Here is a 108,986-nt window from a genome sequence, read left to right on the forward strand (position 1 = left end):
GGGCCTGCACCACCCAGCGCCGCACCGATTCCTTACCCACCCCAAGCTGACGGGCCACCGCTTCCGAAGCGGCGGTCAACGACGAGTACTCCTGCTGATGCTCGGTCACCAGCCGCACCGCCCGCTCACGCAAGGCAGGATCGATTTTCTTCGGCATGCTGCTCATCCTTCCGGACTCAAACAGCAGCGGCATCAAACCTGGGGCGGTTCAGCGGACCCGGCGCGGTGCATCTGCTCAACGGGCTCTATGACGCCAAGCTCGACCATGTGCCGGTGGTTGCCATCGTCGGTCAGACCGAGCGATCAGCGATGGGCGGCTCCTACCAGCAGGAGGTTGACCTAATCAGCCTGTTCAAGGACGTGTGCAGCGATTACGTGCAAATGTGCACCGTGCCCCAACAGTTGCCCAACCTGATCGATAGGGCAATCCGCACCGCGCTCAGCCAGAGCGCCCCAACCTGTCTGATCTTTCCGTCCGACGTGCTCGAACTCGACTACGAGCCGCCCGGACATGCCTTCAAGCAGGTGCCGTCCAGTCTTGGGCTGAGCCCCGCTCGGGTGGCCGCCGACGATGAGGCGGTACTTCAGGCTGCGGCGATCCTCAACGCCGGGCAGAGAGTCGCGATGCTGGTCGGCCAAGGTGCGCGCGGCTGCGCCGACGAGCTGACCGAAGTCGCCGACCTGCTCGGGGCCGGGGTAGCCAAAGCGCTGCTCGGTAAGGACGTACTGCCTGATGACTTACCGTGGGTGACCGGTTCGATCGGCCTGTTGGGTACCACGGCAAGTTGGCACCTGATGATGGACTGCGACACGTTGCTCACCGTCGGATCCAATTTCCCCTATACGCAATTCCTGCCCAAGCTCGACCAGGCGCGCGGTGTGCAGATCGACCGTTCGGGGCAGTGGATCGGCATGCGCTATCCGTACGAATTGAACATCGTCGGCGACGCCAAGGCGACACTGCAGGCGCTGATTCCGTTGTTACAACGCAAGACTGACCGCTCCTGGCGCGAGAAAGTCGAACACCACGTAGAGAAGTGGTGGAACACCGTCGAACGCCGGGCGATGACCACGGCCGACCCGATCAACCCGATGCGGATCTTCTACGAGCTGTCCCAGCGGCTGCCGTCCAACGCGATCGTCGCCGCGGACTCGGGTTCGTCGGCCAATTGGTATGCCCGCCAACTCAAGTTCACCTCGGGTGTGCGGGGATCGTTGTCGGGCACGTTAGCGACGATGGGTCCGGGGGTTCCGTACGTGATCGGCGCCAAATGGGCTCATCCCGACCGGCCGGGCATCGCCTTCGTCGGTGACGGTGCAATGCAGATGAACGGGCTCGCCGAACTGATCACCATCACCAGATACTGGCGGCAGTGGGCCGACCCCCGGTTGATCGTCGCGGTGCTGCACAACAACGATCTCAATCAGGTCACCTGGGAGATGCGCGCGATGGAGAACTCTCCGAAGTTCGCCGCCTCACAGTCGCTACCTGACGTCGACTACGCCGGGTTCGCGCGCAGCCTAGGTTTGCGCGGCGAAAACATCGACGACGCTCTCGAACTGGGGGCCGCGTGGGAGCGCGCATTGGCGGCCGACCGGCCAACCGTGCTTGATGTGGTGTGCGATCCGGATGTTCCGCCGATCCCCCCACATGCGACATTCGAACAGGCGAAGTCCTTGGTCATGGCAGTGCTCGGCGGCGATGACGACGCGGGCGGGTTCATCAAACAGGGACTCAAACAGAAAGTGCAGCAGTACCTTCCGGGCGAGAAGGACGCGTGATGCACCTCCTCGGGGAAGCGCTGTATGACATCAGGACCGGCCGTTTCGAGCGTACGCTGGCGGCGCTGACCGCTGTCGGCGCCGGCATCACTGCCGGTGAAATCTATTTCTCGCACGATGGCGCCAGCTTCGGCAACAAGATGATGTATTGGCCGATCGTCGTGCTGCCCACCGCGATCCCCGCGGGCGTGGCCGGGTTCTTCTCCCAGCGCGCGGCGCGCACGGTGCTGCCACTGACCAGCGCAGCGATCGTGATCAACGGACTGCAGGGCACCTACTTACATTGGCGTGGTATTCGGCAGCGGCCCGGCGGACTGACGAAATACAACATGGAGTCAGGTCCGCCAGCATTCGCGCCACTGTTGGCATCGTTGGTCGGCGGTATGGGCTTGCTCGCAGCAGTGCTGCGCCGAGAGAGCTTGTCGCTGCATCGAGACGGGGCTGACCACTGATGCCGTTTCGCCCACCGCCAGAGCACGCGGTAACTCCGCAGAGGCAAGGCCGGTTCCCGGGGTTTGATGTCCTGGATCAAGCCCACGTGTGGGATGCCGCGACTTCCGGAGTGGTGCTGGCACGGCTGACATTGCCAAATGCTCTGTCATTCTTCACCACTGACGAAGCGGGCATCGCTCAACCGATGCTTGACCTGCTACTGGGCCAAGACGGCGAACCGAGGGTGCCGGTACTTGCATTGATCGACCAACGACTCTCAGTGGGCGAAACCGACGGCTGGCACTATGACGATCTACCCGAGGACGGCCAGGCCTGGCGCGTCACCCTCGCACACCTCAACGAGGACGCGCAGGCCCACAGCGGCACCAGTTACACCGAATTGTCGCGCCGCAGCCAGGGTCTTCTGCTGCAAGACGTGCAGGACCTCGCTGCCGCCGGCGATCCATGGCACCGGTTGCCCGCCAAGCACGTCTGGAGCCTGTGGATGCGCTACGCCACCACCGCGTTCTACTCACATCCGTGGGCATGGAACGAGATCGGCTTCGGCGGCCCCGCCTATCCGCGCGGCTACCTCAATCCAGGCGTGAACGCGCGTGAAACGTGGGAAGTGGCAGACCATCTCAATAACGACCCGATCCCGTTCGCCGCGCGCATCGAACAAGCCCGCAGGGCGCACGACGACATCGCAGGAAGGTCGGCGAGTGGCTGACGGCCATGGGGTACGCGCGCGTAACGAATCCGCCTGGCTCATTCCCAACGATGGGTCACGGGTGAATCATCGGTTGCGCCACGACATGCGTCGCTATGACGACAGCGACGAGGTCGACGTGGTCATCGTCGGCGCCGGTGCCGGCGGTGCGACCCTGGCTCAGCGGCTGGCGCGGGCGGGCTGGCACGCCGTCGTGCTCGACGCCGGCCCGTTCTGGGATCCCGATACAGACTGGGTCAGCGACGAGCGTGCCTCGCATGTGCTGTATTGGACCGATCCCAGACAGATTGGCGGCGCCGACCCGGTTCCTTTGGGGTCCAACAACTCCGGGCGGGGCGTCGGTGGATCGATGGTGCATTACGCAGGGTACGTGCCGCGTTTTCACCCCTCGGACTTCCACACGCTCAGCGCCGAGGGCGTAGGCGCGGACTGGCCTATCAGCTATGAGCAGCTGCGGCCCTACTACGAGCAGATCGAGGCCGAGCTGCCCGTGGCCGGACAGCACTGGCCATGGGGCGACCCCCACGATTACCCGCACAGCCCTCACCCCGTCGGCGGCAACGGCATGGTCGCTCTGCGGGGCGCGGAGCGGCTCGGCATCCAGATGCGAGTCGGCCCGGTGGCAATTCCGAACGGCCGGTTCGGTAACCGGCCGCATTGCATCTATCGTGGGTTCTGTATCCAAGGCTGCAAAGTCAACGCCAAGGCCAGTCCGTTGATCACCCACATTCCCGACGCGCTGGCCCACGGCGCCGAAATCCGGCCCGACTGCCATGTCGCGCGCGTGCTCGTCGACGATCGCACCGGGCGCGCGACCGGCGTGGAGTACCTGCACGCCGGTGTCCTTCGGCGGCAACGCGCCGCCGCCGTCGTCGTCGCCGGCTACTCGATCGAGACACCGCGGCTCCTGCTGCTGTCCGCCACCCCCCGGTATCCCCAGGGGTTGGGCAACGACCACGATCACCTGGGTCGCCATCTCATGGTTCAGGGCGCTCCTCAAGTGGCGGGCCGGTTCAGCGACGAGATCCGCATGTACAAAGCGCCACCACCCGAGGTTTGCTCCGAGCAGTTCTACGAGACGGACCCGACCAAGACCTACCAACGTGGCTGGTCCATCCAGACCGTCAGTCCGATGCCGATCACCTGGGCCGAACATGTTGGAGCGCAAGGCCATTGGGGATGCACGCTGCGTGAGTACATGCGCGACTACGTGCATTGGGCGACCTTGGGTGCATTGTGCGAATTACTGCCGCAGCCTGACAATCGTGTGACGCTGGCCGACGAGAAAGATCGCCACGGGCTTGCCGTCGCGCATTTCGCCTACTCTCAATGCGACAACGACAAGAAGCTGATCAGGGCTGCCGGCGCAGTCATGGGCGACATTTTGCGCGCGGCCGGCGCCGAGGAAGTCATCACGATCGAGCGTTACGCCCATCTTGTCGGCGGGGCACGGATGGCGGCACGCGCAGAAGAAGGCGTCATCGACGCTGAGCACCGAGTGTATGGCGTCGACCGGCTCTATGTCGTCGACGGCAGCACGATGCCGACACAGGGCGCGGCCAACCCGGCGTTGACCATCATGGCGCTGGCCGCGCGCGCTGCTGATCTGATGGCCGACCACGCTGCATGCCGTGCGTCGAGTGAGAAGCGCTGTGCACGTGAATAACTCAACGATCGAGCATGTCGACGTCGAGGTCTACCGCGTCGGCACGCCGCAGGCCGAGGCCGACGGCACTTTGTGTTGGGATGCGACCACTGCAGTCGTGGTGCGGGTGCACGCGGGCGACACCACCGGTCTGGGGTGGACGTATAGCTCGTCCTCGGCCGCCGCAGTCATCCGCGAGGAGCTGGCCGCCGTGATCTGCGGCCGCGATCCGTTCGATATCCGAGGGGCGTGGCAGGTGATGCACCGCCACTGCCGCAACTTCGGCACGCGGGGCCTGGTCATGCAAGCGCTCAGCGCGGTCGACATCGCGCTATGGGATCTCAAGGCGCGGCTCTGTGACCTGCCGCTCACCGTGATGTTGGGCCAGGCGCGGTCGGCGGTGCCGATCTACGGTTCCGGCGGCTTCACGACCCTCGATGAGATCGGGCTCGGCGAACAGATATCGGAGTGGCGCGCCGCCGGATGCCGGTCGATGAAAATCAAGATCGGTCAAGATTGGGGAACCGCCGTTGCCCGCGACCTGTCTCGGGTCGAGCAGGTGCGGGAGCTTGCTGGTGCAGAGGTGGACCTGATGGTCGACGCGAACGGCGGCTACACGCTCGGCCAGGCCCGCCGTGTCGGCGCCGCTCTTGACGATCTGGGGGTGGTGTGGTTCGAGGAACCGGTCAGTAGCGACGACATTGCGGGTCTGGGCGTCCTGCGTAACGCGCTGCGCTGCGATGTCGCGGCCGGCGAATACGTCAGCGACCTCTACGGTGCGCGGCAACTGGCCCCCGCACTGGACTGCCTGCAACTCGACGCGACCCGCTGTGGTGGCTACACCGGCTGGCTGGGCTGCGCCGCCGTCGCAGCGTCCCGCAATCTGCAGGTTTCGGCGCATTGCGCGCCGGCATTGCACGCCCCTGTAGCCGCCTGCGTTACCAATCTGCGCCACGTTGAGTACTTCATCGACCACACCCGACTGGAACCAGTGCTCTTCAACGGCGTGCCCGCGGCAACTGGCGGCACACTCACCCCCTGCACCACCGAGCCCGGCCATGGCATGTCGCTGGCGCCCACCGCCAAGCGATACCGCCGATCACTGCAGGAGTTCACTCCGTCCATCGACCAAAAGAAACGTCATGAACAGCAACGCAATTGACCACGCGGTTTGCGGCAGCTCCACGTTTGGTTCTCGCAACCCATCGAAGAGCCCTCCGCCGGCTCGGCCACGAATACGCAGAATCGAACTGGCGCGCGCCGGTTGGGCGGCGGCGCTGCTGTTCGCGCCGCGACAGGTCATCGGGAACATCCATGACGCCAAGGTCGATGCGAAGAGTGTGCTGATCGCCCGGGCGCTCGGCGCCCGTCATCTCGCTCAGGCCGTGTCGTCTGGACTGCGGCCGAGCCCTGAGGTGCTCGCGTTGGGGGTGTGGGTTGACGCCGTCCATGCGCTGACTGCGATTGCGCTGGCGGGCGGCGATCACTCCCGCGTCCGTACGGGGTTAGCTGATGCGGCGGTCGCAACCACCTGGGCGGGCACCGGATATCGCGACCTTGTCGCCGCTACGGCAACCCCTCCTACGCAACGGCGTCGGCGAGATCACCTGGCGCGCATCATGCTCAGCATGATCCCAGGTGGAGACCCGCTGATGCGGCGGGCCAGCGCCGCCCGACCAGGTTCAGTTGGCGAAGGTCGACGCCATGGCCGCTCTGCGCTCGCGCGGCTCAGGCGCCGTCTTCGGTAAGCGCAAATGCGGCTTCGAAGCACAGCGCATGCACGAAGGCCTGCGGGAGATTGCCCCGCAGCTGTCGTTGCTTGACGTCGTATTCCTCGGTGAACAGTCCTGGCGGGCCGCACGAGGCGCGGCTGCGTTCAAACCATCGCACCGCGGCGCGGCGGTGTCCGTGCTGCTGCTCGGCGAGCGCCATCGCAAATCCGCACAGCAGGAAGGCGCCTTCGGTGTCACCGAGCCGAATTCCGTTGTGGCGGAATCGATATAGGTAGCCCTGTGAACTGAGTTGCTTGCGCACTGCGGCCAGTGTGGCCTGGCTGCGCGGGTCATCGGCCGGGACAGCGCCGCGAAGCGCGGGCAACAATAGCGCCGCGTCCACCCGTGGGTCACCCGGGGCACGTTGCCATCGGCCACTCGGGTGCAGGCAGTCGGTGTCGGCATCTGCGACGATCGCATCGGCGAATGCTGACCACTCGCCCGCCTGCTTGCGCGGGGCGATCTTGGCTATCGCGCGTAGCCCGGCGGCACAGCTCAACCGCGAATGCGCCCAGCGCGCGTTGTCGAGTTCCCAGATCCCTGCATCAGGTTGCCGCCACCGGTGCCTGATCGCGCTCACCGCAGCTTCGACTGCCGACCACAGTGTGCGGTCGAGGCGGTCGAGGCGGCCCGCTGTCGCCAACAATGACAAAGCTTCGCCGAACGCGTCGAGCTGGAACTGACGGTTGACCCAGTTACCGGTCTTGACCACGCCGCCACCCGGATATCCGGGCAAGGACAGTCGGTGTTCGTCGGGCACCAGGCCGCCGACCACCGTGTAGGCCGGTTTGAGCTCAGGGCCATCGGCAATGAGCCGTTCAGCGACAAAGCGCACTGAGCCGTCGAGCAGCTCGCCGGGCCCGGCAGCGGCAACGCCCAGACCGGCGTAGCACTGGTCGCGGACCCAGGCGTAGCGGTAGTCGTAATTACGCCCATGTTCGGCGCGTTCGGGAAGCGACATCGTCGCCGCTGCCACCATTCCGCCGCGCGCGCTGGTCAATCCCCGCAGCACCGCGTAGGCGTGGCACGTATCCCGGTCGGCCAGTGAGCCGGTGAAGACGGGCACCGCGGCGTGCCAGGCATCTTCGGTGGTGCGCCAGTATCGCTGGGGCTCAACAGGAGCTGCCTGAATCGGGCAGTCGGCGATCTCGAGCACGAGATCATGAGTACGGCCGGCGGGCACGATGATCTGCGCTTCAGCCGAACCATCAGGGAGAATCACGATGTCGGCGCCGGCATTCCAGCGGATCCGGAACCGTCCCGACGATGCGGCCAGCCCGCCCGCGAAGCGCTCATCAACGGTCATGGGCAGGGAGCCGAAATCCGCACGAACGTCGAGCCGAGCGCGGACGACGGCGTCGCCGTCAACGGCAATGATGCGGCGCAACACGACCGCGTTGTGCGGGTCGCCGGGAAACGCCAACGCTTCCCTGCATTCAATGATGCCGACGGTGCTGACCCAGCGCGACCGCCAGATCAGTGACCGCGGCTCGTAGTACCCGCCCCACACAAAACGGTTTCCGGCGGGCGTCACCGAATACCCTCCGGCGCCGCCGATGAGCGAGGAGAAGACGGCCTCCGAATCCCAGCGGGGAACACATAACCAGGCGTAATCGCCGCGAGGACCCACTACGACGCCTCGTTCACCGTCGGCCAATAATGCATAGTCGCGCAACACCTCTGGCGAACACAGGGCGGATGTTGCGTCGTCGCCGCGCCCCTGCGCGCCGGCACCCGATGGATCGCGACCGGGTCCGTCATCACTCACCGGCGTCAGATCATTCATGAGAACCTCCCCAACCGCTGCCCCCGGTTCCCGGTACCGGCACGCGCTCTAGCAGCGCGACGCTGCGATCGTCGACTTGATCTGGATCGTTCAATCAGCCTTGCCATATGCGGTACACGGCGGCGCTCAGCGCTGCGACACCAGCTGCGGCTACCGCAGCAGCGGTCATACCAGCGTGTTGCGACACCCACAGCTGTGGCGACACATCATGTGAGCGCGGGTCGAATATCCCGTGCGCTCCGTGGTCGGCGCCCGCCGCGTCATCGCGAGGTTCCCACAAGTTGTTCGGCCTGTCGGGCTCGACCGGTTCATCGGTCTGCTGGGATGCATAGCCGTTCCTCGCCAGGTAGCGATCCAAGAGTGCGGGAACACACCGTTGGCCCAATATTGTTGCGGCAGTGCTCATCCCGACCCAATATTGTTTGCGGCGAGGATGCTGTGCAGCGTAAAGAACCGCCCGGGCCGCTACCTCGGGTTGATAGATCGGCGGTACCGGCTGTGGGTGACGTGGCAGCCGCGACAGCACCCAGCTGAACTGGGGAGTGTTGACCGCAGGCATCTGCACAACGGTGATGTGGATGTTGCTCTGATCATGCATCAGTTCCGTGCGTATCGATTGTGGTTCCCCCGAGATCGTGGAGGGTTCCTTATGCCGCTTCCGGCGTGATGTTGGATTCCCTGATCTCGTAGTTGACCGGCGATAACCCATCGGCGGCGCTGTGCCGACGCTGGTGATTGTAGAAGGTGTAACACCAATCGATCACCACAGCCTGCGCATGAACGGTATCACGGAACATATTGCGGGACAACACTTCCCATTCCAATGAAGAGAAGAACGCTTCCGCGGCGGCGTTATCGAAACACGACCCCACACGGCCCATCGACTGCCGAATACCCAAGGTCCGGCACAACGTGGTGAACACCTTCGCGGTATAAGTGCTGCCGCGATCGGTGTGAAATATGACCCGTTCGGACTCCTCATCGCGCCAGATCGCTTGGCGGCCACCGCGGGCAGCTACGGCCATGTTGATTGCCGCGCACGCCAACTCGGCATCCGGGTGCAGTCCCATCGCCGCCCCCAACAACCGCCGACTGTAGAGGTCGATCACCGTCGCCAGATACAGCTTCTGCCCGCACTCGGTGGGAATCTCGGTCATATCGCCCACCCATTTACAGTTCGGCGCGGCCGCAGTGAAGTCCCGTTTGACCAGGTCAGGGAACTTCGGTGCCGTCTGGTCCTGGCGGGTCAGGCCACCCCGGCGACGGATCTTGCGGGCCACCAACCCCTGACGGCGCATCGAATCGGCCACCGTGTTCTCCGACACCTGCCAGCCCAGATCCCGCAGGTCAGCGACCAGCCGCGGCGACCCATGCAACCCCTTTGCTCTGACAAATGCGGTGCTGACTGCCTCATCGAGTGCCACGCGGCGCCGGTCGGTGTCGGTGTGCACCCCATCATGGTTGCCGGCCCGGCCAAGCCACTTATAGAACCACGACACACCAACACCCAACAGCGCGCACGTGATCGTATGGGGCACAAGGTATTTGGTCCTCTGGTCGGCGATGAAGCGTGCCACGCTCACTTCGTCGCCTCCTTCACCCACAGGACCACTGATCGCTTGAGGACATCACGCTCCATCCGCAACTCAGCCACCTCGGCACGCAGGCGCTTGAGCTCGGCAACATCGTCCTTGGACAGCTCACCGCGACCTTCCCGCGCTTCCCGCGCCCGGGTCACCCAGTTGCCCAGGGTGCCCTCGTTCACCCCCAGATCCCGAGCCACCGCCGCGATCGACTTACCCGTCTCCTCGACGATCCGAACAGCCCCCTCACGGAACTCCCGGTCGTACTTCTTCCGCTTCTCTGACATCGCTACTCCTTATAGCTGATGCCTCCACGGTCTCGGGGGAAGGTCAGATTCGGTGAAACCGTTGATGGCGTGCTTGGCGCCGCAGTACGCCGACTGTAGTGGGATGGCGCGCGCGCCCAGCGCCGAACCGACCTGCACGATTGTGCCCGCATCGTGTTGCCGCATCCGAGAGAGCGCGGCCATGGTGCCGTGCACATACCCGAGATAACTCACTTCGGTGACCCGACGGTATTCGTCTGACTTGATCTCGTGAAACGGAGCAAACACCGAGGTGAACGCGACGTTGATCCACACGTCAATAGGGCCGAAGGTCTGTTCGACCAGGGCTGCCGCGGCATCGACCTCGGCGTATTGCGCGACGTCGGTAGGAATGGCCAGCGCCTGTCCGCCGCGTTCCACCACGTCCTTCACTGCGCCTTCGAGCCCGGCCTGGCCTCGCGCGAGCAGCGCGACCTTGTCGCCGCGAGCCCCGAACAGTCGCGCTGCGCAACGCCCGATTCCGGCGCTGGCTCCGGTGATGACGACGGTCCGCGATGTTGTCATAAGCGGTCTCCTTCAAACTGGCTTCGGTGGTGCGGGGCTTTCTCGGCCGGCGATTGTTCTGGGGGACCTTGTGATGACGGGTTTAACCTTTGGGGTGTCGTTGTCGTCGGCATTTGCCGGCTGACAATCCGAGCCCGCCGATATTGCGGAAGATTGCGTGGCGTCCGGCACACTGAGGTCTGGTGTCTGCGTGCGCGGCCGTTTGATCCAGTCCGGCCCCTCGAGCGCGTCAGGAACAAGCCAGTACAAAATCGCGACATTTGCGGCGGCCACCAACCCGTGCACAATAATTTCTGGGGTGTGCAATCCCAACGGTCCCGGCTCGTGATGGGCGGCGGCGACGGCCCCCGCCACCATCAGCGCCACAAACATCACAGCGCCCAGGGAAGTGACCGCGACCGCGAGGCGACGGTAAGCCGCGCTTAACACTGCCAGGACCCCGAATCCGGCGAAAACGGCGCTGTGCCAAGGGGTCAACGCCAGCACCCATACTGGCGCGCCCGCCGCCCCCTCCTTGGGATGGGTTGCCAAGGAAACGAATCCAGCGGATCCGAGAAGGATCAGCGCCATGCCTTCGCCGACGAGGAACCACCGTCCTGTGCGGAAATGCCGCGGATTGCGGCTGACCTGTCGCATCCCTGCGGTGAGACGCCCGAACGGTCCTCTGGTGCGTGGCGACACAAGACTCAACCCTCGCTCGGTCGATCGCGGGCGTAATCTTCTAATGGATTGATCACCTCTCGCCAATACCCCGTCCTCGCTCTTATACGCATCAATCTCCAAACTCTCAGCGAGCGGACAAACCTGGGAACCTCGATGGCCACGCGCCGACTCTGGCCCTTTGCAATGTTCGTTCGGCTCATGACGCCGAATCCGTTGCGTGCGAGTGAGCGCAAGAACCCGCCATCAGCAAGACGCTGCTGCCCTCCGATTCGTGACAACGCCACGGAAGCAACATGTTTCGGTCCGTGACCTCGTATTGCCCTCGATCGGTGAGTCCATCTCGCTACAGGGAGCGCGGGATGAACCGGACGAATGGCATATGTCGCCCTGCTTCCCGGAAATCGGCCTCCGAACCATCGACCTCGAACCCCATGACCCGCGGTAGAAGGAACCTGGCCACCAGGCGGTGACGCGTCGCGTAGCGGGCAAAGATCTCCGCACCCTCATCTGTGTCCAGCGCTACCGCGGTTGCGGGCAGGGTGCGCCACCCCACGTCAATGACGACATCCGGACTGTGCATGACGTTCTGGTACCAGTCCGCAGTTGGCCCCCACCCCGAGGCGACGACAAAACTATCGTCAGCCGGATCGTGCTCGACGACCTCCAGCACCGCCTGACGTGGCTCACCAGACACTCGACCTAGGTGATGAAGCCGCATGATGCGCTCTGCGCACACCCAGCCAAGGTGGGCTCGGAACATATAGAGGGGCAGCCGATACAGCAGCCGGCTCAATCCGTCTGGAGGTCTTACGTGTTTGACGATCTTCACAACTGTCATCCTTTCCGCACCCGTGGATGCGCGTCATGGACAAGTGTCACGGCGTGCCGAATACCAGCCGACCGACGGACTCGTCACACACAATGCTACTGCAACTATTGCCTAGAGCAATTGATTGCGTCGCGACTCCCGCTGGTATCCGCCCATGTCGACACAAAGCCATCAAAGCAATTGCGCTGTAACGAAATAAGCTCCACTGGTCGAGATCGTCGCGCAGAAGGTAGTTGAGGTTCTTGGTCGTTGCAGAGTGAGGGCCCGGTCCGATGCGTTGGGGCCGGGCAAGGTGGCCATGGCGGCGGTCGTTCCACGCAACCCGGAATGCGCACTGCGGCTCGCCGCAATCGCGGAACGCCGAACTACAACCAGTGACGACGACTCGGCCCGACCAGTGGGGGAGTCCGTGTGAGAATCGGGGCATGGGGCGTGCAGGGGGAAAGGGCCCGATCGGCAGAGTGATCGGGACGCTGTTCGGGTTCGGGATGTTGGCGCTGGCGGTGGGGATCTTCCTCGGGGCCAAGGACGACCCGGCCGAGTTGATCAGATCGGGCGACGTGGTGACGCCCACCGAACGTGTGCACGTCGTGTATCTCGACCGATCGCAATCGAACATTCGTTGCACGGCAACGACATCTGGCGGTCAGGCCGAGCCCTTGGAGCCGTTCACCGGGGCTCACGACGAGAAGCGTTTCGGTGGCAAGCGGCTCTTCCTGATCCCCCGGGGCAAGTACCACCGCGCGGTCGGCGAGTTGCCGCTCGACCGGGGGCCGGTGACCGTGCGGTGTCCCGGAGCGAGCCGGATCTGGGTGAGTGCGCCGCCGAACGGCTGGTCGTGGCCGATTGTCGTCTTCGTCGTGATCGGGGTGGCGTGCCTCGTGGTGTTCGTCGTGGTGATGTTGCGCCGCCGGAGCGGGACGAGCGGGCCGTCGTATCCCGTACCGCCGCAACAGGGTTACCCCGGTTACCCACAGCAGGGCTATCCGGGCTACCCGCCGCCCGGCTATCCCAACCAGGGCTACCCGCCGAACCCCAATTACCCGAACTCTCCGGGCTAGTTGTGGTCGGGAGGCGTTGGGATCAGCCGGCGAGCGACGTTGCGCGGCTGGGCAATTCCACGGTGAACGTCGCGCCTGCACCGACCCCGGCGCTGGTCGCGGTGATCCGGCCATGGTGGACGTCGACAAGCGCCTTCGCGATCGCCAACCCGATGCCGGAACCGCCGTGTGCGCGGTCGCGTGCCGAATCGGCGCGGTAGAACCGCTCGAACAACCGCGGCAGATGTTCGGCGGCGATGCCGTCGCCGTCGTCGGATACCTGGATCTGCACCGAACCACCGGCGGGCGTTGCCGTCACCCGCACCGTGCCGCCGGCATCGGTGTGCCGCAGTGCATTCGTCAGCAGGTTGGCCAGCACCTGGTCGAGGCGCTGCGGGTCGGCCCAGAGGTCAGGTAGCCCCGGCGCGATATCCGATGTCAGCGCAACGCCTTTCGCGCGGTAGGGCGCGGCGAAGGCGTCGACGGCCGCACCGATCAGCGTCGCGGGCGCGACGGATTGGGTGTCGACGAGCGCCATGTCGCGTTCGGCGTCGGACAGCGCCCGCACGTCGGAGCTGAGCCGGGCAAGGCGGCGGGTCTGGTCGCGCAGGACGCCGATGGTCGTGGCGTCGAGAGGGTGGATGCCGTCCTCTATCGACTCCAGATAGGCATCGATGACGGAGACGGGCGTGCGCAGCTCGTGCGCCAGATCGGCCAGCAGCTGGCGCCGGGTGGTCTCGACCGAGCCGAGCTGCTCGGCCATGGTGTTGAAAGCGTCTGCAATGGCGTCGAATTCGGTGCCGAGATGCGGCGGTGAGACGCGGATGTCGTAGTTCCCATCGGCGACGGCGGTTGCGGCGGCGGCGAGTTCGGCGGTCGACCGGTGCATCCGTCGACTCAGATACCAGCTCAGTCCGAGTGCGGTCGTGGCGGCCACCGCGAGTGACATGCCCACCGAGACCGCGGTCGCCTGCCGGAACACATGCTCGTAGGGATGTGGACCGGTGCGCCCGGGGACCAGGACGTCCTGCATCACCTTGCGGAACATCGGCGGGCCGATGATGAGGGCGACGGTCGTCGTGGTGGCGATGGCCGCGACCACGACGACCGCGTTCGTGACGAGGAGCCGACTGCGGATTCCGTGCTTGCTGCGCGGATGGTGCTGGGCCATCAGCCTTCTCCCATCCGATATCCGACGCCTCGCACCGTCGTGACGTAACGCGGCTCGGCCGAATTGTCGCCCAGCTTGCGGCGCAGGTGGCCGACATGGACGTCGACGACGTTGTCGTTGCCGAACCACGATTCACCCCAGACCGCTTCGAGCAGCTGATGGCGCGTCCACACCTGTCGCGGCCGCGAGGACAGGGCCGCCAGAACATCGAACTCGGTGCGGGTCAGCATGATCGGGGCACCGCCGAGCAGAGTCTGTCGGCTGTCGGTGTCGATGTGCAGCTCCCCGAACACGCGTGGCGGTGTCCCCGTCTCGGGGACGGATTCGGGGGCACGGCGGGGCCGCCGCAACATGGCCCGAATCCGGGCCACGACCTCGCGGGGACTGAACGGTTTGGTGACGTAGTCATCGGCGCCGACCGACAGCCCGACGATGGTGTCGATCTCGGTGTCGCGGGCCGTCAGCATCACGACGTACGCGTCGGAGAACACCCGAAGCTGTCGGCATACCTCGATGCCGTCGAGGCCCGGCAGTCCGATGTCGAGGACCACGACGTCGGGGTCGAGTTCGCGGGCGGCGACAAGAGCCGACGGGCCGTCGGCCGCGACACGTACCTCGAACTGTTCGCGTTTGAGGTAGCTGGCCACGACATCGGCCAGCGCCGCCTCGTCGTCGACGACCAGCGCGCGCAGGCTCGGCGTCGGTTCAGTGCCGTTCACCTGCTCATAGTGCACCCGCGCAGTGGTGCGGTCGACCGGATGACCAGGTCAGCGCCGCGTTCTTTAACGAATCTTCATCGTTCCTCCGGGGAACCCTTGTCGGCCGATTCGAGTCTGGACGACGTCAGAAACCACCGTGAAGGGACATCGACATGATCAGCAGGATCGCCTTCTTCTCCACCGCCGCCGCGGCGCTGGCCGCTGCCACCTTGACCGCCGCCGGCCCGGCGCAGGCCGCCAGTGCGTCCGGCAACAACGGCGCCGACGTCGTCTCCACGCTGCGCAGCGAGGGCTACAACGTGCAGGTCGACGGGGCCCCGAGCGCTCCGCTGTCCGCCTGCACGGTGACGGACGTGCACGGGTTGCCGAATCCCGCGGACCCGACCCAGCGCGCGGACACCCGCATGATCAACAACGTCTACGTCGACGTGACCTGTGCGTCGGACTCCTGAGCGGGGTCGCAGCGCGCCGACCGGCGGTTACATGGTTATGTGAGGGGCGTGACCGAAGCGCAGTCGCTGCCGCTGGCCGGGATCACCGTCGTCGCGATGGAGCAGGCGGTGTCCGCGCCGATGTGTACGCGCGTGCTGGCCGACTTCGGCGCCCGCGTGATCAAGGTCGAGAATCCCCGAGGCGGCGACTTCGCCCGCGACTACGACGACGTGGTGCTCGGCCAGGCGGCGCATTTCGTGTGGGCCAACCGGGGCAAGCAGTCGATCAGCCTGAACCTCAAGTCAGACAAGGGCATTGCGGTGCTGCACCAGTTGCTCGACCGGGCCGACGCGTTCGTCTCCAACCTGGCGCCGGGCGCCACCGCGCGACTGGGGTTGTCACCGGAGGACCTCGGCAGGCGGCACCCGCAGGTGATTCCCGTCGAGATCGATGGCTACGGGCCGGGCGGACCCCTTTCCCAGAAACGTGCGTACGACCTGTTGGTGCAGGCGGAATCCGGGTCATGTGCGGCCACCGGCTTCCCGGGCATGCCGGCCAAGCCGGGTCCGCCCGTCGCCGATATCTCCACCGGCCTGTACTCGGCGCTGTCCATCATGGCGCTGCTGTTGGGCCGCGCCCGTGGTGTCTCTGTCGGTGCGGCGCCGTCGGTCGCGGTGAGCCTGTTCGACACGATGACCGACATCATGGGTTACCCGCTGACCTACACCCAGCACTCGGGCGTGAACCAGCAGCCACTCGGGATGGCTTCACCGGCCGTCGCACCGTACGGCGCGTTCGCGACGCGCGACGGACAGACCGTCGTTCTCGGGACGACCAACGACAGGGAATGGCAGCGCCTGGCCCGGGAGATCATCGAGCGGCCCGACCTCGCCTCGGACCCTCGATTCGCGAGTAATTCGGACCGCTGCGCGCACCGCGACGAGCTTCACGCCGACATCGGATCCTGGTGCGCTGAGCGCGATCTCGAGGATATTCAGCGAATTGCCGACGCCGCCGGCATCGGCAATTCGCGGTACAACCTGCCCAGTGAGGTGATCGCACATCCGCACCTCAAGTCCCGCGACCGGTGGCGTCAGGTCAGCACCCCGAATGGCCCCATCGAGGCGTTGTTGCCGCCGCCGGTGATCAGCGGCCTGGAGCTGAACATGGGGGCAATCCCCGGACTGGGCGAGCACACAGATGTGATACTCGGCGAATTGGGTTACCGCGCTGAAGATATCGCCGGCCTGCGGGCCGCCGGTGCCATCGGCGATGTCTATGGATCAGGGAGCGACCATGCGTGAAGTCGTCATTGTCGAGGCCGTGCGGACCGCCGTCGGCAAGCGCAACGGGGGGCTGGCCGGCCAGCATGCCGCCGACCTGTCGGCCGTGGTGTTGAACGAACTGATGGAGCGGTCCGGAGTGGCCCCCGAACTCGTCGACGACGTGGTGTGGGGCTGTGTCTCGCAGGTCGGCGACCAGTCGAGCAATATCGCCCGCTGGTCGGTGCTCGCGGCCGGCTGGCCCGAGTCGATCCCGGGCACGACGGTCAACCGGGCCTGCGGATCGTCTCAGCAGGCACTGGATTTCGCGGTGCAGGCAGTGATGTCCGGTCAGCAGGACGTCGTGGTGGCCGGCGGCGTCGAGGTGATGAGCCGGGTGCCGCTCGGTGCGGCCCGCCAGACCGGCGAGCCGTACGGGCCGAAAGCGCTTGCCCGGTATGACGGTTTCGGTTTCAACCAGGGCATCTCGGCGGAGATGATCGCGCAGAAGTGGGGTCTGTCGAGGGCCCGGCTGGACGAGTACTCGGCGCGGTCGCACGAACTCGCCGCGGCTGCACAGGATTCGGGCGCGTTCGTCACGCAGATCGTTCCGGTGTTCACCGAGGACGGCGGTGTGGTGCACGAGGACGAGGGCATCCGGCGCGGGACGACGGTCGAGAAGCTGGGTGGCCTCAAGCCGGCATTCCAGGAGGACGGCGTGATCCACGCCGGCAACTCCTCGCAGATTTCCGATGGTGCGGCAGCACTTTTGGTGATGACGCTGGAGAACGCGCTGCAGCTCGGCTTCACCCCGCTGGTGCGGTATGTCGGCGGTGCGGTGACGGGCGCCGACCCGGTCCTGATGCTGACGGGCCCGATCCCGGCCACCGAAAAGGTGCTGCGCAAGACCGGTGTGAAGATCGGCGACATCGGTGTCTTCGAGGTGAACGAGGCGTTCGCCCCGGTACCGCTGGCCTGGCTCGCCGACACCGGCGCCCGCGAGGCCGCGCTCAATCCCCTCGGTGGCGCGATCGCGCTGGGGCACCCGCTCGGCGCGTCCGGCGCGGTGCTGATGACCCGCATGATCAACCACATGCGCGACAACGGAATTCGCTACGGCCTGCAGACCATGTGCGAGGGTGGCGGCACCGCCAACGCGACGTTGGTGGAGCTGGTCGCTTAGGCGCTTTCCGTGCTGGTGAGGTCTAGTGCGATGTCGACCAGCATGTCTTCCTGACCGCCGACGAGCCCGCGCCGCCCCGCTTCTTCCAACAGTGTCCGGGCGTCGACGTCGAAGCGTTCGGCGGCAATCTCTGCGTGCCGCAGGAAGCTCGAGTACACGCCCGCGTAGCCGAGCGTCAGGGTCTCCCGGTCGACGCGCACCGGCCGGTCCTGCAGCGGCCGCACCAGATCGTCGGCGGCATCCTGCAACGCATGCAGGTCGCAGCCGTGCTCCCAGCCCAGCTTGGTGGCCGCGGCGATGAAGACTTCCAGCGGTGCGTTGCCGGCTCCAGCGCCCATCCCGGTCAACGACGCGTCGACCCGGTTGGCGCCGTGCTCGACCGCGGCGATCGAATTGGCCACTCCCAGAGACAGATTGTGGTGGGCGTGGATGCCGATTTCTGTTGCAGGGTCCAAGGTTTGGCGCAGTGCGTCAACGCGGTCGGCGACGTCGCGCATCGTCATCGCCCCGCCGGAGTCGACGACGTAGACGCACGTCGCGCCGTAGCTCTCCATGAGCTTGGCCTGCGCGGCGAGGACCGCCGGCGTGGCGAGGTGGCTCATCATCAGGAAGCCGACGGGGTCCATTCCCAGCTCGCGGGCGGCGGCGAGCTGGCGTGCGGAGAGCTCGGCCTCGGTGCAGTGGGTACCGACACGGACGACGGTGACGCCGGCGCGATGCGCGTCGCGCAACCGGCGCACGGTACCGATGCCGGGGAGGATCAGCGTCGCGATCCGCACCCGGGACACCGCGGCGGCGACGGCGGAGATCCACTCCAGGTCGGTGTGGGCGCCGAAGCCGTAGACACAACTGGACCCACCCAGTCCGTCGCCGTGCGCGACCTCGATGGAGGCGACGCCCGCGGCGTCGAGCGCCGTCGCGATGGCGACGGCCTGCGCGATGGTGTACTGGTGCCGGACGGCGTGCATGCCGTCACGCAGGGTTACGTCGCTGATGTAGATCATGTTGGGGCTCCGGCGTTTTGCGCGGCTACTTCGACGAGCGCGGTCACTCTGGTGCCCGCGAAGGTGCCGATTTCTGGGATGTGGATCGGGCCGATGCTCTCGAACTGCACGGCCTGCTTGAGCCGGAAGCCTGGCACCTCAGCGCTGATCCGTTGCACCGCGGTGTGGATGTCCCGTTCGATGGCAGCGTGATCGGCGGCGCCGTCGACCAGGCAGTAGACGGTGTACCGCGTCGCAGGGGAAGGGCTGAGCAGTGAGATGACCTTCGCATGCCGGGCGCCGACATTCTGTATTGCGGTACAGGTGGTTTCGATCAGATCGTCGACGCCGGCCCGGATGTCCGGACCGGCGGAGCACGCCGGAATCGATGACACGATCTCGGCGTAGGTCACACTTCCCGACTTCGCGACGGCAGCGATGATCGGCGCGGTGGTTCCGGCGGACGGCGTCATCGCACGTTCTCGGCGAGCATCCGGATCGCCGTGTCGTAGATGGCATTGGCGTGCATCTCGAACAACTCGAGCAGGTCCACCGAATCACCGCCGAGTTCCCTGGCGATGAACAGGCCGTCGGCGCCGGCGATGGAGTAGTTCACCAGCAGCCGGACCTGGGCGTCGGTGAGACCTGGGGCAAGCTCACTGAGTGCCGCGGTGAGCGAGTCGGAGGCCTGCGTCCGCGCTTGCAGGAACCGCGCACGGGCTCGTGGTTCCACGGGCCGGCGCTCCAGCGCCAGCATCAGCCCGAGGCGCAGGAAGTCCGGATGGTCGAGCAGGCCTTTCGCGAGCTGCCTGGCCAGTCCGATCACGCGTTCGCGGGGCTCGCCGTCAAGGGGGAGTTCCCAGACGCGCAGCCAGGTTTCGAAGCTGCGGTCGATCACCGCCGCCAGCAGGTCGTCCTTGTCCTTGAAGTGCCAGTAGATGGAACTGGCGGGGAGTCCGCACTTCTTGCTGACCAGCCCGATGCTGGTGCCTTCGTAACCACGTTCAGAGGCAATCTCGTTGGCGGCATCCAGGATTCGCTCACGGGACTGTTCGCCATCGGCGCGCTTGCGGCGGGTCTTGGGTGCTTCGGACATCTTCACTCCCGACTCTTGACTCTGTAGCGATCACTACATTACCGTAGCGATCACTACAGAACAAGTGGGAGGCTCCCAATGAGCAGTGCAGACACCTACGACGTCGCCGTTGTCGGGTACGGCCCCACAGGCGCCACGGCCGCCAACCTGCTGGGCCAACTCGGTCTGAAGGTCGTGGTGATCGAGCGGGACCCAGATATCTACAGCCGGGCGCGGGCGATCTCGACCGACGAGGAGGTCCTCCGCGTCTGGCAGTCGGTGGGCCTGGCCGAGCGGCTCCAGCGCGACATGCTGCCCGACCGTCCGGTCGCGTTCGTCGACGCCGACGGGCGCCCGTTCATCGAAACGGTGATCTACGGACGCGGGTGCGGCCATCCGTCGCAGCAGTTCCTGTACCAGCCGGCGGTCGACTCGGTGCTCCGCGAAGGGGTGGCCCGGTTCGCCAACGTCGAGGTGCTGCTGGAGCATGAATGTCTGCGGGTGACCAACCGGGCCGACGGCGTCGAGCTGCTGCTCGCCGACCTGTGTGCCGACGCCTTCAAACGGGTGACGGCCCGCTACGTCATCGCCTCGGACGGTGGCTCGTCGGCGACGCGCGGCGTGCTCGGCATCGGGTACAGCGGACGCACCTACGGCGAGCGCTGGGTCGTCATCGACACCAAGGTGATCAAGGAATGGGATGCACACGACCGCTTGCGGTTTCACTGCAACCCCGCACGTCCGACCGTTGACTGCCCGACGCCGCTCGGGCATCACCGGTGGGAATACCCCGCGCGAGGATGCGAGGACGAGAAGAACCTCACCAGCGACGAAGCGGTGTGGAAAGTGCTGGGCGAGCAGGGCATCACACCCGAGCACGTCGAGATCCTGCGCGCCGTCGTCTACAGCCACCACGTACGGGTAGCGGACCGCTGGCGCGTCGGACGGGTATTCCTGGCCGGCGATGCCGCGCACGCCATGCCGCCGTGGATCGGCCAGGGGATGTCCGCCGGCGTCCGCGACGCCGCCAACCTGTGCTGGAAACTCGCCGCGGTGCTGCGCGGTCAGGCGCCCGACGCGCTGCTGGATTCGTATGCCGCAGAACGCAAGCCGCACGTCACAGAGGTCACCCGGCGTGCGGTGCTGGTCGGCCGGATCATCACCGAGCGGCGGCCATGGCTGGCCGCCATCCGCAATCACGTCGTGCGGGCGCTGACCAGGATTCCCGGGGCCAATGCCGCGGGTCAGAAGTTCTGGTGGATACCTGACGCCCACTACGACGACGGCTTCTTCGCGACCACGCACCCCGCGGTGGGCTGGCAGATCCCGCAACCCACGGTGGGCGGCGTGCTGCTCGATGAGCTGCTCGGCGGGCGCTGGACGGTGCTGCACACCGGCGCCGTGCCGACCGGGGCGGCAGCCTGGACGGCCGCCGGCGCGTCGACCCTGCAGATCACCGAACCGAGCCTGGTGCGGTGGCTCCGTGACCGCAAAGCCGACGCCGTCGTCCTCCGCCCGGACGGATTCGTCTACGCCGCAACCTCATCCGGACAACCACTCCCGGCTCCGCCGGCCGGACTGAGCCTCACCACCCTGACAGGAGCATCAGCATGACCGCCACCCTCACCGAACACACCATCACCGTCGCCGGCCGGAAGATCTTCGTCGCCGAAGCGGGATCCGGCCCCGCGGTGCTGCTGCTGCACGGCGGTGGCCCGGGCGCCTCCGGTGCCAGCAACTACTCCCGCAACATCGACGCGCTCGCCAAGCGCTACCGCGTCCTGGTACCCGACATGCCCGGCTACGGGCGTTCGTCGAAGGGCATCGACAAGTCGGATCCTTTCGGCTGCCTGGCGGACGCGATGCGGGGCCTGCTCGACGAATTGGGCATCAGCACAGCGCATCTGGTCGGTAACTCCTACGGCGGCGCCGCGGCACTGCGGTTGGCGCTGGACACCCCGGGCCGTGTCGGCAAGCTGGTGCTCATGGGCCCCGGCGGTATCGGGACCACCCGCGGGCTGCCGACGGATGGCCTCAACAGTCTGCTGGCGTACTACGGCGGCTCGGGCCCCAGCCGTGAGAAGCTGGCCACGTTCATCCGCAATTACCTGGTCTACGACGGTGACTCGGTGCCCGACGAGCTGATCGACCTGCGCTACACGGCATCCATCGACCCAGAGGTGGTGGCTAATCCGCCGCTGAGTCGACCGTCGGGACTGTTCGCGCTGCGGACGCTCTGGCGCATGGACCTGACGCGTGACTCGCGGCTGGCCGCGCTGCAGACGCCGACGCTGATCCTGTGGGGGCGCGACGACAAGGTGAACCGGCCCTCGGGTGGACCCATGCTGCAGAACATCATGCCCAACGCCGAGCTGGTCATGACCAGCCGCACCGGACACTGGATGCAGTGGGAACGCGCCGACCTCTTCAATCAGATTGTCGACGAATTCCTTTCGGACAGCACGGTATTCCGGCCATGAGCGTCTTCGGCAACGTATCGCTCGGCTATCTTGTGGTCGAGACGGAGCGATTCGCCGACTGGCGCCGCTTCGGTCGCGACGCGATCGGCATGCACCTCGATGATCTCGACACCGATGCCCTCCGCTTCCGGCTCGACGAACAACAGTGCCGGTTCCTGCTGCGGCGCGGTCCGGCCGAGGATGTCACCACGCTGGGCTGGCAGGCCGACGACCATGAGACCTTCGAGGAAATCCTCGGCCGGGTGCACCGGTGCGGCGTGCCCGTCACCGTCGGCACCGCCGAGGACGCCGCGCTGCGTGGCGTCGAGCGCCTGATGCGGATTCCCGGCCCCAACGGGCTGGCACAGGAGCTGTACACCCGGGCGCACATCGACGGACAATTGTCTGTGGCTGGAAAGGGCTTTGTCACCGGCGAGTTCGGACTGGGACACGTCGCCGTCACCAGCACCAGGCCACACCAGATGCGCGGTTACTACAACACCTTGCTCGACGCCCGGCTCAGCGACTTCATCGACGAAACCATGAGCGGCGTCAAGGTCAAGATCCGGTTCCTGCGAGTCAATCGGCGCCACCACTCCGTGGCGATCGCCGCGGTGAATCGGTTGCCGATCAACCCGATTCGGACCCGCGTGCAGCACCTCAACATTCAGGTCGCCGAGTTGGACGATCTGACGGACAGCTACCAACGCGTGCGAGCACTGGGGTTCGACATGGCCCTGGGCGTCGGGCAGCACACCAACGACCGCGAGCTGTCGTACTACGCCGTCACCCCCTCAGGTTTCGAGTGGGAGGTCGGATGGAACCCGCTGGTGGTCGACGAATCAACCTGGAAACCGACGACTCACCAGGGCATCAGCATCTGGGGCCACGAGACGCAGTCCAGCGTCGACAAGCTCGGGCAGTTCACGACCGCGGCCAGGTCATTGCTGCACCGCGAAGACACCGTCCCGGCGCTCGCCGGGGCGGGAATCCCCGACTAGTCCCGGGATTTGTGCACGATTTTCCGCGGTGAGCGCGGAATATCGTGCACGAATCGCCGGAGGAGGAAACATCATGAACCGTATTGATACCCACCACCACATGGTGCCGCCCGACTACCGAAAGGCGTTGGACCAGGCGGGCATCGCCGACGCCGGCGGCCGGGCGATGCCGGACTGGTCCCCGGAAGCGTCCTTGGACACGATGGCCAAGCTCGGTGTCGCGACCGCCATCCTGTCCGTGTCCGCACCGGGCACCACGATGCTGCCGGCCGCGGCGGACGCGGCCGCATTGGCCCGCGATGTGAACGACTACAGCGCCGAACTCGTTGCCGCCCAGCCGGATCGGTTCGGGTTCTTCGCCACCTTGCCGTTGCCGCACCTGGATGCCGCCGTCGCCGAAGCCGTGCGCGCACTCGACGAATTGAATGCCGACGGAGTGTTCCTGCTGGCCAACAGTGTGGGAACCTACGTCGGCGCGCAAGGCCAGGACGCGTTGTTCGCGGAGCTCGACAAGCGTTCGGCCGTCGTCTTCATCCACCCCGCCGAGCTGCCCGGCCCCACGATCGACGGCGTGATGCCGTTCGCCGCCGACTTCCTGCTGGACACCAGCCGCGCGGCGTACCTGCTGGTGCGCAACGGCATTCGCCGCCGCTACCCGAACATCCGGTTCATCCTGAGCCATGCCGGCGGCTTCGTCCCATATGCGTCCTACCGCATGGCCATGGGCATCACGAGTGACGTCGGCGGCAGCCCGGCCGATCACCTCGACGACTTCGCGAGCTTCTACTTCGATACCGCGCTGTCGTCCACGGCGGCCGCGCTGCCGTCGCTGCTGGCCTTCGCCAAGCCTGGTCACGTGACATTCGGATCGGACTTCCCGTTCGCGCCGGTCGAGGTCAGCCAGCTGTACGCGGCCGGGTTGGAGTCGTACGGGGGACTGGACGACGCCGGGCGGCGCGCTATCGACCGCACCAACGCGCTGGCACTGTTCCCGCGGCTGGGCAGTGCCCCTGCGCCGGTGGCGCCGTCGCTGGTTGCGCAGGCACAGCACGCCGCGAGCCGCGTGGTGATGCGGGGCGTCACTCGGCTATTGGCGCGGTAGGTCGTCGCCTCGCGCCAGCGGACCTGGCTGTGCATGTACTTCGGGCTGGGGTCGTCATCATGTGCTGACATCGTCAACGCATGATGACAATGTCAGCCGAAGATGACGGGTCTGGATCGCAAGTGCCGCAGGAGAGCTCGACACGCCGATGCGATACGATCAGGCAGCAGTCAGTGTGTCGGTGAACAGCTCGCGCGAGCACGACCGCGGCGGGCCGGCCGGCTAGAGATTTCCGACTTCCAGCTCCAGGTACTCCGCGTACTTCGCCTGTGCCGCTTCGCGTTTGCCCGGCAGCCATTCCGTCGGCCACAGCTCGTCGGTGCCGGTGTAGTCCCGCAGCACCTGCTTGGCGACGGTGACCTTGTGGACCTCGGTCGGTCCGTCGGCGAGCCCCATCACGGCGGCGCCGGCGACCATACCGAGGAACGGCACCTCGTTGGTGACCCCGAGTGCGCCGTGGATTTGCATTGCGCGCCACGCGATGTCGTGCAGCACCGTCGGCATCACGACCTTGACGGCGGCGATGTCCTTGCGCACCTTCTTGTAGTCGTTGTACTTGTCGATCTTCCACGCCGTGTGCAGCACGAACAGCCGGAACTGTTGCAGCTGCGCCCACGAGTCGGCGATGTAGCCCTGCACGGCCTGCTTGTCGGCCAGCAGGCTGCCGGCGGTGTGCCGCGACAGCGCGCGCTCACACATCATGTCGAGGGCCTTCTGCGCCAGCCCGATGGTGCGCATCGCGTGGTGGATCCGTCCGCCACCCAGGCGGGTCTGCGCGATGACGAAGGCCTGGCCCTCGCCGCCGAGGACGGCCGAATTCGGTACGCGCACATTGTCGTAATGGATCAGGGCGTGCGAGCCGTGGCCGTCGGATTCCCCGTAGATGGCCGAGTTGCGGATGATGTTGACGCCTGGCGTATCGGTCGGCACGAGGAACATCGACATGCCCTGGTAGGGACTGACGTCGGGGTTGGTCACCACCATGACGATCAGGAACGTCGACGTCGAGGCGTTGGACGAGAAGAACTTGTACCCGTTGATGACCCAGTCGTCGTCGTCGCGGACCGCGGAGGTCGTGAACTGCGTGGGGTCGGCACCGCCCTGCGGTTCGGTCATCGAGTAGCAGGAGAAGACCTCGCCGTTCAGCAACGGCCGTAGGTACTGCTCCTTCTGCTCCGGGGTGCCGTAGTGCGCGATGATCTCGGCGTTGCCGGTGTCGGGCGCCTGACAGCCGAAGATGATCGGCGCCCACTGCGACCGGCCCAGAATCTCGTTGAGCAGCGCCAGTTTCAGCTGCCCGTAGCCCTGCCCGCCGAGTTCGGGGCCAAGGTGCGTGGCCCACAAGCCTTTTCGGCGCACCTGTTCCTTGAGTGGGTCGACGACCCGGCGCCGGGTCTCGTCGAGCGCGGTGTACTGCAGGTGCGGCCAGATGAGGTCGAGCGGCTCGACTTCGTCGCGCACGAAGGCGTCGGCCCAGTCGAGGAGTTCCTGGAACTCCGGATCGGTTTCGAAATCCCAAGCCATCCGGCCTCCTTCAGTTCAGCCACGCGGCAGAAACGCACCCGTCTCTGTTTAACGCACAGGGACGGGTTTGGGAACGGCCGCGAGGATTATGCGCTCGCCAATGAATAGGTGTTGGCGAGGTTGTCCTGTGTGACGTGCGCGGCCTCGGTCGTGGTGTCGATGCGCAGCGGGCTGGTCAGCGTCGAGGTCCGGTAGCTCCAGCCGTCGGGCAGCTGCAGCCGCGTGCCCAATGCGGGCAGGTCCGCCAGCGACAGCGCCGGGTCGACCGTCTGGCTCCATGACTGCATGACCCAGCGCTGCCCGTGCGGGTCGAGCAGCTCGAAGACCGGCCGCCCGGCGCCGAACACGAACACCACGCGTCGTGCGGGCAGTCGTTCAACGGGAAGGTGTTGAACACCGCGACCTGCGGCCCCGTCGGTGTCTGGGACACCAGCAGCACCTCGCCGTAGCGCTTGCCGAAGGTGTCGGCCGAAGAATTTTCCACACCGTCAACGCTACGGCCGAAATCGGGCGGAAAGTGCCCGATTTGTCCCATTTCGTGGGAGGTCGGAGGCCTTTTTTGACCGCCGCTATGGATAAAAGTTTGGTTAGCTAGGTATATTTCGCGCGACAGTGATTTTGTAACGCCGCCGAGCTCCATATCCATGGACCTACCGGGCCTGATGGAAGGGTGCCCCGAGTGAGTGCCACCAACACCGAGCGATCCAAGATCGGTCACCTGATCTGGGTCCTCGCGGTGCCCATCGTGATCGGCTGGTTTGCCGTCAACGTCGCCACGAACACGCTGGTCCCGCCGCTGGAGAAGGTCGGTGAGGCGCACACCGTCGGGCTGAGCGCCAAGGACGGCCCGGCGATGGTCTCGATGAAGCAGATCGGTGCGAACTTCCAGGAGTTCGACTCCGACAGCAACGCGATGATCGTTCTCGAGAGCGACCAACCGCTCGGCGCCGAGGCACACCACTACTACGACGGTCTCGTCGCCAAGCTGACGGCCAACACCGCGCACGTCGAGCATGTCGCGGACTTCTGGAGTGACCCGCTCACGGCCGTGGGCTCACAGAGCGCCGACGGCAGGGCCGCGTACGTCCAGGTCTACCTCCGCGGCAACCAGGGGGAGACCAAGGCCAACGACTCGGTCGCCTCGGTCCGGCAGATCGTCGCCGACTCCAAGCCGCCGGCCGGCCTCCACGTGTACGTCACGGGTGGCGCCCCGCTGGTGTCAGATCAACACCACGCCGGCGACAAGAGCGTCACCAAGGTCACGATCATCACCCTGGTGGTGATCGCCGTGATGCTGCTGTTCGTCTACCGGTCGATCATGACGATGATCCTGACCCTGCTGATGGTGTTCCTCGAACTCGGCGCCGCCCGCGGCGTCGTCGCGTTTCTGGCCGACACCAACATCATCGGGCTCTCGACCTTCGCGGTGAACCTGCTGACCCTGATGGTGATCGCGGCGGGCACCGACTACGCCATCTTCGCGATCGGCCGCTACCAGGAAGCGCGCGGCGACGGAGAAGACCGCGTGCTGGCCTACGACACGATGTTCCGCGGGACGGCGCACGTCGTGCTGGGATCGGGTTTGACGATCGCCGGCGCCATGCTCTGCCTGAGCTTCACCCGGCTGCCGTACTTCCAGACCATGGGCGTGCCGTGTGCGATCGGCACCCTCGTCGCGGTCATCGCGGCGCTGACGCTCGGGCCGGCCGTCATCAAGATCGGCAGCCGATTCGGGCGCTTCGAGCCCAAGCGCGCCATCCAGTCCCGCGGGTGGCGTCGCGTCGGCGTGCTGGTGGTGCGTTGGCCGGGACCGGTGCTCGTCGCCACACTCGCGCTCGCCCTCGTCGGACTGGTGACGCTGCCCGGCTACAAGACGAATTACGACGCGCGCCGCTACGTGCCGGCCGACCTGACCGCCAACGTCGGATACGCCGCCGCGGAAAGGCATTTCAGCGCCTCGCGGATGAACCCCGAGCTGCTGATGGTGCAGAGCGACCACGATCTGCGGAACTCGGCCGACTTCCTGGTGATCAACAAGATCGCCCGGGCCATCGTGCACACCCCGGGCGTCGCGCGGGTGCAGACGATCACCCGCCCCGACGGAAAACCCATCAAGCACACCACGATTCCGTTCATCATGGGCATGCAGGCCGTCACCTCGAAGATGACGGAGAAGTACCAGCTGGACTCGATGGCCAACATGCTGCAGCAGGCCAACGACATGCAGGTCAGCATCGACACGATGACCAAGATGCAGGCCATCACCACGCAGATGGCCGCCACGACGCACGACATGTCGATGAAGACGGCCAACATGGCGCTCGACGTCGCCGACCTGCGTGACCACATCTCCGATTTCGACGACTTCCTGCGGCCCATCCGGAACTACCTGTACTGGGAACCGCACTGCTACGACATCCCGATGTGCTGGTCCACGCGGGCGCTGTTCGACACCCTCGACGGCATCGACGTCATGACCGACGACATCCAGACTCTCGTCCCGGATCTGATGAAGATGGACAAGCTGACGGCCGAGATGGTCACGGTGATGCCGCCTCAGATCGAGGTCATGAAGGACATGAAGCAGTACATGCTGTCCATGTATCAGACCCAGAAGGGTCAGGTGGATCAGCGTGCGGCGTCGTCGGACAACGCGGCGGCGATGGGCGAGGCATTCGACAACTCGCTCAACGACGATTCCTTCTACCTGCCGCCGGAAGCCTTCGACAACAAGGACTTCAAGCGCGGCATGAAGAACTTCATCTCGCCGGACGGCAAGTCGGTGCGCTTCATCATCCAGCACGAGGGTGACCCGGCGACGCCGGAGGGCATCGCCCATGTCGACCCGATCAAGCAGGCCGCCAAGGAAGCCATCAAAGGCACGCCGCTGGAGGGCTCCAAGATCTACCTGGCCGGTACCGCCGCCACGTACAAGGACATGCACGACGGCGCGCAGTACGACCTGATGATCGCCGGAATTGCCGCGGTGTCACTGATTTTCGTCATCATGCTGCTCATCACCCGGAGCATGGTGGCGGCGGGCGTGATCGTCGGCACCGTGCTGCTGTCGCTGGGTGCGTCGTTCGGCATGTCAGTTCTGTTGTGGCAGCACCTCGTCGGCCTCGAGCTGCACTGGATGGTGCTGCCGATGTCGGTGATCCTGTTGCTCGCCGTGGGCTCCGACTACAACCTGCTGCTGGTGTCCCGGTTCAAGGAAGAGCTGCCGGGCGGCCTGAAGACAGGCATCATCCGTTCGATGGCGGGCACCGGATCGGTCGTCACTTCGGCGGGTCTTGTCTTCGCGGCCACCATGGCGTCCTTCGCCTTCAGCGACCTGAAGGTCATGGCACAGGTCGGTACCACCATCGCGCTGGGCCTGCTGTTCGACACCCTGATCGTCCGGTCGTTCATGACACCGGCCATCGCGGCGCTGCTGGGCAAGTGGTTCTGGTGGCCCAAGCGCGTCCGCCACGAGGCCTCCGAGCGGCGACTGGCGGCCATCGGGATTCAGCCGGCGGCTGCGGGTAAGTAGCTCGTGATGAGCTCCGCGGCCATCTGACGGGCCAGCACGATGGGCGCCGCCGACCGCTCGAGTTTCGACGCGGTGAGGGCGCCGTCGTATATCAGCTGGATGCGCAGGGCGACCGCCGCGGCGTCGGGCACCTCGGCGTCCCGTAGCAGCTCGCTCAGCAGCCCGTGCATCCACAACCGGTGTGCCCGTACCGGTTCCAGGGTGTCGCCCGGGAATTCGGTGGCCGCGTTGGCGTAGAGACAGCCCCGGAACTGGCGCTTGCGTGCCGCGGCGGCCGCGAGGTCGAAGAACGCCAGCAGCTTTTCCACGGGGTCGACGATGCCGGAAGTCTCCGATTCCCAGCGGTTGCGATCAGCCTGATCCAATCGGTTCAGGTACGCGATCACCAACGCGTCCTTCGACCCGTACGAGCTGTAGAGGCTGGCCTTGGCGACGCCCGCCTCGCGCAGGATGGTGTCGATGCCCACAGCGCGAATGCCCTGCGCGGCAAAGAGATTCGATGCGGTGTCGAGCAGTCGCTGGGCCGGTCCGGCGGTGTCGGTGCGGGACGCCGGCCGGTCCGGGCGGGGGGTGCGGGTCGCGCTCATAGCTGCACCATAGCCGAGAAACCTTGATAGACAGACCGGTCTGTTCATGCGAGCGTCGTGATGTCATCGACGCCCGACGAACAGGAACACACCGTGACGCTGTACCTCTACGAAATCGCAGGACTGCCCGGCCGGGCCGAGGTCGACCAGGCCATCAAGACCGTCGACGCCGAAGTGCACCGGGCCGGCGGCGAACTCATCGAGGCTCAGGTGACCGGCCAGCACCGGTTGTTCGTCGTTGCTGAGCTCACCGGCGGTCCGCTGCAGATCGAGGCGTCGTCGGTCGGGGCGGCCGAACTGACCGGTCCGCACGAGGTGCGGCTCGTCGGCGCGGAGTTGGACCAGCTGAAAGCCATCCGCCCCACGGCCGGATACCTGGTCGAGTGGGACCTGCCCGCCGACCTGGACATGGACAGCTACCTGAGCCGCAAGAAAGCCAACGCGCCCAAATACGCGGAGGTGCCCGAAGTCAGCTTCCTGCGCACCTACGTGCGGGTCGACATGGACAAGTGCCTGTGTTTCTACGACGCGCCGGACGAGGACGCGGTACGGCGGGCGCGCGTGGCTGTGCAGACCCCGATCGATCGGTTGTACGGACTGGAAAGCGGTGGACAATGACGACTTTGGTATCCGACGACGTCGCAACCCGACTGGCGGACGTCACGGCCGGAGTGGACGCCCGGGCCGGTGACCTCGACGCGGGGCAGACCGACGTCCGTGACGACCTGCGCGCCCTCGGCGCGGCCGGATTGTTCGGCCTGCCGGACCTGCCCGACACGGTGCGGGTGATCGAGCAGGTGTCGGCGGTGAGTCTCGCCGCCGGATTCTCGGCCTGGGCGCACCAGATGGCGATTCACTACCTCGCCGACCGGCCGGACCTGTCGGAGGCGTTGCGCACCGCACGCCGTCCCGGCGTGACCGCCATGGCCGCCGGGCTCAAGCATGTGGCGGGCCTCGGACAGCTCCCGATCTTCGCGGGGGAGACGCGTCGTGGTCTGCGGCTCAACGGACCGATCCGCTGGGCATCCAACGTCTTTGACGACGCGTTGATCGTACTGCCGGCACGGACGGCCGCCGGCCGGCTGTATGTCGTCGCGGTCGACGTGAGTGCGGTCGGCGTCGTGATCGATCCGGCGCCCGCGCTGATGGCGTTGGGCAGCACCGGGTCGACATCGCTGCGCCTGGAGGAGGTCGAGGTGCACGCCGACCGCATCATCAGCGCCGACCTCGCCGGCTTCGTCCGCGGGATCAAGCCGACGTTCCTGCTGTTGCAGACCGCGTTCTGCGTCGGCGTCACCGGGGCGGCGCTGACGGCGGCCGGCCGGGCGACCGACGGCCTGGCCGCCCAGTTCGACGGCGACCTCGCCGACCTGGTGTCGCAGGCCGAACGCAATCGTCGACGGCTGTACGAGTTCGCCACGGCGCCAGGGGAAGCCGATGTGGCCGAGGTGATCCGGCTCCGACTGGACGCCGCCAACACCGCGGTGGGGGCGACCCGGCTGGAGTCGGCCCTGGCCGGTGGCCAGGGCTATCGCGCGGGGACGGCGGCCAACCGCCGGTTCCGCGAAGCAGCTTTTCTGCCCGTGCAATCACCATCGGAAGGACAACTCAGGTGGGAACTGAAGCAGTACGGATAGCCGCGGGCACCAAGCGATTTGGCGACAGCGTCGTTCTCGACGACATCGATCTTGCTGTCGAGTCCGGAGAATTCGTCGCGGTTCTCGGGCGTAGCGGCAGCGGGAAGTCGACCCTGCTCCGGGTGCTGGCCGGCCTGGAATCGCTGAGCTCGGGAACCGTCAGCTGGCCCGCCGGCGGCGAGCGTCCGCACATCGGGGTGGTCTTCCAGGACGCGTTGCTACTGCCGTGGCTGACGGTGCAGGGCAACGTCTCCTATGCAAAGCGATTCGTGCACCGGCGCAAGGGATTCGACGCGGATTACGCGGCAGAGCTGATGCGCCGGTTCGGCGTCGACGGACTGGCCGACCGCTATCCCGACCAGCTGTCCGGCGGGCAGGCCCAGCGGGTGGCCATCCTGCGCGCCGTCGCGACCCGGCCCCAGGTGCTTCTGCTCGACGAACCGTTCAGCGCGCTGGACCCCGCGACGCGTGCCGACCTGCAGCAGTGGTTGGCCACACTCACAACCGCATTGGGCGTGACGGTGCTGCTGGTCACCCATGACGTCGAGGAGGCGCTGGCCCTGGCGCAGCGCGTCGTACTGCTGGCGGATGGCGGCCGCATTCAGCGTCAATGGCGCCTGGGCGAGGCGGACCGGTCGGGTCTGCGTGACGAAATCCTCAGCCATTACCGGGTTTCCGAACTGTGGGTGGCATGAGCAGACTGCTGATCTCGCGACGGCGGGCCCTGATCGCCGCAGCCGCGGCCGCCGGTGGCGCCTTCGGCCTGGCGGACCTGGCGCACAGTGCCACAACCGACTCGAGCGCCGGCGGGCCGCTGCGCGTGGGCTATCTGCCGATCACCGACGCCGCACCGCTGTTGCTGGCGCATTCCGCCGGGTTGTATCCGGCCGGTGTCGGCAAGCCGGTCCTGTTCCGGAGCTGGGCGGCGCTGGGCGAAGCATTCCTGAACCGCCAACTCGACGTCGTGCACCTGCTGATGCCGATGGCGGTGCAGCTGCGATATGCGCTCGGTGGCGGTGTCCGCGTGCTCGGCTGGAACCACACCAACGGCTCGGCACTGACGGTCGCCCCGCACATCCGGGAGTTACCGGACCTGGCCGGCTCGCAGCTCGCGATTCCGTTCTGGTGGTCGATTCACAACATCGTGCTACAGAAACTGTTGCGGGCCAACGGATTGCAACCGGTGATCCGGCGGTCGGCGTCGCGGACCGACCGCACCGTCGAGCTCGTCGTGATGAGCCCGTCGGACATGGTGCCGGCGCTGGCCACCGGCACCATCGGCGGCTACGTCGTCGCCGACCCGTTCAACGCGATGGCGCAGACCAAGAAGATCGGGCGCATCCACACCTTCCTGGGCGATGTGTGGCGCGACCATGCCTGCTGCGCCCTGGTGACTCGCGACGACGTCATCACCAGTCGGCCGGCGGCAGTGCAGCAGCTCACCGATGCCGTTGTGACGGCGCAACTCGCGCTGTCGAACGACCGGAAGGCGGCTGCGGCCAAACTCGGCGGCGGGCGATACCTGCCCCAGCCCGTGCCGGCCATCAGCCTGGCGATGACCTATCCCACCGCGCCCTACCCGCTGCATCACCCGGAGTGGCAGCCCCAGCGGCTCGGCTTTCAGCCGTTCCCGTTCCCGAGCTTCACCAGTGAACTGGTGTCGGCCATGCATGACACCGTCATCGACGGCGACCGGCGTTTCCTCGACAGGTTGGACCCCACCACCGTGCACGGTGACCTCGTCGACGACACCTTCGTCCGCAATTCCATTCAGGCCCATGGCGGTCCGGCCGCCTTCGGCCTCAGCGGTGGCTACACCCGCACCGAGCAATTGGAGCTGACATGACCACAACAACCGTCCGTGCGGTGATCGATCCGCCGGCGGCGGTGCGCCGCTGGGCCCCGCCGGCCGGCGCCGTCGTCGTCGCGGTCGGTCTCTGGTGGTTGACGACGACCGTGCTGTCCGCGCCGCATTCACTGCTGCGCCAGGCCGCACCACAACGCGTCGCGCCTGCGATCGTCGACCTGTTCGCCCGCGGCGTGCTCCTACCCGACATCGGGATCAGCCTGTGGCGCTTGGTGATCGGTCTGGCGGTGGCGGTCGTCATCGGGATTCCGGCCGGCCTGCTGCTCGGGCTCAGCGCCACGGCCGAGCGGGCGGCAGCGCCGCTCGTCCAGTTCGTGCGGATGATCTCGCCGCTGTCCTGGGCGCCCATCGCGGTAGCGGTGTTCGGTATCGGCAACGAGCCGGTGATCTTCCTGATCGCGGTGGCCGCGGTGTGGCCCGTGTTGATCAACACCGTGGCCGGGGTCCGTGCCGTCGACCCGGGTTACCTGGACGTGGCGCGGTCGTTCCACGCCACCCGCTGGGAGCTCGTCACCGCCGTGGTGTTGCCGGCCATCCGGGGACAGCTGCAGACGGGTGTGCGCGTGGCACTGGGCATCGCCTGGGTGGTGCTGGTCCCGGCGGAAATGCTCGGTGTGCGTTCGGGTCTGGGCTACCAGGTGCTCAACGCCCGCGACCAGCTGGCCTATGACCAGGTGGTCGCGGTGATCGTGGTGATCGGAGCGCTGGGATTCCTGCTGGATGTGGTCGCGCGGCGGCTGATTTCTCCGGAGCGGCCAGGGGTAGCACCCAACCGGCGATAGGGTGGCGTGGTGACTCTTTCGGCGATCGTGACCGTGCCCACGTCGCTGACGGCGGCTGACTTCACCGCGCCGATCGCGGGGGAACCGGCTTTGGTGCGGGCGGTACGCGCGGTTCGCCGTGTGGCGCCGGTATCGGTGGTCGTCGCCGAAGGGCTGATGGGTGCCGCGGCGGAATGCCTTGCGGCTCATGGCTTGCGTGACGTGCCTGTGCACACCGCGCCGGGGCTTCCCGCCGAGGGGGACGCGATCCTGGTGCACGATGTCCGCTACCCGCTGGCTCCCGCCGAACTGGCGGCACGCGTGGCGGCGGCATTACCGGACCACGACGTCGTCATCCCGATCCTGACGATGACCGACAGCGTGAAAAGTGTTGCCGCAGAAGGCATTGTGCTGGGCAACGTGGACCGGTCGGAACTCGTCACCGCGCAGTACCCGCGGGGCTACAGCTCCGCGGTGCTGGCCGGCTTTGCACCCGACGACCTTCCCGCGCTGCTCTCGGCCGGTCTCAACGTCGGTACCGTCGACGGCGACCCCAACGTCTTCGCGGTCGACCTCGCGCATGACCGGGAACTGCTGGAAGCGATTGTCAGCGCCGGCTGAGCGGCGCTCGACGAAGGTGGCGGGCGGTGCCGCCTGTCCAAACACGATGCTGGCTCATGCTGAACGTATTGGGACTACCGCGCGCGCCCGTCCGGGCGTGGGAGCGTCGCCGCCGCTGCCCGTCAGCTTCTTTCATCAGACTTGATCGGAGAGCATCGTGTGCCGTCGGGACTGACGGCAGACGGCATCTACTATTCGTGCTTCTGATGTAGGGCAGCGAATGCCTCGCGTGGCGTCCTCCTCCCAGAGTTCCAGGCATCCAATGCCTGATCCGGACTGATATAGGACGCGAAAAACAGGACCGAAAGATCTGGACCCACCAACACCGATCCAACTCCCCGGACGTCGCTCGACACACGGATAATACCGTCGCGCACGTCGTACGCTCGTTCTGCCGCAACCTCCGGGCTGATGTTCAAGCATTCAGCCGCTACGGCGATTTGTTTGGAATTCACTTTCTCACACCCATATCCCAGTTCGTGACCGGATACCCAGGGAAATCCATGTTCGGAGGCCATCCAAGCACTTGACCGGTCTGCCCGTCGATGGCATAAACATTCTTTCCGTCGTAGTACGCATTAAACCAGTGGCCAGCAACGCCGCCAGCGCGATCAACTCCAACTACGGTGTGCGCACCAGCGCCTTGATCGATTAGATACTGCTCAATTTGAGCAGGTGTGGCCGGCACTTGCTTAAGGCCGGTCGCGGCCTCCATCTCTGCGACCGATAAGGTACCGAGCCCCGCCGATGCGTCCGGAACCGCGCCCGACAATCGCTGTTCGACTGCAAGTGCGCACTGACCACAGTTCACCGCACGTGCAGGGTCGAAGGGATCCATTCCTGGTCCGTGGTTGATCTCGGGCAGCCAATGTCCGATATCAGTTATTGATGGAGGCTCTGTGGGTGTACCCGCTGGATACGCGTCGAACACTCCGTGAAGGCCGCCTGGGCGAAGCCGTTCTTCCGCCATCGCCGCTTGAGCCTCGGCGGCAGTCATAGCATGCGGCAGCACGTCGCTCGCAGCAATGGGCGCAGCCGTCACGTCAAATCCTTCCTTGCTCAGCAGCCGCTTAAGACCCTGAACGCCCAGTTCCCCCGCCGCTTTCACTCCCGCCGCAGCTTCGGGCGCGCCGACAGCCGCGGTCACCGCGTTGAACAACAACTCATCGTCAGGTGTAACCCGGCCCTGGTCCAGCCGGCTCATCCCGACCAACTTGCCATCCTTGAACGTGTAGGAGGTCTGGCGGGCCTGATCAAAAATCTGGCCGCTGCCGTTCTTGAGCTGGCCATACAGCTGAGCTGGCAGGCCGTCGACGGTGTAGTCGCCCAGCAAATGGCCGTCGGCGCCAGCCGCGACGGCCTTCGGGTCAAGCTTCGAGTAATCGGGAATATTGCCCAAATCGTCTAGCGCAGAAGCCAACTCGGTTCTGAGCTGGCGAGTCTTCGCTAGCGCAGCGTCACCTTCTGGTGTCCCTGGGCCGTGCACATACGCATCAGCCGCCGCCCGATCGAGCGCCTTCTGAATCGCTCGCACTTTGGCCATCTGATCGATCACGGCCTGGTCTGTGAGCCGCTTCAATTCATCCGTCGCCTGCTGAGCCGCAGGATCAACGAGCGGAATGTCAGGTACTTCCGGCGCCAATGGCGAGCCATTGGCCTTCAAGACGGTTTCGGCTTCGGCGAGCACCGCGGCATATGTGGACCGCAACCCCTTGATCTCGTCGCCGGCGGTCTGGACGAATTGGATGGCCAGAGCCTTGGCCGCTTCCAGGGTGTTCTGTGCCCCCGTCGGATCGGTCGCCGCGCGGCTTTCAGCGGCATCCATCTGCTCGTCGATCGCATGGAGTTGCTTTTCCAGTGCCGCAATGTCCGTGTCGGCAGCACGCTGCGCTTTGGCCAACGCCGCGGCGATCTGTTCGTACTTGGCGCCGATCACCTTCAGCTGATCACGATGTGCCCCGACCGATGTGGTGATCCGCCGAACCTCGGCAGACTCGTTGATCGGACTGTGCGCCCCATCGGAGACCCAGGCGTCTCGAAACTGCTTGCGGGCGCTCTCGAAATCGCCATCGACCTCACCCGCAGCCATGCCCGCCCGATGCACACCATCAGCAATCGCATCGATTTTCGCAGGATCACCTGCTTGCAACGACTTGTCGATCAGCCACGGATCAATGCCTGCCGCACCCGCAAGCTCGTCACGAGTGAAATGCTTGAATTCCCCCACCAGACGCCCTCCTACGCCCGGTTAATCACCTAGATGCATCAGCCGATCAATCGCCTCGGCCGATGCTGCGTCAGCTCCGGTGAAGGCTTTCGAAGCGTCTTGGCCCTTACCTGATAAGCCCGACAATCGATCGCGGTGCGCCGCAAACTTTTCCACATGATGGGCATGCACTTGTGCGGCTAGCGCGTGAAACCCATGCGCCTCACCGAAGTCGCCGAATATTCCTGCATCCATGGTGATTTCCTGCAGCGTTCGCGCCCCAGAAGACGCAGAGGTCGCCGCATCATTGCAGCGCTCCGCGCCGGCATTCAAGCCTTCGGGCGTCACGAACAGGCTTTGACCGGCCATGGCACCACCATACCCGCGCCGCGAAGGCCTCCTGACGCGAATATTGGGGCGCACTCCGCCCCTGGCTACACCGAACGTGCAATGACACGCAGGGGCGGTATCCACGACAACCCAACCTTCGGCAGAACACGGCGTTGCAAGAAGCGCACCACCCATAATGTCGACACCACTGAATCTGGTGTCCCGATCGAAATGGGCATTGCTCGCGCAATGTTGTTCGTCATTTGCGATGACGCGGTTCGGTTCGCCGGCCGAGCAGGGTCTCCGCGACCTGCACGTCGTGTGCGAATGTGACTTTGAAATTCTGGGCCGAGCCGGCGATCGCGTGGACCTCGATGTCAGTGAACTTCTCCACACACGACGACGTGTCGGTGCCCTCGAAACCGGCGGCAGCTGCGTCCCGGTAGGCCCGCCACAGTGGCGCGGCCCGGAATGCCTGCGGCGTCTGCACCCGAACCAGCGCCTGATCGATGGCGCTGAGGCCGCCCTCCGTCAGGCGCAACACGTCGCCCGACGGCAGCACCGGAATGGCACCGCCCCGCTCTCGCGCCGTGGTGACGGCGGTGTCCATCAGGTCGGCACCGGCCAGCGGGCGGGCGGCGTCGTGGATCAGCACGACGTCGACCGTGCCGGCTTCGATGTCCGCCGCGAGGTAGCTCAGCACGTTGTGTTCGGAGCCGTGCCGGGTGTCGCCGCCTTCGACGAATTCGACTGTGGTTCCTGGGAGTTCGTCGGCCATGAGCGCCGCGACCTGGTCGCGCTCACCGCGCCGGAACACCAGGATGGTGCGGGCGATCTGGGGACCGGCGGCCACGGCCGCCACCGACCACGCCACCATGCTGCGGCCGGCCAACTGCAGATACGCCTTGTTGCCGTCGGCCCCGACACGCGATCCGATACCGGCGGCAAGAACGACGCCGACGGCGATCGGGGGAGCGGACACGTCTTCACGGTAGTGGGACGGGAGCGGGGATCTGCGGCAGGCTTACCGTGACGCGGCCCGGACGGGGCCCGGATTCGCTGAAGGGACCACGGCATGGATGGGGCCGAACAGAACGCTCCTGACCCACACAGTTCGGTACGCGCACATCGGTTGACGCCGATGCGGGGCCGCGATCCGCACGAAAGGCACCGCGTCGCGACGCCTCTGGAGCTGCTGTTCGACCTGACCTTCGTCGTGGCGTTCGGGGTCGCGGCGTCGGAGCTGTCGCACATGCTGGCCGCGGGCCACGTCGGCGCCGGCATCACGGGTTTCGTGTTCTCCACCTTCGCGATCTGTTTGGCGTGGATCAACTTCACCTGGTTCGCCTCGGCGTATGACACCGATGACTGGGTGTTCCGGTTGATGACGATGGTCGAGATGGTCGGCGTGCTGGTCCTGGCACTCGGCCTGCCCGCGTTCTACGCCTCGATCGAGCACGGCCACCACGTCGACAACGCGGTGCTGGTCGCCGGCTACGTGGTGATGCGAATTGCCTTGGTGGGGCAGTGGTTACGCGCCGCGAAGCAGGACCCCTCGCGACGCGCGGCGGCGATGACGTACGTCTGGATCGTGGCGGTCGTGCAGGTGGGCTGGGTCGGGACGGTGTTCCTGCCGACGAGTGTGCCGGTGACCCTGGGCGCGTGGGTGCTGCTGGCATGTATCGAACTGGGCGGCCCGATGATCGCCGAGACCAAGTGCGGCGGAACCCCGTGGCATGCCCATCACATCGCCGAGCGCTACGGACTGCTGGCCATCATCGCGCTCGGCGAGGGTGTGGTCGGGACGGTGGCCTCGCTGTCTGCGGTCGTCGGCGAGCACGGTTGGTCGTGGGACGCCGTACTGCTGGCGATCGCGGGCACGGCCCTGACCTTCGGCATGTGGTGGGTGTACTTCATGGTGCCGTCGGCCGACGCCCTGCATAAGCACCGCGAGCGGGGCTTCTGGTTCGGCTATCTGCACATGCCGGTGTACGGCGCCATCGTCGCGACCGGCGCGGGCCTGCACACTGCTGCGTACTTCATTCAGCACCACTCGGTGCTGGGGTCGGTGGCGACGGTGCTCAGTGTGGTGATTCCGGTCGCCATCTACATCGCGTTGGTCTACGTGCTGTATGCGCTGATGCTGCGCTCGGTGGACGCCCTGCACGTGCTGCTGGTGGTGCTGACCGCCGTCGTCCTGATCGCGACCGTGGTGCTGGCCGGCGTCGGGGTGCCGATGGCGCTCTGCCTGTTGGTGGCCAGCCTGGCGCCGATGGTGAGCGTGGCCGGGTTCGAGATCATCGGGCACCGGCACGTCGCCGCGGCGGTTGCGCGCCAGACGTGACGGCGATGCGATCGTCTCGACGCCCAGCGGGTGCTACTGGGACACGAGCACACTGGTGTGGCTAACGGGCCGGAAGAGGTAGCTGTCATATCCTGAGACGCGTGGCAATTTCGCGTCGTGACCTGCTGAAATACGCTGCAGCCGCGCCGGCCGCGCTCGGCCTCGGAGCCGGGTTGCAATCGGTGCTCGGCGCGACGACTGCTTCGGCGGCCCCGTACGGAGTGTTGCTGGACTATGCGGCGGGGGTGCTCAGCGCCGCCGATATCCGGTCGGCCGGGGCCGTCGGCGCCATCCGGTATGTCTCGGACCGGCGGCCCGGCGGGGCGTGGATGCTGGGCAAGCCCATCGAGCTGCCGGAAGCGCGCGACCTCTACAAGGGCGGCCTGAAGATCGTCTCCTGTTACCAGTACGGGAAGGAATCCACGGCCGACTGGCTGGGCGGCCACGCCGCCGGCGTGCAGCACGCCCAGCGCGGGTTCCAGTTGCACACCGCGGCGGGTGGTCCGGTCGGAGCGCCGATCTACGCGTCGATCGACGACGATCCGACTCCGGCCCAGTACAAGGCGCAGGTTGCGCCTTACCTCCGCGGCTGGGAATCGGTCTTGGGTCACCAGCGGGTCGGGGTGTACGCCAACTCCAAGACCATCGAGTGGGCCGTCCAGGACGGTCTGGGGTCGTACTTCTGGCAGCACAACTGGGGCTCGCCCGGTGGGGCCGCACATCCCGCGGCGGCACTGCATCAGGTCGAGATCGACAAGCGCCATGTCGGGGGAGTCGGGGTCGACCTCAACCACATCCTCAAGCCACGCTTCGGACAGTGGGACTGACGGGCGCGCAGATTACCGCTCAGTAGTTAGCTGGCGCCCAGCTCTAAGAAAACGAGATCAAACCGCAGCAAATGGCGGCTCGGTAACTTACCGCCTGTATAGACACACAGACCGTCATTGTCGAGTGTTTTCTGGAACGGGTCTTTTCCTACTCATTAGTAAGGTCCGGCACCGTCACAAGCATGGTCACGATTTGATAACAATACCGCTTTGATCTGCGATATTGCCCCTACTCGACCGTAACCACCCGCCAGCAGGACGTTTGTCCTGTTGGGTACGGGCAGTCCCACGGCGCGGTGTTACCCGCTTAGGTGGTTACCGATCCGTAGAACTCGTTGGTAACCATTTCGGGCCGAAAAACGCCGCGAATCTTATGACACTCTTAGTGCAGTCGGCCCGGCTCTCAGGCACCCGAAAACCAGGGGCGCCAGACGTAGCACGGGCCTCACGTGATCCGACGTCGCATCGCGTTGCCCCAGGGCCGACTACCAAGACCAAGCACCTGACCGGTTCGCGCGGCAACGACGAGAGGGACGCATGACGATCAACGAGCACCGCAATGTGACCAGTGGCAACACCGAGGCGGTGGCGGCGAGCGCGCATGCTCTCGTAGACCTGCTCAATGCCGGCGAACCCTATGCCGTCGCGTTCGGTGGCCAGGGTGCGTCCTGGCTGGAGAACCTCGAGGAGCTCGTCAGCTCGGCCGGCATCGAATCCGAGCTCAGTGAGATCGTCGGCGAAGCGGCCCTGTTGCTCGAGCCCGTCGCGCGCGAGCTCGTCGTCGTGCGGCCCATCGGCTTCGAGCCCATGCAGTGGGTGCGCGCCCTCGCCGCCGACGAGCCGCTGCCCTCGGCCAAGCAGCTGACCACCGCCGCCATCTCCGGCCCCGGCATCCTGCTGGCCCAGATGGCCGCCATCCGCGCCGTGCAGCGTCAGGGCCTGGACCTCGCGGGCACCCCGCCGGTCGCGGTCGCCGGACACTCGCAGGGCATCATCGCCGCCGAGGCGCTCAAGGCCAACGGCACCCGCGACGCCGAACTCCTCGCCCTGCTCCAGCTCATCGGCGCCGCCGGCTCGCTCGTGTCGCGCCGCCGCGGCATGGTCGGCCGCGGCGACAAGTCGCCGATGGTGTCGGTCACCAACGTCGACCCCGAGCGCATCGCCGAACTGCTCGAAGACTTCTCCAAGGACGTCCGCACCGTCCTGCCGCCGGTGCTGTCGATCCGCAACGGCCGTCGCAGCGTCGTCATCACCGGAACCCCGGAGCAGCTGGCCCGCTTCGAGCTGTACTGCAGCAAGATCACCGAGAAGGACGAGGCCGAGCGCAAGAACAAGCTGCGCGGCGGCGCCGTCTTCAGCCCGGTTTTCCAGGGCGTGCAGGTCGAGGTCGGCTTCCACACCCCGCGCCTGGCCGACGGCATCGAGGTCGTCGACCGCTGGGCCGCCAAGTGCGGTATCGACACCGAGCTGGCCCACGCGATGACCGAGGCCATCTTCGTCAAGCCCATCGACTGGGTCGCCGAAGTCGAGCGCATGCACGACGCCGGTGCCCGCTGGATCATCGACCTCGGCCCGAGCGACACCGTCACCCGCCTGACCTCGCCGATCATCCGCGGCCTCGGCATCGGCATCGTGCCCGCCGCGACCCGCGCCGGCCAGCGTTCGCTGTTCACCGTCGGCGCCGCCCCGGTCGTGCAGCCCGCGTGGTCGAGCTTCGCGCCGACCGCCGTCGAGCTGCCCAACGGTGACGTCAAGCTGTCGACCAAGTTCACCCGCCTGACCGGCCGTTCGCCGATCCTGCTGGCCGGTATGACCCCGACGACCGTCGACGCCAAGATCGTCGCCGCGGCCGCCAACGCCGGCCACTGGGCCGAGCTGGCCGGTGGCGGTCAGGTCACCGAAGAGATCTTCGAGAACCGCGTCGCCGAGCTGACCCAGCTCCTCGAGCCGGGCCGTGCCATCCAGTTCAACTCGCTGTTCCTGGACCCGTACCTGTGGAAGCTGCAGCTGGGCGGCAAGCGCATCGTGCAGAAGGCGCGCCAGTCGGGCGCCCCGATCGACGGCGTCATCGTCACCGCCGGCATCCCCGAGCTCGACGAGGCCGTCGCGCTGATCGATGAGCTGCACGAGATCGGCATCACCAACGTGGTGTTCAAGCCGGGCACCGTGGACCAGATCAAGTCGGTCATCAAGATCGCCGAAGAGGTCCCGGACAAGGAGATCATCGTCCACGTCGAGGGCGGCCGCGCCGGTGGCCACCACTCGTGGGAGGACCTCGACGACCTGCTCGTCAGCACCTACTCGGACCTGCGCAAGCAGGCCAACCTGACCATCTGCGTCGGTGGTGGCATCGGCACGCCCGAGCGCGCCGCCGAGTACCTGTCCGGCCGCTGGGCCGAGACCTACGGCTTCCCGCTGATGCCGGTCGACGGCATCCTGGTCGGCACCGCCGCCATGGCCACCCTCGAGGCCACCACCTCGCCTCAGGTCAAGCAGCTCCTGGTCGACACCAAGGGCACCGATCAGTGGGTCGGCGCCGGTAAGGCCCAGGGCGGCATGGCTTCCGGCCGCAGCCAGCTGGGTGCGGACATCCACGAGATCGACAACACCGCGTCGCGGTGCGGCCGCCTGCTCGACGAGGTCGCCGGTGACGCCGACGCCGTCGCCGAGCGCCGCGACGAGATCATCGCCGCCATGGCCAACACCGCCAAGCCGTACTTCGGTGACGTCGCGGACATGACCTACCAGCAGTGGCTGCAGCGCTACGTCGAGCTCGCGATCGGCGACGGCAGCAGCACCGCCGACACCAAGCGCGACCACTCGCCGTGGCTCGACATCACCTGGCGCGACCGCTTCGAGGAGATGCTGCAGCGCGCCGAGGCCCGCCTGAACCCGGCCGACGCCGGTCGCATCGAGACGCTGTTCCCGGCCACCGCGGAAGGTGAAGCGCTGCTGGAGGATCCGCAGCGCGCCATCGCCGAGCTGCTGGCCCGGTACCCCGAGGCCGAGACCCTGCGCCTGCACCCGGCGGACGTCCCGTTCTTCATCACGCTGTGCAAGACGCTGGGCAAGCCCGTCAACTTCGTGCCGGTCATCGACAAGGACGTGCGCCGCTGGTGGCGCAGCGACTCGCTGTGGCAGGCCCACGACGCCCGCTACGACGCCGACCAGGTCTGCATCATCCCCGGCACCGCAGCCGTCGCCGGCATCACGCGCGTCGACGAGCCCGTCGGTGAGCTGCTGGACCGCTTCGAGCAGGCCGCCATCGACGAGGTGCTGGCAGCCGGTGTCAAGCCCGTTCCGGTCGTGTCGCGTCGCCAGGCCCGTGCCGACGTCACCGGCCCGCTGGCCGTCGTCCTCGACTCGCCCGACGTGCTGTGGGCCGGCCGCACCGCCATCAACCCGGTGCACCGCATCGGCGCGCCCAGCGAGTGGCAGGTCAACGAAAACCGTTCGGCGACACACCCTTCCACCGGCTCCCGGCTGGAGCTCGACGGTGACGGCGTCGTCCTGAACGTGCCGCTGTCGGACATCTGGATCGCGATCCGCTTCACGCTGCCGGCCGCCACCGTCAACGGCGGCATGCCCGTCGTCACCACCGAGGACGCCTCGGCCGCCATGCGCGCCGTGCTCGCCATCGCCGCGGGTGCCGACGGCGTCGACGCGCTGCCGACCGTCACCGACAACGTCGCCACCGTCACCGCCGACTGGGACCCCGAAGAGGTCGCCGACCACACCGGCGTCACCGCCACCTTCGGCGCCCCGCTGGCGCCGGGCCTGACCCTGGTGCCCGACGCCCTCGTCGGCCGCTGCTGGCCGGCCGTGTTCTCGGTCATCGGCGCGGCCGTCACCGCCGACGGCATCCCGGTCGTCGAAGGTCTGCTGAGCCTGGTCCACCTGGACCACGCCGCGCACCTGCTGGCCCCGATGCCGGCTGAGAAGGCCGAATTGACCGTCACCGCAACGGCTTCCGCCGCGGTCGACACCGAGGTCGGCCGCGTGGTCCCGGTCTCGGTCAGCATCACCGACGCCGAGGGCACCGAGCTGGCGCGCCTCGAAGAGCGCTTCGCGATCCGTGGCCGCAGCGGTGCCGCCGAGCTGACCGACCCGGTCCGCGCCGGCGGTGCCATCACCGACAACGCCACCGAGACGCCGCGCCGCCGTCGCCGCGACGTCACCGTCACCGCGCCGGTCGACATGAGCGCCTTCGCCGTGGTGTCGGGTGACCACAACCCGATCCACACCGACCGCGCCGCCGCACTGCTGGCCGGCCTGAAATCGCCCATCGTGCACGGCATGTGGCTGTCCGCCGCCGCCCAGCACGTGGTCACCGCCACCGACGGCCGCGCCACCCCGCCGGCCCGCCTGGTCGGCTGGACCTCGCGCTTCCTGGGCATGGTGCTGCCGGGCGACGAGATCGAGTTCCGCGTCGACCGCGTCGGCATCGACCGCGGCGCCGAGATCATCGAGGTCACCGCGAAGGTCGGCGGCGAACTGGTGATGGCCGCGTCGGCTCAGCTGGCCGCGCCCAAGACCGTCTACGCCTTCCCGGGCCAGGGCATCCAGCACAAGGGCATGGGCATGGAGGTCCGCGCCCGCTCCAAGGCCGCCCGCAAGATCTGGGACTCCGCGGACAAGTTCACCCGCGAAACCCTGGGCTTCTCGGTGCTGCACGTGGTCCGGGACAACCCGACCAGCATCATCGCCAGCGGCGTGCACTACCACCACCCGGACGGCGTGCTGTTCCTGACGCAGTTCACCCAGGTGGCCATGGCCACCGTCGCGGCCGCCCAGGTGGCCGAGATGCGCGAGCAGGGTGCGTTCGTCGAGGGCGCCATCGCCTGCGGCCACTCCGTCGGTGAGTACACGGCGCTGGCGTGCGTGTCCGGCGTGTACGAGCTCGAGGCGCTGCTCGAGGTCGTGTTCCACCGCGGCAGCAAGATGCACGACATCGTCCCGCGTGACGCCAAGGGCCGCTCGGACTACCGCCTGGCCGCCATCCGGCCGTCGCAGATCGACCTCGACGACAACGACGTCACCGACTTCGTCGCGGGTATCGCCGAGGAGACCGGTGAGTTCCTGCAGATCGTGAACTTCAACCTGCGTGGTTCGCAGTACGCGATCGCCGGTACCGTCCGCGGCCTCGAGGCCCTGGAGGCCGAGATCGAGCGTCGTCGCGAAATCACCGGTGGCAAGCGCTCGTTCATCCTTGTCCCCGGTATCGACGTGCCGTTCCACTCCGAGGTGCTGCGGGTCGGCGTCGCCGACTTCCGCCGCGCGCTGGACCGCGTCATGCCGCACGGGCAGGACCCCGAGCTGCTGGTCGGCAAGTACATCCCGAACCTGGTGCCGCGGCCCTTCACCCTGGACAAGGACTTCATCCAGGAGATCCGCGACCTGGTGCCGGCCGAGCCGCTCGACGAGATCCTCGCCGACTACGACACGTGGCGTAACGAGAAGCCGTCGGAGCTGATGCGCAAGACCGTCATCGAGCTGCTGGCCTGGCAGTTCGCCAGCCCGGTCCGCTGGATCGAGACGCAGGACCTGCTGTTCATCGAGGAAGCCGCCGGCGGCCTCGGTGTCGAGCGGTTCGTCGAGGTCGGTGTGAAGACCATGCCGACGGTTGCCGGCCTGGCCACCAACACGCTGAAGCTCCCGGAGTACTCGCACAACACCACCGAGGTGCTCAACGTCGAGCGCGACGCCGCGGTGCTGTTCGCGACCGACACCGACCCGGAGCCCGAGGACGATGCCCCCGCCGCGCCCGCAGCTGAGGCAGCCCCGGCGGAAGCCGTTGCCGCAGCACCGGTTCCGGCCGCCGCCCCCGCGGCGCCCGCCGGTGGCCCGCGTCCGGACGACATCACCTACGACGCCGCCGACGCCACCATGGCGCTCATCGCGCTGTCGGCGAAGATGCGCATCGACCAGATCGAGCCGCTGGACTCCATCGAGTCGATCACCGACGGTGCCTCGTCGCGACGCAACCAGCTGCTCGTCGACCTGGGTTCGGAGCTGAACCTCGGCGCCATCGACGGTGCCGCGGAAGCCGACCTGGCCGGCCTGAAGGGACAGGTCACCAAGCTGGCCCGTACCTACAAGCCGTTCGGTCCCGTTCTCTCCGACGCGATCAACGACCAGCTGCGCACGGTGCTCGGCCCCTCGGGCAAGCGTCCGGCGTACATCGCCGAGCGTGTCAGCAAGGCCTGGGAACTGGGCCCCGGCTGGGCCAAGCACGTCACCGCCGAGGTCGCGCTGGGCACCCGTGAGGGCAGCAGCGTCCGTGGCGGCGAGATGGGCGGCCTGCACTCCGGTGCACTGGCCGACGCCGGCGCCGTCGACAAGGTCATCGACGCGGCCGTCGCCGCCGTGGCCGCCCGTAAGGGCATCGCCGTGTCACTGCCGTCCGCCGGCGGTGCCGGTGGCGGTGTGGTCGACTCGGCCGCGCTCAACGAGTTCGCCGAGAAGGTCACCGGCCCCAACGGTGTGCTGGCCGGCGCCGCCCGGTTGATCCTGGGTGAGCTGGGTCTGCAGACGCCGGTGTCCGCGCCGGACGCCACCGACTCCGAGCTGATCGACCTCGTGACCGCCGAATTGGGTTCGGACTGGCCGCGTTTGGTGGCTCCGTCGTTCGACGCCCGCAAGGCCGTGCTGTTCGACGACCGCTGGGCCAGCGCCCGTGAGGACCTGGCACGCATCTGGCTGCTCGAAGAGGACGACGTCAACCGCGACTGGGCCAAGCTCTCCGAGAGCTTCGAAGGTGCCGGACACGTGGTGGCCACGCAGGCCAGCTGGTGGCAGGGCAAGGCGCTCGCCGCCGGCCGCACCCTCCACGCCGCGCTGTACGGCCGCGCGGCCGCCGGTGCGGAGAACCCGGAGAAGGGCCGCTACGCCAACGAGGTCGCGGTCGTCACCGGTGCCTCCAAGGGCTCGATCGCGTCGTCCGTGGTGGGCCAGCTGCTCGCCGGTGGCGCGTCGGTCATCGCGACCACGTCCAAGCTGGACGACGACCGGTTGGCGTTCTACCGGACGCTGTACCGCGACAACGCCCGCTTCGGTGCCCAGCTGTGGGTCGTGCCGGCAAACATGGCCTCCTACAGCGACATTGACGCGCTGGTCGAGTGGGTCGGCAACGAGCAGGTCGAGAACCTCGGCCCCAAGGCCATCCACCTCAAGGACGCGCAGACCCCGACGCTGCTGTTCCCGTTCGCCGCACCGCGCGTCGCCGGGGACCTGTCGGAGGCCGGCTCCCGTGCCGAGATGGAGATGAAGGTCCTGCTGTGGGCCGTGCAGCGGCTCATCGGTGGGCTCTCGCACATCGGCTCCGAGCGTGACATCGCGTCGCGTCTGCACGTGGTGCTGCCCGGTTCCCCGAACCGCGGCATGTTCGGCGGCGACGGCGCCTACGGCGAGTCGAAGGCTGCGCTCGACGCGGTCGTCGCCCGCTGGAAGGCGGAAACCTCGTGGTCGCAACGAGTTTCGCTGGCGCACGCGCTGATCGGCTGGACCAAGGGCACCGGCCTGATGGGCCACAACGACGCCATCGTGGGTGCCGTCGAGGAAGCCGGTGTCATCACGTACACCACCGACGAGATGGCCGCCATGCTGCTGAACCTGTGCAGCATCGACGCCAAGGTCTCGGCCGCCCGTGAGCCCATCCAGGTCGACCTGACCGGTGGCCTCGGCGACATCGAGCTCGACATGGCCGAGCTGGCCGCCAAGGCCCGCGAGGAGATGGTGGCCGAAGCTGCTGTCGACGAGGAGGACCTCGAAGGCACCATCTCGGCACTGCCGTCGCCGCCGCGGGGCTACCAGGCCGCGCCGGCTCCGGAGTGGGCCGACCTGGACATCGACCCGGCCGACATGGTCGTGCTGGTGTCCGGCGCCGAACTCGGCCCGTACGGCTCGTCGCGCACCCGCTTCGAGATGGAGGTCTCCGGCGAGCTGTCGGCCGCGGGCGTCCTGGAACTGGCCTGGACCACCGGTCTGGTCAAGTGGGAAGACGACCCGAAGCCGGGCTGGTACGACACCAACACCGGTGAGCTGGTCGACGAGTCCGAGCTGGTCGAGCGCTACCACGACATCGTGCTGGAGCGCGTCGGCATCCGCGAGTGGGTGGACGACGGCGCGATCGACCCCGATCACGCTGCGCCGCTGCTGGTTTCGGTGTTCCTCGACAAGGACTTCTCCTTCGTCGTATCCGCCGAGGCCGACGCCCGGGCGTTCCACCAGTTCGATCCGGAGCACACCGTCATCGCGCCGGTGCCGGACAGCAGCGACTGGCAGGTCACCCGCAAGGCCGGTACCGAGATCCGCGTGCCGCGCAAGGTCAAGCTGTCGCGGACCGTCGGCGCCCAGGTGCCGACCGGCTTCGACCCGCAGGTCTACGGCGTCACGCCGGACATGGCCAGCTCGATCGACCGCCTGGCGCTGTGGAACCTGGTCACCACCGTGGACGCGTTCCTGTCGGCCGGCTTCACGCCGGAAGAGCTGATGCGCTGGGTGCACCCGAGCCTCGTGGCCTCCACGCAGGGCACCGGTATGGGCGGTATGACCTCGATGCAGACCATGTACCACGGCAACCTGCTGGGCCGGAACAAGCCGAACGACATCCTGCAGGAAGTCCTGCCGAACGTCTTCGCCGGTCACGTCGTGCAGTCGTACATCGGTAGCTACGGCGCGATGATCCACCCGGTCGGCGCGTGCGCCACCGCGGCGGTGTCCGTCGAAGAGGGTGTCGACAAGATCCGTTTGGGCAAGGCCGAATTCGTGGTCGCCGGCGGTTACGACGACCTGACGCTGGAAGCCATCATCGGCTTCGGTGACATGTCGGCCACCGCCGAGACCGCGATGATGCGGGCCCGCGGCATCAGCGACTCGAAGTTCTCGCGCGCCAACGACCGTCGTCGTCTCGGCTTCGTCGAAGGCCAGGGCGGTGGCACCGTCCTGCTGGCCCGTGGTGACCTCGCGGTGAAGATGGGCCTGCCCATCCAGGCCGTCGTCGCCTACGTGTCGTCGTTCGGTGACGGTGTGCACACCTCGATCCCGGCTCCGGGTCTGGGTGCGCTGGGTGCCGGCCGCGGTGGACGTCAGTCGCAGCTGGTGCGCGACCTGGCCAAGCTGGGCGTCACCCCGGACGACATCGCGGTGATCTCCAAGCACGACACCTCGACGCTGGCCAACGACCCCAACGAGACCGAACTGCACGAGCGGCTCGCCGCCTCGATGGGCCGGTCCCCGGGCAACCCGCTGTTCATCGTCAGCCAGAAGAGCCTGACCGGACACAGCAAGGGTGGCGCCGCGGCGTTCCAGATGCTGGGTCTGTGCCAGATTCTGCGCGACGGCGTCATCCCGCCGAACCGCAGCCTGGACTGCGTCGACGACGAGCTGTCCAACGCACAGCACTTCGTGTGGGTCCGCGAGACGCTGAAGTTCGGCGACCGCCTGCCGATCAAGGCCGGTCTGGTGACCAGCCTCGGCTTCGGTCACGTGTCGGGCCTCATCGCCCTGGTGCACCCGCAGGCGCTGGTGGCGGCTCTCGATCCGGCCGAGCGCGAGGACTACCTCCGCCGTGCCGGTGAGCGGGTTCTGGCCGGTCAGCACCGGTTGGCGTCGGCAATCGCCGGTGGGCGCCCGCTGTACGAGAAGCCGGCCGACCGTCGCTTCAACCACGATGCGCCGGAGAAGCGTCAGGAAGCCGACATGCTGCTCGACGCCGATGCGCGCCTGGGCGAGGACGGGTGGTACGCCCGCTCGTGAGGCCTTCTGAGGTATCGGGATTGGGTCCGCTAGGTTGTTGCCCATGAGCATCCTGGGTGTGGGCATCGACCTGGTCTCGATTCCGGATTTCGCCGAGCAGGTCGACCAGCCGGGCACCGTCTTCGCGGAGACGTTCACCCCAGGGGAGCGCCGTGACGCCGCCGACAAGAGTTCGTCGGCGGCACGGCACCTGGCGGCCCGCTGGGCGGCCAAGGAGGCCGTGATCAAGGCGTGGTCGGGCTCGCGGTTCTCGAAGCGTCCGGTGCTGCCCGAGGGCATCCACCGCGACATCGAGGTCGTCACCGACATGTGGGGCCGGCCCAAGGTGCGGCTGTCCGGCGAGATCGCCGAGCACCTCAAGGGCGTGGCCATCCACGTGTCGCTGACCCACGAAGGCGACACCGCGGCCGCGGTCGCGGTCCTCGAGCAGGACTAGTTTTTCTTCTGCTTGCGTGAATACCCCAAAATCAGCTGATTTTGGGGTATTCACATTTCCAGAGCCGGAGGCGACAGCCGGTTTGCCGTTCAGTCTTTGCGGCCGGTGACAGCAAGGCTGACACCCAGGCCGACCATGGCCAGCCCGCCGGCGCCCCCGATGGCGGCGAAGCGGCGCGGGGACTGCGCGAACCAGTCGCGGGCCAGGCCGGCGGCCAGCGCCCAGATGCTGTCGGAGATCACCGCGATGGACAGGAACACGACGCCCAACACGAGCATCTGGGCCGTCACACGTCCGGCCGCAGGATCCACCACCTGCGGCAGCGCCGCGACAAAGAACACGATGGTCTTGGGATTGGTCATCCCGACGACGAAACCGTCGGCCAGGACCCGGCTCGGCCGCTTGGCGGACGCACCGCCGGTGAGCACCTCGCCGAGGCCATGTCGATGCCGGATGGCTTGGACGCCAAGGTAGATCAGGTAGGCCGCGCCGACGAACTTGATGACGCTGAACGCGAGCGACGAGGCCAGGATGAGGGCACCGGCACCCAGGGCCACCGCAAGGATCTGGACGTAGGCGCCCATCGCGTTACCCGCCACGGTCAACAACGCCTGGCGACGGCCGACGGTCAGCGCCCGGCCGACGGTGAACAGAACACTCGGCCCGGGGATCACGATGACCAGCAGCGAGATCAACCCGAACGCCAGCAGATGTCCCATCGACGGCATGCGGTGACGATACGCCGGGCAGACGGCCGGCGCACTACGCTCGATGGCATGGCTGATCTTGTCGAACGTGTGCGGGACGTCCTGCCGTCGGTGCGTGCCGACCTGGAGGACCTGGTCCGTATCCAGTCCGTCTGGGCCGACCCGGCCCGGCACGCCGAGGTGCACCGCAGCGCCGCGCTGACCGCAAAGCTGTTGTCCGAGGCGGGCTTCGGTGAGGTGCACATCGTCCACGAGGGCGGGGCGCCGGCCGTCATCGCACGTCATCCGGCGCCAGAAGGAGCCCCGACCGTGCTGCTCTACGCGCACCACGACGTGCAGCCCGAGGGCGACGCCGCACAGTGGGACTCCGATCCTTTCGAACCCACCGAGCGCGACGGCCGGCTCTATGGCCGGGGCAGTGCCGACGACAAGGCCGGTATCGCCGTCCACCTGGCCGCCATGCGGGCCCACGGCGGCAACCCGCCCGTCGGCGTGACGGTTTTCGTTGAGGGCGAAGAGGAATCGGGCTCGCCGTCGCTCGGCGCCCTACTGGCCGCGCATCGCGACCTGCTGGCCGCCGACGTCATCGTCATCGCCGACTCGGACAACTGGAGCACCGAGATGCCCGCGTTGACGGTGTCGTTGCGCGGGCTGGTCGACTGCGTGGTCGAGGTGGCGACGCTGGATCATGGGCTGCACTCGGGCATCTGGGGCGGCGTGGTGCCCGATGCGCTGAGTGCCCTCGTGCGGTTGTTGGCCACCTTGCATGACGACGACGGCAACGTCGCGGTCGAAGGGTTGTACGAGGGCACCGCCGCCGACGTCGACCGGGGCCCGGACTGGGTCGCGGCTGAGACCGGCATGCTCGAGGGCGTGCAACAGATCGGTTCCGGCTCTGTGGTGCAACGACTTTGGGCCAAGCCGGCCATCACCGTCATCGGCATCGACACCACATCGATCGCGAAGGCGTCGAACACGCTGATACCGCGGGCGCGGGCCAAGGTCAGCATGCGCGTCGCTCCAGGTGGGGACGCGCTGGCGCATCTGGCCGCGCTGACCCGGCACCTGGAGAGCCACGCTCCCTGGGGCGCCAAGGTCACCGTGACGCCGGGTGATGTCGGCCAGCCGTATGCCATCGACGCCAGCGGCCCGGTGTACGACGCGGCGCGGTCGGCCTTCACACAGGCGTGGGGTGTTGCCCCGGTGGACATGGGGATGGGCGGGTCGATCCCGTTCATCGCCGAGTTCGCCGAGACCTTCCCCGACGCAACGATTCTCGTGACGGGCGTCGAGGACCCCGGCACGCAGGCGCACAGCATCAACGAGAGCCTGCACCTGGGCGTGCTGGAGAAGGCCGCGATCTCCGAGGCGCTGCTGTTGGGCGCGCTCGGGCGTTAGTGCATCGAGCGTGGGGGTTTACGTGGAAAATCCGTCAGATCTCCGCGTAAACCCCCACGCTCGGCATCGGCGCTAGAACGACTCGGGGTCTCTTTGTACCGACTCGGGCACCGGGTGTTGGTAGAGCCGAGAGGCGTTCTCCCAGGTGATCTTTCGGATCGCGTCGGCGGGCAGGTCACCGATCTCCTCGTGGATGGTCGCCTGTGTGTGCGGCCAGGTCGAGTCGCAATGCGGGTAGTCGGCTTCGAGCATGATGTTGTCGACGCCGATGCGGTCGCGCTGCACGAACGACGACTGGTCCTCCACCGCGCAGAACCAGAAGTTGCGGGTGAAAACCTCGGCGGGGGTGAGCTTTTCACCGAGCCGTTCCCAGGTGCCGTACATGGAGTGGTAGCTGAGCATGTGGTCGAGCCGGTCCAGTAACCCGGCGACCCAGCCGATACCGCCCTCGGACAGGCAGATCTTGAGATCGGGAAACCGGCTGGGCAGGCCGGAATACAGCCAGTCGACAGCCGCCGAGATGGCGTAGGCGAAGAACAGCACGCCCTGCACGTCCGGCGGCGCGTCCGGCGTGGTGGAGGGGGAGGAGCCCGACGACCCGATGTGCAGGTTGACGACCGTGCCGGTGTCGGCGCAGGCCGCCATCATCGGGTCCCAGTAGCCCGAGTGGATCGTCGGCAGGCCCAGCATCGCCGGGTTCTCGCTGAAAGTCATGGCGTGGAAACCACGTTCGGCGTTCTCGTAGATCATCTTGGCACCCACTTCAGGGTCCAGTAGCCACGGCAGCTGACAGGGGATGATCCAGTCCGGGTACGAGCCGGCCCACACGTCGAAGTGCCAGTCGTTCCAGGCCCGCACCGAGGCCATCGCCAGGTCGCGGTCGGTGGTGACCTGCTGCAGGCGCTGGCCGGCGAATCCGGGCAGGAATGACGGGAAGTTCAGCGACGCGTACACTCCGTTGAGGTCCATGTCCCGCACGCGTTCGTGGATATCCCATGCGCCCCGGCGCATCTCGTCGAACCGGACCGGCTCGAAGCCGTACTCGGACACCGGACGGCCGACCACGGCGTTGAACCCGACGTTGGGCAGTTCCTGGCCGTCGTACACCCAGGTCTGGCCGCCGGCCGCGGTGTCGACGACCCGCGGAGCCCGGTCGGCGAACTTGCTCGGCAGTCGCCCGGTGAAGGTGTCGGGCGGCTCGACGATGTGGTCGTCGACCGAGATCACGGTGTAGCGGCGCGGGGCACGCGGCGGGTCGGGCAGCAGCGTGACGGTACGGTCCGCGCCGGTTTTGGCGACGGTGAAATCGAGGTTGGCGGCCAGATCGTCGATGGATTTCATGTCGTACCAACGCCTTTACTGGAGAACGGACGGATCGGATTTGATGGTCAGGCGGGCAGCGCCGGCCCAGTACACGTCAGCCGCGCGCTCGATCAGGGAGGACTTCATGCCGACCATGTCGGACCACTTCATCTCACTCGGCTTCAGGCCTGTCAGCAGGACGTCGTAGGCCAGCTTGCAGACCCGCTCGATCGAGGCCGCGCGGTACACCGCCTCGGCGAGGTTGCGGCCGGTGGCGATGACGCCGTGGTTGGCCAGGATGGTCGTGTTCGCCGAGCCGATCCGGGCCGCCAATTCGGCTGCGCGGGACGGGCTGTCGACCTCGCCGTCGTATTCGTCGACGAGGCAGAGGTCGTCCAGGAACAGCGATCCGGTCTGATGTACCAGCTCCGGTAGCCGGCCCAATGCCGCCAGCACGCACACGTAGTAGGGGTGGTTGTGGATGACGACGCGCGCGTCGGGGCGGGCGCGGTGCAGCTCGGTGTGGATGTGGATGGCCGGGGTGACGTCCCAGCGGCCTCGCTGTACGCGGGCGTCCTCGTCGACGACGCAGATGTCGGAGGCGGTGACCTCCTGCCACCACAGGCCCCACGGGTTGACGTACATGTCGGTCCGGTCGTCGGGCTGCCAGGTGATGTGCCCCGCCAGATTCTCGGCGAAGCCGATGGTCGCGAGGTGCCGGAACGCGATGGCCATGGCCTGTTCGTCGGTGAGGTCGGCGCCGATCGGTGGTGTCACCGCCGGCGCCCAGACTTCGAGTCCGCCGCGGCGGGGCTTTTCAGCTGCGGTCATGACCGTCTCCCATCCGGGCGCGGATATCTTCGCGGAGTTGGCCTTTGGCGACCTTGCCGCCCGAGGATCGGGGGAGTTCGTCGACCACGATCAGCCGCTCGGGCAGCAGTTCCTTCGAAACGTCCTGGGCGAGCAGGTGCGTGCACAACTCGGCGAGCTCCAGTGTCGACGAGCCGATCAGTTCGACGTAGACACAGACCTTTTCGCCGAACACCGGATCAGGCATGGCGACCGCGGCGGCCAGACCGACCACGGGGTGCGTCATCACGACGTCCTCGACCTGGGCCGCGCTGATGTTCTTGCCGCCGCGCACGATGAAGTCGGACGTGCGGCCCGTCACTCGCAGGTAGCCGTCGGCGTCGATTTCGCAGATGTCTCCCATCCGCATCCAGCCGTCGGCGGTGAAGAGTTTGTCGTGGTCGGTGCCGCCCAGGTAGCCGAGACTGGTGGCCGGGCCGCGGCAGGCGGGCTGGCCCCGGCCGGTGTCGGTGACGTCGGTGTCCCCGTCGAAGAGGCGGACGGCCATATCGGCGACGATCCGGCCGCCGGTGCGTAGCCGGTGCTCGAGCGAGTCGTGCACCGTGGTGCCGCTGAGCAGGCCCGTCTCGTTGGAGCCGTAGAACTGCAGAATCGTTGCGCCGGTAAGCTTTTCGAACTCGTGTGCGGGCCGGTACGGCAGGGCCTCGCCGCCGGTGAACACCACCCGCAGCGAGCTCAGGTCGTACTCGCGGGCCACCGGGTCGGCCATGATCATGGTCAATTGGGTACTGACACAACACAACACGGTGACCTTGTGCTGTTCGATGGCCGCGCACGCCGCGGCGACGGTGAACCGGTCCAGCAGGACGTTGTTGGTGCCCAACAGAATCGGGGTGATGTGGGTGGTCCACAGCCCGAAGCCGAACGGGGTCGGGATGGCGGGGAGGAACACGTCGTCGGACGTCAGCAGGCCGTTGGCGACCGCTTGCTGATGGAAGTAATACCAACGGTTCTGGGTGTGCACGACGCATTTCGGTAGCCCAGTGGTGCCCGACGTCGAGTTGATGAGGAAGACGTCGTCGGCGCCCAGTTGGGCCTCGGGGCTCAGGTCCGTGGAGTCCGTACCGACGGACAGTTCATCGAGCGTCAGTAGCGGACATCCGATGGCGCCGGCCACGGTGTTCGCCTGCGCCTGCCGCGGGGGGTCGGTGACCAGCAGTCGGGGTTCGGCGCTCTGCAGGATGGCTGTCACTTCGCGGATTCCGGCGCGTGCTCCGACGCCGACGACCACCGCACCACAGCGCTCGATGGCGACGAACAGCACGTGGATCGCCGTCGTGTCGCCATGCCACACCGCGATCCGGTCCCCGGGGCGCACGCCCGCGCCGGCCAGCTGACCGGCCAAAGTGGTTGCCGCGGTATCAAATTCACGCCAGCTCAGCGACCGGTCCGGGTGATCAACATATGCGACGCGATCCGGGGTGCGAGCGGCGTTGGCGCGTACGGCATCCGAGATCGTGGAGTCGGTCCACCAGCCATTGGCATGGAAGCGCGCGACGTCCTCGGCGGTGAATGCCGGCGAACTCGTGACCGCCATGTCCATCGTGGTCGCCTCCGCAGGCCGCATCTTCAAATCATATGAAAATAAGCGCGCACATTGTCAAGGATTCACGAAGATCGCGTGCGGGTGCGCACCATCGCCGGGTCGACCACCCCCGCCGAACCGGGGTAATGCTGGGCATCGAGCAGATGCGTCGCGGCCAATTCCCTCGCACGTTCGGCGTCGCCGGCTTCGATGGCATCGATCAGCGTGCGGTGATCCTCCAGCGCGGCCCGGCGCTCGTCGACCGGAATGCCGGCATGGTCGGTGAACTGCCGTGACCAGTTCAGCTCGTGCGACGACCACAGCTTCTCCAGGGCACCGGCAAGGATGATCATGGTCTCGTTCCCGCAGTGCTGCACCAGCGCCTCGTGAAAGCGCCGGCTCGCGGAGGTCACTGCCACCAGATCCTCGACAGACTCGACCGACTCGGCGTGGATCTGCCGAAGGACCGGCACCACCGCGGTCTTGCGGTCGGAACGCTGCGCGCACAACGCCGCGCAGGCCGGCTCCACCTGCTGCAAGGCGGAGCCGACGTCGCCGAGGCTCACCTGGTTCGCGCCGAGAACCAAACCCATGGTGTAGGCCACGTTGCTCGCGCTGGGCCGGTGCACCACCGAGCCGCCGAGCTTGCCGCGTCGCACGCTGAGCAGGCCCTCGGCATCCAGGATTCGGATCGCCTCGCGCAGCGACGGCTTGCTGATCGGAAACTCGGTGAGCAGTTCATCCTCCGTGGGCAACACGCTGCCGTCGGGGAGGTCACCGCTGAGGATGCGCCGGCGCAACTCGTCGGCCACCTGCTCGGCGAGGCGGCGGAAACGGACGTCGGGCGCGGCCACGGGTCGAGTGTGCCAGAGCGGGACGCCGGGATGGTCGAAGCCGGCGCCCGGTCTATCCGGTGCGGCCGGGGTACGAAACGCCGTACCCCGGCGCCGAGGTTCTACTCGTCGTCGTCCTCGTCGTCTTCGTCGTCCTCGTCGAAGTCCAGATCGAGCGGGTCTTCACTGTGCGGGTCGACGGAGTACTGCTGCCAGTAGGACGGGCTGAAGTAGATGGTGTCCGAATGGTCGGCGTCTTCGCCGATCTGGACCCAGAGAATCTGGTCCTTCTCGCCATAGCTCAGCGCGTGCGGGTAGCGGATGCTGCTGTCGACGGTGCGGATGTGGATGTTGTGCGTCACGCCAAAAGTCTTGCACCTGAACGTATCTGCGGCTGATTGCAGAACGCCGGTGGAGACAACGATTGGCCGAATGGCCACACAGCTGTCACACGTGGTTGGGCGGGCCGCCATGCGGTGCCCGGCTCGGCTCGTTCAGCCGGGCACCGCATGGCGCGGCTGTCAGACCGACAGGTCCCGTCGCAACTTGGCCACGTGGCCCGTGGCCTTGACGTTGTACTGCGCGACCTCGATGTTGCCCTTCTCGTCCACGAGGAACGTCGAGCGGATGACGCCCTGCACGGTCTTGCCGTACATCGTCTTCTCGCCGAAGGCGCCGTAGGCGGTGAGCACCTTGCGATCGGGATCCGACAGCAGCGGGAACGTCAGACCCTCGTTGTCGCGGAACTTGGCGAGCTTCTCGGGCTTGTCGGGCGAGATGCCGATGACGTCGAGCCCCGCCTCGTTGAGTTCGGCCAGGCTGTCGCGGAAATCGCACGCCTGCTTGGTGCAACCCGGCGTCGAGGCCGCGGGGTAGAAGTACACGATGACCTTGCGGCCCTTGTAGTCCGACAGCTTCACGGTGTTGCCGTCGGCGTCGGGCAGGCTGAATGCGGGGGCTTTGTCGCCCACTTCGAGTCGCGGGGTCGGTGCCACCGGGAGGTCCCTTCTGTCGGCCAGGCGTTGCTGTTGCGGCAAGCTGCTCTAGGGTAGAGCGCCAAGGAGCAACGCGAGCTGGAGGGCTGAAGTGGCTGACCGGAATCCTGACGAGATCAAGCAGGAAATCGATCGTGCACGCGATCAGTTGGCGTTGACGGTGGACGCCCTCGCGGAGCGGGCGAACCCCCAGCGACTGGCCGACGACGCAAAGGCCAAGGCCATCGCGATCGCGTCCAAGCCCGCGGTCATCGCAACGTTCGCCGGACTCGGCGTCGTGGTGCTGGTGGTGGTTATCCGCAAGATTCGCGGATAACGCGACTTTTCTAGTTCCCGCGCCGCGGCGTCAGCCAGCCTGGCAGCCAGCTGCGCGGGGGATTCGCGACCCGGCCCAGCCGGGTGCAGTTATGGACGATGACCGGGGTGCCGTCGGCCGCTGCCGCCACGTCGGCGCTCGGCGCCGCGTAGGTCGCACCGGCGATGGGTGTCATCAGCTAACTCCCTTCAGTCATCGTCACTTACATTTCTACACCATCATACGTGGTTTCAGCTAACTTTGTTTTTCGGTGGTTCGTCACAAAATTGCAGGTCTATGTGATTTCTGGCGGAGTTTTGGCATCGGTCCGCTATTGACGATCGTGTGTGGATACAGGATCTTGACAGGTGTGCAGTGGCTACTGTTCGGCCGGGATTCGCTGTGGTGGTGCGGGTTTCGGCCGGGTCCGGTGGTGCGCAGGCGGGCGGCGAGTCCATCGCGTGTGATGTTGGACACCTCCAGGGCTGCGTGGAGGGTCCATCGGGCCGTCCGACCCGGTGCGGATACCCGCGATCGGGGCCCGGAAACCCCGCTGACCATACGATTTCACCCTGCGGCCATCGGGCTGTTAAGGTCTCTCTCGCGCGCCGTTAGCTCAGTTGGTAGAGCAGCTGACTCTTAATCAGCGGGTCCGGGGTTCGAAACCCTGACGGCGCACAGATACGAAAGCCCCCTCCTTCGGGAGGGGGCTTTCGTCGTTTTCGGGCCGGCTCTACGCCATCGCCGCAGCGTCAACGCCGGCCTGGTGGCGCCCGTGGTGGCGGTGTCGACGAAAACCCAAGCGGCACAACATCATTACCTGCAAAGTAATCGACTTGCCTCGACTCGGCCGCCAAGCTTTGAGCTGACCACCCCGACACGAAAGAGGTCAGCATGAACGACATCGTCACCGCCTACCTGAAGACGTGGAACGCCACCGATCCGATTGAACGGAAGGCGCTGCTCGACGACCACTGGGCATCCGAGGCGTCGTACACCGATCCGATGGCGGACGTCGCGGGTCACGACGCCATCTCCGAGGTGATCGGCGCGGTCCACACCCAATTCCCCGGTTTCGTCTTCTCGCTCGTCAGCGGCCCGGACAGCCACCACAATCAGGCCCGCTTCCAGTGGGGCCTGGGGCCTGCGGGGGAGCAGCCGCCGATCATCGGGTTCGACGTGCTCGCGACCGACGCCGACGGACGCATCCGGACGGTGCACGGCTTCCTGGACCAGGTGCCCGGCTGACCCTAGGAGTCGACGCGAAGGGCTTCGGTGCGAAGGAACGCGGCCAGCCGAGCGGTCGCCAGCGCCTGTTCGGCGTCGTACTGCTCGAACGTCGCGACGACATTGAACCCGAGGCGCTCGGCCAGCCGGAGCGAGGCGCGGTTGGCGGTCTGGGTGATGACCAGGACAGGTTGATCGTCCAGCTCGCCGGCCGCGTACTCCAGCAGTAGCCGCGTAGCTTCGCTCGCATAGCCCTGACCCCACGCGTGCGGCCGGAAGACGTAGCTCAGCTCGAGTTCGTCGCCATCGGGGTCCAGGTGGCCGGGAACGTCGTTGCGACGGCGGCTCAACGTCACCGTGCCCAGCATGTCGTCGGAATCCCTGGCGGTTGCGATGTAGCAGCCGGGGGCTGCCAATAGCGTTGCCGCGCCGACCCCTTCGAGCACGGCGCGCACTTCGCCGACAGGTCGCGGTCCGCCCAGATACCGGCGCACCCGCTCGTCGGTCTGCGTTTCGATCAGGCCCTCGGCGTCGTCGTCGCGTGCTTTGCGCAGGCGAACTCGAGGCCCTTCGAGGCAGGACGCATGCAACTCGATCGCATCACCCACGCCCACCACTGTGCCAGCCGAGCGCACAACCCCCGGAAAACAAACATCGCCTCACCCGCTACGTGCAGGTGAGGCGATGTTCTACCTCGGGGTGGCTGACGGGACTCGAACCCGCGACACCCAGGATCACAACCTGGTGCTCTACCAGCTGAACTACAGCCACCATTGCCGCTTCTCAGAAGCAGCGTCGTAGATACTAACCGCTTAGGCCCGCTAAGCCGAATCGGTCTCCACGGCGTCGTTCGTCGGCGGGCCCAGCTCGCCGGCGACGGCCGCGATTTCGCTGGTAGACGGGCCGGGAGCGGGTACGAACGCGGTGCCGCGGTAGTACTTCAACTCGCGGATGGATTCGTGGATGTCGGCGAGGGCGCGGTGCGCCAGCCCCTTGTCGGGCTGCCCGAAATAGATGCGCGGGTACCAGCGGCGGCACAGCTCCTTGATCGAGCTGACGTCGATCATCCGGTAGTGCAGGAAGTCGTCGAGACGCGGCATGTCGCGGGCGATGAAGCCACGGTCGGTGGCGATCGAATTACCGGCCAGGGGAGCGGTTTTCGCCTGCCCGATGTGGCCGCGGATGTAGTCCAGCACCATCTGCTCGGCCTCTTCGAGGGTGACCGTGGAGGTCCGCACCTCGTTGATCAGGCCCGAGCGGGTGTGCATCTTCATCACCACATCGGCCATGCCGTCGAGTGCGGCGTCGTCGGTGTGGATCACCACGTCGACGCCCTCGCCGAGCACGTTCAGGTCGCTGTCGGTGACCAATGCCGCGATCTCGATGAGTCGGTCGGACTTGAGATCCAGCCCCGTCATCTCGCAGTCGATCCATACCAGTTCGTCACGCACGGTGTTCCAGACTATTCCCAGGCGCTCAACGGGGTGTCCATACCCGGCCACCAGTGACCTGACGAAGTAGGGTCAGGCGCATGACGACTGACTCGAGTGCATCCCCCGCGCAGCAGATCGCCGCTGGTTACGCCGTCACCGGCCAAGCGCTGAACCTGGGCGCGGTCGTCGTCGACGGGACCGTCGACGCCGGTGCTCAGGTCAAGATTCCGCTGGCCACCATCAACCGGCACGGCCTCATCGCCGGCGCGACCGGTACCGGCAAGACCAAGACGCTGCAGGTCATCGCCGAGCAGTTGTCGACCGCCGGGGTCCCGGTCGTGATGGCCGACGTGAAGGGCGACCTGTCGGGGCTCGCGCAGCCGGGCGCCGCCAATGACAAGACCGCCCAGCGTGCGAAAGACACCGGCGACGACTGGACGCCCACGGCCTTCCCGGTCGAGTTCCTGTCGCTGGGGACGACGGGCACCGGCGTCCCGGTGCGTGCCACCGTCACCAGCTTCGGGCCCATTCTGCTGTCGAAGGTGTTGGGGCTCAACCAGACTCAGGAGTCGACACTCGGGCTGATCTTCCACTGGGCCGACCAGAAGGGTCTGCTCCTCGATGACCTGAAGGATCTGCGTGGTGTCATCCAGTTCCTGACCAGTGATGAGGGCAAAGAGGAACTCAAGGCGCTCGGTGCGGTGTCGCCGGCCACCGCGGGCGTGATCCTGCGTGCGCTGATCAACCTGGAGGCCGAGGGCGGCGACACGTTCTTCGGTTTGCCCGAGCTCAAGCCCGAGGACCTGATGCGTGTGGACCCACAGGGCCGCGGCATCATCACGCTGCTGGAGCTGGGCAGCCAGGCCGCGCGTCCGGTGTTGTTCTCGACGTTCCTGATGTGGGTGCTGGCCGACCTGTTCTCGACGCTGCCGGAGATCGGTGACGCGGACAAGCCGAAGCTGGTCTTCTTCTTCGACGAGGCGCATCTGCTGTTCGCCGACGCGTCCAAGGCATTCCTGGATCAGGTCGAGCAGACCGTCAAGCTGATCCGCTCCAAGGGCGTCGGCGTCTTCTTCTGCACCCAGCTGCCCACCGACATTCCCAACGACGTCCTCAGCCAGCTGGGTGCGCGCGTGCAGCACGCGATCCGGGCCTTCACCCCGGACGACCAGAAGGCCCTGACGAAGACGGTCCGGACCTACCCGAAGACAACCGTCTACGACCTGGAGTCGGCGCTGACGTCGCTCGGGATCGGTGAGGCCGTCGTCACGGTGCTGTCCGAGGTGGGTGCGCCGACCCCGGTGGCGTGGACCCGGCTGCGCGCGCCACGGTCGCTGATGGGCACCATCGGCCCCGACGCCATTGCTGCCGCCGCCAAGGCCAGCCCGCTGCAAGCGACCTACGGGGCGACGGTCGACCGCGACTCCGCGCACGAGCGGCTGTCCGCGCAGCCGGCGCCGGCAGACGCGCCGCCTGCGGCCCCGGACGCGGCGCCCGCTCCCGCCCCGGCCGAAGAGCCCGACCTCACCGCATCCGGCCGCGTCGAGGTGGAGGCCGAAGGATCCGGCATGGTGTCGGAGGTCCTGCAGAGCTCGGCGTTCAAGAGCTTCCTGCGCTCGGCGGCGACCGTGGCCGGCCGCGAGATCACCCGCAGCCTGTTCGGCACGTCCCGCCGCAGGTAAATCGGGGCGCGGCGAGAAGGACCAAACGGTCGTTGGCGGCCGCCAAAAGCAGCCATTTGGTCCCTCTCGGCGCGGCCGCCGGCTTTACGACCCGCCGAGCTTCTTGTAGACGGCGCCGACGATCGGCGCGACGATCGCGCGCGGGGCGTAGCCGCTGGCGGCCGACATGGCCTTCGAGGTCAGGCCCGGGACGACGCGCATCTTGTTCTTCTCGAGGCCGTCCAGCGAAATCCGGGCGGTGTACTCGGTGTCGATCCACAGGAAGTCGGGGATCAGTCGCTCGACCAGTGACTGCTCGGACGGGTCGGGCAGCTCGGTGCGCACGGGTCCGGGTGCCAGCAGCGTGACGTTGACGCCGTGCGGCTTGAGCTCACCGCGCAGCGACTCACTGAAGGTGTTGGCGAAAGCTTTGGACGCGGCGTAGGTCGCGTTGTTCGGAATCGGGGAGTTGCCGGCGGCCGAACCGGAGATCAGGATGCCGCCGCCCTTGCGCGCGATCATGCCGGGCAGGACGGCGAGCACCAGGTCGTGCACGCCCTGGACGTTGAGCTGCACCTGGGCCTTCTCGCCCGCCGCGGGCAGGTCGGCGACGGCGCCGAACGTCGCGGTGCCGGCGTTGGCGCACAGGATCGAGATGTTGCGCTCCGCGAGTTCCGCACAGAGCTTGTCGCGGTCGGCGGGGTCGGTCAGGTCGCAGGCCCGGACCTCGACGGTGACGCCGTACTTGTCGGTGATGCGCTGGGCGACCTCGGCCAGCACCTCGCCGCGGCGGGCCGTGATGATCAGGTGGTGGCCGCGGGCGGCGAGTTCGGTGGCCAGCGCTTCACCGATGTTCTGCGAGGCGCCGGTGACGACGGCGCGGGCGTCGGGACTGGGAGCGGGTACGGGCATGGGTGCAATCGTAGGGACCAATAGAGTGGCGGCATGAGCGAGGCTTGCCGAGCGAATCGACGGGCCTTGAGCAGCCACGTCCCGCCCGTCGACCGGGGCCGCGTCGCCGCCTGGGCGCTGTGGGACTCCGGTGCCACGGGCGTGAACGCGATCGTGACGACCTTCGGTTTCAACATCTATCTCATCTCGGAAGTCGGCAAAGGCCTGCCGGGCCCGACGACGCCCGAGAGCTGGCTGGGGCGCGCGGTGCTGGTGGCGGGCATCGCGGTGGCGCTGTTGGCCCCGGTGACGGGCGTGATGGTCGACGCCGCGTACCGGCGACGGCGGGCGCTCGCGGCGCTCACGGGCGCCGTGGTGGTGCTGACGGCATCGATGACGTTCATCAGGCCCGACCACCACTATCTGTGGATCGGCCTGGCGTTGTTGGCCTGCACCGCGGCGTGCATGGATCTGGCGACCGTCCCGTACAACGCGATGCTGCGCCAGTTGTCGACGCCGCTGACGTCGGGTCGCGTCTCCGGATTCGGCTTGGCGGCAGGGTTTTTCGGCAGCGTCGTGCTGCTGCTCCTGGTCTTCGTGGGGCTCAAGTCCGGTAGTGGCGACACCTTGGGCCTACTCGGTGTGCCGAACTCGGACGGCAAACCGGACCGGTATGCGGTCCTGGCGGCCGCGGCGTGGTTCGCCATCTTCGCGCTGCCGTTGCTGCTGACGGTGAAGTCGCCGCTGCACGACGGCACGCCGGGCGTCGGATTCTTCGGCGCCTACCGCAGGTTGTGGACGGAGGTCGTCGGCGAGTGGCGCCGCGACCGCAACGTCGTCTACTACCTGCTCTCCAGCGCCGTCTTCCGCGACGGCCTGACGGGCATCTCGATCTTCGGTCCGGTGGTCGGGGTCAGCGTCTACGGGCTGGCGCCGACGAGCGTGCCGCTGTTCGGGGCCGGTGCGTTCACCATCGCGGCTCTGGGTGCGGCGCTCGGCGGCATGCTCGACGACCGGATCGGTTCCAAGCGCGTCATCGTCGGCTCACTGACCGCGATGGTCGCCGTGGGCATCACACTGATGTTCCTGTCCCGCCCGCTGGCGTTCTGGATCTGCGGCCTGACGCTGTGCCTGTTCGTCGGCCCCACGCAGTCGGCGTCGCGGAACCTGATGCTGCGCATCTCGGCGGACGGCAAGGAGGGCGTGGCCTTCGGGCTCTACACCACCACGGGCCGGGCGGCGCACGTGCTGTCGCCGTGGTTGTTCTCGATGTTCATCGACATCTTCGCGACGACGCGGGCGGGCCTGGGCGGCCTGTGCACGGTCCTGGGGATCGGGCTGGTCGGGATGCTGCTGGTGAAGGTGCCGGCCCGGCGTTAGTGCCCGTGCGTGCGGCCGCGTTTGCCGGACTGCCGGCACACCGTGAGGCCGGCGCCTTCCCGCTGCTGAATCTGGGTGCCGTCGACCGAGATGGTGCAGGCGATGCCGCGTCCGGCGTTGACGATGCTGACGCTGGCCGACCGTGCGGCGGGCCGGTTCAGCTGGACTTCCTTGGTCCACGGCAGCGGCACGTTGAACTCCGTCTGGAGCACCCCGCCGGTGTCGACATACGTGATGCTCACGGCCCGGCCGTTGCCGATCACGGCGTACAGCACGGCTTCGGTGTCACCGCTCTCGTCGTCCGGGGGCGCGGCCGCGGCGGGCGGGCTGACGGCTTCGCTGGGCTCGCTGCTCTCGGGCGTCGTGGTGGTCGTCACGGTCGTCGACGACGTCATCGGGTCCTGCGTCGGGACCGGCAGCGGCGGCGGTGCGACCAGGGTCTGTTGTTCGGAGCTGTTGACGATGACCAGTGCGATCACGGTGCAGAGGGCCAGGATCAGCACCGCGCCGGCCAGCGGGAACAGCCACTTGTGGCGGCGGGCCTTCGGCGGTGCGGTGACACCGTAGGGATCGGTGAAGGCGTCGGTCTGGTACCCGGCCGTCGGCATGGCCGGGAGTTTCTTGGTGGCGTCCAGCCCGTCGTCGCGCGATCCGGTCATGCCCACCTCATGTTTGCAGGGTACCTGCGGCGGGTGAGGGGACGCGGTGACGTTGCGGCGGGTGCGTTCAGCGGTGCGGGGCCAGTGCCGCGACTGTCATGGCGCGCAGCACGGCGCGTGAGGATTCCTCCTGCTTGCGGGCGCCGCCCGCGCTGACACTGTGCGGCGTCGAGTTCAGGAGCCCGAATGCGGCGTGCGCCATGGTGCGGGCGTCGGCTTCGCTGCGTGACGGGTCGAGCCGGCGCAGGACGTCCACCCAGATTTCGACGTACTGGCGCTGTGAGCGGCGCACCTGCCGTTTGGCGGCGTCGGGAAGGTTGTTGAGGTCGCGGTCCTGGATCCGGATCAGGTCGGATTCGCCGAGCGCGAAGTCGAGGTGGAACTCGATGAGGCCGTTGAGGGCGTCGGCGGGGTCGTCGCATTCGGCGACCACGGCACGTCCGCCGGCGTGCAGCCGGGCGCTGACGCTGACCAGTAGCTCGACCAGCAGCGCTTCCTTGTTGGGGAAGTGGCGGTAGATCGCGGGCCCGCTGATGCCGGCCGCGGCGCCGATGTCCTCGAGACGGACGGCCAGGAAGCCGCGTTCGGCGAAGAGTCGTTCGGCGGCGGCGACGAGTTGGCCGCGCCGGTCGGATTTGGCTCTGCTACGCGGTGTTTCGGCGTCTGACGCTGATGCCGTCATCGACACCTCCAACCCGGTCTGGACATCTCAGTTAATGAAGACTAACATCGCGTTCGGTTATTCGCCATTAACTCAAGTGAAATGGAGCGACGATGTCGCCGAGCGTTTCCCAACGGGTATCGCATCGCGAGCAGCACCTGGCGCTGGTGGCCGAGCTCAAGGGCAAGCTGGCCACCGCTGCTCTCGGGGGATCGGAGCGCTCCCGCGAGCGTCACGTCGGTCGCGGCAAGCTGCTGCCGCGCGACCGTGTCAACGGACTCCTCGACCCGGGCAGTCCGTTCCTGGAGATCGCACCGCTGGCCGCGGGCGGCATGTACGACGACGAATGCCCGGGCGCCGGGATGATCGCCGGCATCGGCCGGGTGTCGGGCCGCGAATGCATGATCGTCGCCAACGACGCGACCGTGAAAGGTGGCACGTACTACCCGATCACGGTCAAGAAGCACCTGCGGGCGCAGGAGATCGCCAGCCAGAACCAGCTGCCGTGCATCTACCTGGTCGACTCCGGCGGCGCGTTCCTACCGCGCCAGGACGAGGTGTTCCCCGACCGCGAACACTTCGGCCGCATCTTCTTCAACCAGGCCAACATGTCGGCGCGCGGTATCCCGCAGATCGCCGCGGTGCTCGGCTCCTGCACCGCCGGCGGCGCGTACGTCCCCGCGATGAGTGACGAGGCCGTCATCGTCCGCAACCAGGGCACCATCTTCCTGGGCGGCCCGCCGCTGGTGAAAGCCGCTACCGGAGAAGTGGTTTCGGCCGAGGACCTCGGTGGCGGCGACCTGCACTCCAAGGTCTCCGGCGTCACCGACCACCTGGCGCACGACGACCGCGACGCGCTGCGCATCGTGCGCCGCATCGCCGCGACGTTCGGGCCGCGCGCGCAGGCGCCGTGGGACATCGCCCCGACGGTGGACGCGGTGTGCGACCAGACCGAGCTCTATGACGTCGTACCGATCGACTCCAAGGTGCCGTACGACGTGCACGAGGTCATCACCCGCATCGTCGATGGTGGCGAATTCACCGAATTCAAGGCCGAATACGGCACCACGCTGGTGACCGGCTTCGCGCGCATCCACGGCCACCCGGTGGGCATCATCGCCAACAACGGCGTGCTGTTCGGTGAATCCGCCCAGAAGGGTGCACATTTCATCGAACTGTGCGACAAGCGGTCGGTGCCGCTGCTGTTCCTGCAGAACATCTCCGGCTTCATGGTGGGCCGCGACTACGAGGCCGGCGGCATCGCCAAGCACGGCGCCAAGATGGTCACCGCGGTGGCGTGTGCCCGGGTGCCGAAGCTGACCGTCGTCATCGGCGGCTCGTACGGCGCGGGCAACTACTCGATGTGCGGCCGCGCGTACTCGCCGCGGTTCCTGTGGATGTGGCCCAACGCCCGCATCTCGGTGATGGGCGGCGAGCAGGCCGCCTCGGTGCTGGCCACCGTGCGCGGTGAACTGACGCCGGAGGAGGAAGAGGCAATCAAGGCCCCGATCCGCCAGCAGTACGAAGATCAGGGCAACCCCTACTACTCGACGGCCCGGCTCTGGGACGACGGCGTCATCGACCCGGCTGACACCAGAACCCTGGTGGGACTGGCTCTTTCAGTTGTCGCGCAGGCTCCGCTCGAGCCTGTGTCCTACGGCGTATTCAGGATGTGACATGAAAACCTTCAATACGGTCCTGGTCGCCAACCGTGGCGAGATCGCGGTCCGCGTCATCCGGACGTTGCGGGCCATGGGGATTCGCTCGGTCGCGGTGTTCAGCGACGCCGACGCCGGTGCCCGGCATGTCCTCGAGGCCGACGTCGCGGTGAACATCGGGCCAGCCCCGGCCCGGCAGAGCTACCTCAGCATCGAGGCCATCGTGAACGCGGCGCGGCGCACCGGCGCACAGGCCGTGCACCCGGGCTACGGATTCCTTTCGGAGAACGCCGAATTCGCCGCCGCCCTGCACGACGCGGGCATCGTCTTCATCGGGCCGCCGGCCAAAGCCATCGGCACCATGGGCGACAAGATCACCGCCAAGGCAGCGGTGTCGGCGTTCGGAGTGCCGGTGGTTCCGGGCATCTCGCGTCCGGGTCTCACCGACGAGGAGCTCATCGCCGGCGCCCCCGAGGTGGGGTTCCCGGTTCTGGTGAAGCCGTCCGCCGGTGGTGGCGGCAAGGGCATGCGCGTCGTGCATGCGGCGGCCGAGTTGCCGGCCGCGCTGGCCTCGGCCCGTCGCGAGGCCGCCTCGGCATTCGGCGACGACACCCTGTTCATCGAACGATTCGTGTTGAACCCCAGGCACATCGAGGTGCAGGTCGTCGCGGACAGCCACGGCAACGTCGTACATCTCGGCGAGCGTGAGTGCAGTCTGCAGCGCCGGCACCAGAAGGTCATCGAAGAGGCGCCGTCGCCCGTACTGGACGAGGCGACGAGGGACCGCATCGGTGCGGCCGCGTGCGACACCGCCCGCAGCGTCGACTACCGCGGCGCCGGCACCGTCGAGTTCATCGTCTCCGCCGACCGGCCCGACGAGTTCTTCTTCATGGAGATGAACACCCGTCTTCAGGTGGAACACCCGGTGACAGAACTGGTCACGGGCATCGACCTCGTCGAACTGCAGGTGCGGGTGGCGGCCGGTGAGGCCCTGCCGATGGCGCAGGACGACATCACGCTGACAGGCCACGCCATCGAGGCCCGCGTGTACGCCGAAGACCCGGCGCACGACTTCCTGCCCACGGGTGGCACCGTGTTGGCACTGGCCGAGCCCGCCGAAGCGCGGGTGGATTCCGGTATCCGGGCCGGTTCGGTGATCGGCAGCGACTACGACCCGATGCTGTCGAAAATCATTGCGTACGGGCCGGATCGGGAGTCGGCGCGACGCGGCCTGGACCGGGCGCTGGCCGATACCGCCGTGCTGGGTGTCGGTACCAACATCGACTTCCTGCGGTTCCTGCTGGCCGACGAGGACGTCATCGCCGGACGCCTCGACACCGGACTGCTGGACCGCCGCACGGGCGACTACGTCGCCGCGCAGGCCGGCGACGACGAGTTCATCGCCGCAGCCGCGTACCGCTGGCTGCACAGCTGGGCGGACGCCGGCGAGCTGTGGGCCACCCCGACGGGCTGGCGGGTCGGCGAGCACGCACCGACCACCATCCGGCTGCGGGCCGGCGACCGGACCGACCACGTCCACCTCACCGGTACTCCCGCAGCCGCCACGGCAAGCATCGAAAACGGCGAACCACGCAGCGTCACAGCATCGTTGGACGGTGACCGGCTGATCGTCACGGTTGACGGCCTGCGCACCGAATACCTGACCGCCGTCGAGGACCACCGGCTGTGGCTGGCCGGAGCCGGCCGCACGACCGTCATCGAGGACGTGCGTGAGGCGCCCGTCCGGGCCGACGACGAACACAGCGGCGACGCCGAGATCGTCAGTCCCATGCCCGGATCCGTCGTGGCCGTGGGCATAGCGGACGGGTCGACGGTGAGTAGTGGTGACGTCGTCGTCACCGTCGAGGCCATGAAGATGGAACACGCGCTGTCGTCGCCGGTCGACGGCACCGTGGAATTACTTGTCGCCGTGGGCGATCAGGTCAAAGTGGGCCAGCCGCTGGCCCGGATTACCGCAGCAACCGAGGAGACCAAATGAGCGACTTCATTTCGACCGGCACCCTGCCGGACCACTACGCCGAACTGGCCAAGACGGTCCGGGAATTCGCGCAGACGGTCGTCGCGCCGGTGGCCGCGCAGCACGACAAGGACCACACCTTCCCGTACAAGGTCATCGACGGGATGGCCGAGATGGGCCTGTTCGGCCTGCCGTTCCCCGAGGAGTACGGCGGCATGGGCGGCGACTACTTCGCCCTCTGCCTGGCGCTGGAAGAACTCGGCAAGGTGGACCAGAGCGTCGCCATCACGCTGGAGGCCGGCGTCGGTCTGGGCGCGATGCCGGTGTACCGCTTCGGCACCGAGGCGCAGAAGCAGGAATGGCTGCCGCAGCTGGCCAGCGGAAAGGCCTTGGGCGCCTTCGGCTTGACCGAGGCCGGTGGCGGCAGCGACGCCGGCGCGACCAAGACCACCGCCAAGCTGGACGGCGACAGCTGGGTGATCAACGGCTCCAAGCAGTTCATCACCAACTCCGGCACCGACATCACCAAGCTGGTGACCGTCACGGCCGTGACCGGCGAACTGCCCGGTGGGCACAAGGAGATCTCGTCGATCCTGGTGCCGGTGCCGACGCCGGGCTTCACCGCCGAGCCCGCCTACGACAAGGTCGGCTGGAACGCCTCGGACACCCATCCGCTGAGCTTCGACGACGTGCGGGTGCCGGTCGAGAACCTGCTCGGCGAGCGCGGCCGCGGCTACGCCAACTTCCTGCGCATCCTCGACGAGGGCCGCATCGCCATCGCCGCGCTGTCGGTCGGTGTGGCGCAGGGTTGTGTCGACGAGTGCGTCAAGTACTCGAAGGAGCGGGAAGCGTTCGGCCGCAAGATCGGTGGCTACCAGGCCATCGCCTTCAAGATCGCCCGGATGGAGGCCCGCGCCCACGTCGCCCGCACCGCCTACTACGACGCCGCGGCGCTGATGCTGGCGGGCAAGCCGTTCAAGAAGGCAGCCTGCATCGCCAAGATGATCGCCAGCGAGGCCGCGATGGACAACGCCCGCGACGCCACCCAGGTGTTCGGTGGCTACGGCTTCATGAACGAGTACCCGGTCGCCCGGCACTACCGCGATTCGAAGATCCTCGAAATCGGTGAGGGCACAACGGAGGTTCAGCTCATGCTGATCGCGCGTGAGGCCGGGCTGTGACCGAGAAGCGGGTCATCGAGCAGCGCGGGCTCTGGTACGAGGAGTTCCAGCCGGGCGTCATCTACCAGCACCGGCCCGGCCGCACCATCACCGAGGCCGACAACGTCCTGTTCACCACGCTGACCATGAACACGCAGGCGCTGCACCTGGACGCCGCGTTCTCCGATGCGCTGCCGCCGTTCCATGCACGGCTGGTGAATTCGATGTTCACGCTGTCGACGCTCGTCGGCCTGTCGGTCGCTCAGCTGACCCAGGGCACGATCGTCGGGAACCTCGGTTTCTCCGACATCGCGTTCCCCAGGCCGCTCTTCCACGGTGACACGCTGTACGCCGAGTCCGAGGTGATCGAGAAGCGCGAGTCCAAGAGCCGGCCGGGGGAGGGCATCGTCACGTTCGCCCACACCGGTCGCAACCAGCACGGCGACATCGTCGCCACGGCGACACGCAAGACCATGGTCCGTAAGCGCCCCGCGGAGCAGCCGTCATGAGCCTGACCGCCCCGGGACCCGGCTGGCTGTTCTGCCCCGCGGACCGTCCTGAGCGGTTCGAAAAGGCCGCCGCCGCAGCAGATGTGGTGATCCTCGACCTGGAGGACGGCTGCGCCGCGAAGGATCGGCCGGCGGCTCGCCAGGCGCTCATCGACACCCCGCTGGACCCGGCGCGGACGGTGGTGCGTTTGAACCCGTCGGACACCGCCGATCACCCGCTCGATCTGGAGGCCCTGGCGAAGACGCCGTACACCACGGTGATGCTCGCCAAAACCGAGTCGGCCGAACAGGTTCGGGCGCTCGCGCCGCTCGACGTCGTGGTGCTGGTGGAGACGCCGCGCGGTGCGCTCGCCGTCACCGAGACCGCCCGCGTCGAGAACACTTACGCCGTCATGTGGGGCGCCGAGGACCTGTTCGCGGTGCTGGGCGGTACCGCGAACCGCTGGCCCGACGACAGCTACCGCGATGTGGCCAAGCACGTCCGGTCGCAATCGCTCTTGGCCGCCAAGGCTTTCGGCAAGCTCGCGCTGGACTCGGTCTACCTCGACATCAAGAACCTGGACGGCCTGCGGGCCGAGGTCGACGACGCCGTGGCCGTCGGTTTCGACGCCAAGGTGGCCATCCACCCGACGCAGGTCGCGGTCATCCGGAACGGCTACGCGCCGACCGAGAAGGAGATCGCCTGGGCGCGTGCGGTACTCGATGCCGCGACCCGCGAGCGCGGCGTGTTCCAGTACGACGGCCTGATGGTCGACATGCCGGTGCTGCGCCGCGCCGAACGCATCGTCGCCCTGGCGCCGTAGGAGCTACAGGTCCTCGACGCTGAGGATGCCGTCTTGCACGGCACGGGCGACCAGTTGGGCCTTGGTGGCCGCCGGGCGCCCCGCGGCGGCGTACTTGGCGCGAACGCGTTGCAGGTGGGTCCGGACGGTGGTCGGCGCGAGGTGCAGGCGCTTGGCGACGATGTCCTTGCTCTCGGTCTGAAACCAGGCCTTGAGCACTTCACGTTCGCGCTTGGTGAGCCCGGGCCGGCCGGAGTCGGTGTCCGAGCAGATGGCCGCGGTCATGCGGGGACCGACGTACGGCTCGTGGGTGCTGGCCGCGCGGATGGCCTCGATGAGGTGGCCCTGGCCTTCGCTCTTGGCCAGATAGGTGACCACCCCGATGGCCAGGCAACGCAGGATCACCTCGGAGTTCTCGAGGTGCGAGTAGACGATCACCGCGTGTCCCGCGTCCACGATGGCGGCGACCGCATCGAAATCGGGCTGGCGACTGCGCAGTTCGAGATCCAGGATGACCGCGGCCAGCTGGTGGTCGGCCTTGGGGTAGACCGCCAGGAACGACTCGGCGTCGAGATGGTCGGATGCGACGCGGATGGGTGGGTCGGCCTGGGCGCACCATGCCGAGACGCCGGTGTGGATGACGTCGTGGTCATCGACAACGGCGATGGCCAGAGGCTCAGATGGGTTGGCCGGCGCGGACATGATCGGTCGGTCTTTCTGGGAGTGGGTGGCGCACGGTGATCCACACCGTGTCATCGAGGGTGGTCAGGTCGAATTCATCTTCGTCGTCGACACTGGATTTCGTCGGCAAATCGGCGTGCTCAGCCCGCTGACACATGACGCTGAGTTCGACTGCCGCCGTTTCGGCGGCGACGGTGATGCGGGCCGGCGAGGCGGCTGCGTGGAGAATTTGGTCGATGAGCCGGGCCAACCGCCGGGCAGTGGGGACATCCATGGCCGGCAGTGTGCCCTGGACGTCCACGGAAACGGCCAGGCCGCGATTCTGGGCGGCGTCGATGCGTGGGCGCAGTTCGCGAAGCAGTACGTGCTCGAAGCTCGAGGACTGGTCGAAAAGGGTACGCAGCCGCTGGTATTCGAGTTGTGCGCGGCGCCGTGTCTCGGCATCGACCGGTTCTCCGTCGGCAAGGGTCGACAGCAGCGGCTGGATGGTGGCGGCGAGGTCCGCGTAGCGGCGGTCGTATTCCTCCTGCACGGCGTCGGCGATGTGTGCTGCCGCAGTCAGGCGCATGTGACTTTCGGTCTCGGCGGAAGCGGCTGCGGCAGAACGCCGGATCATGTCGGCGACGACCAGAGCACACAGTTGGGCGACGAGGACACTCGCCGTGTCGTATCCGAGGTCGACGACGGTGTGGACCGACGGATTCCGAATGATCGCGTAGACGGCGGGGACGACCCAGCACCACACCAGGACACCAACGGCGTAGCGCAGCTGGACACTGAGCAGCAGCGGCAGCACACACCAGCCGATCGCGCCTTGTGCCCACTGCAGCCGGGGGTCGAGGTCTTTGATCGGCATCGAGATCGACTGCACCAGCGCAACAACGACGAGGATCATGATGCCGAAACGTGCCCGCGGATAGGCCCGGCCCATGACCCGGGGGATCGCGGACAGCGTCGCCGCCGTCGTCACGACGATGAGGGACCACTGCAGATACGGGTATGCCGCGAACTTCAGGGATGAGGGCACGGTCACCAGCAGGTTGGCCAGGCCGTAGGCAACCAGTGCCAGTCCGTAGCCCATGTGTGCCCGCTCGATGAGCCGCTCCGGGTCCGGCGCTGGGTCGGCACTGGCCGGTATTGATGTGGGCCAACGCAATTCGACCGTGGTGCCCTGCCCGGGCTGCGTGATGATCTCCGCGACACCGCCGAGCTGCTGCATGCGGGCGATGATCGAGTCTGCGATGCCGTGCCCCCGCGTCGGCCGGGTCAGATCGAATCCATGCCCGTCGTCGGCGATCTGGATCCGGCCGAGATGCACGGTGATGGTGACCGCCGTGGCGCCGGAATGCCGGTCGATGTTGGTCAGAGCTTCGCGCGCGGCGGCCGCGATGGTCGCCGCCGTCGCGCCGTCCACCCACATCGCGGTCACCCCGGCATAACTCACGGGCGTCGTGGTGTGGGTAGCGTGATCACGCAGGGCGGCAACGAGATCGGCCGGCGGCGCGGGCGTGTGCGATGTCTCGGTGAACACGCGGAGGTCGCGCTGTGCCTGGGCGGCGACGCGCTCGGGTGACAAGGCGGTGCCGGTACCCACCATCAGCAGGGTCGAGGCGACGGTGTCATGGAGCAGCCGCATCTGCTCGCGGTCGTAGTCGCGCACGGCGGCGTTGACCTTCTGGCGGAGCTCGACAGCGAGCCGCTCGGCGCGGGCGACGTCGACCCTTTCGGCCACGTGCACCGTCAAGAAGCGGATCAGCGTCGATGCCACCCACAACAATGCGAAGTAGTAGACGTTGACCCATTGGTCGCTGTCGTGGATACCGCCGACCGACGCCGCGCCGGCGGCGAGCGCGGCAACGACGCCCGCGGTCATCGCCGTGTTCAGCAGCGGTTCGAACACCGTGAAGCTCGCGATGGCCGTACCGGCGATCGCGATCGGCGCGCAGGTCGACGGGCACGCCCGGTCGTCGGCAGCCGCGACAGGCAGGACCAGGCAGGCGGCGAGCGTGACGACGTAGTCGATCGCGAGGATGCGGGGCGTTGCGGAGCGGGTCAGCAACCGGTACAGCGACCAGGCGCCGGCCAGACCGGCGAACGCGACGCCGGCCAGGCTGATGCGCGGCGCCGAGACCAGCACCACGACGTACACCACCAATGCCCCGCCGTGCCGCATGAACAGGCTGACCCGCATCGCGTGCTGGAGGAAGTTGCGGCGTGCCGCGCCTGTGCCGGTGTCAAACATGATGGGACTGCCGTACGTATGCGGTCAGGGTGCGGGCGCGGCTGACGCTCGGGCGACGTTGGGGCCGGCGCGGTTCGGACGTCTCATCGGTTTCTCGCTTCTGGCACTGCCACGTTGATGATGCGATGGTTGTAGCACGCGGCAACGACAGACTCCGGGCCGATTCGCGTGTCACCAGCGCAAATGACAACGAATTCATACGTTCGGGCTACAAGTTGGCCGTATTGCCGCCGGCCCGACCGGCCGCTGCGACACGTCTTCAGTCTGTTACCTGCGATAACCGCGGCCGGATGGCCTTCGGGCGCATAATGGCGGTGATGCCCCAGCACTGCGGCGAGCAGAGCGGATCATCCGACTGGTGCCACACCCCGGCATCGGCCGGCGACCCTCACCACCTGAGGGGTTGCCCTGGTCGCCACCGCGCTGAGCTTCTCGCGGACTGACGGCCGAACATGCCGTCACCGAAAGGAGGCGGTATGGCTGACGTGACGGTCCCTGGCCTGGACAACCGGGTGGACCTCGAGCCCGTGCAACTCGTCGCGCCCGACGGCGCGCCCACCTCCGACGCGCGATATCGCCGCGACCTGCCGCCCGAGACGCTGGGCTGGCTGTACGAGGAGATGGTCGTCACCCGCGACCTCGACGTCGAATTCGTCAATCTGCAGCGACAGGGTGAACTCGCGCTGTTCGCCTCGTGCCGCGGACAGGAAGCCGCACAGGTGGGCGCCGCGGCCTGTCTGCGCAAGACCGACTGGCTGTTCCCGCAGTACCGGGAACTCGGCGCCCTGCTGGTCCGCGGCATCACCCCCGCCCAGATCAGCGCGGTGTGGCGGGGCCGCTGGCACGGCGGCCTGGGCTTCACCGAAAAACACTGCGCGCCACTGTCGATCGACATCGGCTCGCACGGCCTGCACGCGGTCGGCGCGGCGATGGCGGCGCAGCGGCTCGGTGAGGACTCGGTGACGGTGGCGTTCATCGGCGACGGCGGCACCTCCGAAGGCGACATGCACGAAGCACTCAACTTCGCGGCCGTCACGTCGGCGCCCTGCGTGTTCTTCGTGCAGAACAACCAGTGGGCCATCTCGGTGCCGGTGCACCGGCAGCAGGCGGGACCGTCGATCGCGCACCGCGCCATCGGCTACGGCATGCCCGGCATCCGGGTCGACGGCAACGACGTGCTGGCCTGCTACGCGGTGATGTCCGAGGCGGCGCAGCGTGCCCGCGCGGGCGACGGGCCGACGCTGATCGAGGCCGTCACGTACCGGATGGGGCCGCACACCACCTCCGATGATCCGACCCGCTACCGCGACCCCGACGAGCTGAAGCACTGGGAGGCACGCGATCCGATCACGCGCTACCGGACGTACCTGGAGCGGGTCGGGGTGTGGACGCCCCGGCTGCACCAGCACGTCGAGAACCGCTCCCGGCGGCTGCGCGCCGAACTGCGCGAGGCGGTGCTGACGGCACCGGACTTCGACGTCGCGGACCTGTTCGACAACGTCTACGCCGACATCACACCCGAACTGGCCCGGCAGCGCGACGCGTTGCTGGCCGAATTGGATTGGGAGGGTTGACATGACGCAGCTCATCGAGCGGCCGTCGTGGTCCGGTGACGCCGAGCCCGACGAGCCGGGGCGGCCGGCGGGGGAAATCGCCACGATCACCACATTGTCGATGGTGCAGGCCATCAACCGCGCGCTCCGTGACGCCATGGCCGCCGACGATCGCGTGCTGGTGTTCGGTGAGGACGTTGCACAGTTGGGTGGGGTGTTCCGCGTCACCGACGGGCTGCACGAAACCTTCGGCGAAACAAGGTGTTTCGACACGCCGCTGGCGGAGTCCGCCATCGTCGGCATCGCGATCGGCATGGCGATCCGGGGCCTGGTGCCGGTACCGGAGATCCAGTTCGACGGGTTCGCGGCCCCGGCGTTCGACCAGATCGTCAGCCACCTTGCGAAGTACCGGATGCGTACCCATGGCGATGTCGACATGCCGGTGACCATCCGCATCCCGTCGTTCGGCGGTATCGGTGCGGTGGAACACCATTCGGAGTCGACCGAGTCGTACTGGCTGCACACCGCCGGGCTGAAGGTCGTCATCCCGTCGACGCCGTCGGACGCCTACTGGCTGCTGCGCGAGGCCATCTCGTCCCGCGACCCGGTGATCTTCCTGGAGCCCAAACGCCGGTACTGGACCAAGGGTGAGCTGGACACCAGTCGGCCGGCGCCACCCATCGGGCAGGCCGCGGTGCGGCGCACCGGGCGCGACGTCACCGTCATCACCTACGGTTCGCTCGTCGACACCGCATTGGCCGCAGCGGATCTCGCCGACGGCCATGACCTGGAGGTCATCGACCTGCGGTCGCTGAACCCGCTCGACTTCGACACCATCGCGGCATCGATCCGCAAGACCGGACGCGCGGTGATCATGCACGAGGGGCCGCGCACCCTGGGGTTCGGCGCCGAACTGGCTGCCCGGATCTCCGAAGAACTCTTCTATGACCTGGAGGCACCCGTGTTGCGCGCCACCGGATTCGACACGCCGTATCCGCCGGCCCGGCTGGAGAAACTGTGGCTGCCCGGTGTCGACCGGCTGCTGGACTGCGTGCACAAGGCGATGAGCCAGCCATGACCGCGACACACGACTTCCTGGTCCCCGACCTGGGTGAGGGATTGGAAGACGCCACCATCACGTCGTGGGCCGTGGCGGTGGGGGACACCGTCGAACTCAATCAGGTGTTGTGCACCGTCGAGACCAACAAGGCGGCGGTGGAGATCCCCAGCCCGTACGCCGGCGTGGTGACCGAACTCGGTGGGGCCGAAGGGCAGACGCTCGCGGTGGGCGCCGTGCTGGTCCGCATCGCCACCGACGCGCCGGCGGCCGCAGAGCCCGCCGAGCCGAAAGCCGAGCAGCCGAAAACCGAAGTGCCGAAGGCCGAGGAGCCGAAAGCTACTTCGCCACAACGCAAACCCGTGCTCGTGGGCTACGGCGCGGACGCCGATCTCGATACCACCCGCCGCCGGCCCCGGGCCAAGCCGCGGGTGCGCAAGCTGGCGGCCGACCTGAACGTCGACCTGACCGGGGTGGCGCCGTCGGGCCCGAACGGCATCGTCACGCGCCAGGACGTGCTGGCCTCGGCGCACCAGACCGGCGACACCGACTTCGTTCCCGTCAGCGGCGTGCAGGCCGAGATGGCGCGCCGGATGGCGATGTCACGCAAGGAGATACCGGACGCGCACGCATCGGTTCAGGTCGACTGCACCGAGTTGCTGCGGGTTCGCGACACCCTGGCCGGTGCCGATGCCACCGTCACACCGTTCGTGCTGACGCTGCGGCTGCTGACCATCGCGCTGCGGCACCACCGCGAGTTCAACGCCACCTGGGTGCCGGCCGAACACGGCGCGAGCGTGCACCTTCACGAGTCGGTGCACCTCGGCATCGGTGTCGCGACATCGCGTGGGCTGCTGGTGCCGGTGGTCCGGGACGCCGAGCGACTCTCCACCCGCGACCTGGCCTGGGCGGTGGACGGACTGATCCGTTCCGCTCGCGACGGCACGCTGAAACCCGTTGAACTGCATGGCTCGACGTTCACCGTGTCGAACTTCGGCGCGCTGGGTCTGGACGAAGGCGTCCCCGTCATCAACTATCCGGAGGCGGCGATCCTCGGCATGGGGACACTCAAACCGCGGGCCGTCGTGCGCGACGGCGAGGTGGTGGCGCGACCGACCATGACGCTCACGTGCGCCTTCGACCATCGGATCGCCGACGGCGCCGGGGCGGCCGCCTTCCTCGGCGAATTGCGGGCGCTCATCGAGGCGCCCGAACTCGCGCTCCTCGACGCCTAGAGCTGATCAGCGCTGCTTGGCGGCAGCCAGGCGGGCGGCGAATTCCGGTGACTCGATCGACGCCGCCTGCGGGACGATCTCGATGTCGACCGCCTTCGCGTGCTGCTCGTGGTCCAGGACGCCGGGATGGTCCGTCGCGCGCATCGAGGCCTTGGTCGCCAGCACCACCTCACGCGGCGCCGCCGCCGGACCGGCGGCCAACGCCAACGCCGCGGCGACGGGATCGTCGGCGACCTCGAGCGCCAGGCCGTGCCGCAATGCGGCGTCGGCGTCGAACTTCATGCCGAACAACAGCGCCGCCCGCGCCGCCTGCGGACCGATGGCCCGCTGCAGCATCCAGGTCGCGCCGCCGCCCGGGTGAATCCCGAGCTTCTGGAACCGTGGGTCGAAGACCGCCCCGGGCCCGGCGATCCGGACATCGGCGGCGAGCGCGAGGTTGAGCCCGGCACCGACGGCCGGGCCGTTCACCGCGGCGATGGTCGGCAGCGTGCAGTCGGCCACCGCGAGGAAGCCGTCGTAGATGACCCGCAGGCCGTTGACCGTCGCGGCGCCGAGCGCGGTCAGGTCGGCGCCGGCGCAGAACGCCTTCCCGGCGCCGGTCACGACCACGGCGTGCACGCCATGGTCGGCCTCAGCGGCGTTGATCGCGGCCCGCAGGCCGGCGGACATCTCCGCGGTCACCGCATTGCGGCGGTCGGGATCGTTGACCGTGATGAGCGCGACGCGGTCGATGACCTGCGTCAGTACGAGATCGGACACCGCCTCAGCCTATGGCTTGTGTTTCGACTCACGTGAGTCAAAACCTTTACCCACGGCTGTATCTGCGAAACAACTGTGTGATTCCTTTGGCTATGCAGGTTGAGAGGCGTACGGAGTTCATGTTGAAGCGTTTTGCTGTGGTTGCTGCTGTGGGCATGGTGCTCCCGTTCGGGGCAGCGACCGCTGCGTACGCCGACCCTGCGCCTGTCGGTGACGAGGGCCCGCCGCCGGACACCGGTGTGGTGGCGTCGGAAGAACCGGCGACGGTCACGACGCCCGACGGCTGGGTGCTCACCGTCGTTGCCAAGAACGAGACCGAACTGCCCGTCGCACCGCTCACCACCGCGGTCAGCTCGCGTGAATACCTGGTGGGCGGCACATTCACCGGGACCGTGACCGGCAAGGGCAAGACCACCCTCAACGGTGGCACGCTGGAGGCCGGCTACCAGATCGGTTGCGGTATCGAGCTGGGCCAGGTGCGTCTGGTCGGGTCGATCGGTATCGCCACCTCCGGGTCGACCCTGGCCGGCCTGCTGCCCACCGGCGTGAGCGTCCCGATGTCGGGCACCGTGGAGATCCACCCGAAGCCGGGCACGGTGACCCAGGTGCCGGTCGACAAGAAGTCCTTCAAGTCGGCGCCGGTGCGCATCACGCTCAAGGACACCCACGTCAAGGTCGACGGTTGCGTCGGTCAGTCGTTCCTGCGGTCGTACGCGGTGCTGACCAGCTCCACCTCGGACACCGACGACATCGTCGCCTACTACGGCGTCACGAAGTCCGTCTGACCCGAGCCGCACGCCGTTCCGGCGCGCAGAGCACCCCCGACCGGGCACAATGCCCGGGTCCGTAGAAGGGGGAGCATGAGCGACGACGCCGAATCGCCGGCCATGCGGCAGCGCGTCGAAGACCGCTACCGGCAGCTGGCCGAGCTGCGTCAGCTGCGGCCCATTGTCGCCGTCGTGAACCGCTTCACCGAGATCGACGGCGGCACGCTGGGCACCGTGGTGTCGGTGCAGTTGTTCACCACGGTCATCCCGCTGGCGATCATCGGCTTCAGCTATCTCACCGGGTTCGCCGACAGCGCGAGCCCCGGCGTCGTGGTGAGTCGGCAGCTCGGTCTGGCGTCGCCGCTGACCGATCATGTCCGAGCCGCCTTCGGCCGCGCGTCGGGTCTGCGGTCCAACTGGACGTTCTTCGGCGTCGCGAGCTTCCTGGTGTGGGGCATCCCGATGTCGATGACCATTGCCGGCATCTTTGCCAAGGCCTGGCGCCGCGAACCGTTCGGCTGGGGCGGCAAGCTGTGGCGCGGCGTGACGTGGTTCGTCCTGTATCTGACGATGATCGGGGTCCGGGAACGGATCGCGTTCGGTGCCGAGCACCACGGGTGGAGTCAGATTCTGCTCTTCGCCGTGTCGCTGATCCCGGTCTGGATCTTCTGGACGATCACCCCGGCGCTCCTCGTGCGCGACGGCGGCCGCGCCTGGCGTGCGCTGCTGCTCGCGGGGTTGGCGGGCGTCGTCATCGAGGGCACCATCCTGCCGCTGGCCGCCCGGATGATCTTCCCGCCGCTGCTACGCGGGTGGGACGACTTCGGGCCGATCGGCGTGGCGATGGCGCTGCTCACGTGGTGCGGCATCAGTGGCGCCGGCTGGGTCGTCACGGCGTGCGTCGGGGCGGTGCTGTGGGAGCGGACGGCGCCGTCGCGCACGGTCATCGAGGCCGAGACGGGTGAGCGCCCCCGACAGGACTCGAACCTGCAACCTACGGAGTAGAAATCCGCTGCGCTATCCATTGCGCCACGGGGGCACGTAAACGATACGCAACCGCGCAGATGTGAAGGCAACGCACTCGCCGTAGCCCGATGACGCCTCTGCACAGTGGCCATGGCAACAGCCGTATTGCCCGCACCCTCCCCGGCGGCGGACTAGCGTTAGGGTCCAGCGCTGGGCAACGACGGAGGAGAGCGACAGCCATGAGCGACGTGCCGGACTTTGACACGGCCGGGTTGCCCGAAGAGTTGAGTGCGGTTGATCAGTTGATGCATCGCGGGGAGGCCAATCCGCGCACCCGGTCCGGCATCATGGGCGTCGAGCTGCTGGACGTCACCCCGGACTGGGAGCGGTACCGCGCGGGGTTCGAGCAGGCGTCCCGCAAGGCCATCCGCCTGCGGCAGAAGGTCGTGATGCCGAGCCTGCCGACGGCGGCGGCGCGCTGGGTCGTCGACCCCGACTTCAATCTGGATTTCCACGTGCGGCGCGTGCGTGCCCCCGGCGCGGGAACGCTGCGTGAGGTCTTCGACTTCGCCGAGCTGGCGCTGCAGTCGCCGCTCGACATCTCGCGTCCGCTGTGGACGGCCACGTTGGTCGAAGGGCTGGCCGGCGGTGGCGCCGCGAACATCGTGCACATGAGCCACGCCGTCACCGACGGTGTGGGCAGCATGGAGATGTTCGCGAACCTCTACGACCTCGAGCGCGATCCCGCGCCGCGGCCGTCGGCGCCGTTGCCGATCCCCGAAGACCTGTCGCCGAACGACCTTGCGCGCCAGGGTATCAACGCGTTACCGAAGGGCATCGCCAACAACGTGCTCGACGTGACGCGCGGCGCGGCCGGGCTGCTCGGGCGCATGATGCGCGACCCGGCCGACGCGGTCGGCGGGGTGGTCGACTACGTCCGGTCGAGCCGGCGGGTGATGACGCCCGCGGCGCCACCGTCGCCGGTGCTGCGCCGCCGCGGTCTGGCGTCGCGCAGCGAGGCGATCGACATCAAATTCAGTGATCTGCACAAGGCGTCCAAGGCCGCCGAGGGCTCCATCAACGACGCCTATCTCGCCGCGCTGTGCGGCGCGCTGCGCCGCTACCACGAGGCCAAGGGCATCCCGGTGGCGACGCTGCCGATGGCGGTGCCGGTGAACGTGCGCTCCGACTCGGACCCCGCGGGTGGCAACAGGTTTGCGGGGGTGAACATCGCCGCGCCCATCGGCGTCGTCGACCCGCGCAAGCGCATCCAGAAGGTGCGCGCCCAGATGACCCGCAAGCGCGAGGAGCGCGCCATCGAGGTGGTGGGTGTCGTCGCGCCGTTGCTGAACCTGGTGCCGGACCCGCTGCTGGAGTCCATGGCCGGCTCGGTGGTCAATTCCGATGTGCAGGCCAGCAACGTGCCCGGCCCGCCGATGGACACCTACATCGCCGGCGCAAAGGTGCTGCGGCACTACGGAATCGGGCCCCTGCCCGGTGTCGCGATGATGGCGGTGCTCATCTCGCGCAGCGGCTGGGTCACCATCAGCACCCGCTACGACCGGGCATCGATCAACGATCCCGAGCTGTGGGCCCGCTGCCTGCTCGACGGATTCAACGAGGTGCTGGCCCTCGGTGGGGACGGCCGGGCCGTTCCGGCGTCGTTCGCGCTGTCGGACGAACAGGCCGAGCCGGCAGTGAACGGGGGTGCCGCACAATGAGTTCGGACGACGACTACGCGGGCGAGTTCCGCAACGCCCGGCTGCCGGGCTCGGTGGCGGAGATTCTGGCCAGCCCCGAGGGGCCGGAGGTTGGCGCGTTCTTCGACATGGACGGCACCCTGGTCGCCGGGTTCACCGGCGTGATCATGACGCAGGACCGGTTGCGCCGCCGCCAGATGGGCGTCGGTGAGTTCATCGGCATGGTGCAGGCCGCGGTGAACCATCAACTGGGACGCGCCGAGTTCGAGGACCTGATCGGCCGCGGCGCGCGGATGCTGAACGGCAATTCGCTCAGTGACCTCGACGAGCTGGGCGAGCGGCTGTTCATCCAGCACATCAAGAAGCGGATCTATCCCGAGATGCGCGAGCTCGTCCGCGCGCACCAGGCGCGCGGGCACACCGTCGTGCTGAGCTCGTCGGCGCTGACGGTCCAGGTGGAACCGGTGGCGAACTTCCTGGGCATCAAGAACGTGCTGTGCAACAAGTTCGAGACGGACGAGAACGGACTCATCACCGGTGAGGTGGTCCGGCCGGTGCTGTGGGGGCCCGGAAAGGCCAACGCCGCACAGCATTTCGCGGCGAACAACGGTGTCGACCTGGCGAAGAGCTACTTCTATGCCGACGGCGACGAAGATGTCGCCCTGATGTACCTGGTCGGCAATCCGCGGCCCACCAATCCGGCGGCGAAACTGGAATCGGTTGCGGCCAAGCGTGGTTGGCCGGTGCTGAAGTTCTCCAGCCGCAGTGGCAGCAGCCCCATCGCGCAGCTGCGGACCTTCGCCGGTATCGCGTCGCTGGCGCCGGTCGCCGCCGGTGCGCTCGGGCTCGGGCTGTTGACCGGCAGTCGGCGCACGGGCGTCAACTTCTTCACGTCGGCATGGAGCAAGGCGTTGATGGCGACCCTGGGCATCGACCTGAACGTGCTCGGCGCGGAGAACCTGCGGGCGCAACGGCCCGCGGTGTTCATCTTCAACCACCGCAACCAGGCCGACCCGATGATCGCCGGCGCACTGGTGAGCGACAACTTCACCTCGGTGGGCAAGAAGGAGCTGGAGAGCAACCCGATCATGGGCACCATCGGCAAGGTGATGGACGCCGCGTTCATCGACCGCGATGATCCCGCCTCGGCCATCGAGAGCCTGCACAAGATGGAAGAGCTTGCCCGCAAGGGCCTGTCGATCCTGATCGCACCCGAGGGCACCCGCCTGGACACCACCGAGGTCGGCGAGTTCAAGAAGGGCCCGTTCCGGATGGCCATGGCCGCGGGTATCCCCGTCGTGCCGATCGTGATCCGCAACGCGGAGGTGATCGCCGCGCGCGATTCGTCGACCTTCCACGCGGGCAAGGTCGATGTCGTCGTGTACCCGCCGATCTCGGTCGAGGACTGGACCCTGGACGACCTGTCGGAGCGCATCGCGGAGGTGCGTCAGCTCTATCTCGACACCCTCCGAAAATGGCCGCACGACAAGGTGCCCGACGCCGCGCTGTACCACCGGACCGCGGCGCCGGTCGAACCTGATGAGTCGCCCGACGACAGCGGCGACGCGCCGCGCAGCGCCAAGGGCCGACGGTGAAGCACACCGCGGACGACCTCGCCAGCTTCGACCCGACGGACGACGCGCTGGTGCTGACCGCGGTCGGCTCGGCTGCCGAGTGGGACCTGCTCAACGACTGGCTGGCGCACCAACGTAAGCAGCACCCGGATACCCGCCTCGAGGTGCTCCGGTTGCCGACCGAGGGCGAGCCCTCGCCCGGCACGCTGGCCCGCCTGGTGGAACTGCTCGGCGCCGACGAAAGCCGGTCGGTGGTGCCCGTCCGGGTGTTCTGGGTGCCCGCCGGGCTGCCGACGCGCTCCAAGATCGTGGGGTTGATCTCCGGCCGCGACCGGTATCGGCCGCCGGAGCTGCTGCAGCGCCGCATCCTGCGCAAGGACCCGCTGCGGGCCCGGGTGGTGGCCGGTGAGCCCGCCACGGTGGGGCAGTTGCGGCAGCAGTGGAAAGACACCACGACCGCCGAAAACCCCAGGGAATTCGCCCGTTTCGTGCTGCGCCGGGCCCAGCTCGCCATCGAGCGGGTGGAGCTGCGGCTGCTGGGGCCCGAGTACAAGTCACCGCGGCTGGTCAAGCCCGAGGTGCTGGCGTCGGCGCGATTCCGGGAGGGCCTGGAGAAAATCCCCGGCGCGACGGTCGAGAAGGCCGGCGAGATGCTCGACGAGCTCTCGACGGGCTGGAGCCGGTTCTCCGTCGACTTCATCCCGAAGATCGGGCGCGCCATCTTCAGTCGCGGTTTCGACCCCAACGTGGACTACGACCGCGAGCAGGTCGAGGCCATGCGGCACGCGCTCGAGCTGCACCCCGCCGTCCTGCTCTTCTCGCACCGGTCCTACCTCGACGGCGTGATCGTGCCGGTGGCAATGCAGGAGAACCGCCTGCCACCGGTGCACACGTTCGCCGGCATCAACCTGGCCTTCGGCCTGATGGGGCCGATCTTCCGGCACTCCGGCGTCATCTTCATCCGGCGCAACATCGCCGGCGACCCGCTCTACAAGTACGTGCTCAAGGAGTACGTCGGGTACATCGTGGAGAAGCGCTTCAACCTCAACTGGTCCATCGAGGGCACCCGCTCCCGGACCGGAAAGATGTTGCCGCCCAAGCTCGGTCTGCTCGCCTACGTCGCCGACGCGTACTTCGACGGCCGCAGCGAGGACATCCTGCTGCAGCCCGTCTCCATCAGCTTCGACCAGCTGCACGAGACGGCCGAGTACGCCGCGTACGCCCGCGGCGGCGAGAAGACCCCCGAAGGCCTGAGCTGGCTCTACCACTACATCAAGGCACAGGGCGACCGGAACTTCGGCAAGATCTACGTGCGGTTCCCCAAAGCGGTGTCGATGCGCGAACAGCTGGGGCCACCGGACGGTGAGATCGCCAACGACCCGGCGGCCAAACGCCTTGCGCTGCAGAAGATGGCGTTCGAAGTGGCCTGGCGCATCCTGCGGGCGACCCCGATCAACGCCACGGCGCTCGTGTCGGCGCTGCTGCTGACCACCCGCGGCCTGGCACTGACGCTGGACCAGCTGCACCACACCCTGCAGGACGCGCTGGACTACCTTGAGCGCAAACAGATTCCGATGACCAACTCGGTCCTGCGGCTGCGTACCCCCGAGGGGGTCCGGGCCGCGCTCGACGCGATGTCCGGCGGGCATCCGGTGACGGCGGTCGACAGTGGCCGGCAGCCGGTCTGGTACATCGCGCCGCAGGACGAACACGAGGCCGCGTTCTACCGCAACACGACCATCGACGCGTTCCTGGAAACCGCCATCGTCGAGTTGGCCATGGCACATGCGGCCAAGGCGGAATCCGATCCGGTGGAGGCCTTCTGGTCGCAGGTGATGCGGTTGCGCGACCTGCTCAAGTTCGAGTTCTACTTCGCCGACTCGGCATCCTTCCGCGAGCACATCGTGGAGGAGATGTCGTGGCAGGCGAATTGCGAGCAGCAGTTGGCCGAGGGCGGCGAGGCCATCTACGCGATGCTGCGGGCCAAGCGCCCGATCATCGCCGGCGCGATGCTGCGGCCGTTCCTGGAGGCCTACGAGCTGGTCGCCGACGTCTTGCGGGGTACGCCGCCCGACATCAGTGAGAAGGACCTGACGAAGCGGGCCCTCGGCGTCGGCCGGCAGTACGTCGCACAGGGCCGGATTCGCAGCAACGAGTCGGTGTCGGCGCTGCTGTTCACGACGGCACGGCAGGTGGTCGCCGACCAGAAGCTGCTCGAGGCGGCGCCTGATCTGGAAGAGCGGCGCACGGCGTTCCTCGCCGAACTGCGGGCGATCCTCGCGGACCTGGCGACCGTCGACTCGATCGGCTGGATCAAGTTCGACGTCCGGGAGCTGCAGCGGCGCAAGGCCAAGAAGGCCATCGACGTCATCGAGGCCGAGTAACCCCATCCCGGGTTATCCACAGTTCGCGATTCATCCACAACCGGCGCCGCTCTGGGAGCGGCGCCGGTTCTTTTGTCGGTGCCTGACGGGGCAATGGACGCACAGGCCGACGAGAACGCCGGCAACACCGAAATGGATGGAGAAGCACATGTTCGAGACACCGATCACCGTGGTCGGCAACGTCGTCACCGACGTGGTCGCGCGCCGGGCCGGGGAGAGCAACGTCGCCACGTTCCGGATGGCGAGCAATTCGCGGAAGAAGACCGAGGACGGCTGGGAGCCCGGCAACTCGCTGTACGTCACCGTCAACTGCTGGGGCCGGGTGGCCGACGGGGTGGCGGGCCGGCTGTTCAAGGGCGACCCGGTGGTGGTCGTCGGTCACATCTTCACCAACGAGTACCTGGACAAAGAGGGCAACCGGCGGTCGTCGATGGAGGTCAAGGCGACGTCTGTCGGTCCGGACATGGGCCGGTGCCAGGTCAAGATCGATCCCCGGCGGCCGAACCCGATCGAGCAGGAGCCATCGCAGGCGGAGCCCGAGGCCGGCCCCGAGTCGCCCGAACCCGAGAATTCCGGCGCGCTGGTGCTGTCGGCATAGGGGAAATGCCGGGGCGCCTCACGAGGCCCGTCGCGGGGCGCCCCGACCGCGCCATCGGGCGATTTGGCGGCTTGCCTAGGATGGTCAGCGAGTTTTCGCGGGGCCGCGCCACTTCCAGTGTGCAGGGGCTCGCGCTACGAGAACGCTTCGACGAACAGCCAACGAAAGGCATGACGACGGCATGGCCGAATTCATCTACACGATGCGCAAGGTCCGCAAGGCGCACGGCGACAAGGTCATCCTCGACGACGTCACCCTGAACTTCCTGCCCGGCGCGAAGATCGGTGTCGTCGGCCCCAACGGCGCCGGTAAGTCCAGCGTCCTGAAGATCATGGCCGGCATCGACAAGCCCAACAACGGCGACGCCTTCCTGGCACCCGGGGCCACCGTCGGCATCCTCATGCAGGAGCCCGAACTCGACGAGACCAAGACGGTGCGGGAGAACGTCGAGGCCGGTGTCGCGGTCAAGGCCAAGCTCAACCGGTACAACGAGGTCGCCGAGCTGATGGCCACCGACTACACCGACGAGCTCATGGAGGAGATGGGCAAGCTCCAGGAGGAGCTCGACGCCGCCGACGCGTGGGACATCGACTCGCAGCTGGAGCAGGCCATGGACGCGCTGCGCTGCCCGCCGCCGGACGAGCCCGTCACCCACCTGTCCGGTGGTGAGCGCCGCCGTGTCGCGCTGTGCAAGCTGCTGCTGAGCAAGCCCGACCTGCTGCTGCTCGACGAGCCCACCAACCACCTGGACGCCGAGAGCGTGCTGTGGCTGGAGCAGCACCTCGCCGACTACAAGGGCGCCATCCTCGCCGTCACCCACGACCGGTACTTCCTGGACAACGTCGCCGAGTGGATTCTCGAGCTCGACCGCGGCCGCGCCTACCCGTACGAGGGCAACTACTCGACGTACCTGGAGAAGAAGGCCGAGCGTCTCGAGGTTCAGGGCAAGAAGGACCAGAAGCTGCAGAAGCGCCTCAAGGACGAGCTGGCCTGGGTGCGTTCGGGCGCCAAGGCCCGCCAGGCCAAGAACAAGGCGCGCCTCGGACGCTACGAGGAGATGGTCGCCGAGGCCGAGAAGACGCGGAAGCTCGACTTCGAGGAAATCCAGATTCCGACGCCGCCGCGTCTGGGCAATGTCGTGGTGGAGGTCGACAACCTGAAGAAGGGTTTCGACGATCGCGTCCTGATCGAGAACCTGTCCTTCACCCTGCCGCGTAACGGCATCGTCGGCGTCATCGGCCCGAACGGTGTCGGTAAGTCGACGCTCTTCAAGACCATCGTCGGTCTGGAGCAGCCGGACGCCGGCACCGTGAAGGTCGGCGAGACGGTCAAGCTGTCGTACGTCGACCAGAGCCGCGCGGGCATCGACCCGAAGAAGACGGTTTGGGAGGTCGTCTCCGACAAGCTCGACTACATCGAGGTCGGCCAGAACGAGATTCCGTCGCGGGCCTACGTGTCGGCGTTCGGCTTCAAGGGACCCGATCAGCAGAAGCCGGCCGGTGTGCTCTCCGGTGGTGAGCGCAACCGCCTGAACCTGGCGCTGACCCTCAAAGAGGGCGGCAACCTGATCCTGCTCGACGAGCCGACCAACGACCTGGACGTGGAAACGCTGTCTTCGCTGGAGAACGCGCTCGAGCAGTTCCCCGGTTGCGCCGTGGTCATCAGCCACGACCGCTGGTTCCTCGACCGCACCTGCACCCACATCCTCGCGTGGGAAGGTGACGACGAGGACGAGGCCAAATGGTTCTGGTTCGAGGGCAACTTCGGTGCCTATGAAGAGAACAAAGTGGAACGACTTGGAATCGAAGCGGCGCGTCCGCACAGAGTGACCCACCGCAAGCTGACTCGCGACTAACGTCGCACGTACGTGCCGATTGCGGCACGACGGCGCGACGTCAGGAGCAAGTCGGATGACGGAAAATCGGGGCGGACTCAGCGGCACGACGCGGTCCGCCGGTGCGGACGGCAACGCTGGTCTCGCACGGGCATATCTGCTGACCTACCGCGGCCCCAGCGATGGTTCGCCGGCCGACGGTGGGGTCACCGCCCCGATCGACGTCGCGATGGCGACCCGCGTGTCCCCGGAGTTGCTGGCGGCGCACTATCGCCTCGGTCATCGCCGGTCGACGGGGGAGACCCTCGTCGCGATCTACTCCGCCGACGATCCCGGTCGCTTCGGCCCGGCGCTGCAGATCGTCACCGATCACAGCGCGCTGCTGATGGATTCGGTGATGGTGCTGCTGCATCGCATCGGTGTCGCCTACACCGCGATCATGAGTCCCGAGTTCCGGGTGCGGCGTGATGCGGCGGGCGAGGTCGTCGCGATGGGTCCGGCGGGTGACCCCAGCGCCCCGGCCGACGGCGTCGACGAGACCTGGATCCATGTGCAGCTGGCGACCATGGGTGACGGCAAGGCCGTCGCCGAGGCCGCGGCTGTGCTGCCGCACGCCCTGACCGACACGCGGGCGGTGGAACTCGATACGCCGGCGATGAACGCCGCGCTCGTGGGGTTGGCCAACGCGCTCGACGCCGACCACAACGGCCGGTTCCCCGGCTACGACCGGCGTGACGTGGCGGCCCTGCTGCGCTGGCTGGCCGACGGGCACTTCGTCCTGCTGGGCTACCAGCAGTGCACCGTGGAGGACGGGCAGGCGCAGGTGGACCCGGCGACCCGGCTCGGCGTGGCCAAGCTGCGCACCGACGTGCTGCCGCCGCTCGCGGGCGACGACGAACTGCTGGCGGTGGCCCAGGCCACCATGCCGAGTTACCTGCGCTACGGCGCCTACCCGTACATCGTGGTGGTCCGCGAGAGCGCGGGGCCGAACGGTCCGGCGCGTGAGCACCGCTTCATCGGTCAGTTCACCGTGACCGCGGGTAACGCCAATGTGCTTGAGATTCCCTTGATCTCACGTCGCGTCAACGAGGCATTGGCCTTGTCCCAGGGAGATCCGAGCCGGCCCGGGCAGCTGATGCTCGACATCATCCAGACCATTCCGCGCTCGGAGCTGTTCTCCCTGACCGCGCGCGACCTCGTCGCGATGGGCAAGTCCGTCATCGACCTGGGTTCGCGGCGGCGCGCGCTGCTGTTCCTGCGCGCCGACAAGCTGGCCCACTTCGTGTCGTGCCTGGTGTACCTGCCGCGCGACCGCTACACCACCGACGTCCGGCTGGCCATGCAGGACATCCTGGTGCGCGAACTCGGCGGCGAGAGCATCGAGTACACCGCCCGGGTCAGTGAATCGCCTTGGGCCGTCGTACATTTCACCGTCCGGCTGGGCGAGTCCGCGAGCCCCGCGACCATCGACACGTCGACCGCCAACGAAACCCGTATCCAGGGTCTGCTGACCGAGGCCGCCCGTACCTGGGGCGACCGCCTGATCGGGGCGGTCACGCCCGGCACCATCACCCGCGCCGAGGCCGAGCACTACGCGGTGGCGTTCCCCGAGGTCTACAAGCAGGCGTTCACGCCGGCCGGTGCCATCGAGGGCATCAGCATCATCGATCAGCTGCAGGACGACAGCGTCAAACTGGTGCTGGACTATCCCGAAGCCGGGCCCGACGACGACGGCACCGCCCAACTCACGTGGTATCTGGCCGGCCGGTCGGCCTCGCTGAGTGAGCTGCTGCCGATGCTGCAGTCGATGGGCGTGGTGGTGCTGGAGGAGCAGCCGTTCAACGTCGTGCGCGCCGACGGCATGCCGGTGTGGATCTACCAGTTCAAGATTTCCCGGCACCACTCCACCGTCGACGCCCCGGAAGCCGAGCGCGAAGTCATCGCCACCCGCTTCGCCGACGCGGTCACCGCCATCTGGCAGGGCAAGGTGGAGATCGACCGGTTCAACGAGCTGGTGCTGAGCGCGGGACTGACCTGGCAGCAGGTGACGATCCTGCGGGCCTACGCGAAATACCTGCGGCAGGCCGGTTTTCCGTACAGCCAGTCCCACATCGAGACGGTGTTGCGGGACAACCCGGCCACTGCGAAGTCGCTCGTCGAACTCTTCGAGGCGGTGTTCGACCCGACCGGGGCCGACGCCGCGGATCGCGCCCAAACGGCCGCGGCCGCCGTTGCCGCGGACATCGACGCCCTCGTGAGCCTCGACACCGACCGCGTGCTGCGGGCCTTCGCGGCGCTCGTGCAGGCCACCCTCCGCACCAACTACTACGTGACGGCGCCCGGCTCGGCGCGGCAGCGAAACGCGTTGTCGTTCAAGCTCAACCCGCAGCTCATCGACGAATTGCCGCTGCCCAGGCCCAAATACGAGATCTTCGTGTACTCGCCGCGGGTCGAAGGCGTGCACCTGCGGTTCGGCAACGTGGCGCGCGGCGGCCTGCGCTGGTCGGACCGGCGGGAGGACTTCCGCACCGAAATCCTGGGCCTGGTCAAGGCACAGGCGGTGAAGAACGCCGTCATCGTGCCCGTCGGTGCCAAGGGTGGCTTCGTGCTGAAGTCGCCGCCCGCCCCCACCGGTGACGCGGCTGCCGATCGCGATGCCCTGCGCAACGAAGGCGTCGCCTGCTACCGGCTGTTCATCGCCGGCCTGCTCGACGTCACCGACAACGTCGAGACGGCCACCGGCGCTGTCGTGCCGCCGCCGCAGGTGGTGCGCCGCGACGGCGACGACGCCTACCTGGTGGTCGCCGCCGACAAGGGCACCGCGACGTTCTCCGACATCGCCAACGATGTCGCCAAGTCATACGGCTTCTGGCTCGGCGACGCGTTCGCCTCCGGTGGTTCGGTGGGTTATGACCACAAGGCGATGGGCATCACCGCCAAGGGCGCGTGGGAGTCGGTCAAACGGCACTTCCGCGAGATCGGGCACGACACCCAGACGCAGGACTTCACCGTCGTCGGCGTCGGCGACATGAGCGGCGACGTGTTCGGCAACGGCATGTTGCTGTCCAAGCACATTCGCCTCGTGGCGGCCTTCGACCACCGGCACATCTTCCTGGACCCGAACCCCGATGCGGCCCGCTCGTGGATCGAACGCGACCGGATGTTCAAACTGCCCCGGTCGAGCTGGGACGACTACGACAAATCGCTCATCAGCGAGGGCGGTGGCGTCTACAGCCGCGACCAGAAGTCCATCACGATCAGCCCGCAGGTGCGCGCGGCGCTGGGTCTGGCCGCCGACGTCACCGAGCTGACCCCGCCGGCGCTGATGAAGTCGATCCTGCTGGCGCCGGTCGACCTGTTCTGGAACGGCGGTATCGGCACCTACATCAAGGCCGAGACCGAGTCGGACGCCGACGTCGGTGACCGCGCCAACGACGCCATCCGGGTCAACGGAAATCAGGTGCGTGCCAAGGTGGTCGGCGAGGGCGGCAACCTCGGTGTGACGCAGCGCGGCCGCATCGAGTTCGATCTGGCCGGCGGCCACATCAACACCGACGCCATGGACAACTCGGCGGGCGTGGACTGCTCCGACCACGAGGTCAACATCAAGATTCTGGTCGACGCACTGGTGACCTCGGGCAAGGTCGCGGCCGCCGAGCGCACCGACCTGCTGATGTCGATGACCGACGAGGTGGGCCGGCTTGTGCTGGCCGACAACATCTCTCAGAACGACCTGATGGGCACCAGCCGCGCCAACGCCGCCAGCCTGCTGCCGGTGCACGCCGCCCAGATTCGCAATCTGGCCGCCGAACGCGGCCTGAATCGCGAGCTGGAGGCGCTGCCGTCGGACAAGGAGATCCGCCGGCGGATGGAGACCGGGCTGGGGCTGACCTCGCCGGAGCTGGCCACCCTGATGGCGCACGTGAAGCTGGCGCTCAAAGAGGACGTGCTGAACAGTGATCTGCCCGACCAGGAAGTGTTCGCCGGACGACTGCCGGACTACTTCCCGGAGGAGCTGCGGGACCGGTTCGCCGCGGATATCCGGTCGCACCAGCTGCGCCGGGAGATCATCACCACGATGCTGTTGAACGACCTCGTCGACACCGCGGGCATCACCTACGCGTACCGCGTCGCCGAAGACGTCGGCGTGGGGCCGGTCGACGCGGTCCGCAGCTATGTCGCGGTGGACAAGATCTTCCGGGTCGGCGAGGTGTGGCGGAACATCCGGGCGGCCGGCCTGGCAGGTGTCCCGGTGGATGTCACCGACCGCATGACGCTGGACCTGCGTCGCCTCATCGACCGGGCCGGGCGCTGGCTGCTGAACTACCGGCCCCAGCCGCTGGCGGTGGGCGCCGAGGCCAACCGGTTCGCGGCGAAGGTGACCGAGCTCACCCCGCAGATGGCGCAGTGGCTGCGTGGCGACGACAAGGCCATCGCCGAGACCGATGCGGCGCAGTTCGTGGCCGCCGGTGTCTCGCCGGACCTGGCGTACATGGTGGCCACCGGTCTGTACCAGTACAGCCTGCTGGACGTCATCGACATCGCCGACATCGCCGAGCGTGAGCCCGCCGAGGTCGCGGACACGTACTTCGCGCTGACGGACAACCTGGGCATCGACAACCTGCTCACCGCGGTCTCCGAACTCAGTCGCAATGACCGCTGGCATTCGTTGGCGCGCTTGGCGATTCGGGACGACATCTACGGGTCCATCCGGTCGTTGTGCATCGACGTGATGGCGGTCGGCGAGGTCGACGAGACCGGCGAGCAGAAGATCCACGAGTGGGCGTCGACCAACAGTTCCCGGGTGATGCGGGCCCGGCGGACGCTGACCGAGATCCTGGGTGACGAGGTGCGTGACCTGGCGACCCTGTCGGTGGCCGCGCGGCAACTGCGGAGCATGACCACGAGAACGACGGGAACGGGCAATCAGGGATGATGGGCGGGTGACTGAACGCTTCACGACGCCGGTGCCGGTGCGCTGGTCGGACATCGACATGTATCAGCATGTCAACCACGCCACCATGGTGACCATCCTCGAGGAGGCGCGGGTGCCGTTCCTCACCGAGCCCTTCGCCGAGGACGTCGCCACCACCGGCCTGCTGATCGCCGAGGTCAACGTGAAGTACAAGGACCAACTGCGCCTTGTCGATTCACCACTGCAGGTGACCATCTGGACCAACCGGCTGCGTGCCTGCGACTTCACGCTGGGCTATGAGGTGCGGTCGGCGCAGGCCGATCCGGATTCCAAGCCGGCCGTGATCGGGGAGACCCAACTGGCCACCTTCAACATCGAGCGACAGATGCTGGTGCGCATCGCCCCGCATCAGCGGGAGTACCTGCAGCGTTTCGCGCGATGAGCAGGGTGCACCGATGAGCGAGCGGGGTATCTGGCTTGCCGACGCCGCCCAGGCGCAGAACCTGGCCACCTTCGTCGAGCGCGTGCTGCGTCTCGACGAGGCAGCCGTGGTGCGGTTGCGGGCGCGCGGCGAGGGCGTCGTCGTTGCCTGGGCGGCAACAGGTTTCGAGGTGCTGGCCGCGCGTGTGGTGAACGGGCGGGTGTCGCCGTCCGACCTCAGCGCCGGGGCCGACGCGTTGAGTCGCGAGCTGCCCGGCTCGGGCCGGATCGATCCGGGATTCGCGATGGACTCGGCGTGGCGTGGCGCGTTGCCGCCCGACGACGGCTTCAGCCACCTCGATGATGTGCCGGCGGCCGCGGTGCTCGAGCTGTTCCAGCGCGGCGTCGAATTGGCCAAGGAACACAGCGGGCCGCAAGGTCCGCCGCCGTCACTGCTGGACCAGGACGTCCTCACCGTCAGCGCCGGTGACACCGAGGTGGGCATCCCCATGCGGTGTGTATTCGCCTTGACCGCCATGGGTTTCGTACCCGATCCGCTGCCCGAGAACGAGGTGGTCCGGGTCCGGGTGCATCCGACGTGGCTGCGCATCGACGCGCGGTTCGGATCGGTGTACCGCCGCCGTGGTGGCCCGATCCTGCTGTCGCCCTAGGGCTGGGCTGGATCGGGCAAGCGCGAATCAGTGCTTGCGGACGACGTGCTCGGCTTTACCGGGCTTCCACACCGTGATGTCGAGGTGTCCGTCTGCCACTTCGACCGCGGACGCCCCGACCAGGTTGGCGCGATAGCAGTGCTCGAACTCCTGGCCGCGGATGTCGAAGCCGGTCTGTTCGTACAGTGCCTCGGCGAACCGCCGGTGCAGGGCCTTGTCCTGCACGTCCTCCACGACACCCCACAACTTCGCATCGCCATCACCGACGTGGGTGTCGACCGTCGCGGTGTGCAGGCAGAAGCGCGGATCACGGGCGAGGTCGTCGAACTTCGTGGTGTGCGGCATGCCCGAGATCCACAGTTCGTCTTCGAAGAACCGTGGCTCCATGGGGCTGATGCGCGGAAATCCGTCCGAGCGCAGCGTGCCCAGCATGCACAGGTTCCCGGTGGCGGTATGTCGGCGGACGAAGGTGGTTGCGATTCGCGGCGCGACGTCCGCGAACTCTTTCCAACTGGTCATGTTCGCGACGGTAGTCCGCGGCGCGCGGCCTGAAAACCCTCCAGAGGACTCAGTCCAGATCCGTCAGCTCGCAACGAGAGCGTCGTGCCAGCGTTGGGTATCGGTGATCTGGACCAGTCCGACGACCTTGCCGTCCCGGATGGTGATGTCGTGGACGAACGCCGCTGAATACTGCTTCCCGGTGGCGCGGCTGCTGCCTCGGTAATAACCGAACGCGATGATGCGTTCGTCGTCGATGACGACGAATTCGTCTGGCTGGGGCGTAATTTCGAAGTGGGTGGCCGCCTCGCCCCAGACCTTCGACAACATCGTCTCGGGGCTGTCGACGTCGCCGCCCAATCCGAACGGCATGCCCGCGCTGACCCGGCCGGTGAAGTCGGGGTGTAGCAACGCCGCGAGGCCGGCGGGGTCATGCGCGGCGAATGCCGCGTACAGGTTCGTCGCTATGTCGCTGGGTGTGCTCATGGTGATCTCCCTCGGGACGAAACCAGCGCGTCGGACTGGTTTTAGAGTGATTGCTCTAAAACCGTATTAGAGCATATCCTCTAATACATGGGAAGACCGCCGCGGCATTCTGCGGACGACTTCGTGGATGCCGCGATCCGGCTATTTGCCGAAGGCGGCGTGCGGGCGCTCACGATGAATGCGGTGGCCCGCGAAATCTCTGCCCCGAGTGGGTCGATCTACCACCGGTTTCCCGACCGGGCAGCACTGTTGGCTGCCGTCTGGTTTCGTACCACCGGCGACTTCCAGCGTGGCTATCTCGATGTCCTCGGGAATCCCGTCACGCCCGCCGGCGCCGTCGACGCCGCGGTCTGGATCGTCGACTGGTGTCGCACACACCTAGCGGAAGCTGTTGTGCTGCAGGCCGGGGTGCGTGCGTTCGATCCGGACGAGTGGGCGGAGGCAGCCCGAACGGATTTGGCGGTGCGGGACGAGAACAGCAAGCGCGACATCGACAAGGCAATTCGACTACTGGCCAAAACATCTGGCCGTCCTGTCGATCAGATCGCGTTCGCATTGCTCGATCTGCCGCTGGCCGCCGTCCGGCGCCATCTGCTCGCCGGCGAAGTACCGCCCAAGCGGACCGGCAAGCTGGTGCGGGACATGGTCGGGCTGCTGCTCGGCGTTGCCGGCGACTAGCCGGCCAGACTCGTCAGCGCGACGTCAAGGTTAGGCCGGCCGGTCCGCCGTCAGTCAGGGATGGTCGCGTATGCCCGGACCGGGAAGGTGCCGAACCCTTCGATCCGCGGTGGGACGGCGGTGAAGCGGGCGCCGCGGGCCGGTACCGACGCCAGGTTGGTCAGGTGCTCGACGACGTGAATCCCGTTGCCCAGCAGCGCGGTATGGATGGGCCGTCGACCTTCGGCCCCCGGGCCGGCGTCATCGATGTTGACGGAGTCGATACCGACGAGCGCGACCCCGCGGCTCACCAGGAGCTCGGTCGCGCCCTCGGAGAGATACGGCGCGTCGACGGCGTAGGCCGGGGTGCCGAAATATCGATCCCACCCGGTGTCGATCAGCACCGCACAGCCGGCGTCGATGTCATCGGGCAGCTCGGCGGCGGCGACCGCGCGTGCCGTGACGTCCCGACGGTGCACGACGATCGTCGGCAGGTCCACCAAGGTGTTCAGGTCGAGGCCGGCCAGGTCGGCGCCGTTCTCGTAACGGTGAAACGGGGAGTCGAGGTAGGTGCCGGTGTTGCCGACCATCGTGATCGCGCCGATCGCGAATTCGGTGCCGGCGGCATAGACGTCGCGGGATGCCTCGCGGGTCAGGTGGTCGCTGATCGACGGTGCCGGCAGCCCCGGATAGGTCACCAGCCCCGCACGAATGGTGTGAGACAGATCGACGAGCATGGTGGGCCTTTCCCGCGCGGTTGACGACCAACCTTAGCGAGCCGGGACGGCCTCCTTCGCGGCGGTCGACGGCGTCACCCGGTCGAGCAACGGCCCGGCCAGCTTCCCGAGCAGATCGAACGAGAAGGGCTGTGTCATGCGGCGATTGACGCCCGGTGCGAGGCGGTGCATGACATACCCGAGCCAGGCCTCGGCCCGCACGGGCACCACCGCCAGGTCATAGCTGACGGCCCGCACCACGGCCCGCGCCACGAGGCCGGGGCTCATCGGTGAGAACGGCAGCTTTTCGGCGAACTCCTGCAGTTGCCTGGTGAGACGTTGGGCCTGTGCGACGAGCGCGGGGTCCACGCCGACGGTCACCGCGCGGTCGCCGATGTTCGTGTTGATGACGCCGGGGCAGATGGCGCTGATCCCGATGCCGTACGGCCTGAGCTCCAGGCGCAGGCACTCACTGAGCATCTTGACCCCCGCCTTGGACACCGAGTACGGCGCCATGACCGGTGTCGGCGTGAACGCCGCCGCCGATGCGATGTTGACGATGTGACCACCCCGGCCGCGCTCGGCCATCTGCGCACCGAACACCCGGCAGCCGTGCACCACGCCCATCAGGTTGACGCTGAGCTGCTTGTCCCAGTCCGCCGCGGACAGTTCGAGGAACGGCCCGCCGACGACGATCCCGGCGTTGTTGACGACGACGTCGGGCACCCCGTGCTCGGTGCGAACGTCAGATGCGAAGGCCTCCCAGTCCTCCGGATCGGTGACGTCCAGCCGGGCTGCCGACACGCGGCGGCCGGCGCCTTTGATCATGGCGGCGGTCGCTTGTGCCGAGTCGAGGTCGATGTCGGAGACGACCACGTGCGCACCGCCTTTGGCGAAGCGGATCGCGGTGGCGCGCCCGATGCCGCTGCCGGCACCGGTGACGACCACGAGCTGTGGGTCCAGGCTGTTGATCTTCATCCGGCGTCCTTCGCGGTGGCTGCTACTTGGTCGGCATCGGCGGTGCCGGTCCCGTACCGATACACGTCGAGGTCGTAATGGCGGTTCTGCCAGTACATCTCGCCGTGCGTCGTCGGCCGGAACGGGGAATCACCGTGATAGTCGATGTAATACGTGTTGGACCCTGCGCAGGTGGGCGTGAACAGGACATTGCGCGCCTGCCGGCGGAGGCAGTACCGGAAATAGGCGTCATGGACTTCGTGCCGGATCTCGACCTCCCGGGCGCCGCGACGCTTGGCTTCGGCGATCGCGCGACTCAGGTGTGCCGCGGTGGCCTCGATCATCCACAGGTACGACCCGAGCACGAAGCCGTAGGGCCCGGTGATCATGAACATGTTCGGGAAGCCGGGTACGGACACGCCCTGATAGGCCTGAAAACGATTGACCGCCCAGAACTCCGCGGCATCGAGCCCGTCGCGGCCGACGACGGGGAAGGGCGGCACCGAATCCCGTTCCCACAGTTTGAATCCGGTCGCGCAGATGAGGACGTCCACCTGGTGCTCGACACCGTCGGTGGTCACCACGCCGGTCTCGGTGATGCGCTCGATGGCGTCGGTCACCAGGCTGACGTCACTGCGATTGAACGTCTTGAGGTAGTCGTTGGACATCGACGGGCGCTTGCAGCCCAGGCCGTAGCGGGGGATCAGTTTCTCCCGGGTCGCCGGATCGCTGACCTGGCTGCGCATCCACGCCCGCACGGGTGCTTCGGCGAGCTTGCGCGTGGCCTCGACCAGCCAACCCGGCCCGGTGAGCATTCCGCCCATCCCGATCTCGGTCGCGACGGTACCGACGGCGCGCAGCCCGGACCGCACCTGGCCGATCTCCAGCACTGCGCGGGTGATGCCGTGAATTGTGCTGTCGGGCTTGGGAAACACCCAGATCGGCGTCCGCTGGAAGACCGTGAGGTGCGCCACCTCGTCCACGATCGCCGGCACCAGTTGCAGCGACGTCGCGCCGGTGCCGATGACCGCGACCCGCTTACCGGCCAACTCGACGTCGTGATCCCACAGCGCGGTGTGCATGAGCACCCCGCCGAAATCCTGCAGACCGGGAATGTCCGGCAGTTTGGGCCGCTCGAGCCCGCCGACCGCCATCACCACGTGGCGGCCCGTGATTTCTGCGCCGCCGTCGAACGTCAACCGCCACATGCTGTTCTGCTCGTCGAACGCCGCACCGGTCACGATCGTGTTCAGCCGCAGCTTGTCGCGCAGGCCGTACTTGTCCACCATGTCGTCGGCGTAGTCCCGCAGCTCGTTGCCGGGCGCGAAGACGCGTGACCAGCCGCCGCGCTGCTCATACGAGAAGCTGTAGATGACGGATGGGATGTCCACTGCCACACCCGGATAGGTGTTGGCGTGCCAGGTGCCGCCGACGTGATCCCACTTGTCGACGATGACGAAGTCGTGTATTCCCTTGCGCTGGAGCGCGATGCTGGCGCCGATGCCGCCGAACCCGGCCCCGACGATCACCACCTCATGATCGGGCTCGTGTCGCTCCGCCGTGGCCGACCGTGCGGCCTTCGTGCTGGTGGTCATGTCCGGCCCCGCTACCGGACGTAGCCGACGAGTTCGCCGCCGGCGCCGAACAAGTCGTGTTGCCAGCGGGCGAGGAGTTCCTCGGTCGGCACGTCGTCGGGGTGGAAACCCGGGCGCAGGTACTCGGCGATCTCGCCGAGGAAGCCGCGCAGCAGAGGACCGCGGAACACCCCGTAGGTTTGGCGGAGCACCGTGATGGGTCGCGGCCATACCGTCGGGTCCAGCAGAATCGACAACGCCACCGCGGCGGTGACGACGGGGATGGTAAGGAAGTACATGAACCACATGACCGCGATGCGGGTGCGCTCGGAACCGCCCACCGACCGGTAGACGTCGAAGGCGACGGACTTGTGCTCCAGTTCCTCCATGGCGTGCCAGTTCAGCAGACGCCAGACCTCGGGATCGCCTGGGATCGCCTGGATTTCGTCGTTGGACAGCACCCGTGCGCCGAGCACCGCGGTGTAGTGCTCGGCGGCGGCGGTCATCGCCAGGTGCACCTTGGCGGGGATCAGTTTCTCGATGCGGAGCACCACCTTCTGGCGCACGCTCGTCGGGGCGAACAACAGGAACCGCACGAGGGGATAGCCCATGTCGGCGAGCTGCGTGTTCAACTTGCGGTGTTCCTGGCCGTGCACGGACTCCTGGCCGATGAATCCCGCGACGCGCTTCTTGAGCACCGGGTCGGTGATCTGGTCGGAGAAGCGGCGAACCGACCGGATGAACGACTCCTCGCCGGGCGGGAAGGAACCGGACAACACCGCCACCAGGTGGCTGAACACGATGTCGCCCTCGACGAAATGCCGGTGCAGCGGTTCGGGTTCCCCGAATTGGAACCGCATCCGCCGGACCTTGGGCAGAGCGGCCGTATGCGCGGTGATGGGGTCAGCACTCATGATCGATTCCTTCCGTCGTGGCGGCTATCTGAGGTGGTCGACGAGGATGCCGTCGGCGCCGAAGAGGGTGTCGCGCCACTGCTGGGCCAGGGCGTTGGTGTCGACGTCGTCCGGATGGAATCCGGGACGCAGGTACACCGCGAGATCGGGTACCAGGCCCTTGAATATCGGCCCGGTGAACAGGTCGTACGTCTCGCGGGCCAGGCGGACGGGCCGGCGCCGCGCCACCGGATCAGACCCGACCGAGACGGCCAGGGACACAAGGGTCACCGGCAGGAGCAGGGTGCACGCCGCCACCATGACGCCGATGCGGGTGCGCTCGGTGCCACCGACTGCGCGGTACACGTCGAAGGCGACGGACTTGTGCTCGAGTTCTTCCAGCGCATGCCAATTGAGCAGATGCCACACCTCGGGATCGGCCGGGATCGATTGCAGTTCGTCGCTCGACAGCACCCGCTCGGCCAACACCGCGGTGTAGTGCTCGGCGGCGGCCGTCAGCGCCAGGTGCACATGAGCGGGTAGTCGGTCTTCAAACCGAATCCTCTTGTCCTTGAAGGATTCTGAGTCCCACCACGCGATGGGGTAGCCCATCGCAATCAGCTTCTCGTTGAGGTGCCGATGTTCCTGCCCGTGCATCGACTCCTGGCCGATGAAGCCGGCGACCCGCCTCTTGAGGTCGGGATCGGTGATCCGGTCGGCGAATCGGCGGACCGATCGGATGAAGCCTTCCTCGCCGGGCGGGAATGCGCCCGACAGACCGGCGACGAAGTGGCTGAACACCATGTCGCCGGCGACGAAGTACTTTCGGCCGGCTTCTTCGTTGAAGCGGAAGCGGATTCGCCGGGTCCGGGGATAGACCGCCCGGGAGTTCCGCACTGACGTGTGTTGCGTACTGCGTACGGCCATGCCGCCCGCCTTTCCTCGAACATTCAGTAACTAGTACCGCGAGTTCTAGTAGTTCGAAGTTACGACGGCATGCGCCATTGCGCAAGGGTTTTGGATAATGACGTTTTCTGAGCGGCGGATGCGTTCAGAAGGACCGGCGATTCAGTCGGCGGTGCCGAACAACGCCATCTGCTCGTCGGGCGCGATGACGACACCGCGGGCAGCGGCCGCCGCCGACACCGCGCCCCAGATCACCGGGGTCAGCTGTGCGATGAGTTCGTCTTTGTCGATCGTCGGCTCGTTGAGCCAGCGCAGCACGCCGAGCGCCACGGCGCCGAGGATGGCGTCCGCCGTGTATTCCAGGTGATCGGCGTCGCCGCCGTGGGCGCGCACCATGGCCGCGAGGACTTCGGTCATCGCGGTGGACAGGTTGCGACCGTTGTCGAGCAGCTTGGTCCGGGAATGGTCGTCGCTGAAATGCGAACCGACGACGAACCGGAAGAGATTGGGCCGCTCGGCCACTAGCTCGACGTACCCGGTGAGCGCAGAACTCACGAGCTCCAGCGCCGTCGCCGTGACGTGGAAGCACGGCATGACGCGCTGCACGATCAGCTCCTGCATGCGCTCACCGACCGCGGCGAACAGGGTCTCCTTGTCGGTGAAGAAGCGATATAGCTTCGGCCGCGGCACGCCGGCGGTCTTCACGACGTCGTCGATCGACAGGTCGGGCCCGTATTCGTCGATGGCCTGCAGCGTCGCCTCGATCAGGTCGGCCTTGACCGTCGCGCGGTGCGCCCGCCAGCGGTCGGCCCGCGCGTCACCCGTCGGTGCGGACATCCGCACCGCGACACGGGTGGCATCCACGGGCATGGGCTAATCGTAAGTCAGCCAGAGGGCCGTGTCGGGTGACATTCGCCCGTCGGGCAGTGGCCCACTGGCGAGGACCACCCGGCCGGCCGGCACGTCGACCGTCGTGCTGCCCGCATTCAGCAGGCAGACGAGCCCGTCCTCGCACTGGAATGCCAGCAGCCCCGGCGCGGTCGGTAGCCACCGCACCGAACGGCCCAAAACTGTTCGGCCCCGGCGCAATTCGATGGCACGACGGAAGAGCGACAGTGTCGACTCCGGGTCCGCGGACTGTGCGGCGACGGTCAACGGCCCCCAGTCGTCGGGCATGGGGAGCCAGGTCTGCGTGGTCGACGAGAATCCGTACGGCGCGGCGTCGCCGGACCACGGCAGTGGCACCCGGCAGCCGTCGCGACCCCGTTCGGTGTGGCCGGACCGCTCCCAGACCGGGTCCTGCAGGACGTTGTCGGGCAGCTCGACGTTGGGCAGTCCGAGTTCCTCGCCGTTGTAGACGAACACCGCCCCTGGCAGCGCCAGCATCACCAGCGCCATCGCCCGCGCGCGTGAAAGGCCCTGTGCGCCACCGCCGTAACGACTGACCTCGCGTTCGACGTCATGGTTGGACAGCGTCCAGGTGGGTGGTGAGTCGGCCAGTACGGCCGCGGCCAGGGAATTCTCGATCGCCTCGCGGACGGCGGGCGCGGTGAAATCGGCTCGCACCAAACGGAAATTGAAGCCCAGGTGGAGTTCGTCGGGCCGAAGGTACTTGGCGAAGTCCTCGTTGTCGAACACCCAGACCTCGCCGACGGTGGCCGCCTCGGGGTAGTCGTCGAGCACCGTCCGGATGCCGCGGTGAATGGCGTGCACACCGTCGTTGTTGAACCGCGGGTCGTCGACCCGCGTGGCCAGCATGACGCCTTCGGGGTCGGCCATGTCGGGCAGGTCGGCCGGTTTCGCCATCCCGTGCGCCACGTCGATCCGGAATCCGGCGACGCCGCGGTCCAGCCAGAACCGCAGTGTCCGGTCCAGATCCGCGGCGATCTCCGGGTTGTCCCAATTCAGGTCCGGCTGAGCGGCGTCGAAAAGGTGCAGGTACCACTGGCCGGGCCTGCCGTCGGGTTCGGTGACCCGGGTCCACGCGGGCCCGCCGAACACCGACGTCCAATTGTTGGGTGGCAGCGCGCCGTCCGGCCCGCGTCCGTCCCGGAACAGATAACGGGCGCGTTCGGGGCTCCCCGCGCCCGCGGCCAGGGCCGCCCGGAACCACGGATGCGCCGAGCTGGTGTGGTTCGGGACCAGGTCCATGGTGACCTTGATGCCCGCCGCGTCGGCGGCGGCGAGCAACCGATCGAGCGCCGCCATGCCGCCGAACAGGGGATCGACGTCCCGCGGGTCGGCGACGTCGTACCCGTGATCGACCATGGGGGAGACCATCACCGGGTTGAGCCACAGCGCGTCGACGCCGAGTGCGCGCAGATGGTCCAGGTGCGCGGTGACGCCGTCGAGATCGCCGACGCCGTCACCGTCGCTGTCGGCGAACGAGCGCGGGTAGAGCTGATAGAAGACCGCGCGTGACCACCACCGCGGATCTGTCATCAGAACGCCGAGTTGACCATGTGCTGGGCGGCCATGTCGAAGTAGTCGAGCAGTGCCTGCCGGTGTGCGTCGTCGATGGTGTCGGGACCGATCGACGCGAGCGCGCTGTGCATGCACCGCAGCCAGGCGTCGCGCTCGAGGTAGCCGATCCGGAACGGGGCGTGCCGCATCCGCAGCCGGGGGTGGCCGCGTTCCTGGCCGTAGGTGCGGGGGCCGCCCCAGTACTGCTCGAGGAACATCCGCAGCCGGTGCTCGGCGCCGTCGAGGTCGTCCTCCGGGTACAGCGGGCGCAGGACCTCGTCGTCGCGGACCAGTTGGTAGAACCGCGACACCAGGAGTTGGAAGGTCTCCGCTCCACCGACTTCGTCGTAGAACGACCGCTGCGCCTCTGTCACGGTCGCCATTGTCCACGAGGCCGCTCGGGCGCGTGCCACGCGGGAGTCGTCACGTGAAGTTCATCGGATGGTCCAGCTAACACGCCGGGAATTCTCGTGCGATCTGCGCCGATCCGTGGTGGACTGTCACCACGGAGGACGTATGTCGCAACGGAGGAAGGTCCGCGGCCACAGACTTCACGGCGCCGCGGCGGGCTTGCCTGTGTCAAGCCCGGCACTGTCATCACCCCTGCATGCAGTCGAATCGAGTTCCGCAGAGGGATCTGTCGGCTCGCTCTGGGGCCGCCGCCGCGTCCTGCTGCTGAATTCGACCTACGAACCGTTGACCGCGCTGCCCATGCGGCGCGCCGTGATCATGGTGCTGTGCGGCAAGGCCGATGTGGTGCACGACGACCCCACCGGTCCGGTCATACACTCGGCGACCCGCGCGGTCGCCGTCCCGTCGGTCATCCGGCTGCGTAGTTATGTGCGGGTCCCTTACCGGGCCCGCATTCCTATGACGCGGGCCGCGCTGATGCACCGGGACCGGTTCCGCTGCGCGTACTGCGGCGGCAAGGCCGACACCGTCGACCACGTCGTGCCGCGCAGCCGCGGTGGCGAGCACTCCTGGGAGAACTGCGTCGCGGCGTGTGGTCCGTGCAACCACCGCAAGGCCGACCGGCTGCTGACCGAACTCGGCTGGACGCTGCACGCGGTGCCGCTGCCGCCCAAAGGCCAGCATTGGCGGCTGCTTTCGGCGGTCAAAGAGCTCGATCCGGCCTGGGTGCGGTACCTCGGCGAAGGCGCCGCCTGACATCCACGTGCGGATTGCCCCTGTCCTCAGCGTGAGCGGTGTGCGTACTGATACGGTTTGCGCGTGAGCATTGCACTTACTCATTCGCTGCTCGGTGGGGTGCCGCTGGCGCTGCTGCTGGTGCTTGGCGCGCTGTTCCTGCTGCGCAAGAGCCCGCACCCGGACACCTACAAAATGACCGACAAGTGGACCCACGCGCCGATCCTGTGGGCGGCCGAGGAACCGGCGGATCACGGCCACGGTGGCCATGACTCGCACCTGACTGTGGGAGGTGGCGCAAGTGGCAAGTGGTAGCCAGACCGAGGTCGCAAACATCGATCCGGCCAACCTGCCGTACGGCTACGCCGTCACGTACAGCGGCCGCATCTCCGGCGTCACCGAACCCGGTGAGTTGTCGGTGCACTACCCGTTCCCGGTCAAGGACCTCGTGTTCCTGGACGATGCCCTGAAGTACGGCTCGCGCGCCGCCGGCGCCCGCTTCGCCGTCTACATCGGCGACCTGGGTGCGGACACCGCCGCCACCGCGCGTGAGGTGCTGGCCACCGTGCCGACGCCGAACAACGCCGTGTTGCTGGCTGTTTCGCCGGACCAGAAGGCCATCGAGGTCGTCTACGGCGCCGAGGTCCGCGGTCGCGGTATCGAAGAGGCCGCTCCGCTGGGCGTTTCCGCGGCGGCTGCGTCGTTCAAGCAGGGCAACCTGATGGACGGCCTGATCAGCGCGGTCCGCGTGCTGAGCGCCGGCGTCTCACCCGCCTGATTTTCGTTCACCCTGCCGGGTGCGGACCACTGGTTCGCACCCGGCAGAGTGCTATCCGGGTGCGGTCGACCTGGGACTGCGGGCGTCGCCCACGCGCGCGAATGTGCCGGGCAGCAGGAGCGGCGTGGTTCAGCGCGCGGCGGGGTAGCGCTTGCGCAGCCGGGCTTCGTAGCCGGGTTGCAGCGCGGTGCGGCTGATGTCGCCGTCGTAGTGCGCCAGCACGCGGGGGTCCATCACCCGGCGCCACAACGGCGGGCAGATGGCCAGCAGCAGCATGGTGCCGTAACCGCCGGGCAGCTGCGGCGCCTCGTCGGCATGGCACAGCGCCTGGTAGCGGCGCATCGGGTTGGCGTGGTGATCGGAGTGCCGCTGCAGGTGGAACAGGAAGACGTTGGCGATGACGGTGTTGCTGTTCCAGCTGTGACCGGCGCGCACCCGCTCGTACCGGCCGTTGGGCATTTTCTGCCGCCGCAGGCCGTAGTGCTCGAGGTAGTTGACCGTTTCCAGCAGGAAGATGCCGATGACGGACTGGCCGAACAGCCACGGCACGACAACGGGTCCGAACCACACCGCCAGGACGATGAACAGGATGACGCTGAGCAGCCAGGCGTTGAGGACCTCGTTGTGCAGCGACCACTTGGACTTGTGCACGCGGGCCAGGCGGTCGCATTCCAGCTTCCAGGCCGACCGCAGGCTGCCGAGGACAGACCGGCCGATGAAGGCGTACAGACTCTCGCCGAGACGCGAACTGGCCGGATCCTCCGGCGTCGCGACCCGCACATGGTGACCGCGGTTGTGCTCGACGAAGAAGTGGCCGTAGCAGGTCTGGGCCAGGGCGATCTTGGAGAGCCGGCGCTCGGACATGCCGCGCTTGTGGCCGAGTTCGTGGGCGGCGTTGATCGCGATACCGCCGACGGTCCCGACGGCGGCCATGAGGCCGAGCTTGTCGGCCAGCGACATGGTCACCCAGCCGCCGCCGGCCCACAGCCAGCAGGCGAAGATCAGCGACAGATACTGCGCCGGCAGGAAGAGGTGCGTGGCAATCCGGTAGAACGGGTCGTCCTCCAGGCTGCGCAGGTCGCCGGGGGCTTGTTCGGCCTCGGGGCCGACGATGTGGTCGAGCAGGGGGACCAGCCCGAACGTCAGCAGCGATCCGGTCCACCAGAACGCGTCCATACCGGTGAGCCAGACCAGCAGCCACGACAGGCCGACCATTCCGGGGGTGATGGGACCCAGCAGCCACACGTAGCGTTTGGAATCGCGCCATTTGGACTTGGCGGCGGGTGCGTCGGGTGCCTCGGGCGCGTGAGGTTGCGACGCCTCCTGGCCCGCGCGCAATGCCGACAACACCCCGTATTCGTACCCGCATTCGGCCGTTTGCGCAAATACAAGTCGGTAGCCAGAGCCACTTCCTGTCCGTTTTCTCATCGTTATCCAGCAAATTGTTTGAGTCGTCAGCGCGCGGGGGTATTCGCGACTGTTGCCCGACCTCGGTCCCCGCTGTCGGGCAGCTGTCGACGGTTCGGCGCCGTTGCCATCAAACTTGCAGGTAGAGTGCCATACACGGATATGGGTGATGTACGACATACCGGGCGTCGTGCGGGTCGGACGACGCGGTCGCAGTCGGATCCCGCACAGCGGCGGAAACTGGCTCTTCATGATTGAGGGTGTAGAACGGTCAGCTGCTGTCGGCCTGTGATTGGGGTGTCTGGTTGGCTGGGTGTG

92 protein-coding genes, 3 tRNA genes and 5 pseudogenes are annotated in these 108,986 nt (G+C 67.4%); 51 read left to right on the forward strand and 49 right to left on the reverse strand.

The genetic code is table 11. The features are described from left to right. Positions 1–157: pseudogene (locus ACJH6J_RS17085) on the reverse strand (IS3 family transposase); the annotation flags it as partial. Between the two features lie 53 nt (positions 158–210). On the opposite strand from ACJH6J_RS17085, the pseudogene ACJH6J_RS17090 reads away from it, so the two are divergent. From ACJH6J_RS17090 to ACJH6J_RS17110, 5 genes and pseudogenes are all read left to right on the forward strand, one after another. Continuing rightward, a pseudogene (locus ACJH6J_RS17090) lies at positions 211–1,782 on the forward strand (thiamine pyrophosphate-requiring protein); the annotation flags it as partial. Beyond that, complete coding sequence (locus ACJH6J_RS17095; RefSeq protein ID WP_212814906.1) at positions 1,782–2,234, forward strand: hypothetical protein; 453 nt, start codon at positions 1,782–1,784, stop codon at positions 2,232–2,234. The pseudogene ACJH6J_RS17090 and the gene ACJH6J_RS17095, both read left to right, overlap by 1 nt. Positions 2,235–2,320: 86 nt before the next feature. Further along, entirely contained in the window at positions 2,321–2,944 is a 624-nt protein-coding gene (locus ACJH6J_RS17100; RefSeq protein WP_244872619.1) for a gluconate 2-dehydrogenase subunit 3 family protein, read from the forward strand. Positions 2,945–3,029: 85 nt separating this feature from the next. After that, entirely contained in the window at positions 3,030–4,610 is a 1,581-nt protein-coding gene (locus ACJH6J_RS17105) for a GMC family oxidoreductase (protein WP_212814905.1), read from the forward strand. Next, entirely contained in the window at positions 4,603–5,751 is a 1,149-nt protein-coding gene (locus tag ACJH6J_RS17110; RefSeq protein WP_212812406.1) for an enolase C-terminal domain-like protein, read from the forward strand. Before ACJH6J_RS17105 ends, ACJH6J_RS17110 begins: the two co-directional genes overlap by 8 nt. 566 nt (positions 5,752–6,317) lie before the next feature. Here the strand turns inward: ACJH6J_RS17110 and ACJH6J_RS17115 are convergent. The 7 genes and pseudogenes from ACJH6J_RS17115 to ACJH6J_RS17145 form a co-directional block, all read right to left on the reverse strand. Further along, a complete protein-coding gene (locus ACJH6J_RS17115; protein ID WP_212812405.1) occupies positions 6,318–8,147 on the reverse strand; it encodes a glycoside hydrolase family 15 protein in 1,830 nt (609 codons plus the stop codon). A gap of 94 nt (positions 8,148–8,241) precedes the next feature. Beyond that, positions 8,242–8,781: pseudogene (locus tag ACJH6J_RS17120) on the reverse strand (short-chain dehydrogenase); the annotation flags it as partial. 13 nt (positions 8,782–8,794) lie between these two features. Then, positions 8,795–9,730, reverse strand: a complete 936-nt coding sequence (locus tag ACJH6J_RS17125) for an IS3 family transposase (RefSeq protein ID WP_212812404.1) — start codon at positions 9,728–9,730, stop codon at positions 8,795–8,797. Further along, positions 9,727–10,017, reverse strand: a complete 291-nt coding sequence (locus ACJH6J_RS17130; protein WP_103850853.1) for a transposase — start codon at positions 10,015–10,017, stop codon at positions 9,727–9,729. Before ACJH6J_RS17130 ends, ACJH6J_RS17125 begins: the two co-directional genes overlap by 4 nt. A 45-nt stretch (positions 10,018–10,062) precedes the next feature. Beyond that, positions 10,063–10,560, reverse strand: a pseudogene (locus ACJH6J_RS17135) (SDR family NAD(P)-dependent oxidoreductase); the annotation flags it as partial. A 12-nt stretch (positions 10,561–10,572) separates the two neighbouring features. Continuing rightward, positions 10,573–11,196: a DUF4383 domain-containing protein gene (locus ACJH6J_RS17140; RefSeq protein WP_212812402.1), complete on the reverse strand. Its 624-nt coding sequence runs from the start codon at positions 11,194–11,196 to the stop codon at positions 10,573–10,575. 370 nt (positions 11,197–11,566) lie between these two features. Continuing rightward, the gene (locus ACJH6J_RS17145) at positions 11,567–12,052 is read right to left on the reverse strand and encodes a nitroreductase family deazaflavin-dependent oxidoreductase (RefSeq protein WP_061003490.1); all 486 of its coding nucleotides are present in this window, start codon (positions 12,050–12,052) and stop codon (positions 11,567–11,569) included. Positions 12,053–12,477: 425 nt separating this feature from the next. Here ACJH6J_RS17145 and ACJH6J_RS17150 point away from each other — a divergent pair, with 425 nt between their 5' ends. Next, positions 12,478–13,113 (forward strand): hypothetical protein, encoded by a 636-nt coding sequence (locus ACJH6J_RS17150; protein ID WP_212812401.1) that lies wholly within the window; start codon positions 12,478–12,480, stop codon positions 13,111–13,113. A 22-nt stretch (positions 13,114–13,135) separates the two neighbouring features. Here ACJH6J_RS17150 and ACJH6J_RS17155 read toward each other — a convergent pair whose 3' ends face one another. Then, positions 13,136–14,263, reverse strand: coding sequence for a cell wall metabolism sensor histidine kinase WalK (locus tag ACJH6J_RS17155; protein WP_061003468.1), 1,128 nt, complete (start codon positions 14,261–14,263; stop codon positions 13,136–13,138). Continuing rightward, a complete protein-coding gene (locus ACJH6J_RS17160) occupies positions 14,263–14,997 on the reverse strand; it encodes a response regulator transcription factor (RefSeq protein ID WP_061003466.1) in 735 nt (244 codons plus the stop codon). Before ACJH6J_RS17160 ends, ACJH6J_RS17155 begins: the two co-directional genes overlap by 1 nt. A gap of 137 nt (positions 14,998–15,134) precedes the next feature. On the opposite strand from ACJH6J_RS17160, the gene ACJH6J_RS17165 reads away from it, so the two are divergent. Genes ACJH6J_RS17165 through ACJH6J_RS17175 form a run of 3 tightly spaced genes read left to right on the forward strand, consistent with a single transcriptional unit; the run spans position 15,135 to position 17,859 of the window. Then, positions 15,135–15,434, forward strand: a complete 300-nt coding sequence (locus ACJH6J_RS17165) for a hypothetical protein (RefSeq protein ID WP_061003464.1) — start codon at positions 15,135–15,137, stop codon at positions 15,432–15,434. Between the two features lie 48 nt (positions 15,435–15,482). Next, positions 15,483–16,718 (forward strand): CaiB/BaiF CoA-transferase family protein, encoded by a 1,236-nt coding sequence (locus ACJH6J_RS17170; protein ID WP_082762302.1) that lies wholly within the window; start codon positions 15,483–15,485, stop codon positions 16,716–16,718. Continuing rightward, a complete protein-coding gene (locus tag ACJH6J_RS17175; RefSeq protein ID WP_406804259.1) occupies positions 16,711–17,859 on the forward strand; it encodes a thiolase family protein in 1,149 nt (382 codons plus the stop codon). The genes ACJH6J_RS17170 and ACJH6J_RS17175 overlap by 8 nt, the downstream gene beginning before the upstream one ends. On the opposite strand, the gene dmpG is transcribed toward ACJH6J_RS17175, so the two are convergent. From dmpG to ACJH6J_RS17190, 3 genes are read right to left on the reverse strand one after another with little or no spacing between them, the layout of a single operon-like run. After that, positions 17,856–18,863: a 4-hydroxy-2-oxovalerate aldolase gene (gene dmpG, locus ACJH6J_RS17180; protein WP_061003460.1), complete on the reverse strand. Its 1,008-nt coding sequence runs from the start codon at positions 18,861–18,863 to the stop codon at positions 17,856–17,858. The genes ACJH6J_RS17175 and dmpG overlap by 4 nt on opposite strands. After that, entirely contained in the window at positions 18,860–19,315 is a 456-nt protein-coding gene (locus tag ACJH6J_RS17185) for a hypothetical protein (RefSeq protein ID WP_061003457.1), read from the reverse strand. The genes dmpG and ACJH6J_RS17185 overlap by 4 nt, the downstream gene beginning before the upstream one ends. Next, positions 19,312–19,938 (reverse strand): TetR/AcrR family transcriptional regulator, encoded by a 627-nt coding sequence (locus ACJH6J_RS17190; protein WP_061003486.1) that lies wholly within the window; start codon positions 19,936–19,938, stop codon positions 19,312–19,314. The genes ACJH6J_RS17185 and ACJH6J_RS17190 overlap by 4 nt, the downstream gene beginning before the upstream one ends. 78 nt (positions 19,939–20,016) lie before the next feature. On the opposite strand from ACJH6J_RS17190, the gene ACJH6J_RS17195 reads away from it, so the two are divergent. The 4 genes from ACJH6J_RS17195 to ACJH6J_RS17210 all read left to right on the forward strand — a co-directional run bounded on the left by ACJH6J_RS17195 (position 20,017) and on the right by ACJH6J_RS17210 (position 24,479). Next, the gene (locus tag ACJH6J_RS17195) at positions 20,017–21,531 is read left to right on the forward strand and encodes a bifunctional 3-(3-hydroxy-phenyl)propionate/3-hydroxycinnamic acid hydroxylase (protein WP_061003455.1); all 1,515 of its coding nucleotides are present in this window, start codon (positions 20,017–20,019) and stop codon (positions 21,529–21,531) included. Then, positions 21,528–22,397 (forward strand): alpha/beta fold hydrolase, encoded by an 870-nt coding sequence (locus ACJH6J_RS17200; protein WP_061003453.1) that lies wholly within the window; start codon positions 21,528–21,530, stop codon positions 22,395–22,397. Before ACJH6J_RS17195 ends, ACJH6J_RS17200 begins: the two co-directional genes overlap by 4 nt. Then, a complete protein-coding gene (locus tag ACJH6J_RS17205) occupies positions 22,394–23,377 on the forward strand; it encodes a VOC family protein (protein ID WP_061003451.1) in 984 nt (327 codons plus the stop codon). Before ACJH6J_RS17200 ends, ACJH6J_RS17205 begins: the two co-directional genes overlap by 4 nt. Positions 23,378–23,450: 73 nt before the next feature. Then, the gene (locus ACJH6J_RS17210) at positions 23,451–24,479 is read left to right on the forward strand and encodes an amidohydrolase family protein (protein WP_212812400.1); all 1,029 of its coding nucleotides are present in this window, start codon (positions 23,451–23,453) and stop codon (positions 24,477–24,479) included. Positions 24,480–24,701: 222 nt separating this feature from the next. Here ACJH6J_RS17210 and ACJH6J_RS17215 read toward each other — a convergent pair whose 3' ends face one another. Both ACJH6J_RS17215 and ACJH6J_RS17220 read right to left on the reverse strand, forming a co-directional pair. Continuing rightward, positions 24,702–26,003, reverse strand: a complete 1,302-nt coding sequence (locus tag ACJH6J_RS17215; protein ID WP_406801929.1) for an acyl-CoA dehydrogenase family protein — start codon at positions 26,001–26,003, stop codon at positions 24,702–24,704. An 86-nt stretch (positions 26,004–26,089) separates the two neighbouring features. Continuing rightward, a pseudogene (locus tag ACJH6J_RS17220) lies at positions 26,090–26,487 on the reverse strand (hypothetical protein). Between the two features lie 195 nt (positions 26,488–26,682). On the opposite strand from ACJH6J_RS17220, the gene ACJH6J_RS17225 reads away from it, so the two are divergent. Beyond that, the gene (locus ACJH6J_RS17225; RefSeq protein ID WP_406804260.1) at positions 26,683–29,535 is read left to right on the forward strand and encodes an RND family transporter; all 2,853 of its coding nucleotides are present in this window, start codon (positions 26,683–26,685) and stop codon (positions 29,533–29,535) included. On the opposite strand, the gene ACJH6J_RS17230 is transcribed toward ACJH6J_RS17225, so the two are convergent. Then, positions 29,511–30,122: a TetR/AcrR family transcriptional regulator gene (locus ACJH6J_RS17230; RefSeq protein ID WP_406804261.1), complete on the reverse strand. Its 612-nt coding sequence runs from the start codon at positions 30,120–30,122 to the stop codon at positions 29,511–29,513. The two genes, ACJH6J_RS17225 and ACJH6J_RS17230, sit on opposite strands and share 25 nt — an antisense overlap. A 93-nt stretch (positions 30,123–30,215) precedes the next feature. On the opposite strand from ACJH6J_RS17230, the gene ACJH6J_RS17235 reads away from it, so the two are divergent. The 6 genes from ACJH6J_RS17235 to ACJH6J_RS17260 are packed head-to-tail and all read left to right on the forward strand — an operon-like array spanning position 30,216 to position 35,008. Continuing rightward, complete coding sequence (locus ACJH6J_RS17235) at positions 30,216–30,740, forward strand: DUF4242 domain-containing protein (RefSeq protein WP_212814904.1); 525 nt, start codon at positions 30,216–30,218, stop codon at positions 30,738–30,740. Continuing rightward, positions 30,737–31,759, forward strand: coding sequence for an acyl-CoA dehydrogenase (locus ACJH6J_RS17240; protein WP_406804262.1), 1,023 nt, complete (start codon positions 30,737–30,739; stop codon positions 31,757–31,759). Before ACJH6J_RS17235 ends, ACJH6J_RS17240 begins: the two co-directional genes overlap by 4 nt. Then, complete coding sequence (locus tag ACJH6J_RS17245; protein ID WP_406804263.1) at positions 31,735–32,454, forward strand: ABC transporter ATP-binding protein; 720 nt, start codon at positions 31,735–31,737, stop codon at positions 32,452–32,454. Before ACJH6J_RS17240 ends, ACJH6J_RS17245 begins: the two co-directional genes overlap by 25 nt. Next, the gene (locus tag ACJH6J_RS17250; protein WP_406804264.1) at positions 32,451–33,605 is read left to right on the forward strand and encodes an ABC transporter substrate-binding protein; all 1,155 of its coding nucleotides are present in this window, start codon (positions 32,451–32,453) and stop codon (positions 33,603–33,605) included. The genes ACJH6J_RS17245 and ACJH6J_RS17250 overlap by 4 nt, the downstream gene beginning before the upstream one ends. Beyond that, a complete protein-coding gene (locus tag ACJH6J_RS17255) occupies positions 33,602–34,408 on the forward strand; it encodes an ABC transporter permease (protein ID WP_406804265.1) in 807 nt (268 codons plus the stop codon). The genes ACJH6J_RS17250 and ACJH6J_RS17255 overlap by 4 nt, the downstream gene beginning before the upstream one ends. Before the next feature lie 9 nt (positions 34,409–34,417). Next, positions 34,418–35,008: a 2-C-methyl-D-erythritol 4-phosphate cytidylyltransferase gene (locus ACJH6J_RS17260; RefSeq protein WP_406804266.1), complete on the forward strand. Its 591-nt coding sequence runs from the start codon at positions 34,418–34,420 to the stop codon at positions 35,006–35,008. 451 nt (positions 35,009–35,459) lie between these two features. On the opposite strand, the gene ACJH6J_RS17265 is transcribed toward ACJH6J_RS17260, so the two are convergent. The 3 genes from ACJH6J_RS17265 to ACJH6J_RS17275 form a co-directional block, all read right to left on the reverse strand. Continuing rightward, positions 35,460–37,235, reverse strand: a complete 1,776-nt coding sequence (locus ACJH6J_RS17265; protein WP_406804267.1) for a toxin glutamine deamidase domain-containing protein — start codon at positions 37,233–37,235, stop codon at positions 35,460–35,462. A gap of 21 nt (positions 37,236–37,256) precedes the next feature. Then, entirely contained in the window at positions 37,257–37,583 is a 327-nt protein-coding gene (locus ACJH6J_RS17270; protein WP_406804268.1) for a DUF2563 family protein, read from the reverse strand. A gap of 220 nt (positions 37,584–37,803) precedes the next feature. Beyond that, entirely contained in the window at positions 37,804–38,526 is a 723-nt protein-coding gene (locus ACJH6J_RS17275; protein WP_406804269.1) for a 2-C-methyl-D-erythritol 4-phosphate cytidylyltransferase, read from the reverse strand. A 159-nt stretch (positions 38,527–38,685) separates the two neighbouring features. Between ACJH6J_RS17275 and ACJH6J_RS17280 the strand changes: the two genes are divergently transcribed. The 4 genes from ACJH6J_RS17280 to ACJH6J_RS17295 all read left to right on the forward strand — a co-directional run bounded on the left by ACJH6J_RS17280 (position 38,686) and on the right by ACJH6J_RS17295 (position 50,907). Further along, positions 38,686–39,888: a low temperature requirement protein A gene (locus tag ACJH6J_RS17280; RefSeq protein ID WP_406804287.1), complete on the forward strand. Its 1,203-nt coding sequence runs from the start codon at positions 38,686–38,688 to the stop codon at positions 39,886–39,888. Between the two features lie 101 nt (positions 39,889–39,989). Then, positions 39,990–40,715, forward strand: coding sequence for a DUF1906 domain-containing protein (locus ACJH6J_RS17285; protein ID WP_406804270.1), 726 nt, complete (start codon positions 39,990–39,992; stop codon positions 40,713–40,715). A gap of 537 nt (positions 40,716–41,252) precedes the next feature. Then, a complete protein-coding gene (locus tag ACJH6J_RS17290) occupies positions 41,253–50,471 on the forward strand; it encodes a type I polyketide synthase (RefSeq protein WP_212812388.1) in 9,219 nt (3,072 codons plus the stop codon). A 43-nt stretch (positions 50,472–50,514) separates the two neighbouring features. Then, on the forward strand, positions 50,515–50,907 hold the full coding sequence (locus ACJH6J_RS17295) for a holo-ACP synthase (RefSeq protein WP_020102278.1): 393 nt from the start codon (positions 50,515–50,517) through the stop codon (positions 50,905–50,907). 89 nt (positions 50,908–50,996) lie between these two features. On the opposite strand, the gene ACJH6J_RS17300 is transcribed toward ACJH6J_RS17295, so the two are convergent. Beyond that, positions 50,997–51,635, reverse strand: coding sequence for a LysE family translocator (locus tag ACJH6J_RS17300; RefSeq protein ID WP_212812387.1), 639 nt, complete (start codon positions 51,633–51,635; stop codon positions 50,997–50,999). 48 nt (positions 51,636–51,683) lie between these two features. Here ACJH6J_RS17300 and ACJH6J_RS17305 point away from each other — a divergent pair, with 48 nt between their 5' ends. After that, positions 51,684–53,012, forward strand: coding sequence for a dipeptidase (locus tag ACJH6J_RS17305; protein WP_406804271.1), 1,329 nt, complete (start codon positions 51,684–51,686; stop codon positions 53,010–53,012). A gap of 72 nt (positions 53,013–53,084) precedes the next feature. Here ACJH6J_RS17305 and ACJH6J_RS17310 read toward each other — a convergent pair whose 3' ends face one another. The 6 genes from ACJH6J_RS17310 to bcp all read right to left on the reverse strand — a co-directional run bounded on the left by ACJH6J_RS17310 (position 53,085) and on the right by bcp (position 58,537). Then, the gene (locus tag ACJH6J_RS17310) at positions 53,085–54,353 is read right to left on the reverse strand and encodes an amidohydrolase family protein (RefSeq protein ID WP_406804272.1); all 1,269 of its coding nucleotides are present in this window, start codon (positions 54,351–54,353) and stop codon (positions 53,085–53,087) included. A 15-nt stretch (positions 54,354–54,368) separates the two neighbouring features. Then, entirely contained in the window at positions 54,369–55,145 is a 777-nt protein-coding gene (locus tag ACJH6J_RS17315) for a class II aldolase/adducin family protein (RefSeq protein WP_406804273.1), read from the reverse strand. Next, the gene (locus ACJH6J_RS17320) at positions 55,132–56,751 is read right to left on the reverse strand and encodes a class I adenylate-forming enzyme family protein (RefSeq protein WP_406804274.1); all 1,620 of its coding nucleotides are present in this window, start codon (positions 56,749–56,751) and stop codon (positions 55,132–55,134) included. Before ACJH6J_RS17320 ends, ACJH6J_RS17315 begins: the two co-directional genes overlap by 14 nt. Positions 56,752–56,792: 41 nt before the next feature. Then, complete coding sequence (locus ACJH6J_RS17325; protein WP_318985582.1) at positions 56,793–57,563, reverse strand: FCD domain-containing protein; 771 nt, start codon at positions 57,561–57,563, stop codon at positions 56,793–56,795. A 101-nt stretch (positions 57,564–57,664) separates the two neighbouring features. Then, positions 57,665–57,904, reverse strand: coding sequence for a hypothetical protein (locus tag ACJH6J_RS17330; protein ID WP_406804275.1), 240 nt, complete (start codon positions 57,902–57,904; stop codon positions 57,665–57,667). Positions 57,905–58,063: 159 nt separating this feature from the next. Then, on the reverse strand, positions 58,064–58,537 hold the full coding sequence (gene bcp / locus ACJH6J_RS17335) for a thioredoxin-dependent thiol peroxidase (RefSeq protein WP_029119327.1): 474 nt from the start codon (positions 58,535–58,537) through the stop codon (positions 58,064–58,066). A 91-nt stretch (positions 58,538–58,628) separates the two neighbouring features. Between bcp and ACJH6J_RS17340 the strand changes: the two genes are divergently transcribed. Continuing rightward, positions 58,629–58,853, forward strand: a complete 225-nt coding sequence (locus tag ACJH6J_RS17340) for a DUF3618 domain-containing protein (RefSeq protein ID WP_020102269.1) — start codon at positions 58,629–58,631, stop codon at positions 58,851–58,853. 10 nt (positions 58,854–58,863) lie between these two features. Here ACJH6J_RS17340 and ACJH6J_RS17345 read toward each other — a convergent pair whose 3' ends face one another. Continuing rightward, positions 58,864–59,028 (reverse strand): hypothetical protein, encoded by a 165-nt coding sequence (locus ACJH6J_RS17345; protein ID WP_318985580.1) that lies wholly within the window; start codon positions 59,026–59,028, stop codon positions 58,864–58,866. A 409-nt stretch (positions 59,029–59,437) separates the two neighbouring features. On the opposite strand from ACJH6J_RS17345, the gene ACJH6J_RS17350 reads away from it, so the two are divergent. Next, positions 59,438–59,510, forward strand: a tRNA-Lys gene (locus tag ACJH6J_RS17350). A gap of 216 nt (positions 59,511–59,726) precedes the next feature. Continuing rightward, positions 59,727–60,080, forward strand: coding sequence for a nuclear transport factor 2 family protein (locus ACJH6J_RS17355; protein WP_406804276.1), 354 nt, complete (start codon positions 59,727–59,729; stop codon positions 60,078–60,080). Positions 60,081–60,082: 2 nt separating this feature from the next. Here ACJH6J_RS17355 and ACJH6J_RS17360 read toward each other — a convergent pair whose 3' ends face one another. The 3 genes from ACJH6J_RS17360 to orn all read right to left on the reverse strand — a co-directional run bounded on the left by ACJH6J_RS17360 (position 60,083) and on the right by orn (position 61,510). Continuing rightward, positions 60,083–60,676, reverse strand: coding sequence for a GNAT family N-acetyltransferase (locus ACJH6J_RS17360; protein ID WP_406804277.1), 594 nt, complete (start codon positions 60,674–60,676; stop codon positions 60,083–60,085). Positions 60,677–60,757: 81 nt separating this feature from the next. Beyond that, positions 60,758–60,830: transfer RNA gene (locus tag ACJH6J_RS17365), tRNA-His, on the reverse strand. 50 nt (positions 60,831–60,880) lie between these two features. Next, a complete protein-coding gene (gene orn / locus ACJH6J_RS17370) occupies positions 60,881–61,510 on the reverse strand; it encodes an oligoribonuclease (protein ID WP_020102265.1) in 630 nt (209 codons plus the stop codon). Positions 61,511–61,590: 80 nt separating this feature from the next. On the opposite strand from orn, the gene ACJH6J_RS17375 reads away from it, so the two are divergent. After that, positions 61,591–63,174: a helicase HerA-like domain-containing protein gene (locus tag ACJH6J_RS17375; protein WP_406804278.1), complete on the forward strand. Its 1,584-nt coding sequence runs from the start codon at positions 61,591–61,593 to the stop codon at positions 63,172–63,174. A gap of 84 nt (positions 63,175–63,258) precedes the next feature. On the opposite strand, the gene cmrA is transcribed toward ACJH6J_RS17375, so the two are convergent. Then, positions 63,259–64,065 (reverse strand): mycolate reductase, encoded by an 807-nt coding sequence (cmrA, locus tag ACJH6J_RS17380; RefSeq protein WP_406804279.1) that lies wholly within the window; start codon positions 64,063–64,065, stop codon positions 63,259–63,261. 33 nt (positions 64,066–64,098) lie between these two features. Between cmrA and ACJH6J_RS17385 the strand changes: the two genes are divergently transcribed. Beyond that, entirely contained in the window at positions 64,099–65,424 is a 1,326-nt protein-coding gene (locus ACJH6J_RS17385) for an MFS transporter (RefSeq protein WP_406804280.1), read from the forward strand. On the opposite strand, the gene ACJH6J_RS17390 is transcribed toward ACJH6J_RS17385, so the two are convergent. Further along, positions 65,421–66,083: an MmpS family transport accessory protein gene (locus ACJH6J_RS17390; protein WP_212812374.1), complete on the reverse strand. Its 663-nt coding sequence runs from the start codon at positions 66,081–66,083 to the stop codon at positions 65,421–65,423. The genes ACJH6J_RS17385 and ACJH6J_RS17390 overlap by 4 nt on opposite strands. 67 nt (positions 66,084–66,150) lie before the next feature. Next, positions 66,151–66,765, reverse strand: a complete 615-nt coding sequence (locus tag ACJH6J_RS17395) for a TetR/AcrR family transcriptional regulator (protein ID WP_212812373.1) — start codon at positions 66,763–66,765, stop codon at positions 66,151–66,153. Between the two features lie 92 nt (positions 66,766–66,857). Here ACJH6J_RS17395 and ACJH6J_RS17400 point away from each other — a divergent pair, with 92 nt between their 5' ends. From ACJH6J_RS17400 to ACJH6J_RS17420, 5 genes are read left to right on the forward strand one after another with little or no spacing between them, the layout of a single operon-like run. Beyond that, complete coding sequence (locus ACJH6J_RS17400) at positions 66,858–68,420, forward strand: carboxyl transferase domain-containing protein (RefSeq protein WP_212812372.1); 1,563 nt, start codon at positions 66,858–66,860, stop codon at positions 68,418–68,420. Position 68,421: 1 nt separating this feature from the next. Continuing rightward, positions 68,422–70,401: an acetyl/propionyl/methylcrotonyl-CoA carboxylase subunit alpha gene (locus tag ACJH6J_RS17405; RefSeq protein ID WP_212812371.1), complete on the forward strand. Its 1,980-nt coding sequence runs from the start codon at positions 68,422–68,424 to the stop codon at positions 70,399–70,401. Further along, positions 70,398–71,561: an acyl-CoA dehydrogenase family protein gene (locus tag ACJH6J_RS17410; protein ID WP_073696761.1), complete on the forward strand. Its 1,164-nt coding sequence runs from the start codon at positions 70,398–70,400 to the stop codon at positions 71,559–71,561. Before ACJH6J_RS17405 ends, ACJH6J_RS17410 begins: the two co-directional genes overlap by 4 nt. Further along, positions 71,558–72,049 (forward strand): MaoC family dehydratase, encoded by a 492-nt coding sequence (locus tag ACJH6J_RS17415; protein ID WP_073696760.1) that lies wholly within the window; start codon positions 71,558–71,560, stop codon positions 72,047–72,049. Before ACJH6J_RS17410 ends, ACJH6J_RS17415 begins: the two co-directional genes overlap by 4 nt. Continuing rightward, positions 72,046–72,852 (forward strand): HpcH/HpaI aldolase/citrate lyase family protein, encoded by an 807-nt coding sequence (locus tag ACJH6J_RS17420; RefSeq protein ID WP_406804281.1) that lies wholly within the window; start codon positions 72,046–72,048, stop codon positions 72,850–72,852. Before ACJH6J_RS17415 ends, ACJH6J_RS17420 begins: the two co-directional genes overlap by 4 nt. Positions 72,853–72,855: 3 nt before the next feature. On the opposite strand, the gene ACJH6J_RS17425 is transcribed toward ACJH6J_RS17420, so the two are convergent. Together ACJH6J_RS17425 and ACJH6J_RS17430 are read right to left on the reverse strand one after the other, a co-directional pair. After that, complete coding sequence (locus ACJH6J_RS17425; RefSeq protein WP_406804282.1) at positions 72,856–73,533, reverse strand: DNA-binding response regulator; 678 nt, start codon at positions 73,531–73,533, stop codon at positions 72,856–72,858. Further along, positions 73,508–75,754 carry a sensor histidine kinase gene (locus ACJH6J_RS17430; protein ID WP_406804283.1) on the reverse strand — a complete coding sequence of 749 codons (2,247 nt, stop codon included), beginning with the start codon at positions 75,752–75,754 and terminating at the stop codon, positions 73,508–73,510. Before ACJH6J_RS17430 ends, ACJH6J_RS17425 begins: the two co-directional genes overlap by 26 nt. Positions 75,755–76,230: 476 nt before the next feature. Between ACJH6J_RS17430 and pdhA the strand changes: the two genes are divergently transcribed. Genes pdhA through ACJH6J_RS17445 form a run of 3 tightly spaced genes read left to right on the forward strand, consistent with a single transcriptional unit; the run spans position 76,231 to position 79,599 of the window. Continuing rightward, a complete protein-coding gene (pdhA, locus tag ACJH6J_RS17435; RefSeq protein WP_406784729.1) occupies positions 76,231–77,328 on the forward strand; it encodes a pyruvate dehydrogenase (acetyl-transferring) E1 component subunit alpha in 1,098 nt (365 codons plus the stop codon). A gap of 1 nt (position 77,329) precedes the next feature. Continuing rightward, positions 77,330–78,385 carry an alpha-ketoacid dehydrogenase subunit beta gene (locus tag ACJH6J_RS17440; RefSeq protein ID WP_406784730.1) on the forward strand — a complete coding sequence of 352 codons (1,056 nt, stop codon included), beginning with the start codon at positions 77,330–77,332 and terminating at the stop codon, positions 78,383–78,385. Further along, positions 78,382–79,599, forward strand: a complete 1,218-nt coding sequence (locus tag ACJH6J_RS17445; RefSeq protein WP_406804284.1) for a dihydrolipoamide acetyltransferase family protein — start codon at positions 78,382–78,384, stop codon at positions 79,597–79,599. The genes ACJH6J_RS17440 and ACJH6J_RS17445 overlap by 4 nt, the downstream gene beginning before the upstream one ends. A gap of 6 nt (positions 79,600–79,605) precedes the next feature. On the opposite strand, the gene ACJH6J_RS17450 is transcribed toward ACJH6J_RS17445, so the two are convergent. After that, entirely contained in the window at positions 79,606–80,358 is a 753-nt protein-coding gene (locus tag ACJH6J_RS17450; RefSeq protein WP_212812363.1) for an enoyl-CoA hydratase, read from the reverse strand. 119 nt (positions 80,359–80,477) lie between these two features. Here ACJH6J_RS17450 and ACJH6J_RS17455 point away from each other — a divergent pair, with 119 nt between their 5' ends. Next, positions 80,478–81,143 carry an MspA family porin gene (locus ACJH6J_RS17455; protein WP_212812362.1) on the forward strand — a complete coding sequence of 222 codons (666 nt, stop codon included), beginning with the start codon at positions 80,478–80,480 and terminating at the stop codon, positions 81,141–81,143. Between the two features lie 605 nt (positions 81,144–81,748). Here ACJH6J_RS17455 and ACJH6J_RS17460 read toward each other — a convergent pair. Further along, the gene (locus ACJH6J_RS17460) at positions 81,749–82,072 is read right to left on the reverse strand and encodes a hypothetical protein (RefSeq protein WP_346414333.1); all 324 of its coding nucleotides are present in this window, start codon (positions 82,070–82,072) and stop codon (positions 81,749–81,751) included. Positions 82,073–82,091: 19 nt separating this feature from the next. After that, positions 82,092–82,164 (reverse strand) — tRNA-Arg (locus tag ACJH6J_RS17465). Positions 82,165–82,330: 166 nt separating this feature from the next. Between ACJH6J_RS17465 and ACJH6J_RS17470 the strand changes: the two genes are divergently transcribed. From ACJH6J_RS17470 to ACJH6J_RS17505, 8 genes are all read left to right on the forward strand, one after another. After that, on the forward strand, positions 82,331–83,812 hold the full coding sequence (locus ACJH6J_RS17470; RefSeq protein ID WP_346414334.1) for a wax ester/triacylglycerol synthase family O-acyltransferase: 1,482 nt from the start codon (positions 82,331–82,333) through the stop codon (positions 83,810–83,812). Then, positions 83,809–85,386: an HAD-IB family hydrolase/lysophospholipid acyltransferase family protein gene (locus tag ACJH6J_RS17475; protein WP_346414335.1), complete on the forward strand. Its 1,578-nt coding sequence runs from the start codon at positions 83,809–83,811 to the stop codon at positions 85,384–85,386. Before ACJH6J_RS17470 ends, ACJH6J_RS17475 begins: the two co-directional genes overlap by 4 nt. Next, positions 85,383–87,749 carry a glycerol-3-phosphate 1-O-acyltransferase gene (locus ACJH6J_RS17480; protein ID WP_346414336.1) on the forward strand — a complete coding sequence of 789 codons (2,367 nt, stop codon included), beginning with the start codon at positions 85,383–85,385 and terminating at the stop codon, positions 87,747–87,749. Before ACJH6J_RS17475 ends, ACJH6J_RS17480 begins: the two co-directional genes overlap by 4 nt. A gap of 148 nt (positions 87,750–87,897) precedes the next feature. Then, entirely contained in the window at positions 87,898–88,347 is a 450-nt protein-coding gene (gene ssb, locus ACJH6J_RS17485; RefSeq protein WP_346414337.1) for a single-stranded DNA-binding protein, read from the forward strand. Between the two features lie 181 nt (positions 88,348–88,528). Further along, entirely contained in the window at positions 88,529–90,202 is a 1,674-nt protein-coding gene (gene ettA, locus ACJH6J_RS17490) for an energy-dependent translational throttle protein EttA (protein WP_212812356.1), read from the forward strand. Between the two features lie 55 nt (positions 90,203–90,257). Further along, positions 90,258–95,117 carry an NAD-glutamate dehydrogenase gene (locus ACJH6J_RS17495; RefSeq protein ID WP_406804285.1) on the forward strand — a complete coding sequence of 1,620 codons (4,860 nt, stop codon included), beginning with the start codon at positions 90,258–90,260 and terminating at the stop codon, positions 95,115–95,117. Positions 95,118–95,124: 7 nt separating this feature from the next. Beyond that, positions 95,125–95,538: a thioesterase family protein gene (locus ACJH6J_RS17500; protein ID WP_020102240.1), complete on the forward strand. Its 414-nt coding sequence runs from the start codon at positions 95,125–95,127 to the stop codon at positions 95,536–95,538. Between the two features lie 13 nt (positions 95,539–95,551). Further along, entirely contained in the window at positions 95,552–96,187 is a 636-nt protein-coding gene (locus tag ACJH6J_RS17505; RefSeq protein ID WP_346414339.1) for a hypothetical protein, read from the forward strand. A 27-nt stretch (positions 96,188–96,214) separates the two neighbouring features. Here ACJH6J_RS17505 and ACJH6J_RS17510 read toward each other — a convergent pair whose 3' ends face one another. Both ACJH6J_RS17510 and ACJH6J_RS17515 read right to left on the reverse strand, forming a co-directional pair. Next, the gene (locus ACJH6J_RS17510) at positions 96,215–96,706 is read right to left on the reverse strand and encodes a pyridoxamine 5'-phosphate oxidase family protein (protein ID WP_346414340.1); all 492 of its coding nucleotides are present in this window, start codon (positions 96,704–96,706) and stop codon (positions 96,215–96,217) included. Between the two features lie 63 nt (positions 96,707–96,769). Beyond that, entirely contained in the window at positions 96,770–97,171 is a 402-nt protein-coding gene (locus tag ACJH6J_RS17515) for a nuclear transport factor 2 family protein (RefSeq protein ID WP_346414341.1), read from the reverse strand. Between the two features lie 87 nt (positions 97,172–97,258). On the opposite strand from ACJH6J_RS17515, the gene ACJH6J_RS17520 reads away from it, so the two are divergent. Next, a complete protein-coding gene (locus ACJH6J_RS17520; RefSeq protein ID WP_346414342.1) occupies positions 97,259–97,849 on the forward strand; it encodes a helix-turn-helix domain-containing protein in 591 nt (196 codons plus the stop codon). Positions 97,850–97,899: 50 nt separating this feature from the next. On the opposite strand, the gene ACJH6J_RS17525 is transcribed toward ACJH6J_RS17520, so the two are convergent. From ACJH6J_RS17525 to ACJH6J_RS17560, 8 genes are all read right to left on the reverse strand, one after another. Next, entirely contained in the window at positions 97,900–98,565 is a 666-nt protein-coding gene (locus ACJH6J_RS17525; protein ID WP_406776065.1) for a cyclase family protein, read from the reverse strand. Positions 98,566–98,598: 33 nt separating this feature from the next. Continuing rightward, complete coding sequence (locus ACJH6J_RS17530) at positions 98,599–99,522, reverse strand: SDR family NAD(P)-dependent oxidoreductase (RefSeq protein WP_346414346.1); 924 nt, start codon at positions 99,520–99,522, stop codon at positions 98,599–98,601. Further along, on the reverse strand, positions 99,519–101,096 hold the full coding sequence (locus ACJH6J_RS17535) for an NAD(P)/FAD-dependent oxidoreductase (RefSeq protein ID WP_346414347.1): 1,578 nt from the start codon (positions 101,094–101,096) through the stop codon (positions 99,519–99,521). Before ACJH6J_RS17535 ends, ACJH6J_RS17530 begins: the two co-directional genes overlap by 4 nt. A gap of 11 nt (positions 101,097–101,107) precedes the next feature. Next, positions 101,108–101,989, reverse strand: a complete 882-nt coding sequence (locus tag ACJH6J_RS17540) for a metal-dependent hydrolase (protein ID WP_406804286.1) — start codon at positions 101,987–101,989, stop codon at positions 101,108–101,110. 24 nt (positions 101,990–102,013) lie between these two features. Further along, positions 102,014–102,895 (reverse strand): metal-dependent hydrolase, encoded by an 882-nt coding sequence (locus ACJH6J_RS17545; protein ID WP_166428081.1) that lies wholly within the window; start codon positions 102,893–102,895, stop codon positions 102,014–102,016. Between the two features lie 141 nt (positions 102,896–103,036). Continuing rightward, positions 103,037–103,744 carry a TetR/AcrR family transcriptional regulator gene (locus tag ACJH6J_RS17550; RefSeq protein WP_064860157.1) on the reverse strand — a complete coding sequence of 236 codons (708 nt, stop codon included), beginning with the start codon at positions 103,742–103,744 and terminating at the stop codon, positions 103,037–103,039. Between the two features lie 3 nt (positions 103,745–103,747). Continuing rightward, positions 103,748–105,316 carry an alpha-amylase family glycosyl hydrolase gene (locus ACJH6J_RS17555; RefSeq protein ID WP_064860158.1) on the reverse strand — a complete coding sequence of 523 codons (1,569 nt, stop codon included), beginning with the start codon at positions 105,314–105,316 and terminating at the stop codon, positions 103,748–103,750. Next, positions 105,316–105,720: a globin gene (locus tag ACJH6J_RS17560; protein ID WP_061005413.1), complete on the reverse strand. Its 405-nt coding sequence runs from the start codon at positions 105,718–105,720 to the stop codon at positions 105,316–105,318. The genes ACJH6J_RS17555 and ACJH6J_RS17560 overlap by 1 nt, the downstream gene beginning before the upstream one ends. A 133-nt stretch (positions 105,721–105,853) precedes the next feature. On the opposite strand from ACJH6J_RS17560, the gene ACJH6J_RS17565 reads away from it, so the two are divergent. The 3 genes from ACJH6J_RS17565 to ACJH6J_RS17575 all read left to right on the forward strand — a co-directional run bounded on the left by ACJH6J_RS17565 (position 105,854) and on the right by ACJH6J_RS17575 (position 107,261). After that, positions 105,854–106,504 carry an HNH endonuclease gene (locus ACJH6J_RS17565; RefSeq protein WP_064860159.1) on the forward strand — a complete coding sequence of 217 codons (651 nt, stop codon included), beginning with the start codon at positions 105,854–105,856 and terminating at the stop codon, positions 106,502–106,504. A gap of 63 nt (positions 106,505–106,567) precedes the next feature. Continuing rightward, the gene (locus tag ACJH6J_RS17570; protein WP_029105398.1) at positions 106,568–106,798 is read left to right on the forward strand and encodes a hypothetical protein; all 231 of its coding nucleotides are present in this window, start codon (positions 106,568–106,570) and stop codon (positions 106,796–106,798) included. Beyond that, entirely contained in the window at positions 106,785–107,261 is a 477-nt protein-coding gene (locus tag ACJH6J_RS17575; protein WP_061005416.1) for a DUF5130 domain-containing protein, read from the forward strand. Before ACJH6J_RS17570 ends, ACJH6J_RS17575 begins: the two co-directional genes overlap by 14 nt. Before the next feature lie 129 nt (positions 107,262–107,390). Here ACJH6J_RS17575 and ACJH6J_RS17580 read toward each other — a convergent pair whose 3' ends face one another. Further along, positions 107,391–108,611: an alkane 1-monooxygenase gene (locus ACJH6J_RS17580; protein WP_133427206.1), complete on the reverse strand. Its 1,221-nt coding sequence runs from the start codon at positions 108,609–108,611 to the stop codon at positions 107,391–107,393. Between the last annotated feature and the right edge of the window lie 375 nt (positions 108,612–108,986).

Source organism: Mycobacterium sp. SMC-18, assembly GCF_045310895.1.
Classification (GTDB): domain Bacteria; phylum Actinomycetota; class Actinomycetes; order Mycobacteriales; family Mycobacteriaceae; genus Mycobacterium.

Bases quoted from the DNA above. Each gene is read 5' to 3' on its own strand.
- ACJH6J_RS17095 (WP_212814906.1), top strand. From the start codon at position 1,782: ATGCACCTCCTCGGGGAAGCGCTGTATGACATCAGGACCGGCCGTTTC.
- ACJH6J_RS17105 (WP_212814905.1), top strand. From the start codon at position 3,030: ATGCGTCGCTATGACGACAGCGACGAGGTCGACGTGGTCATCGTCGGC.
- ACJH6J_RS17115 (WP_212812405.1), bottom strand. From the start codon at position 8,147: ATGAATGATCTGACGCCGGTGAGTGATGACGGACCCGGTCGCGATCCA.
- ACJH6J_RS17130 (WP_103850853.1), bottom strand. From the start codon at position 10,017: ATGTCAGAGAAGCGGAAGAAGTACGACCGGGAGTTCCGTGAGGGGGCT.
- ACJH6J_RS17140 (WP_212812402.1), bottom strand. From the start codon at position 11,196: ATGCGACAGGTCAGCCGCAATCCGCGGCATTTCCGCACAGGACGGTGG.
- ACJH6J_RS17150 (WP_212812401.1), top strand. From the start codon at position 12,478: ATGGGGCGTGCAGGGGGAAAGGGCCCGATCGGCAGAGTGATCGGGACG.
- ACJH6J_RS17155 (WP_061003468.1), bottom strand. From the start codon at position 14,263: ATGGCCCAGCACCATCCGCGCAGCAAGCACGGAATCCGCAGTCGGCTC.
- ACJH6J_RS17165 (WP_061003464.1), top strand. From the start codon at position 15,135: ATGATCAGCAGGATCGCCTTCTTCTCCACCGCCGCCGCGGCGCTGGCC.
- ACJH6J_RS17175 (WP_406804259.1), top strand. From the start codon at position 16,711: ATGCGTGAAGTCGTCATTGTCGAGGCCGTGCGGACCGCCGTCGGCAAG.
- dmpG (WP_061003460.1), bottom strand. From the start codon at position 18,863: ATGATCTACATCAGCGACGTAACCCTGCGTGACGGCATGCACGCCGTC.
- ACJH6J_RS17185 (WP_061003457.1), bottom strand. From the start codon at position 19,315: ATGACGCCGTCCGCCGGAACCACCGCGCCGATCATCGCTGCCGTCGCG.
- ACJH6J_RS17190 (WP_061003486.1), bottom strand. From the start codon at position 19,938: ATGTCCGAAGCACCCAAGACCCGCCGCAAGCGCGCCGATGGCGAACAG.
- ACJH6J_RS17195 (WP_061003455.1), top strand. From the start codon at position 20,017: ATGAGCAGTGCAGACACCTACGACGTCGCCGTTGTCGGGTACGGCCCC.
- ACJH6J_RS17200 (WP_061003453.1), top strand. From the start codon at position 21,528: ATGACCGCCACCCTCACCGAACACACCATCACCGTCGCCGGCCGGAAG.
- ACJH6J_RS17205 (WP_061003451.1), top strand. From the start codon at position 22,394: ATGAGCGTCTTCGGCAACGTATCGCTCGGCTATCTTGTGGTCGAGACG.
- ACJH6J_RS17210 (WP_212812400.1), top strand. From the start codon at position 23,451: ATGAACCGTATTGATACCCACCACCACATGGTGCCGCCCGACTACCGA.
- ACJH6J_RS17215 (WP_406801929.1), bottom strand. From the start codon at position 26,003: ATGGCTTGGGATTTCGAAACCGATCCGGAGTTCCAGGAACTCCTCGAC.
- ACJH6J_RS17230 (WP_406804261.1), bottom strand. From the start codon at position 30,122: ATGAGCGCGACCCGCACCCCCCGCCCGGACCGGCCGGCGTCCCGCACC.
- ACJH6J_RS17240 (WP_406804262.1), top strand. From the start codon at position 30,737: ATGACGACTTTGGTATCCGACGACGTCGCAACCCGACTGGCGGACGTC.
- ACJH6J_RS17250 (WP_406804264.1), top strand. From the start codon at position 32,451: ATGAGCAGACTGCTGATCTCGCGACGGCGGGCCCTGATCGCCGCAGCC.
- ACJH6J_RS17255 (WP_406804265.1), top strand. From the start codon at position 33,602: ATGACCACAACAACCGTCCGTGCGGTGATCGATCCGCCGGCGGCGGTG.
- ACJH6J_RS17270 (WP_406804268.1), bottom strand. From the start codon at position 37,583: ATGGCCGGTCAAAGCCTGTTCGTGACGCCCGAAGGCTTGAATGCCGGC.
- ACJH6J_RS17280 (WP_406804287.1), top strand. From the start codon at position 38,686: ATGCGGGGCCGCGATCCGCACGAAAGGCACCGCGTCGCGACGCCTCTG.
- ACJH6J_RS17290 (WP_212812388.1), top strand. From the start codon at position 41,253: ATGACGATCAACGAGCACCGCAATGTGACCAGTGGCAACACCGAGGCG.
- ACJH6J_RS17295 (WP_020102278.1), top strand. From the start codon at position 50,515: ATGAGCATCCTGGGTGTGGGCATCGACCTGGTCTCGATTCCGGATTTC.
- ACJH6J_RS17300 (WP_212812387.1), bottom strand. From the start codon at position 51,635: ATGCCGTCGATGGGACATCTGCTGGCGTTCGGGTTGATCTCGCTGCTG.
- ACJH6J_RS17305 (WP_406804271.1), top strand. From the start codon at position 51,684: ATGGCTGATCTTGTCGAACGTGTGCGGGACGTCCTGCCGTCGGTGCGT.
- ACJH6J_RS17310 (WP_406804272.1), bottom strand. From the start codon at position 54,353: ATGAAATCCATCGACGATCTGGCCGCCAACCTCGATTTCACCGTCGCC.
- ACJH6J_RS17315 (WP_406804273.1), bottom strand. From the start codon at position 55,145: ATGACCGCAGCTGAAAAGCCCCGCCGCGGCGGACTCGAAGTCTGGGCG.
- ACJH6J_RS17320 (WP_406804274.1), bottom strand. From the start codon at position 56,751: ATGCGGCCTGCGGAGGCGACCACGATGGACATGGCGGTCACGAGTTCG.
- ACJH6J_RS17345 (WP_318985580.1), bottom strand. From the start codon at position 59,028: ATGACACCCATCGCCGGTGCGACCTACGCGGCGCCGAGCGCCGACGTG.
- ACJH6J_RS17355 (WP_406804276.1), top strand. From the start codon at position 59,727: ATGAACGACATCGTCACCGCCTACCTGAAGACGTGGAACGCCACCGAT.
- ACJH6J_RS17375 (WP_406804278.1), top strand. From the start codon at position 61,591: ATGACGACTGACTCGAGTGCATCCCCCGCGCAGCAGATCGCCGCTGGT.
- cmrA (WP_406804279.1), bottom strand. From the start codon at position 64,065: ATGCCCGTACCCGCTCCCAGTCCCGACGCCCGCGCCGTCGTCACCGGC.
- ACJH6J_RS17385 (WP_406804280.1), top strand. From the start codon at position 64,099: ATGAGCGAGGCTTGCCGAGCGAATCGACGGGCCTTGAGCAGCCACGTC.
- ACJH6J_RS17390 (WP_212812374.1), bottom strand. From the start codon at position 66,083: ATGACCGGATCGCGCGACGACGGGCTGGACGCCACCAAGAAACTCCCG.
- ACJH6J_RS17395 (WP_212812373.1), bottom strand. From the start codon at position 66,765: ATGACGGCATCAGCGTCAGACGCCGAAACACCGCGTAGCAGAGCCAAA.
- ACJH6J_RS17400 (WP_212812372.1), top strand. From the start codon at position 66,858: ATGTCGCCGAGCGTTTCCCAACGGGTATCGCATCGCGAGCAGCACCTG.
- ACJH6J_RS17405 (WP_212812371.1), top strand. From the start codon at position 68,422: ATGAAAACCTTCAATACGGTCCTGGTCGCCAACCGTGGCGAGATCGCG.
- ACJH6J_RS17410 (WP_073696761.1), top strand. From the start codon at position 70,398: ATGAGCGACTTCATTTCGACCGGCACCCTGCCGGACCACTACGCCGAA.
- ACJH6J_RS17420 (WP_406804281.1), top strand. From the start codon at position 72,046: ATGAGCCTGACCGCCCCGGGACCCGGCTGGCTGTTCTGCCCCGCGGAC.
- ACJH6J_RS17425 (WP_406804282.1), bottom strand. From the start codon at position 73,533: ATGTCCGCGCCGGCCAACCCATCTGAGCCTCTGGCCATCGCCGTTGTC.
- ACJH6J_RS17430 (WP_406804283.1), bottom strand. From the start codon at position 75,754: ATGTTTGACACCGGCACAGGCGCGGCACGCCGCAACTTCCTCCAGCAC.
- pdhA (WP_406784729.1), top strand. From the start codon at position 76,231: ATGGCTGACGTGACGGTCCCTGGCCTGGACAACCGGGTGGACCTCGAG.
- ACJH6J_RS17440 (WP_406784730.1), top strand. From the start codon at position 77,330: ATGACGCAGCTCATCGAGCGGCCGTCGTGGTCCGGTGACGCCGAGCCC.
- ACJH6J_RS17445 (WP_406804284.1), top strand. From the start codon at position 78,382: ATGACCGCGACACACGACTTCCTGGTCCCCGACCTGGGTGAGGGATTG.
- ACJH6J_RS17455 (WP_212812362.1), top strand. From the start codon at position 80,478: ATGTTGAAGCGTTTTGCTGTGGTTGCTGCTGTGGGCATGGTGCTCCCG.
- ACJH6J_RS17460 (WP_346414333.1), bottom strand. From the start codon at position 82,072: ATGACCGTGCGCGACGGCGCCGTCCGCTCCCACAGCACCGCCCCGACG.
- ACJH6J_RS17470 (WP_346414334.1), top strand. From the start codon at position 82,331: ATGAGCGACGTGCCGGACTTTGACACGGCCGGGTTGCCCGAAGAGTTG.
- ACJH6J_RS17475 (WP_346414335.1), top strand. From the start codon at position 83,809: ATGAGTTCGGACGACGACTACGCGGGCGAGTTCCGCAACGCCCGGCTG.
- ssb (WP_346414337.1), top strand. From the start codon at position 87,898: ATGTTCGAGACACCGATCACCGTGGTCGGCAACGTCGTCACCGACGTG.
- ettA (WP_212812356.1), top strand. From the start codon at position 88,529: ATGGCCGAATTCATCTACACGATGCGCAAGGTCCGCAAGGCGCACGGC.
- ACJH6J_RS17495 (WP_406804285.1), top strand. From the start codon at position 90,258: ATGACGGAAAATCGGGGCGGACTCAGCGGCACGACGCGGTCCGCCGGT.
- ACJH6J_RS17505 (WP_346414339.1), top strand. From the start codon at position 95,552: ATGAGCGAGCGGGGTATCTGGCTTGCCGACGCCGCCCAGGCGCAGAAC.
- ACJH6J_RS17510 (WP_346414340.1), bottom strand. From the start codon at position 96,706: ATGACCAGTTGGAAAGAGTTCGCGGACGTCGCGCCGCGAATCGCAACC.
- ACJH6J_RS17515 (WP_346414341.1), bottom strand. From the start codon at position 97,171: ATGAGCACACCCAGCGACATAGCGACGAACCTGTACGCGGCATTCGCC.
- ACJH6J_RS17520 (WP_346414342.1), top strand. From the start codon at position 97,259: ATGGGAAGACCGCCGCGGCATTCTGCGGACGACTTCGTGGATGCCGCG.
- ACJH6J_RS17525 (WP_406776065.1), bottom strand. From the start codon at position 98,565: ATGCTCGTCGATCTGTCTCACACCATTCGTGCGGGGCTGGTGACCTAT.
- ACJH6J_RS17530 (WP_346414346.1), bottom strand. From the start codon at position 99,522: ATGAAGATCAACAGCCTGGACCCACAGCTCGTGGTCGTCACCGGTGCC.
- ACJH6J_RS17535 (WP_346414347.1), bottom strand. From the start codon at position 101,096: ATGACCACCAGCACGAAGGCCGCACGGTCGGCCACGGCGGAGCGACAC.
- ACJH6J_RS17540 (WP_406804286.1), bottom strand. From the start codon at position 101,989: ATGAGTGCTGACCCCATCACCGCGCATACGGCCGCTCTGCCCAAGGTC.
- ACJH6J_RS17545 (WP_166428081.1), bottom strand. From the start codon at position 102,895: ATGGCCGTACGCAGTACGCAACACACGTCAGTGCGGAACTCCCGGGCG.
- ACJH6J_RS17550 (WP_064860157.1), bottom strand. From the start codon at position 103,744: ATGCCCGTGGATGCCACCCGTGTCGCGGTGCGGATGTCCGCACCGACG.
- ACJH6J_RS17555 (WP_064860158.1), bottom strand. From the start codon at position 105,316: ATGACAGATCCGCGGTGGTGGTCACGCGCGGTCTTCTATCAGCTCTAC.
- ACJH6J_RS17560 (WP_061005413.1), bottom strand. From the start codon at position 105,720: ATGGCGACCGTGACAGAGGCGCAGCGGTCGTTCTACGACGAAGTCGGT.
- ACJH6J_RS17565 (WP_064860159.1), top strand. From the start codon at position 105,854: ATGTCGCAACGGAGGAAGGTCCGCGGCCACAGACTTCACGGCGCCGCG.